Raw genomic sequence first — 111,094 nt, 5'->3', positions numbered from 1 at the left:
TAGTCCTGGGGGTAGACGAACTCCACCTCGAACTCCCCGGCGGCGTTCAAGTGCCCGCGGACCGGGTCACCGGTGTTGCCCGGCCCCTGACGCAGCATCTCCCACTGACCGTTGCGCTTCTTGTAGCGCATCTCGTAGTTCGCCCAGCTCAGCGGACGCTGCTCCTCCACCGCTCGCCCTCGCGGCTCAGCTGAATTCACCGGTGCGGTGACGGTGCCGGTGACGTTGACGACGGGCGGGGTGGGGTCCTGGCCGCACCAGGGGGCGGTGGGCTCGTCCGGCGGGCACGTGGGCGGGGGCGGCGGCGGGACGGGGCCGGTCGGCGGCGGAAGCGGCGGTGTCGGCACCCCCATCTCCGGCGGGTCCTGGTCGCAGCCGACGCCGTAGGTGTAGTCCCACGGCTCCCACGGCTGGTTGGGGCGGCCGACCTGAACACCGTGGAAGACCGACTGCATCGGGCCGACGCAGACGATCCGGTCGGGGTAGGAGGGATAGCCCAGGTGCCGGATCCTGGCGTTGACGGAGTCGGTCTCGCTGCAGTTGCGGCCCAGGAAGTAGATGCGCAGCGGATCGAACAGGGTCTGGTAACGCACCCGGTGGTATCCGCCGGTCTCGGTGTTACACGGAAAGGGCCTCTCCGTCTCGGCCGAGGATGAGCCGGGCGCCGGGCCCGCCACCGCGAAGACCCGGGGGGCCGTCTCCGCGCTGACGGGCGCGGGCGCGGCCACGGCCGGGGCCGGGGCGTTTGTCGCGCCGGTCTCCGCCGCCGCGGGGGAGGCGGGCAGTGTCAGGGCCGCCAGGATGGCGGCCGCCAGTAACGGCCGCGTCGGCCGCACCAGGTGTCGTAGTCGTCTGGTCATGGTCTTCCCCGAACGGTAGGCGCGTCGACACCGAGGGGCGGGCACCGCCACGGCCCCCGGCAAATCGCACTGATCTCCCACCTGTACGCAGCCCCTCGACCCCGAGATCCCGAAGTCGCCGACCGAACGGTGACCGGAGCGACGCATGAGGGCTACTGCCCGAATGACGGCCCGAAGGTAGAGGGCAGGGCCGCCGGCGGCCTGTGGGACCTCTACTGGGCGAAGCCGTTCCCCAGACCGGTCTCTACGACGTCTGGGTGCGCCTGCCGCGAGGCACCGTCCACAACGACTCCCGGGCCACCTACGAGATCACCACCAGCTTCGGTGTGGAGACCGTCACCTTGGACCACACCGCCGCCAACGACACCTGGATCAACCTCGGCAAGTACGGCTTCGAACTGCTCCACGACACCGACGTCCAGCTGCGCCTGCTCAACGGACCCGCCGCCCCCGGTGACGCCGTGGCGGAAAGCCTGCTGGCCGACGCGGTCATCGTCGCCCCCCATCAAGACTGACCCGCTCCCACGAGGCCTTCCCGGACACGCCTCACTCCGGGAAGGCCTCGGCCACCGAAGCCCCACTCGACAAGAGCCGCGCCACGTGATGGGCAGGGCCCTGAGACCAGCCGGCTGAAGGCGAGCGCTACCTTCGCGGGTATTTGATCTTGAGGCTGCCCATGCCGACCTTGCCGGTGACACGCAGCACCGGCGCGTCCGGACGGCCCGGGTCGGTGGCCTTGTTGCTGATCGTGCCCATGTTCGTCGTCACCGATTCGATCCACACGGTCCACCCGCGCGGCACGATCACCAGGATGCCGCCCATCCCGCAGGTCGCCTCCAGCAGCACCTCGCGATGCGAGCACACCGCCTCGGTGAAGTCGATCTTCACGTTGCCCGAGGTGCAACTCGCCACGATGCGCCCGGGCACCACCCAGTAGTCCTTCTGGTGGACCTGCCCGCTCTTCGTCCGCAACTCCAGGACCCTGCCGACATCGCCCGGCACGGCGAGTGTCCCGTCGGTCCGCGGCAGGTCGGCGGTGAGGGCCCTCAGGTCGTCGTACGTCCTGGCGGCCTGAGTCCGCTCGATCCGCTCCTCCAGCTCCTCCAGGGTGAGCCGCCCGTCTCCGGCGGCCACGCGCAACTGCTCGATAACCACGTCCCGGTCGGCGTGCGACGCGCGAAGCCGGCCGTCAGGATGCGTCATAAGATCATGCTAGTCGGCCGAATGCGGGGTTACGATCCCTGATTCATAGGCGTACACGACGACCTGCGCCCGATCTCTCAGGCTCAGCTTGGCCAGTATCCGGCCCAGGTGCGTCTTGACCGTCGCCTCCGCCAGCTCCAGCCGACCGGCGATCTCCATGTTCGACAACCCCCTGGCCACCAGCACCAGCACCTCCCGCTCCCGCGCGGTCAACCCGGACAGCACCGCGGGCTCGGCCGCCCCCGCCGAGGGAAGATGCACCGCGAAACGCTCCAGCAAACGCCGCGTCGTGCTCGGAGCCACCACCGCGTCCCCGCTGTGCACCGACTGGATCGCGCTCACCAGATCGGCGGGCGGCACGTCCTTCAGCAGGAACCCCGACGCACCCGCCTTCAACGCCGCGAACGCGTACTCGTCCAGATCGAACGTGGTCAGGATCAGCACCCGAGGCCCGCCGGCCGCCGAACGGATCAGCCGCGTCGCCTCCACCCCGTCCATGACCGGCATCCGCACGTCCATCAGCACCACGTCGACGGCGACCGTCCGCACCGTCTCCACCGCGACCGCCCCGTTACCCGCCTCCGCGACGACCTCGATCCCGGGATGGGCACTGAGAACCATCCGGAAACCGGTGCGCAACAACTCCTGATCGTCGACCAGCATCACCCGGATCACCCGGTCACCCACCACGCGCTCCGTCAAGCCGCCCGACCCGCCCCGGTGTCGCCGATCGGCAACCGCGCCACCACCTGGAACCCGCCACCCGTTACGGGCCGTGCCTCCACGCTCCCGCCGAACAGCGCGACCCGCTCCCGCATGCCGACCAGACCGTGCCCGCCCTCACGCTCCGGCGTCGCGGCCCCGCGACCGTCGTCGGTCACCCGCAAGAGCAGCTCCCGCACGCCGTACTCCATCTCGACCGTGGCCCTGCTGTCCGGACCGCCATGCTTGAGGGTATTGGTGAGGGCCTCCTGCACGATCCGGTAAACCGTCAGCTGCTCCCCCTCGGGAAGCTCCCGGGGAACGCCGGACACCCGCAACTCCACCGGCAACCCCGACTCCCGCACCTGCGCTACCAGACCGTCCAGCTGCGACAGGCTCGGCTGCGGAGCGTACTCCTCCTGGACACCGTCGGCTCGCAACACGCCCACCATCCGCCGCATCTCCGCCAGCGCCCTGCGCCCCGTGGCCGAGACCGCCTGCATCGCCCTGCGCGCCTGCTCGGGATCGCTGTCGATCGCGTACCCCGCCCCGTCGGCCTGAACGATGATCACACTCACGTTGTGGGCGACCACGTCGTGCAGCTCACGGGCGATCCGGGCCCGCTCCGCCGCCGCCGCCAGCCTGGCCTGCTGATCGCGCTCCCGCTCGGCCCGCTCGGCCCGCTCCTCCAGACCCTCCAGGTAACGGCGGCGGGTGTTCGCGTAGATCCCCGCCATCCAGATCGCGACCGCGAACGCCGAGGCCGTGGCGAACGCACTCAGGTCAAACCCCTGAGGCACCCGCCCGAACACCAGGAACAACCCCAGCTCCACCACCAGACCCGCCCCCACCGCCCAGCGCAACGGGCGCCGCGACGCCACCTCGTACATGGCGACGAGCACGGAGAGGTTGAAGACCAGGGGTTGCACCCCGAGAAGCCACTGGAGGAAGGAAGCCAGCGAGATGATCGCGAAGACCGCGACGGGACGCTCGCGCAGCCAGAACAGCGGCACGAACAACAGCAGCGTCAACCCCGCGAACCCCCACGGCCCAAGCCTCTGCGCCCCCCAGGCCGCCAGATCGATCCCGACGGTCCAGACGTTGAGCAGCGAGACCAGCAGGAACGGAGCCAGCCACAGGGCATCCGTGATCCTGGGATGGCGCCCGCTCCAGGCGCGTAGTCTGCCGAACACATCACCACGATACGTATGCGCAGATCAGCGCCCTTCCCCCTCAAGGGGGAGCCCGGTGTACGACTCAGGTCGCACATCGAGCCGCACAGGTGGCACGGCTTACGCGGCCTTTACGGTCTCTGGGGCACCATGGTTTCCGGGAGCGCCCTCTGGGGTGAGTAAAGGGAGATAGTTTGTGGTGATCAATCACAACGACGCCGGGTCGCGCGGCCCCGAAGACGGGCCGCGCGACCTGACGTTTTCCTCCCGCCGCGCCGGATAGCCGCAATACCGGACGGCCGCTGCCCCGCCCGCTCGGATGTTCCGGTGACCCCACCCGCTCACCCGCGCGGATTCCCGGAGGCACCCGCGCGGATTCCCGGAGGTTTTCCCGTCCAGGGGTGGACATCGCGCGGTCCCGGACGAGACCGGACCCTACGCGGGCGACCGGCCGGAGCCACCCCGCACGGCGCGGCCAGGCGAACCCGTGTCACCACTCTCGCCCATCTCGACGGACGCGGCGGCGCGCTCCTCTTCGAGAACGGACTCGCGCAGCAACTGAATGGCCTTGCGTATGACCGCGGACCTCGACGCGAAGCGTTTTTCACTTCGACGGTATTCTGTGAAGAATGAATCCTGGGCCGATATTGTTACGCTGGTGTCTGTCGACTTTATGTCGGCCGGGCGATTTTGAATTGTTTTGTAGGGCCGCCGGGATTCGAACCCGGACTGTCACGGACCTAAACCGTGCGTCTCTGCCTTTGGACTACGGCCCCTTGATTTTCCTGCGAAATTCTCTGTCTGTGAATGGCGGTTCGGGCAGAGAAAGCGCAGATTTTCTTTTCGATTATCCAGCCAGTTGCCATTGATGTGGTCAACGTGAAGTATCAATGTCCGGCCTTGCCAGACGTCCCCGATCCTACATCCCGCGCAGTGGTACGGCACCCCGATTGCGATCATGCTGCGCCTGAGCTGCCTTGGATGTGGGCGAGAGCTGCCCTCTGGTCGTACGGTCAGGACCTGTTCCGGGCCGCGTCGCCTCGGTGGGGACTGTCCTCGCTGATGTGCCTGACCGAGGAAGTGGGACGTGTCGATTCCGAAGCGCTTCAGTTGGCGGCTGATGTGGGTGTAATTTCCGCCCGCGATGGTGATGCCGAGGCGGCGGAGGACGTCGGCGATGCTGAGGGAGTCGGCTGCGGCCTCCGCCGGCATTTCGGGGGTGTATTTGTATTTGATGGGCACGCCCCAAGCCCAGGCAATGGGACTGACAATTCTTGGGGCATGCTCACGTCGTATTAAATGGTGAGAAACGGGTTTTAGTCGATGTCGAGTTCGCGGCGGAGGCGGGCCACGTGGCCGGTCGCCTTCACGTTGTAGAGAGCCTTCTCGATCTTTCCGTCGGCGTCGATGACGAAGGTGGAGCGGATGACCCCGACGGTCGTCTTGCCGTACATCATCTTCTCCCCGTACACGTCGTAGGCCTTGTGGACATCGAGGGAGGGGTCGGACAGGAGGGGAAAGGTCAGGGCGTCGTGCTCGGCGAACTTGGCGAGCTTGGCCGGGCTGTCCTTCGAGACGCCGAGCACGGCGAATCCGGCCGCGGTCAGCGAGGCGAGGCTGTCGCGGAAGTCGCAGGCCTGCTTGGTGCAGCCCGGGGTCATCGCGGCCGGGTAGAAGTAGAGGATGACGCGCCGACCGCGGTGTGTCTCCAGCGACACGGTGGTGCCGTCGGCGGCGGGAAGCGTGAAGTCCGGGGCGGCGTCGCCCGGCTCGAGTTTCATGGTGGTCCTCCGAGGAATGGTTCCCCGATCAACTTACCGGCCTGTCCGAAGTGCCGTGGGCGGGCAGGACCTGACAGACTGATCAATGTCAAGGAGTAGGGGAGGAGCGCCATGGCGGACACCGATCCCGCGGAGCTGGAGCGGCAGATCGAGCGCACGCGCGCGGAGTTGGCTCAGACGGTGGACGCCATCGCGGACCGGGTGAGCCCCAAGCGGGTCGCGGCGCGCGGTGTGGCCAAGGTCAGGGCGAACGCGGAGCATCTCGTCGCCCAGGTCGGTGACATGGTGGGCGTGGCGGGACCGAAGCCGGTCAAGCTCGCCGGCGAGCCCGAGGATCTGTGGGCGGACGACCGGCCGGACCTGGCGCCGATCCTGATCGGGGTGGGGGCGGTGCTGGCACTCGGCGCGGTGGTCGTGTTGTGGCGGCGCCGGCGTCGCTGACCGGGGGTTCCGGTGTCGCCGACGACCGGTCGGCGGCCCCGAATTGAGTAGGGGTTTACTCATGTGACCTTTTTCCCGCTCGCGGAACATCGCGGGTAGGTGAAAGGGAGGGGTAAATCCATGAAAAACATCATTCGCGCCGCGATCGCGGTGGTGGCGACCACGGGCCTCGTGCTGACGGTGGCTCCGGCCGCCTTCGCCGCGACACCGGCGTCCGCCTCGTCCGCGTCGGCTGTGTCCTCGGTGTCCTCGGTGTCCTCGGCGCGCGACTTCGACGACAGCTTCGAGCAGGAGTCCAGGAACGGCCTGGCCACGCTGGAGGCCGAGTACTCGGTCAGGGGCGACGAGGAGGACGACAACACGTTCAGGCTGCGGGGCGAGCTGTACGACGGTGACAGGCGCACCTTCCGCCAGGGCGGTCGCTGCGCCTACGTCGAGGTCCAGGTCGTCCCGTCCGACGACGAGGACTGGGACGTCGCCAAGCGCGACAGGCTGTGCAGCTACGACGACACCAAGCGCTTCCGCGTCACGGCGCACGACGTCAGCGAGGTGCGGGTCAAGACCTGCCAGGTCAAGTTCCGGAGCTGGTCGACCCACAGGTGCAGCAGGTGGGAAGAGCTCGACCTGGGCTTCTGAGATCCCCCTGAGATTCCTCGGGAGCGCGGTCTCTCCGGGCGCGGAGCACCGGGGGCCGTAGCGCCCGGGGGTATGGCAGGAAAGGGCACCCGCCGCTGGAGCGGCGGGTGCCCTTTCCTCGTGCCGGGGTCCGCTCCCGTGTTCCGGACGGTGCCGGGTTCGGAAGGGACGCCGCTCTGCCGGAGTTCCAGCCGATCCCGGCCGTGGATCTGGGGGAGACAGAGGCAGCGGGTCAGAGGAAGGTGCGGCCCTCGCCCCGGTAGGTGGGGACCTCGTCCACGACCTCGTCCCCGTCGATCAGGTGCAGGCTCGCGAAGCGCTCGCAGAGCTCGCCCGCCTTGGCGTGCCGGAACCAGACCCGGTCGCCGGCGCGCAGGTCCTCGGCGGCCTGCCCGATGAGGGGGGTCTGCACCTCCCCGGCTCCCTCGTCGGGGTCGTAGCGCAGCCCGCACGGCAGGTAGGGCTGGGGCAGGCGGCTGTCGCCGGGGGCGCCGGAGGCGGGGTAGCCGCCGCCGAGGACGGTGACGACGCCGGGGGCGGGGCGGCGTACGACGGGCAGGGCGAACAGGGCGGCGGGCCGGCCGGTGAATCCCCGGTAGAAGTCGAACAGGCGGGGGTGGAAGAAGCCGGATCCGGCGGCGATCTCGGTGACGGCCCTCTCCTTGGCGGTCTTCTCGATGCTGCCGGTGCCGCCGCCGTTGACGAACTCCAGGTCGGTGATCTGGCGGACGGCCTGGACGATGCGGCCTCTGCGCGTGATCAGCTCGCGCCGGGACCGGGCCTGCATCAGGCGGACGGCCCGGGTCAGGACGGGGTGGCCCGGAGGGTCGTCGCCGACTCCGGCGATCTGCGCCTCGTACGCCATCAGGCCCGCGAGCCGGAATCCGGGCCGTTTCGCGATCTCGGTGGCCAGGTCGGCGGCCTGGCCGATCTCGCGGACGGGGGAGCGGCGGACCCCCGCCCTGAACCGGCCGCCGAAGGCGAGGTAGCCCGCGTCGACGTCCAGGCAGAGCCGGATCTCGTGGCGGTCGTGGACTCCGGAGACGGCGGACTCGATGAGGTCCAGGTGCTCGGCGTGGTCCACCATGATCGTGATCTCCCGCGCCGCGACCGGGCCGGCGGCCAGCTCGGCGAGCGCGGCGCGGTCGACGGTGGGGTACGCCACGAGCACGTCCCGCATCCCGGTGGAGACGAGCCAGAGGGCCTCGGGGAGGGTGAAGGCCATGATCCCGGTGAAGCCGTCCATGGCGAGGACGCGTTCGAGCACGGCCCGGGACCTGATGGACTTGCTGGCGACCCTGATCGGCTTGCCCCCGGCCCGGCGGACCATTCCCTCGGCGTTGGCGTGCAGGGCGGGCAGGTCGAGGACGGCGAAGGGGGGATCCAGGTGCGCTGTGGCCCGGTCGTAGCGCTGGCGGTCGTCCATGTTCGCAGGATAACCCGGCCCCCACGAATATGAGCAATATTCATGTTGCCGGACGGGTGGTCAATGCTCCCGCCAGGAGGACCTCAAGATCGCGTAAGTGGGTGGTTGATCCCCGGCCCGCTCCTGCCCGGACGCGTACACATGACCGAATGACGACTACTCTCCAGGACATCCTGGCGGGCTCGGGAGGCACCGGCGGCGCGGGGACCACCACCGGAGGCTCGGGAGGCAAGGCGGCGGCCGAGCAGTTCCAGGACGTCCGGCGCAGGTCGGTGCGGTTGCTGCGGCCGGGAAGGACCCCCGCCGGTGTCCCCGCGGCCCTGATGGTCTCCGCCGTGCTGGTGGTCTCGGCCTCGGTGACGGTGGGCCTGCTCATGGAGTCGCCGGTCGCGCGGGTTCCCTACCGGCGGCTCGTCAACGGGGCCGGCGCGTGGAACTGGTCGGATCCCGCCACGTTCGCCGCGTCGACGCTCGCCATGGCGGCGGGCCTGGTGATGCTCGCGCTCGCCGCGCTGCCGGGCCGGACCCGGCTGGTGCCGCTGGAGTCGGGGGACCCGCACATGGTGATCGGCATCACCAGGTCCGGGCTTCGCCGCACGCTGCGGGAGGCCGCCGAGGCGGTGGAGGAGGTGAACGGGGCCCGGGTCCGGCTCACGTCGCGGATCGTCGAGGTCACCGTGTTCACCGACGCCGAGCGGACCGGGCCCGTGCTGCGCCGGGTGGGCGCGGCGGTGGGTGACCGGCTGTCCGGGCTGGGCGCGATGTGCGCGGGTGACGTCGTCGTACGGCTGCGCAGGAAGAAGGCGCGATGAGGCCCTATCTGGGCAACCGGATCGGTCTGGCCGTCACCGGGGCGGTGCTGGTGTGCGCGGGACTCTACGCCTTCCTGCGAGGACGCGGTGACATTCCCGGCCAGTCGCCCGGGGCCAGGCTCGTGCGCAAGGGGTTCCCCGGCTGGCTGGCCGCGCATCCGTGGCTGGGCTGGCTGGTGGCGCTGCTGCTGGTGGCGCTGGCACTCCTGGCGGTGCGGTGGCTGCTACACGCCCTGGGATGGGGGCGGTGGGGCAGGCGGTCCGGGACGGGGACCGCCATGCTCGGGGTTGCTCTTAAAGAAGTCGAAGGGCTCACCCGTGTCCGCGTCAGGTACATACGGCACGAGCGGCTGCGCATCGGGGTGGGCTGCGCGCCCGCGACCGATGTCGGCAAACTCGTGGCCCGGCTGAACAGGGACGCGGTGGGGAAGGTCCGACGGGCGCTCGGGGAGGTAGAACTCGGCGTGGTGGTTCGCCTGCACGTCCGCCGCCGCTGACCCTCCGGACGACGGCCGCTCGCCCGTCGCGCCGGACACCGGCCGCTCGCCCGTCCCTCCCAGCACCGGCCATTCGCCCGTCATGCCGTACGCCGGCCGTTCGCCGGTGACGCCGTACGCGGGTCGCTCGCCCGTCGCGCCGTACACCGGCGGCTCCGTCGTGCCCCCGTACGCGGTGCCTCCGTACGCGCCACCCCGGTGCGCCTGCTCGTCGTACGATCCCGGCCCGTACCCCGATTCCCCGACGGGGCTCGCGTACACCGGCCGTTCGGCCGTCGTGCGGTACGACGGGTCCTCGTCGCCGGGGCCCTCGTACGGCGGGTCCTCGTCCGGTTCCCCGGCCGTCGCCTCGGGCGCGTTCTCCTCGCGCCTGGCCCCGAAGGCCAGTCCGGCGGCGAGGCAGGCCAGCGGGAGGGCGGGGATGACGTAGCGGTGGTCGAAGGCCGCGATGAAGGGCGGCAGGACCAGCAGCATGGTCCCCGCCGCCCAGGGCAGCAGCACCGCGCCGCCGAGCCGCCGCAGCCGCATCAGCACCCCGACCAGGCCGACCAGCAGGATCACCGCGAGGTACGGGCCCCGCACGAAGGCGTACTCCTGGTAGCCGCGCAGCCAGCCCGCGTACGGCTCGACCATCACCGGCGCCCCCGACGAGCCCTGGTAGGCCACGGTCAGCTGCTCGGCGGTCTTTCCCTGCGAGGCGGCCCCCGAGGAGAAGGGCCGTACGGTGTCGGGGAAGACATAGGCGCTCTGCGGCCCGGGAGCCGGGTAGACGCGCCGGTTCCAGTCGAAGATGTGGGCCGCGTCCGCCAGGCCCGCCCGCAGGAAGTCGAACGGCTGGGCCATGATCGCCTGGGTGGCGAAGGCGCCCGCGAGCGCGTCGCGCTCCGCCCAGCTGCCCTTGACCTTGTTCAGCGGCGACTCGCCGTCCCAGATGTAGACCGGTGGCGCCGGGCGCTGTCCGAGCGGCTCGACGGGGCACAGGGCCGCCTCGGGACCGGCCGGGTGGATCCTGGAGCAGTCGGCGAAGGTCATCGTCCGCGCCCAGAGGAAGGCGTTCCCCCTGGTCAGCCCGAAGCTGCCGTGCTCGGCCCGGAACCAGGCCGCGTACGAGCCCAGGCCGATCGCGGCGGCCAGCGTCGCGGCGACGATCGCCCGCCATCCGGCCCGGCGGATCAGCATGCAGACCAGCGCCACGGCGATCAGCGGCAGCCCGATCGTGCGGGTGACGGTCGCCGCGGCCAGCAGCGCTCCGGCCAGTGCCGCGACCCACACCGCGGGGCGCCGCCGCCACAGCAGCAGCGTGACCGCCAGCACCGCCAGGAACTGGAAGAGCAGGTCCGCCATGACGAGGTGTTCGAGCTGGAGCTGGTAGGCGTCCAGCAGCACCGGCAGCGCGGCGAGCGTCGCGCCCCACCCCGGCAACCCGCCCAGCCTGCGCAGCAGCAGGTAGACGCAGACGGCCACGGCCAGTCCGAGCAGGTGCTGCACCGCGATCACCGCGGGAACGCTGGACAGCGGCTTGAGGATCCACAGGAACAGCGCGTAGCCCGCCGGGCGGGACTCCAGGGGGCGGGGGTCGAGCCCCGCGTTCAGGTAGACGAAGGAGTCGGCCCAGAACCACAGGGCGGGCCGGTAGCCGAGCATGGCGAGCAGTCGCAGTCCGCCGCCCGCCAGCAGGGCGGTGATGAAGAGCCAGTGCGACCCGAGGAAGCGGAGCACCCGCAGGGGGCGGGAGGGGTTCGCGGGGCGCTGGGAGCGACGGGAACGGCTTGCCGGGTGCGTTCCCGTTACCACCGCGACCTCCCGAGTCCCGCGCACATGGCCACCCAGCATAGGCGTGGGATCGGGGGGTCTTGCACGTGATGCGAAATTTGATAGGGATTGAGGTCAGCACTCGATGACGTTGACCGCGAGCCCTCCCCGGCTGGTCTCCTTGTACTTGTCGAGCATGTCGCGGCCGGTGTCGCGCATCGTCTTGATGGCCTTGTCCAGCGAGACGAAGTGGCGGCCGTCGCCGCGCATCGCGATCCTGGCGGCGGCGATGGCCTTGATCGAGGCGACCGCGTTGCGCTCGATGCACGGGATCTGCACCAGGCCGCCGATCGGGTCGCAGGTCAGCCCCAGGTTGTGCTCGATGCCGATCTCGGCGGCGTTCTCGACCTGCTCCGGGGTGCCGCCCATCACCTCGGTGAGCCCGGCGGCGGCCATCGAGCAGGCCGAGCCGACCTCGCCCTGGCAGCCGACCTCGGCGCCGGAGATGGAGGCGTTCTCCTTGAACAGCACGCCGATCGCCCCCGCGGTCAGCAGGAAGCGGATCACGCCCTCGTCGTCGGAGTCCTTCGTGAAGCGGTCGTAGTAGGTGAGCACGGCCGGGATGATGCCCGCGGCGCCGTTGGTGGGCGCGGTGACGATGCGGCCTCCGGCGGCGTTCTCCTCGTTGACCGCGAGGGCGAACAGCGAGACCCAGTCCATCGTCTGCAGCGAGTCCTTCTCCGGCGACTCGCTGCGCAGCTGCCGGTGGAGCTGGTGGGCGCGGCGGCGGACCTTCAGGCCGCCGGGCAGCACGCCCTCCTTGCCGATGCCGCGCCGCACGCACTCGCTCATGACCTGCCACAGCACGAGCAGCTGGGCGCGGATCTCGGCCTCGGTGCGGCCGAACGCCCGCTCGTTCTCCAGCATCAGCCCGGAGATCGACAGCCCGGTCTCCTCGCACTGGGCGAGCAGCTCCGCGGCCGTGGTGAAGGGGTACGGCAGGACGGTGTCGTCGGCTTTGATCCGGTCGGCGCCGGTGGCGTTCTCGTCGACGACGAAGCCGCCGCCCACCGAGTAGTAGACCTTCTCGCGGATCGTCTCGCCGGACTCGGACAGCGCGGTGAAGCGCATGCCGTTGGGGTGGCCGGGGAGCGAGATCTTGCGTTCGAAGACGAGGTCCTCGCCGATGACGAAGGGGATCTCGCGGGAGCCGTACAGGGGGAGGGTGCCGGACTCGCGCATGGCGGCGAGCCGCTCGTCGACCGTGTCGACGTCGACCAGCTCGGGCTTCTCGCCGGACAGGCCGAGCAGCACGGCCTTGTCGCTGCCGTGGCCCTTGCCGGTCAGGCCCAGCGAGCCGTACAGGACGGCTCTCACCCGGGCGGTCTTCTCCAGGAGCCCGTCCTGGTGGAGGCCGCGGGCGAACTTGTGGGCGGCGGCCATCGGGCCGCCGGTGTGCGAGCTGGACGGGCCGATTCCGATCTTGAAGAGATCGAAGACGCTGATCGTCATCTGAATCCTTCCAGCGTGGACGGCCACGCGCGCCCGGAGACGCGCGTGGCCGTGACGCGAGGGGGGAGAGGCTTAGGACTCACCCGAGGTGAGCGCGGCGTACTCCTCCGGCGACAGCAGGTCGTCGGCGGAGCCCTCGAGGCGTACGCGGAACAGCCAGCCGTCGCCGTAGGGGTCGCTGTTGACCAGCGAGGGGTCGTCCACGACGGTCTGGTTGACCTCGACGACCTCGCCGGAGACCGGTGCGAAGATGTCGCTCACCGACTTGGTCGACTCGACCTCGCCGACCGCGTCGCCGGCGGTGATCGTCGAACCGACCTCGGGGAGGATCTGCACGAAGACCACGTCGCCCAGCGCCTGGGCGGCGTAGGCGGTGATGCCGACGGTGAGGGTCAGGCCGTCATCGATGCCGGAGATCCACTCGTGTTCCTTGGTGTAGTGCAGTTCCTCGGGAATGCTGCTCATTTTTTCCTCCTGTAGAAAGGCAGTGCGACGACCTCGACCGGCTCGTGGCTGCCCCTGATGTCCACGGCCAGTCCTGACGACAGGCCGTTGTCCACGTAGGCCATGGCGATGGGCCTGCCCAGTGACTGGGAGGGCGCCCCGCTGGTGACCTCGCCGACGACCGTGCCGTCGCCGGCGACCACCACCGGGTACCCGTGCCGGGGCACCCTGCGGCCGGTCGCGATCAGACCGACCAGGCGGCGGGACGGCGGGACGTCCTTGCGTGATTCGAGGGCGGCCCGGCCGACGAAGTCGCCCGGCTTGTCAAACCTCACCACACGGCCCAGCCCGGCGTCGAACGGGGTGAGCCCGGCCGACAGCTCGTTGCCGTAGAGCGGCATCCCTGCCTCCAGACGGAGGGTGTCGCGGGCGGACAGGCCCGCGGGGATCAGGCCGTGCGGCGCGCCCGCCTCGGTGAGGGCGGCCCAGACCGGTTCCGCGTCCTCGGCCGCGACGAACAGCTCGAAGCCGTCCTCGCCGGTGTAGCCCGTACGGGCGACGAGGGCCTCGCGGCCCGCGACGACGGCGGGCAGGCCGGCGTAGTACTTGAGCCCGTCGAGGTCGGCGTCGGTGAGCGCGCCCAGGATCTCCGCGGAGCGCGGGCCCTGGACCGCGACCAGCGCGTACCGCTCCGAGCGGTCGTCCACCGCGGCGTCGAAGCCCTTGGCGCGGCCGGTCAGCTCGGCGGCCACCCGCGGGTAGTTGGAGGCGTTGGCGACGACCATGAACTCGGCGGGGGCGAGCCGATAGACGATCAGGTCGTCCAGCACGCCGCCCTCGGCGTCGACGATCATCGTGTAGCGGGCGCGGCCGGGCTCCAGCGCGGACAGGTGGCCGACCAGCGCGTAGTCGAGGGCCTCGGCGGCCTGCGGCCCGGTCACGAAGATCTCGCCCATGTGGGAGAGGTCGAACAGGCCGGCCGCCTGGCGGACCGCGTTGTGCTCGGCCGACTCGCTGCCGTAGCGGAGCGGCATCAGCCAGCCCGCGAAGTCGGTCAGCGTCGCGCCGAGGGACTCGTGCACGCCGCGCAGCGGCGTAGGTCGGGACATGTGCGCACCTCAGACAAGGGACAGATGAGAGCATCCTCCCCCTCTGTCGTCGGTGCCTGAGAGTTTCATCCGGGTTTTACCGGACTTTCACCTTCGGCGAGGCCGTGGGACCTGCTTTCCAGAGGGCACCTACCCGCACGGTCCTTTGCCTTGAGAGGTTCGCGGGGAGGGCTTGCTCCTTCAGGGGTCCTGGCCTGGGTGTCAGGACGCTCTCCCGCACGGGATTCATCGGTGTCAGCGGCCAGCCTAACCGCCCGGACCGGCCGAGCGAAATCCCCTCGCCGCCCCGAACCGGCCGGGCGAAATCCCCTCGCCGCCCCGATCCGCGCCGGTCAGGGGGTGGCGTGGCGTACCAGCGCCTCGAACAGGGCCGACTCGTCGTCGGTCTCGGGGTGCCACTGGACGGCGACGGCGAAGGGGTGGTCGTCCACTTCCACGGCCTCGATCGTGCCGTCCTCGGCGTGGGCGGTCACGCTCAGGCCCGCGGCGAGCCGGTCGAGGGCCTGGTGGTGGTAGTGGGCCACGTCCACGGTCTCGGCCCCGAAGATCTTCGAGGTCCGGCTGCCGGGGGCGAGCCACACCGGCATCCTGCCGTAGCGGCCGGGAGCCGGGGCGTGCCCCGGGTGGCCGACCACGTCGGGCAGGTGCTGGTGCAGGGTGCCGCCCAGCGAGACGTTCAGGACCTGCATGCCCCGGCAGACGCCCAGGAAGGGCAGGCCCCGCTCCAGGGCCGCCCGGACCAGCCCCAGCTCCGCGTCGTCGCGGAACGGCCGGACGTATCCGGTCCGCTCGTGCGGCTCCTGCCCGTACCGCTCCGGGCCGACGTCCCCGCCGCCGGCCAGGATCAGCCCGTCCAGGCGTCCCGCCAGCGTCGCGGGGTCGCCCGCCGGGGGCAGGATCACCGGCTGCCCGCCCGCGCGGGCCACGTGGTCGACGTAGTCGTACGGCAGGAGCGCGGTGGTCGTCTCCCAGACGGTGAACCGCGCGGGTTCGACGTAGCAGGTGATGCCGATGACGGGACGGGACATGATCTCCTGTTTCGCCGCGCTTGCACCGAGGTCCCGGCACCGTGTGCCCATCCCGGCGCCCTCCCGCACGTTACCGGCCCCGGCGGGCCCCGGTACCGGCGGGGTGCGGGAGGGGCGCCGCCGGGGTGCGGGCGGCGCCGTGGCGGGTGGCGGGAATTAAGTGGTTAAGCGAATCCGCCGCCGGGGAGGCGGCGAGGAGGCGGCGAAGTCACCGCCGCCGGTGTCGCCGCGGGCGCGGGCGTTCCGCCGTGCCCCGGCGATCACGGCGGGTCACCGGCCGCCATGGAGGACGTGGGAGATCGAGAGGAGCGTAGTAGGGTGCGCAGCGGAAACGCGTCGAATAACCGGTTCAGGTGGGGGTCTCGTGAAGCGACCGACGATCGCCGACATCGCTCGTCGCGCGGGGGTGTCCAAGGTCGCGGTCTCCTACGCGCTGAACGACCGGCCGGGCGTGTCGGAGGCGAGAAGGAACACCATCAAGGCCATCGCCAGGGAGATCGGCTGGCAGCCCAACAGCGCGGCGCGCGCGCTCAACGGGGCACGGGCCCGCGCCGTCGGCCTGACCCTGTGCCGCCCGGCGCGGGTCCTGGGGATGGAACCGTTCTTCATGGAGCTGATCAGCGGCATCGAGAGCGAGCTGTCGGCCCGCTCCTACGCCCTGCTCCTGCAGGTGGTGACCGGCCACGCGCAGGAGGCGGAGGTTTACCGCAGGTGGTGGGGAGAGGGCCGCGTCGACGGCATCATCCTGGTCGACCTGCACTTCGCCGACCCGCGCATCCCCGAGATCGAGGAGCTGGACCTGCCGGCCGTGGTGATCGGCCATCCGTCGGAGACGGGCTCGCTCGCCGCCGTCTGGTCCGACGACGGTGCGGCCATGCGGGAGACGGTGGAGTATCTCGCCGCACTCGGCCACCGCCGGATCGCCAGGGTCGCCGGGCTGCCCGCGCTGGTGCACACCGCCCTGCGCGATCAGGCCTTCACCGCCGCGTGCGACGAGCTCGGCCTGGCCGGTCACTCCATCGTGCACACGGACTACACCGGCGAGGAGGGCGCGCGGGCCACGCGGCGGCTGGTCAGCGGCGCGAACCGGCCGACGGCGATCGTCTACGACAACGACATCATGGCCGTCGCCGGGCTTTCCGTCGCGCAGGAGATGCGGCTGGAGGTGCCCGCGGACCTGTCCCTCGTGGCCTGGGACGACTCGCCCCTCTCCCAGGTGGTACGACCGGCCCTGACCGCTCTCGGCCGGGACATCCCCCACTCCGGGGCGCAGGCCGCGCGGAGCCTGCTGGCGCTGATCGCCGGTGAGCACGTCACCGGCGTCCGGACCGAGACGGCCCGGCTCACGCCGCGGGGCAGCACGGGCGTGCCGGGACGCCGGTGACCGACGCCGCCACCCCGTGACGGCACGGGCGTGCCGGGACGCCGGTGACGGGCGTCGCAACGGGGTGGCGGACGGCGTGGGCGTGCCGGGGATGCCGGTGACGGGCGTCAGAACGGGGTGACGTACGCGCCGGAGATGCCGCCGTCCACCAGGAACTCCGAGCCGGTGATGAAACTGGCGTCGTCCGAGGCGAGGAACGCCACCGCGGCGGCGATCTCGGACGCCTCGGCGAACCGGCCCACCGGGATGTGCACCAGGCGGCGCTGCGCCCGCTCGGGGTCCTTGGCGAACAGCTCCCGCAGCAGCGGAGTGTTCACCGGCCCCGGGCACAGGGCGTTCACCCGGATGCCCTCGCGGGCGAACTGCACGCCCAGCTCGCGCGACATGGCCAGCACCCCGCCCTTGGACGCGGTGTAGGAGATCTGGCTGGTCGCCGACCCCATCACGGCCACGAACGACGCCGTGTTGATGATCGATCCCTTGCCCTGCCGCCGCATGTACGGGATGGCGTGCTTGCAGCACAGGTAGACCGAGGTGAGGTTGACCTCCTGGACCCGGCGCCAGGCGTCGATGCCGGTCTCCAGGATCGAGTCGTCGTCCGGCGGCGAGATGCCCGCGTTGTTGAACGCGATGTCCACGCTGCCGTAGGTGTCGAACGCGGCCTGGAACGCGCGGGCGACGTCGTCCTCGCTGGTCACGTCGGCCCGCACGAACAGCCCGCCGACCTCGCCGGCGGCCGCCGCACCGGTCTTCTCGTCCAGGTCCACGCACACGACGCGGGCGCCCTCCTCGGCGAACCGGCGCGCGGTGGCCAGGCCGATCCCGCTTCCGGCGCCGGTGATGACGGCGACCCGGTCCTGCAAACGCAGCATCGCTACTACTCCTCGGAAATGAAGACGTTCTTGATCTCGGTGAACGCTGACAGGGCGTCGGGGCCCAGCTCGCGGCCGAGGCCCGACTGCTTGAAACCGCCGAACGGGGTCCAGTAGCGGACGCTCGAATGGGAGTTGACGCTGAGGTTGCCCGCCTCGACCGCTCTGGCCACCCGCAGCGCCCGGCCGACGTCGCGGGTCCAGATGGACCCGCTCAGGCCGTACGGGGTGTCGTTGGCGATCCGCACGGCGTCCGCCTCGTCGTCGAACGGCACCACCGACACCACCGGTCCGAAGATCTCCTCGGTGAACGCCCGGTCGTCCGCCGACCGGGGCGTCAGGACCGTCGCGGGGAACCAGAACCCCGGCCCCGGCGGGCACGCGCCCTGAAGGTGGGGCGGTTCGGTGACGAAGGAGGCCACCCGGTCCCGGTGCTCGGCGCTGATCAGCGGGCCCATCTCGGTGGCCTCGTCACGGGGGTCGCCGACCCTGACACCCAGCACCGCCTCCCCGAACCGGGCCAGGAACTCGTCGTGGACCGAGCGCTCGACCAGGATCCGGGAGCGCGCGCAGCAGTCCTGGCCCGCGTTGTCGAAGACCGCGTACGGCGCGGTCGCCGCCGCCCTCTCCAGGTCGGCGTCGGCGAAGACCACGTTGGCGCTCTTGCCGCCCAGCTCCAGGGTGAGGCGCTTGACCTGCCCGGCGCAGGTGGCGGCGATCTCCTTGCCGACCTCGGTCGAACCGGTGAACACGATCTTCGCCACGCCGGGGTGCTCGACCAGCCGGGCGCCCGCCACCTCCCCGGCCCCGGGCAGCACCTGGAACACCCCCTCGGGCAGACCGGCGGCCAGGGCCAGCTCGGCCACCCGCAGCGCGGTCAGCGGCGTCCACTCGGCGGGCTTGACGATCACGGTGTTGCCCGCGGCCAGCGCCGGGGCCGCCCCCCAGGTCATGATGACCATCGGGAAGTTCCACGGCACGATCACGCCGACGACGCCCAGCGGCTCCTTGAAGGTGACGTCCAGCCCGCCGGGCACCGGGATCTGCAGGCCGTGGTCGCGCTCGGGCGCCCCCGCGTAGAAGTCGAGCACGTCGGCGACGTTGCCCGCCTCCCAGCGGGCGTTGCCGATCGTGTGCCCGGAGTTGGCGACCTCCAGCAGGGCCAGTTCCTCCGCGTGCTCGCGCACCAGCGAGGCGAAACGGCGCAGCAGCCGGGCCCGGTCTCCCGGGCCGACGTTCCGCCAGGTCGCGAAGGCCCGCCTGGCACGCTCCACGGCCCGGTCGGTCTCGGCGGCGTCCGCCATCTCGACCTCGGCGACGACCTCTTCCGTCGCCGGGTTGATGATCTTCATGTTCACATCCGTTCGAATCCCCGGAAAAGCTCCCAGTCGGTCACCGCCGCGTCGAAGGCGGCCAGCTCGACCCGGGCGTTGTTCGCGTAGTGCGCCACGACGTCCTCGCCGAAGGCGGCCGTCGCGAACTCGGAGTCCTCCCAGAGCTCCAGCGCGTCCCGCAGCGTACTCGGCACGGTCTCCGCGCCGGACGAGTAGGCGTTCCCCGTGAACGCGTCCTCGAGCGGCAGCTCGTTCTCGATGCCGTGCAGCCCGGCCGCGACGAGCGCCGAGACCGCGAGGTAGGGGTTGACGTCGCCGCCGGGCACCCGGTTCTCGATCCGCAGCGAGGGGCCGTGGCCGACCAGGCGCAGCGCGCACGTCCTGTTGTCCACGCCCCACTTGACCGCGGTGGGGGCGAAGCTGCCCGGCACGTACCGCTTGTAGGAGTTGATGTTGGGCGCGTACAGCAGGGTCAGCTCGCGCATCAGCGCGATCTGCCCGGCGATGAAGTGCCGTCCCACGGCCGACAGGCCGTGGGCCCCGGGACCGGCCATGACCGGCTCCCCGGCCGCGTCCCGCAGCGAGATGTGGATGTGACAGGAGTTGCCCTCGCGCTGGTTCGGCTTGGCCATGAAGGTGATCGCCATGCCCTCCTGGGAGGCGATCTCCTTGGCGCCGTTCTTGTAGATCGAGTGGTTGTCGCAGCTGGACAGGGCCTCGCCGAAACGGAAGGCGATCTCGTGCTGGCCGAGGTTGCACTCGCCCTTGGCCGACTCGACGTACATGCCCGCGCCCTCCATGCCGAGCCTGATCCTGCGCAGCAGCGGCTCGACCCGGGCGGTGCCGAGGAGCGAGTAGTCGACGTTGTAGAGGTTGGCGGGCGTCAGGTCGCGGTAGCCACGGCGCCAGGCGTCCTCGTAGGTGTCGCCGAAGACGACGAACTCCAGCTCGGTCCCGACGAAGGCGCCCCAGCCCCGCTCGTCCAGCCGGGCGAGCTGCCGGCGCAGAATCTGGCGCGGCGAGGCGGTCACGTCGGAGCCGTCCTCCCAGACCAGGTCGGCCATCACCAGGGCCGTCCCCTCCTGCCACGGCACGCGGCGCAGAGTGGACATGTCGGGTTTCATAACGAAATCGCCGTATCCGTGCTCCCACGACGACATGGCGTACCCGTCGACCGTGTTCATGTCGACGTCCACCGCGAGCAGGTAGTTGCAGCCCTCGGAGGCGTGCCGCAGCACCTCCTCCAGGAAGTAGCGCCCCGACAGGCGTTTCCCCTGGAGGCGCCCCTGCATGTCGACGACCGCCAGCAGCACGGTGTCGATCCGCCCTGCCCGCACCTCGTCGTGGAGCTCGGTGACGTCCACATGCCCTCCTCGTCGGGGTCCTATTGGGCTAGTGTCAGACCATTGACGTGTAGCGGGGGGAGCCTTGTCAAGGGCCGGAGGGGATAATTGGACGAGGTGTCGCGATTGACCGCCGTGCTGCGGCCGGTGCGCGCGGGCAACGCGTTCGAGGAGACCGTGGAGCGCCTGCTCCAGGTCATCAAACTGGGGCTGGTGGCCGAGAAACTGCCGCCCGAGCGGGAGCTCGCCGCCCAGCTCGGCATCAGCAGGGTCACCCTGCGCGAGGCCATCCGCGAGCTGCAGGACGCGGGCTACCTGGAGGTGCGCCGCGGCCGGTACGGCGGCGCCTTCCTCACCTACGACCCGCCCCGCCCGCACCGGGACGACCTGCGCAGGGCCGTGGCCGACATGGGCACCGACGACCTGTCCGACGCGCTCACCTTCAGGATGGCGGTCGAGTGCGGCGCGGCCCAGGTGCTCGCCACCGCCCCGCTGACCGGGGAGCGGCGCGAGGCCCTGCGGGAGAGGCTGCGCGAGGTCAACTCGGCCGGGCCCGACGACTACCGCCGCCTGGACACGGCCTTCCACCTCGCCATCGCCGAACTGACCGGCTCCGCCCTGCTCGCCGGGGCCTGCGCCGACGCCAGGCTCCGGGTCGCCGACCTGCTCAACGCCATCCCGGTGCTCCAGCGCAACATCGAGCACGCCGCGGTCCAGCACCAGGCGATCGTGACGGCCGTCCTGGCCGGGGACCCGGAGGGCGCGCGCCGCGCCGTGGCCGAGCACCTCGAGGGGACCGCGGCGCTGCTGCGCGGGTTCCTCACCTGACGCGCGGCGTGCCTCGCGCGGGTGCCTGTGCCTCGCGCGGACGCCCAGGCCTCGCGACGGGCGCCCGTGCCTCCTCGTACGAACTCGTACGAACTCGTGCGAAGGCCCGTGCCTCGCGCGGCCGCCCGGGAAACCGCCGTGCCGTCGTGGCTCCCGTGCCTGCCGGGAGGCCTCTCTCGCATAGCCTGGGGGGACGGTGGGGGATTTGTTCCGAGAGCGAATCATGGAGACAGGACGGCTGCCGCTGTTCTGTTTCTTCGTCGCGCTGATCGTCGTCTTCCTGCTCACCAGGATCAACGTCCGGCTCATCCGGGCCAAGATCGGCTGGTTCGGCAACGTCAACGTCGGTGAGATGCACATCCACCACGTGGTCTTCGGGGTGGTGCTGACCCTGCTCGGCGGGGTGTCCGGTCTCGTCGTCTCGGGCGTCTCCGAGGGCTGGTACGCGGTGACGGCCGCCGTCTTCGGCGCCGGAGCCGCCCTGATCCTGGACGAGTTCGCGCTGATCCTGCACCTGCACGACGTCTACTGGGAGGAGGAGGGGCGCGCGTCGGTCGACGCCGTGTTCATCGCCGTCGCGATCACCGCCCTGCTCCTGCTCGGCCTGCGCCCCCTCGGCTGGGAGGACTACGACAGCGAACCCCGCGGCACGTTGCTGACGATCGGTTTCATCGTGACCAACCTCGCGCTCGCCGTGATCACGCTGCTCAAGGGCAAGATCTGGACGGGTCTCGCCGGACTGTTCGTCCCGATCCTCCTGGTGCCCGGCGCGGTGCGGCTGGCCCGCCCGGGATCGCCCTGGGCACACTGGTTCTTCGCGCCGGACTCCCGGCGCCCGCAGCCCCGCAAGATGGCCAGGGCCGAGGGCCGCGAGGAGCGCTGGCGCCGCCCGGTGATCCGCGGCAAGATCGCCTTCCAGGAGTTCCTCTCCGGCCGCCACGACCTTCCCTCCACCCGCCGCCGTTCCCGCCTCTGAGCCCGCGCGCCCCGTGGACCTCGGGCGAACGGCGGGCATACTGGGGGACGTGAGTACGCTTCCGTCCCGATGGGACGGCGTGGAGCAGCGCGTCCCCGAATCGCTGGCCGACCTGCGCGGCCCGGCGACGGGGACGGTCGCCCTGCCCGTGCACCTCGGCTGGTCCGGGCTCACCGAGTTCGACCTGGTGAACCCGCTGCTGCGGATGAGCCTCTACCGCACGGTCATCACCGGCGGCGGCCGGTCCGACGCCGAGTCGTATCTGAACGCCGAGCTCCTCGTGGCCGACTGGCCGACCCTGCGCCGGGGCATCGGGCCGAGTTACCGGAGGGCCTGGGAAACCAAGATCGCCGCCCTGGGGTGGCGGCCCGACGCCGACGCCGGCGCGGGCCGTGACGCCGGGACGGGGACCGGGGGCGGGCGTGACGCCGTACGGGAAACCGCGGCGGGCCGTGACACCGGGGCGGGCGCCGTGACGCCGGGGTGGGAACGATGATCCTGCCTCCCTTCCAGCAGCGGATGCTGGAGGCCGCGCTGCCCGCCTGCACCCGGTTCGGGCTGGTCCTGGCGGGCGGTTACGCGATGAACGCGCACGGCCTCACCGAACGCCCGAGCAACGACCTCGACTTCGCCACCGCCGCGGAGACGCCGCTGCCCGAGGTCGCCGAGGGAATGGCCGAGGCGTTCAGGGAGGCCGGGCTGGAGGTCACCCTGACGGAGGTGACGCCCCGGATGGGCCGTCTCGTGGTCAGCGACCCGGTGACCGAGCAGAGCTGCGAGTTCGACCTGCTCAGGGAGGCGTTCCAGCGGCAGCCCGTGATCGTCGGCGACGTCTCCGTCGTCTCCCTGGACGACGCGGTCGGCCTGAAGATGCGGGCCCTGCACGAGCGCAGCCTCGCCCGCGACGTCATCGACATCGCCTCGGTCTCCCACCTGTACGGCTTCCGCGAGCTCGAACACCTCGCCCGCCTGCACAACGAGGAGTTCTCGCTCGCCGAGCTGGTGATGCGGCTGGAGTTCGTCGACCTGATCGCCGACGAGGACTTCGAGGCCTACGGCGTGGACGGCGAGCAGATCATGGAGATCCGCCGGTTCGCCTGCGCCTGGGTGGAGGACATCGGCCTGCGCCGCGCCGAGGAGGGCGACGTCGAATACGACGACGTCCCCGACCCCGACTGAGGAAGCCGGAAGCGGGCCGGTGGTGAGGCCGGGGGCCCGAGAGGGACGGGAAGACTCCTGTGACGCATACTCGGACGCCCGCCGGGCAGTTGACGGTCCTCTCTGCTGAAGGGTGCTGATCATGGGTCTCATGGAGAAGCTCAACCTGCGCGAAATGAAGGCCAGGGCCAAGCTGAAGCTCGCCGGCCGGACGGGCGACCGCCGGAAGATGGCCGAGGCCAGGACCGAGGAGGCCGAGGCGAAGCTTCTGAAGACCCAGGACGAGATCCTGGACACCGTCGCGGAGATGCGCAAGGAGTACGGCGCCCGCCGCCGCTGACCCCCGCACGGCCACACCGGCCACCGGTGTCCCGCCGATGGGCTCCTCGGAGCCGGCTCCGCATCGGCGGGACACCGGCATGTGACCGGACCGCCCCGAGGCGCCCCTCGACCCTCCCGCGACCGCGCGGGCTCCCCGTCGCCTGCATTTCGTGCACCCCTTGAGGTCAACCTGGATTGACAACGCCGATGCCGTCAACTTATGTTGACGGCATCGGTTTTTTGCCGACGAAACAGGGCGAGACGCTCGAGATGGGCTCATGCGCGGTAGACAGGAAAAGCGGCCGGAGGCCGTCCACGTCGCTTCGGAGAGGATGACATTGCCGGGGGTCGCATTGCCGGACGAAACAGTGCCGGGGGACACGGGGCCGGGGGACACCGGGTCGGGGGACAGGGACGACACGGGGCAGGGGGAGGCGCGGCCCGAGACCGCGTCCTGGCGGTTGCTGGTCGCGTACATCAGGCCCCACCGCAGAGCGCTGCTGCTGGGCGGGGTGCTCAGCCTCGTCGGCTCGCTGGCCGGGCTGGCGATGCCGCTCCTGGCCAAGGCGGTCATCGACGCCTTCGGCGAGCAGCGCTCCCTGCTCGGCCCGGTGCTCGGCCTGACCGCCGCCGTGCTCCTGGGCGCGGCCATCGGCGCGCTGGGCGGTTACGTGCTGGAACGGATGGGCGAGGGCATCGTCTTCTCCGCCCGCCGTACCCTGGTCGACCGGATGCTGCGGCTGCGGGTGTCCGAGGTCGACCGGCTCAAGCCGGGTGACCTGATGTCCCGGGTGACCTCCGACACCACGCTGCTGCGGGCGGTGTTCACCAGCGGCGTGGTCGAGACGGTCAGCTCGCTGTTCATGCTCGTGGGCGCCGTGGTGATGATGGCGGTCATCGACGGGGTGCTGCTGCTCATCACGCTGGGAGTGCTGGTCGTGGTCGGCGGGTTCGTCAGCCTGATCATGCCCCGCATCCAGCGCGCCTCGATGCAGGCGCAGGTCGCGGTCGGTGAGATGGGCGCGGTCCTCGACCGGGTGCTCCAGGCGTTCCGCACGGTCAAGGCCAGCGGCGCCGAGGAGCGGGAGATCGCCGCGGTGGGCGAGGCGGCCCGCGAGGCGCGCGACCGCGGGATCGCCGTCGCGTGGCTGACCTCGATCGCCGGTGTCTCGGCGTGGGTGTCCGCGCAGCTGGCCTTCGTGGCCGTGCTCGGGGTGGGAGGTGCGCGGGTCTCCTCGGGCTCGCTGGAGGTCTCCTCGCTGATCGCCTTCCTGCTGTACCTGTTCTACCTGGTCGCCCCCATCGGCCAGCTGGTCAACGGGTTCACCCAGGTGCAGAACGGCCTGGCCGCGGTGAAGCGGATCCGCGAGATCGAGGAGCTGCCCGCCGAGGCGGCGGACAGTGCGGTGTACGAGGTCGGCAGGGCCCCGGCCGGGGTCGTCTTCGAGGGCGTCGCCTTCCGCTACGGCGACGACAGGCCGGTCGTCCACGACGGCGTCTCCTTCGAGGTGCTCGCGGGCGGGCTGACCGCCCTGGTGGGGCCCTCGGGGGCGGGCAAGTCCACGGTCTTCGCCCTGCTGGAGCGGTTCTACGAGCAGCAGGCGGGGACGATCACGATCGACGGCCGCGACATCGCGGACTGGCCGCTCGCCGAGCTGCGCGCCTGCCTCGGCTACGTCGAGCAGGACGCGCCGGTGCTGGACGGGACGCTCAGGGAGAACCTCGTCTTCGCCGCGCCGGGCGTGGACGAGGCCGACATCTGGCGGGTCCTCGCCCGCACCCGGCTGGAGGACCTGGTCTCCCGGCTTCCCGAGGGGCTGGAGACCCGGGTCGGCCATCGGGGGATCATGCTCTCCGGCGGTGAGCGCCAGCGGGTCGCCATCGCCCGCGCCCTGCTGCGCAGCCCCCGGCTCCTGCTGCTCGACGAGGCCACCTCCCAGCTCGACGCGGTCAACGAGCTGCGGCTCCGCGAGGTGATCGCGGAGGTGGCGGCGGAGACGACCGTGCTGGTGATCGCCCATCGCCTCTCCACCGTGGCGGGGGCCGACCGGATCGTGGTGATGGAGGCGGGCCGGGTGCGGGCCGTGGGCACCCACGACGAGCTGCTCGCCGACGACGCCCTCTACCGCGAGCTGGCCACCACCCAGTTCCTGCTGCCCACCTAGGGTCGCACCCCGGTTCCGGCCTCCGCCGGAGCCACCGGCCGCGGTCCCCGTTGCCCACCTGCTCCTGCGCTCACTGGCTCGGTTGCGTAAATTCATATCGCTCATAAAGGAATAATTCGGACAGTGGGCCGGGGGGCTGATTCGCTGTCCGGTGAATCGGGAATCCCCGCCTGTGCGAAGCCTCTCCTTCGCATCGGAGCGCCCATCGGGCGCTCGCCGCATTTCGATCACCCGATCCCGTCCGTGCGGGACGAGGACCGGGGCGTGACGATCGTTACGGCCACCACCGGGGTGTCGCGGGCGTGCTGCCCGCGGCACCCCCTTTTCCGGGTTGACCTGTAGCCTCCGGGTGACCAAATATGAATACGTTCATTCATTCCTGAGGGGGAGGTCGGGCATGTCCGGCAGCCGGATCGTGCGCGCGCCGCGCGGTACCACGCTCACCGCCAAGGGGTGGCCGCAGGAGGCGGCGCTCCGCATGATCCAGAACAATCTCGATCCCGAGGTCGCCGAGCATCCGGAACAGCTCGTCGTCTACGGCGGCTCGGGCAAGGCCGCCCGCGACTGGCGCTCCTTCGACGCGATCACCCGTACCCTGACCACCCTGGAGGGCGACGAGACGCTGCTGGTGCAGTCGGGCCGCCCCGTCGGGGTGTTCCGCACCCACGAGTGGGCCCCCCGGGTGCTCATCGCCAACTCCAACCTGGTGCCCGACTGGGCCAACTGGGAGGAGTTCCGGCGCCTGGAGGCCGCCGGGCTGACCATGTACGGGCAGATGACGGCCGGCTCCTGGATCTACATCGGCACCCAGGGCATCCTGCAGGGCACCTACGAGACCTTCGGGGCCGTGGCCGCCAAGCGGTTCGGCGGGAGCCTCGCCGGGACGATCACGCTGACCGCCGGGCTCGGCGGCATGGGCGGCGCCCAGCCGCTGGCCGTGACCATGAACGGCGGCGTGGCGATCTGCGTCGACTGCGACCCCAGGTCGATCGACCGGCGGATCGAGCACCGCTATCTGGACGTCCGCGCCGCCGACCTCGGCGAGGCGCTGCGCCTGGCGTACGAGGCCCGCGACCAGCGCAGGCCGCTGAGCATCGGCGTCGAGGGCAACGCGGCCGAGGTCGTGCCCGAGCTGCTGCGCAGGGGCGCCGAGATCGACGTCGTCACCGACCAGACGTCCGCCCACGACCCGCTGATGTACCTGCCGGTCGGCGTGGCCTTCGAGGACATGGCCGACGAGCGGGAGAAGGACCCGGCGGGCTTCACCCGCAGGGCCCGCGAGGCCATGGCCGCCCACGTGGAGGCCATGGTCGGTTTCCAGGACGCCGGAGCCGAGGTCTTCGACTACGGCAACTCGATCCGGGGTGAGGCCCAGCTCGCGGGCTACACCCGCGCGTTCGACTTCCCCGGTTTCGTGCCCGCCTACATCCGGCCGTTGTTCTCCGAGGGCAAGGGCCCGTTCCGCTGGGCCGCGCTGTCCGGCGCCGCCTCCGACATCGCCAAGACCGACCGCGCGATCCTGGAGCTGTTCCCCGACAACGAGCCGCTCGCCAGGTGGATCCGGCTGGCCGGGGAGAAGGTCCACTTCCAGGGACTGCCCGCCCGCATCTGCTGGCTCGGGTACGGCGAGCGTCACCTGGCCGGGGAGCGGTTCAACGACATGGTGGCCTCGGGGGAGATCGAGGCCCCTCTGGTGATCGGCCGCGACCACCTCGACTGCGGCAGTGTCGCGAGCCCGTACCGGGAGACCGAGGGCATGGCCGACGGCTCCGACGCGATCGCCGACTGGCCGCTGCTGAACGCCATGCTCAACGTCGCCTCCGGCGCCGCGTGGGTCTCCATCCACCACGGCGGCGGCGTCGGCATCGGCCGTTCCATCCACGCCGGGCAGGTCACCGTGGCCGACGGCACCAGGCTCGGTGCCGAGAAGCTCAACCGGGTCCTCACCAACGACCCGGGCACGGGGGTCATCCGGCACGTCGACGCCGGGTACGACCAGGCCGTCACCGTGGCCGAGGAGCGAGGCGTGCGCATCCCGATGCGCGAGTCGTGAACGGGCGCGGGTCCTGACCGGGCTCAGGGCCTGACCGGGGGCACGCGGGTCGTGACCGGGCTGTACGTGCGTCGATCCGCGTCCCGGTCCCCGTGCGGGTCCGCGCCCTGGCCCGTACGGTCCGCGTCCCGATCCGCGTCCCGATCCGCGTCTTGGTCCCGTGCCGATCGGCGTCCTGGCCCCCGTCCCGGCTCCCGTGCGCCGCGCCGTCTCCCGATTCCGGGGCGTGATTCCTCCGGGCGCGCTCGCTTCCTCCCGCACGGGTGTATGAACGACATCGGGGCGGGACGGGGGAGGGAATCGCGTGGGCCTTCGAGCGGTTGGAGGGGGCGTGGGTGACGGACTCGATCGGCTTCTGGAGGGGCGGCGGCTGTCGCCCGTCCAGCGGCGGATCGCGCGCTACCTGGGCGACCACCTGTCCGAGGCCGTCTTCCTGTCCAGCGTGGAGCTGGCCGACCGGGCCGGGGTGAGCCAGCCGTCGGTGACGAGGTTCGCGGTGGTCCTCGGTTTCGCGGGATACCCCGAGCTCAGGCAGGCGCTGCGGCCCCTCGTGGTGGGCGGCAGGAAACCGTCGAGGGCCAACGACCTGCAGACCGCGATCGACGTGGAGATCGACAACCTGCGGAGCGTGCGCGACACGCTGAGCGACCCCTCCGACCTCGCGGAGCTGGGTGCCAACCTGGCCGGCTGCGAGCCCCTGCCGGTGCTGGGCCTGCGGGTGTCGAGCGGGCTGGCGACCACGTTCGCCTACTTCGCGCGCCGGATCCACCCCGACGTCCGCCTGCTGACCCACGGCGGCTCGGAGCTGGCCGACGGGTTGCACGCCGCGCGCCGGGCGGGGGCCGGCTGGCTGGTCGCGGTGGTCCTGCCCCGTTACCCGGCCGAGGCGGTGCAGGCCCTGCGGGGCGCCCGCGACCTCGGCCTGCGTACGGCGGTGATCACCGACCGGCGGGACGTGCCCTTCGAGGCCGACGTGGTGCTGGCCGCCCCCGTAGGCGAGCGGCTGGTCTTCGACTCGCACGCGGCGCCGCTGGCCCTGGCCATGGTGCTGGTGGAGGCCATGGCCGACGCGGCACCGCTGCGCACGCAGGCCCGGCTGGAGGAGTACGAGCGGATGACCGACCAGGCCGGGGTCTTCACCGAGCAGCTCGACTGAAGGCGCGAGGGCATCCGCGCGAGAACGTTCTGGCGGTGACGCCGGAGCGCCCCGGGCCGGAGACGTTTCGTCCCGGGTGAGGTGGTTGCGGGGTGAGTGGGGAATCAGTGCCCGAGTAGGGTGATTGTCATGTCCGCACGCCCTACCGCGCTGGTCACCGGCGCCTCCAGAGGGGTCGGCGCCGCGATCGCCCGCGCCCTGGCTCCCACGCACGACCTGCTGCTCGGTGGCCGCGACACCGAGGCGCTGGCCGGGATGATCCCCGAACTGCCCGGCGCGCGGCCCTGGCCGGTGGAGCTCACCACCGTCACGGAGGCCGACGTCGCCGGCATCGACCGGCTCGACGTGCTGGTGCACAGCGCGGGCGTGGTGACCCTGGGACGTGTCGAGGAGACCCCGGCCGAGGTGTGGCGGCGCACGATGGAGATCAACGTAATCGCGGTGGCCGAGCTGACCCGGCTGCTGCTGCCCGCGCTCCGCGCGGCGCGCGGCCACGTGGTGCTGATCAACTCCGGGGCGGGGCAGCGGGCCAACCCGAACTGGATCTCCTACTCGGCCAGCAAGCACGCGCTGCGCGCCTTCGCCGACGGGCTCCGCCTGGAGGAGCCCGAGCTCCAGGTCACCACGATCTACCCGGGGCGGGTCGCCACCGACATGCAGCGCGAGGTGCGGGCCAGCGAGGGCGGCCCCTACCAGCCGGAGAACTACCTCGACCCGGACTCGGTGGCCCGGGTGGCGCTGACGGCCCTGACCGCGTCCCCCGACGCCCACATCACCGAGATCACCGTCCGTCCCGCCGCCGGGCCCCCGAACTGAGAGCGGCGCGACCGGGCCGAGGGCGCGACCGGGCCGAGGATGCGACCAGGCAGAGGGTGTGACCGGGCCGAGGATGCGACCGGGCCGAAGGTGCGGCGGGCTCGCCAATGAATGAACCCATTCACATAATGGGAGGGTGTTCGACGAGATGTGGGGTGCCATAGAGCACCTCGGACGTGACGGCCGGACCCGCGGCTACCTGCGAGACGCGTGGTCGCCCGCGGATCTGGAACTTCGGCGATGGTTCGGGCAGGAGGCCGCCAGGCGCGGCCTCGACCTGAGAGAGGACCGCAACGGCAACCTGTGGGCCTGGTGGGGCGACCCGTCGGCCCGGCCCGGCGTGGTCACCGGCAGCCACCTCGACTCGGTGCGGCAGGGCGGCGCCTTCGACGGCCCGCTCGGCGTCGTGTCGGCCTTCGCCGCTCTCGACCTGCTGCGGGCCAGGGGCTTCCGGCCCGCACGCCCGCTGGGAATCGCCTGCTTCACCGACGAGGAGGGCGCCCGGTTCGGCGTCCCCTGCGTCGGATCGCGCCTGCTGACCGGGATCCTCGACCCGGACAGGGCGCGCGCCCTGAAGGACGACGAGGGCGACTCGCTGGCCGAGGTGCTGCGCGGGGCCGGGCGCGACCCCGGCGGGCTGGGCCGGGACGAGGAGACCCTGCGGCACATCGGCGTCTTCGTCGAACTCCACGTCGAGCAGGGACAGGACCTGGTCCACCGGGACGCCCAGGTCGGCGTCGCCTCGGCCATCTGGCCGCACGGCCGCTGGCGGTTCGACTTCCACGGCCAGGCCAACCACGCGGGCACCACCCGCCTGGCCGACCGCGACGACCCGATGCTGCCCTTCGCCCGTACCGTCCTGCACGCCCGCCAGGCCGCCGAGCGCAACGGCGTGCTCGCCACCTTCGGCAAGACGCGCGTGTCGCCCAACAACGCCAACGCCGTGCCCGGCCTGGTCAGTGCCTGGCTGGACGCCAGGGGCGGCGACGAGAACGCGGTCAGGGCGCTGGTCGACGAGCTGATCGACTTCTCCGGCGCCGAGGTGACCGTCGAGTCGTGGACCCCGGTCGTCGACTTCGACGCGGTCCTGCGGGAGCGGGTCGCGGCCGCGGCCGGGGGCGCGCCCGTCCTGCCGACCGGCGCCGGACACGACGCGGGCATCCTGGCGTCCGCGGGTGTGCCCAGTGCGATGGTGTTCGTCCGTAATCCAACGGGCATCTCTCATTCTCCGGAGGAACACGCGGACAGGGCCGACTGCCATGCCGGGGTCACCGCCCTCGCCGCCGTTGTGGAGGACCTGTGCGCGAGTTGAGCTACTGGTGCGAGCTGGCCTGGCTGCCGCCGGGCGAGGTCGTCGCGGGGGTGCTCGTCAGGGTCAGGGACACCCTGATCGCCGAGATCGTCACCGGCGTGGCGGCCCCGCCAGGCGGAGCCGTCCGGCTGGCCGGGCTCACCGTCCCCGGGCTGGCCAACGCGCACTCCCACGCCTTCCACCGCGCCCTGCGCGGGGTGACGCAGCGGGAGAAGGGCAGCTTCTGGACCTGGCGTGAGCAGATGTACGGCCTGGCGGGCAGGCTCGGCCCCGACTCCTACCTCAGGCTCGCCAGGGCCACGTTCGCCGAGATGGCGCTGGCCGGGATCACCTGCGTGGGAGAGTTCCACTACCTGCACCACGGGCCGGACGGCAGGCCGTACGACGACCCGAACGCCATGGGACACGCGCTCGTCCAGGCCGCGCGGGAGGCGGGGCTGCGCATCGCGCTGCTGGACGCCTGCTACCTGACCGGCGGCGTCGGCACCCCGCTGAGCGGTGTGCAGCGGCGGTTCGGCGACAGGGACATCGACGGGTGGGCCGCGCGGGCGGAGGCGCTCGCGGCCGGCTACCGGGGCGAGCGGGACGTGGAGATCGGCGTGGCCGTGCACTCGGTCCGCGCGGTCAGGGCCGAGCAGATCCCCGTGGTCGCCGAGTTCTCCCGGCACCACGGAGTCCCGCTGCACGCCCACGTCTCCGAGCAGCGCGCGGAGAACGCCGCCTGCGTGGAGGCCTACGCCGCGACCCCGGTCCAGCTGCTGGAGGCGCACGGCGCGCTCGGCCCCCGCTCGACCGCCGTGCACGCCACGCACCTGTCGGACGTGGACGTCGCGCTGCTCGGCGCCTCCGGCACGCGCGTGTGCATGTGCCCGACGACCGAACGCGACCTCGCCGACGGCATCGGACCGGCCAGGAGGCTGTTCGAGGCGGGCGCGCCCATCACGCTCGGCTCGGACAGCCACGCGGTCGTCGACCTGTTCGAGGAGGCCCGCGCGGTCGAACTGGACGAGCGGCTGGCCACCGAGCAGCGCGGCCACTGGTCGGCCGCCGAGCTCCTGAACGCCGCCACGGCCGCGGGGCACGACTCGCTCGGCTTCGCCTGCGCGGGCATGCTCGTCCCCGGCGCGTGGGCGGACCTGGTGTCGGTGCGCCTCGACTCGGTCCGCACGGCCGGAGCCGCCCCGGCGCACCTGGCCGAGACCGTGATCTTCGCCGCCACGGCCGCCGACGTGCACTCCGTGGTGTCCGGCGGGCGCCACGTGGTCGTCGACGGCAGGCACGCCCTCGGCGACGTGGGCACCATGCTCGCCGAGGCGATCGCCGAGGCGCGAGAGGAGAAGTCGGTATGACGAGCGAGGACCGGCCGGTGACGAGCACCCTTTTCGACCGCATCGGCCTGCTCTACACGGGCGACCCGGCGCGGGAGGAGATCGAGAACGCGGCGCTCGTCGTCGAGGGCGGCGAGGTGGTGTGGGTGGGACCCGCCGGTGCGGCTCCGTGCGCCGACGAGCGGGTGGACGTGGACGGGCGCTGCGTGATCCCGGGCTTCGTCGACAGCCACGCCCACCTCGTCTTCGCGGGTGACCGCACGGCCGAGTTCGCCGCCCGCATGGCGGGCCGCCCGTACACGGCGGGAGGCATCCGTACGACGGTGTCGGCCACCCGCGCCGCCTCCGACGCCGAGCTCGTGACGCGCACCGCCACCCTGGTCGCCGAGATGCTCGCCCAGGGGACGACCACGGTCGAGATCAAGAGCGGCTACGGCCTCACGGTCGACGACGAGCGCCGGTCACTGGAGATCGCGCGGGGGTTCACCGAGGAGACCACCTACCTGGGCGCGCACGTCGTCCCCCCCGACGCATCCTCGGCCGACGAGTACGTCCGCACCGTCACCGGGGAGATGCTGGAGGCCTGCGCGCCGCACGCCCGGTGGGTCGACGTGTTCTGCGAGCGCGGGGCCTTCGATGCCGACCAGAGCAGGGAGATCCTCCTCGCCGGGGTGAAGGCGGGGCTGCTGCCGCGGATCCACGCCAACCAGCTGGGCGAGGGGCCGGGGGTGCGGATCGCCGCCGAGGTGGGCGCGGCCTCCGCCGACCACTGCACCCACCTGAGCGACGACGACGTCTCGGCGCTGTCGTCGTCGGGGGTGGTGGCCACCCTGCTGCCCGGCGCGGAGTTCTCCACCCGCTCGCCCTACCCGGACGCCCGCCGCCTGCTGGACGCCGGGGTGACGGTCGCGCTGGCCACCGACTGCAACCCGGGCTCCTCCTTCACCTCCTCCATGCCGTTCTGCGTGGCGCTGGCGGTCCGCGAGATGCGGATGACGCCGCTGGAGGCGATCAGGGCCGCCACGCACGGCGGGGCCAGGGCGCTGCGCCGCGGGGACGTCGGCACGCTGCGGGTGGGAAGCAGCGGGGATCTGGTGATTCTCGACACACCCACGTACGTCCATCTCGCCTACCGGCCGGGAGTGCCGCTGGTGACGCAGGTGTGGAAGCGGGGCCGCCGCCTGGTTTGAGCCTCTTTGCGGGGGTTAGTTGCGGGCCTTGGCGGCACGTCAGGAAACCTCCTCCTTGAGGAGGAAATCCAAACCATTCTCCAGGCGTACTTTTTGAGGGAATCTTTGCCCTGGCACGTCCGTTGAAAAGACAAGCGATGTGGCTGCGCGCACGGGGCGTCAAGCGAGCGAGTGGACACGTCATAAGCAGGCGGAGCGAGGTGCCATCGGATGGCAAGGCCGACGGGGAATCGGACGCAGGATCAGCATGTCTCTGATCGAGACCTGCTCGGGACCTACCTGGCAGAAATCGGACGGGTGCCCCTGCTCACCGCGGAGGAAGAGGTCGAACTCGCCAAGCGGATCGAGGCGGGTCTCTTCGCCGAGCAGTTGCTGGACGGTGGGTTGGGTGGATTGACGGAGCCGCGGATCGGGGACGCGGCCGATGAGGAGCTCGAACGACTGGCCGTTTCCGGGCGGAGGGCCAAGGATGAATTCATCCAGGCCAATCTACGTCTTGTGGTGGCCGTCGCGCGCAAATATTCGGGGCGGGGAATGCCGCTGATCGATCTGGTCCAGGAGGGAAACCTGGGGTTGGTCCGCGCGGTTGAGAAGTTCGACTATCGGCGCGGTTACAAGTTCTCGACATATGCCACGTGGTGGATCAGGCAGTCGGTGGGGCGCGCCATCCACGAGCAGGCCCGGCCGGTGCGCCTGCCCACCCACGCGGGCGAGCAGATGACCAGGCTGATGCGGGTACGCCGCGACATGCTGGCCGAGTTCGACCAGGAGCCGACCGACGCCGACCTGGCGACGGTGCTCGAACTTCCCATCGAGCGGGTCCGTGAGCTCCGCCGCTGGGCCTCCGACCCCGTCTCCCTGCAACTGGGAGTGGGCGACGAGGACGAGACCGAGCTCGGCGACATGATCGCCGACGACACGTGGGCCGATCCCGAGCAGCAGGCGATGGACATCCTGGAGCGCGAGCGCCTGGAGGTGTGGCTGACCGGGCTGGAGGGGCAGACCCGCGAGATGCTCCGCTGGCGCTACGGCCTGATGGACGGCCGCGAGCACACGCTGACCGAGGTCGGCGAGCGCTACGGCATCGGCCGCGACCGCGCCCGCCGGATCGAGCGTGACGCCCTGGCCCGGCTGCGGAAGATGGCCACGGCCGCCTGATTCCCACGATCCGGCACGGTCCGTTTGGACCGTGCCGGATCGGTTTTCTGACGCGTTTCGCGGTGGGTTCTGTCGCTGTGGCGGTTCCGTGGCTGTTCGGGCTGTGGACGGTTCACTGTGATGGGTTTCGTTGGCGTTCATGCTGTGGTTGGTTTCATCGGGTTGGTTTCATCGGGTTGGTTTCATTGCTGTTCGGGCTCGTCGCCGTTTGTGCTGCGGTGGGTTTCAGCGTTGTGACGGGTCCCGTCGCCGTTCACGCTGCGGTGGGCGGGTGCTCCGGACGGCCGTCTCAGTCGCGCTCCGGTGATCCAGGCCTCCGGCCTGCGCGGGTGTGATGGTTGCGGGCTCTTTTCAAGCCGTCCGGAACACCCGCCCACCTCCGCTGCACGAGTTCTCGCCGTACGGCGTGCGGACCGTAGTGGCGTTCTCTCCGGCCGCCCAGGTCCTCCGCGCGGCTGAAGCGATCCGTACGGGAGCGCTCGGTGTGGGGCGCCGTAGCTGAAGCTCCACCTCGGAAAGGAGCGCAGGGCGGGGTGCCGTACCGCGTCACGGTGACGTGAGGTCGAACTGCGCCCACACCACGTGGCCCACGGCCTGGGTGCCTCGGTACCCGACTTCGGAGGCCAGGGCCGCCACCGTCATGAGACCTCGGCCGTTCTCCTCGTCTGTTGGAGACGCGAAGGCATGACATGTCGCAGCCTCAGATGCGCGACGCGGTCGCCGCACACGACTACGGGAAAGTGGTACGGCTCGCCCGGCGTGCCCGGGGTCTGACGCAACAGGAACCCGGTGGCCGGGCAGGTTGCTCGGCCGCGACGATTTCGCGGATGGAGACCGGGCATCAGGCGCTGGACGACATGACCACGCTTCGCATCCTTGCCCGCGTACTCGACATCCCGCCGTCGTGGCTGGGGCTGTCATCCCCGCCCGTCCTGGTTGAACCTCACCTGGCAGGGGAGGATGACGCCGTGAAGCGACGCCGGTTTCTCGCCGGGCTGACCGGGGCGGCCCTCCTCGCGGGACCTCAGGAGGCGGCCGACGCCGCGACGATGGCTCAGCGTCTCGAACGGTTCCTCACCACGGACGCCGCCGGAACTCCGGCCACCATGACCGAGTTGCGCGCGGTTCTGGACGTGGCGCGTACGACATTCGACGCCTGCCGGTACGACGATCTGTCGATCATGCTTCCCAGGGTCGCGGCCACGGCTCAGGCCACCCTCGCCCAGGTCGAAGGGCGGGAGCGCGACCAGGTGAACGCCTGTCTCGCGGATGCCTACGTGCTGACCAGCGAACTCGCGGTCAAGTTCAATCAGGACGGCATGGCCTGGGTGGCCGCCGACAGGGCCCTCGCCACGGCCACCGTCTCGGGGGAGCCGTTCGCGGTCGCCGGGGCGTCCCGGGCCGTGGCGATCGCCATGCGGCGCCAGGGGCGTCTGAGGGAGCGGTCGGCATGCTCACGCGTACCGCGCTCGATCTGGGGGCGGACGGCGCTGCTCCCGAGCCGCAGATGCTTCGGGTCTATGCCGCTCTGCTGTGCACCGCCGCCTACTCGTGTGCCCAGAACGGTCTGAGGGCGCAGTCACTTGATCTGATCGGGGAAGCGGAGCAGGCGGCGGGCCGTCTTCCTGAGGCCACGTCGCGAGGGAGGCTCCCGACGCCCGCGAACGTCGCGGTGTACCGGGTCGGCATCCATACCGCCCTCGGTGAGCCGGGGATCGCTCTCGATCACGCCCGTGGGGTGAACCACCGCCTGCTTCCCACCCCCGAACGTCATGCTCGCTGGTGTGTCGACACGGCTCGCGCCTGGGAGCAGTTCGGCCGCAGGGATCGGGCGGTGACCGCGTTGCTCGCGGCGGAACGGGCCGCCCCCCAGGAGATCTGTCGCCCGGCGGTGGCCACGTTGATCTCGGGGACGCGGTACGGCGCGGGGCCGGTCCCGTCGGAGCTTCACGCGCTGGCCATCCGTAATGGTGTGAACTGATCCGGCTGGCTTTTTTCACTATTTTGTGTTGCGTTTCATGGCCACGTCGAGGTTGCCCTGGTGAACCCTGGGATAATTGGGCTAAATCGGATGTTAGTGGTATATGGATTGGCCGGGTATCGCCGCCGGCCGGGTCGCCACGCGGGAGACTTTGGCGATCATCGTCATCATGGGCGAGGTGCTTTTGTTCTGGCATATTAGGTCAAATGGGTACTTAATTTGCGTATTGTAACGCGAGCTTTTGCCATTTATCGTGTTTCATATGTCAGACATCTCTCGACGTAGCGCAATTGCCGCATTGGCTCCCGCTGTCGGGGCCGCCGTCGCCGAGCGTCTGACCGGGAGGCCGACGATCTCGGCACCCGGTCCGGGCGACCACCAGCATGTTCCGGCACACACCGCAGGGTCCGCGCACGCCGGCTTCAGGGCGGGCACTCAGGTGGACAACGGGAAGAACGGGTTTCATCCAACGGCGCTCCTCCGGGATTTCGACAGGGGAAAGGAGTCTGTGCTGCCCGGTGGAAGGACGCTTCGAGAATGGACGCTGGTGGCTCGCGAGAAGCCGATAGAGGTGGCTCCCGGAGTCATATTCACTGCCTGGACCTATAACGACAGAATTCCCGGCCCCACGCTTCGCGCGAACGAGGGCGACCGCCTGCGGATCACCCTTGTCAACGAATCGGCGCACGCGCACACGATTCACTTTCACGGCCTGCACGCGGCGGAGGTCGACGGGGTCTCGGGAATAGGTCTCGGCCTGATCCAGCCGGGCGGGCGGACGGTTTACGAGTTCGACGCGGAGCCGTTCGGCGTGCATCTGTACCACTGCCACGTGACACCGCTCGCCGCCCACATCGCCAAGGGCCTGTACGGCGCCTTCGTCATCGATCCGGAGGGCTCGCGCGCCGAGGCCGACGAACTGGTGATGGTCATGAACGGGTTCGACACCGATTTCGATCGCTCGAACGAGCTGTACGCGGTCAACACCATCCCCTTCGCGTACATGGGGGAGCCGGTGAAGGTGACCGTCGGCGAGCTGGTGAGGATCTATCTCGTCAACATTCTCGAATACGACCTCGTCAACTCCTTCCATGTCCACGGAAACTTCTTCGACTGGTACCCGACCGGCACGTCATCGCGCCCGGTGGAGCACACCGACACCGTGATGCTGTGCCAGGGACAGCGGGGAATTCTCGAGATGACGTTTTCCCGCCAGGGGCGCTTCATGTTCCACGCGCACCAGTCGGAGTTCGCCGAGCTCGGCTGGATGGGCCTCTTCGAGGCCGGTTGCGGTGGCCCCGCCTCCACCGGCTGCGAGAGGAACCGATGACGTGGAGGACCGCCGAGCACGTCATCCGGGTGGGAGCCGCGCCGGCACATGGCTGCTCGGTCTCCTGCCGTTGTGCGTCATCGCGCTGGCCGTCGCGGGTCTCGCCGTCCTGGACGGCCCCGGCCTGGCCGCGCGCAACGGCCCTTTGGCCGAGGAGCTCACGGTGGAGCGGACGATCCTCGGCGCGGGCTCCATCGAGTTGATCGTGCGCAACCAGGGCGCCGATCCTGTCTCCGTCGTCCAGGTCGCGGTCAACGACGCCTTCACCGACTTCCGGATGAGCGAACCGGAGATCGGCCGCCTCGGCTCCGCCAACGTCCGGATCACCTACCCGTGGGTCGACGCGGAGGCCTACGAGGTGACGCTCCTCACCTCCACCGGAGGCGTCGCCACCCACGGCATCCCCGTCGCCGTCAGAACCCCCGACCCGTCCGGATTCCTCGGCCTGATGACGATCCTGGGGACGTACGTCGGGGTGATCCCCGTCGCCATCGGGATGCTCTGGCTGCCGTGGCTACGGCGAGTGCCTCCCTCCTGGATCCGCGCCCTGATGGCACTGACCATCGGCCTGCTCGCCTGGCTGGCGATCGACGCGGCGCTCGAAGGCATGGAGGTCGCCGACGCCGGTGCGAGCGGGCTCGGCGGCGCCGGGCTCGTGGCGATGGGCGCCGTCGCCGCGTACCTGCTGCTGTCCGGCGTGCACGCCTGGATGGCCGCACGACCGGGACAGGCGGGCGGCCGTCGCCTGGCGCTGCTCGTGTCCGTCGGCATCGGCCTGCACAACCTCGGTGAAGGACTCGCGATCGGCTCGGCCTACGCCGTCGGCGCGCTCGCCCTCGGCGCGACGCTCGTCGTCGGCTTCACGATCCACAACACCACCGAGGGCCTCGCCATCGTCGCCCCGGTCAGCGAGGAACGCGTCTCACCGCCGCGACTGGCGCTGCTGGGCCTCATCGCGGGCGGCCCGGCGATCCTCGGCGCCTGGCTCGGCGCCGCCACGGTGCGACCCGCGATCGCCGCGCTGCTGCTGGGTCTGGGGGTCGGCGCGATCGTGCAGGTGATCCTCCAGATCGCGCCATCGGTACGTGACGAGACCGGACGGCTGCTGCACCCTCTCGGCATCGCCGGCATCCTGGCCGGAATGGCCCTCATGTACGCCACGGGGCTCCTGACCTGACCACGCGAGACAGCGTGGGGACCTGCCCGGCGATCATTGAAGCGGTGCGTCATCACCGGCTTCGGCGAAGCCGGTGACATCGTCCGTGCCGTACTCGTCCTCCCACTCCGTACTTAACAGAATCATCGAAAATCGCGGAGATCACCCTGTTGTGCGGTGAGAAGGACGGCACGGTTTTTACGGTGCTCGCCGTGCGCTCCTTTCGAAAGTGACGCTTCAGTTACGGCGGCTCGCCCTGAACGGTCTCGTACGGATTGCTTCAGCCGCACACCGTTCACCGGGCGGCCGGAGAGTGAGCCACTACGGTCGCACGCCGTACGGCGGGAGCGTGCGCAGCGGAGGTGGGCGGGTGTTCCGGACGGCTTAAAAAGAGCCCGTAACCGTCGCGCCCGAGCAGGCCGGAGGCCTGGATCACCGGAGCGCAACCGAGACGGCCGTCCGGAGCACCCGCCCACCGCAGCGTGAACGGCGCCGGAGCCGATCAAGATCACACGGGGTCCTGGCCAGGGGTTACGGCCCTACCTATATGTCCGGCTCAAGGGGACACGGCGGGCGTGGCGACGGCCAGGAGCAAGGGCTTCCAAGCTCCCGGGAACCGTCAAGCGCGGTCCACCTGGGCGCTTTTACGGTCAACTACAAGTCATGGCACGCCTCGTCCGAAACACGTCTGAAACACCAGGCGGCCGAGATTCACAGATGTGAAACACACAAGGTCGCACCTTGAAACGGTGGAAGAACACGCTGTGGCGCAACGTCAGTGCGCGGCCGGTCGATGGAGCCCAGGAAGCGATCACTGCGACTGTGAAACCGGCCACACGCCATTTGTAAGGGAGGGTCGCGTCGAATGAAGATCGATAGCGGCACCACTGCCTGGATGCTCACAGCCACCGCGTTGGTGCTGTTGATGACTCCCGGCCTTGCGTTCTTCTACGGAGGAATGACCAGGGCCAAGAGTGTCCTGAACATGATGATGATGTCGTTCGTCAGCATCATCACCGTCACCATCGCATGGGTGCTTTACGGGCACTCGCTGACCTTCACCGACAACGGCAGCGAGCTCGTCAACAAGTTCATCGGCGGCTTCGACGCCCTTGGGCTGCAGAGCCTGGTCGACACCGCCACCAAGGACGATGGCACGGGTATGCCGAGCCTGGTCTTCTCGGCCTTCCAGCTCACTTTCGCGATCATCACCGTCGCGCTGATCAGTGGTGCCATCGCCGACCGCGCGAAGTTCGGCGCCTGGGTGCTGTTCACCATCGTCTGGGCGACCATCGTCTACTTCCCCGTGGCCCACTGGGTCTGGGGCAACGGCTGGCTGTTCAACCTCGGCATCGAGGACTTCGCCGGTGGCACCGTGGTCCACATCAACGCGGGAGCCGCGGCGCTGGCGCTGGCGCTCGTGCTCGGCAAGCGCGCCGGCTGGCGCAAGGAGCCGATGCGGCCGCACAACCTGACCCTGGTCCTGCTCGGCGCCGGTCTCCTGTGGTTCGGCTGGTTCGGCTTCAACGCGGGTTCCGAGCTCGCGGTGGACGGCACCGCCGGCCTGGCGTTCATGAACACCCAGATCGCCACCGCCGCCGCGGCGGGCGCCTGGCTCGTGGTCGAGAAGATGCGCGACGGCCACGCCACCAGCCTCGGTGTCGCCTCCGGCGCCGTCGCCGGTCTGGTCGCCATCACCCCCGCCTGTGGTTTCGTGGACCCCTGGGCGGCCCTCGTCCTCGGTCTCGTCGCCGGCGCGGCCTGTGCCTACGCGGTGGGCCTGAAGTACAAGTTCGGCTACGACGACTCCCTCGACGTGGTCGGCGTGCACCTGGTCGGCGGTGTGATCGGCGCGGTCTCCCTGGGTTTCATCGCCGCCTACCCGTTCCTGGAGCAGCAGAGCACCGGCCTCTTCTACGGTGGCGGTGTCAAGCAGCTGGGCCTGCAGGTTCTCGGCCCGGTCGCGGTCGGCGCCTACTCCTTCATCATCACCTGGATCATCGCTAAGATCATCGACAAGACGGTCGGCTTCCGCATCGGCGCCGAGGAAGAGATCACCGGCGTCGACATCACCTCCCACGCCGAGACCGGTTACGACCTCGGCACCATCCACTCCTCGGGTGTGGCCGCCGTCAACGGCCCGGCCCCCACCCCGGCGTCTAAGAAGGTGGACGCATGAGACTCATCACAGCGATCATCAAGCCGTTCAAGCTCGACGACGTGAAAGCGGCCCTGGAGCAGTTCGGGGTCAAGGGCATGACGGTCAGCGAGGCCAGCGGCTACGGCCGCCAGCGCGGTCACACCGAGGTCTACCGCGGCGCCGAGTACCAGGTCGACCTGGTGCCCAAGGTCCGCCTCGAAGTGCTCGCCGAGGAGGAGGACGCCGAGGACGTCATCGACGTCATCGTCAAGGCCTCGCAGACCGGCAAGATCGGTGACGGCAAGGTCTGGTCCGTTCCGGTGGACACGGTCGTTCGCGTCCGCACCGGGGAACGCGGACCCGAGGCGCTCTAACCGGTGAGAGGCGACACGCGCTCGTACGCCGCGGCCCGTAAGGAACGGGCCGCGGACATCGACCGCTGGCTGACGGACCTGGTCCGCACCGCGGTCGGCACGCCGTACGGGCCCAACGGGGGAACGACGAGAAACGACGAGCGCGGCGCCCTCACCGGAGTCGCGCTCGTCGCGGTCGGGAGTCTTGGACGCTCCGAGCTCGCGCCGGGCAGCGACCTCGACCTGGTCCTGCTCCACGACGGCCGGGAGGACGTGGCGCGCGTCGCCGACCGCATCTGGTACCCGATCTGGGACTCCGGGGTGGGGCTCGACCACTCGGTGCGGACGGTGGACGAGGCGGCCAAGGTCGCCAGGGAGGACCTCAAGGCGGTCCTCGGCCTGATCCAGGCACGGCACGTGGCGGGAGACCCGGAGCTGACCCGCTCGGCGCGCGAGATCGTGCTCGCCGAGTGGCGTGCCGACTCCCGGCGCCGCCTGGGCGAGTTGCGCGACGCCGCCGACAAGCGGGCGGAGGCCAGCGGTGAGCTGGCGTTCCTGCTCGAACCCGACCTCAAGGACTCCCGCGGCGGCATCCGCGACGTGCAGGCGATGCAGGCCGTGGCGGCGGCCTGGGTCGCCTCGGCGCCCGGCCCCCGGGTGCGCGAGGCCTACGAGCTCCTGCTCGACATCCGGCACGGCCTGCACCTGGTGACCGCCCGCGGCGCCGACAGGCTGGTGCTCCAGGAACAGGACGCCGTCGCCGGGATGCTCGGCCTGCTCGACGCCGAGGCGCTGATGCGCAGGCTCGCCGAGGCCGCCAGGACGATCGGGCACGCCTTCGACGCCACCTGGCGCACCGTCGACCGGTTGCTGACCGGCCCCACCCCGCGCGGCCGCCGCCCGCTCGCCGACGGCGTCGTCGAGCACGGCGGAGAGGTCGTGCTCGCCCGGGGGGTCAACCCGCGCAAGGACCCGGTCCTGGTGCTGCGCGCCGCCGCCGCGGCGGCCGAGGCGGGGCTGCCGCTGGCACCCGCCACGGTCACCACGCTGGCCTCCCAGTCGCCGCCGCTGCCCGTGCCCTGGCCGGACGAGGCGCGTGACGCGCTGGTGGCACTGCTGGGCGCCGGTCGCGCGGCCGTGCCGGTCTGGGAGGAGCTGGACCAGGCGGGGGTGCTGGTCCGCCTGCTGCCCGACTGGGAGCGGGTGCGGCACCGCCCGCAGCGCAACCCGGTGCACCGCTACACCGTCGACCGGCACCTGATCGAGACCGCCGCCGGAGCCGCCTCGTTCACCCGCGAGGTCTCCCGGCCCGACCTGCTGCTCATCTCGGCGCTCCTGCACGACATCGGCAAGGGATATCCCGGCGACCACTCCACCACCGGCGCCGTCGTCGCCCGCGACATCGGGGCCCGGATGGGCCTGCCCCCGGCCGACGTCGACATCCTGGAGACCGTGGTCCGCCACCACCTGCTGCTGCCCGAGACGGCCACCCGCCGCGACCTGGACGACCCGGTGACGATCTCCCGGGTGGCCGAGGCCGTCGGTTCGCGCGAGGTCCTCGAGCTGCTGGCGGCCCTCGCCGTGGCCGACGGCCACGCCACCGGGCCCGCCGCCTGGAACTCGTGGAAGGCCTCGCTCGTCGCCGACCTGGTACGCCGGGTCCGCTCGGCGCTCTCGGGAACCCCGCTGCGCCCCGCGCCGTCCCTCTCGGTGGAACAGGCGTCCCTGGCCCGCCACGGCGGCGGCGCCGTACGCGTCAACGGGGGAGCGGTCACCGTGGTCGCGCCCGACCGCGCCGGGCTGCTCTGGCGCGCGGCCGGGGTGCTGGCCGCGCACCGGATGGTGGTCCGCGCCGCGTCGGCCGCCTCGGCGGGGGCGACCGCCGTGATCGAGTTCTCGGTCGTGCCCGAGTACGGCTCGCCGCCCGACCCCGCGACGCTGGAGGCCGACCTGCGCCTGGTGCTGGCCGGCCGCCTCGACATCGAGCAACGCCTGGCCAGGAGGACGAGGTCGATGCGCCCGGCCCGGGTGCCGGTGGCGCCGCCGAGGGTGAACCTGGTGGACGACGCGTCCAACACCGCGACCGTCATCGAGGTGCGGGCCCATGACCGTCCGGGACTTTTGTGGCGGATTGGTAGAGCATTCGGTGAATGTGGCCTTGACGTACGGGCTGCCCGTGTGGAGACTCTCGGCGCAGAGGCGGTGGACGTCTTCTACGTGGTCGACAGAGCCGGCCGCCCGCTGACCGACGAGGTACAGCGGGCGCAGGTGCGCGATCAGGTGCTGGCTGCCCTGCGGTAACCGTAAAAAATCGGTCCCTCGTCGCCTTCGTAACGATTAAAGTCGCTATGTCGGTTTTGCCGATTCTTTCCCATGACCTTGTGGTCTGATGTTGTCCACTTGTGTCGTGATTGAGGGGTAGCGAGAGCGGTGACTACGGCGACATCCGAAAGCGGAGGTGCTTCGGCACCCGACCGTGGCAAGCGGCCTGCCGCCCGGTTCGGCTTGAAAAACTGGCGTGTCCGTTCGCGTCTGACGGCCCTGATCCTGGTGCCGACGGCGGTGGGCGTCGTGCTCGCCGGCACGCGCGTGGTGGCCTCCGTGGACAGCGTGGCCGGATACCAGCGGACCGCCACCGCCGCGGAGTACTCGGGCGGTCTCCGTGACCTGGCCCAGGCGCTCGGGTTGGAACGTGACCGAGGCGCGTGGTCGTCGTTCCAGCCTTCGAACAAGGGCTTGAAAGAGAGTTCCGACGCGCAGCGCAGGACCGTGGACGCGCTGGCCAGGAAGGTGCGGCTGGAAGTCCAGGCGATCGACGACTCCTACGGCGCCCGGGTCGTCGAGGCGGCCAGGAACGTGGCCTACCAGCTGGAGGGCCTTCCGGAGCTGCGCCGCCTGCCGGGCATCAATCGTGTGGAACGGTACAGTTCCATGATCGCCCCACTGCTGACGCTCCACGAGGAGCTCACGCTGGTCAGTGACGACCCGGAGATCATCGGCAACACCCGCGCGCTCAGCGCCCTGGCGTACGCCAAGGAGGAGGTCTCCAAGCAGCGCGCCCGGCTGCTGGCCGGCTACTACGCGCCCTCGCTGATCAACCCGCAGGAGGTCGAGAAGTTCATCGCCTCCCGCTCCCGGATGGACGAGTACGAGGCGGACTTCGGCGTCGAGGCGAGCCCGGACAACGCCCAGCTCCTCGTCACCGCCCTGATCGACGAGCGGGTCCACCGGGCCGAGCTGATCAAGGCCAGGGTGATCGTGCTCGCCAGCAATCCCGCGCGCACCGGGCGGCTGCTGTCCGACTTCAACGAGGTCAAGCAGTGGTTCTCGGACAACAGCGTGGTCCTCGACCGGATGCGGAAGGTCGAGACCCAGGTCGCCGGTGACGTGGTCACCCGGGCCAGGGACCTGGAGGACGCCGAGCAGCGCAACGCGATCATCACCGCCGGGCTCATCCTGCTCCTGCTCCTGCTGGTGCTCGGCCTCACGGTCGTCATCGCCCGCTCGATGGTGACGCCGCTGCGCCGCCTGCGCGCCGAGGCGCTGGAGGTGGCGAGCTTCCGGCTTCCCGAGGTCGTGCGGCGCCTGCGGGTCTCCGGCGACACCCGGACACCCGACGTCGACCCCATCTCGGTCGACACCAGCGACGAGATCGGGGAGGTCGCCAAGGCCTTCGACGAGGTCCACCGGCAGGCCGTGCGCCTGGCCTCCGAGGAGTCCGAGCTCCGCTCCAACATCAGCGCGATGTTCGTCAACCTGTCGAGGCGCACGCAGACCCTGGTCGAGCGGCAGATCTCGCTGATCGACGGCCTGGAGAAGGGCGAGGAGGACGGCGGCCGGCTGGCCGACCTGTTCAGGCTCGACCACCTGGCCACCCGCATGCGCCGCAACTCCGAGAACCTCCTGGTCCTCGCCGGCCACGAGCCGACCCGCAGGCGGAGCCAGCCGGCCAAGCTCGTCGACGTCGTCCGCGCCTCCCTGTCGGAGGTCGAGGACTACGAGCGGGTCCAGGTCAAGGTGCACCGCACCATCTCGGTCGCGGGCAGCGCCGCCAACGACATCGTGCACCTGGTCGCCGAGCTGGTGGAGAACGCCCTGCAGTTCTCCCCCCGGGCCAGCCAGGTCGTGGTCTCCAGCAGCGTGATCGAGGGCGGCGGCGCGCTGCTCGCGGTGAGCGACCCGGGCATCGGCATGACCCACGAGGAACTCGTCGAGACGAACCGCCGGCTGGCGGACCCGCCCGTCGTCGACGTCTCGGTGTCACGGCGCATGGGCCTGTTCGTGGTCGGTCGCCTGGCGTTGCGCCACGGCATCCGGGTCCAGCTGCGCCCGCAGGAGGGCGGCGGTCTCGTCGCCATGGTCCTGTTCCCGCCGGAGCTCGTCGTCCAGGCGGTCCAGCCGGTCCAGACGCCCTCCTGGGGGGCCGAGCAGGCTCCCTCGCAGGACCTCTTCGCCCAGGCGCCCGCGGGTCGCCCGGCCGGCCGGCAGCCCTCGTACGGGCAGTCCCGGCCAGGGTTCGGACACACTCACCCCTCGTTCGAGCAGGGACAGTCCCCGTTCGGGTCGAACCCCTTCGGGCAGGCGTCGTACGGGCAGGCCTCGTTCGGTCAGGAGGCGTTCGGTCAGGAGGCGTTCGGTCAGGAGGCGTTCGGTCAGGAGGCGTTCGGTCAGACGTCCGTGGACGCGCCCCCGTTCGGTTCCGCTCCGCCGTTCGGTGCCCCCCCGGCCCCGGGGATCGCCTCCGGCCCGCCCGGTGGCCCGCCCGGTGGCCCGGCCAGGAGCGGCCCGCCGCTGCCCAAGCGACAGGTCAACGGCAACGGCAACGGCGCTCCCGTCTCCGACTTCTCCGCCTGGAGCCAGTCCTCGTACGAGGACACGGCGGTGGGCGCGATGCCCGCGGTGGGCGTCTCCCCGCTCGAGGCCGAGCAGGAGGAGTACCTGCCCATCTTCGCCTCGATCGAGTCGGCCTGGTTCCGCCGGGCGGAGGGGCCGGGCGAGCAGCCGGTCACGGGCGGATCCCCGGGACAGGTGTCATCTTCCGGACCGGAGAGCGAGCTCTACGATCCGGAGGCGGCGTGGGGGGAGGAGCCGACGCCCCCGACCGGCATGCCGGTCCGCGAGACGGCTCGCGACACACCGCCGGCGAGAGAGCAGGTGAGGGCGGTGGCGGCCGAGCCGGACAGCTGGAACACCCCCGCCGACGCCGGGTGGCGGGCCGCCCAGGCGGCGAGTGAGCCCGCGCTCGGCGGGGTGACCGCCGCGGGCCTGCCCAAGCGCACTCCCAAGGCGAATCTCGTACCCGGTACGGCCGCCGCCGTGCCGTCCAGCCCCGTGCCGCCCATGTCACCGGACAGGGTGCGCAGCCGTCTGTCCAGCTTCCAGCAGGGTGTACGGCGGGGCCGTGCCGAAGTAGTCGATACCACCACCAGGAGCCTGGTGGACAAGGAGGAGGGCTCGTGACGATCCTGAGTCATGAGGCACGCAGGTTCGACTGGCTGATCACCGAGTTCGTCCGCGGCACGCCAGGTGTCGCGCACGCGGTGTGCGTCTCCGCCGACGGGCTGAGGATCGCCAGTTCCGAGGGGTTTCCTCCCGACAGGGCCGACCAGCTCGCCGCCGTCGCGGCGGGCCTGCTCAGCCTGACGGTGGGCGCCTCCCGCGTGTTCGAGGGAGGCGCCGTCACCCAGACGGTGGTCGAGATGGAGCGTGGCCTGCTGCTGGTCATGGCGATCAGCGACGGCTCCGTGCTCGCCGTGCTGGCCTCTCCCGACTGTGACATGGGTCTGGTGGCGTACCAGATGACCCTGCTCGTCGACAGGGCCGGACAGGTGCTCACCCCGGCGCTCCGCGCCGAGCTGCAGTCCTCCCGGGGCCGGTGATGACCGCGCTCACCCCCGGTCTCCTCACGGGAGAGGCTCGTGCTCGGGATTGACGGAACCGGGGACGACGAGCCCCTGTTCCGTCCGTACGCCGTCACCGGCGGCAGGTCGGAGCCGCGCTTCCACATGGCGATGGAGGCGCTGGTCTCCTCCTCCTTCATCCTGGAGGAGGACCTGGCTCTGCTCACCCCCGAGCAGGATGCGATCATCAGGCTCTGCCGTTCGTACCGGTCGGTCGCCGAGATCTCGGCTCTGCTGAAGGTGCCGCTCGGCGTGGCCCGCGTGCTGGTGGCGGATATGGTCGACGAGGGCTTCGTCCGCATCCACCAGCCGCATCTCAACGAGGGACAACCGGACCTCAACATGCTCGAAAGGGTTCTCAGTGGACTTCGCAGGCTCTAGCCAGGGTGGCCTGACGTCAACGAAGATCGTTGTCGCGGGTGGGTTCGGCGTCGGCAAGACCACGTTCGTGGGGGCGGTGTCGGAGATCGTGCCGCTGACCACGGAGGCGGTGATGACCGACGCCAGCGCCGGGATCGACGACCTGGGGCTGACTCCCCACAAGACCACCACCACGGTCGCGATGGACTTCGGCCGTCTCTCGCTGGACCGGGACCTGATCCTGTACCTGTTCGGTACGCCGGGTCAGCACCGGTTCTGGTTCATGTGGGACGACCTGGTCCGCGGCGCGATCGGCGCGGTGGTCCTGATCGACACCCGGCGGCTGGCCGACGGCTTCCCGGCGATCGACTACTTCGAGGAGGCCAAGCTCCCCTTCGTGGTCGGTGTCAACGGCTGGAACGGCGAGTTCCCGCACCACGAGGAGGAGGTGCGGGAGGCGCTGACGCTGGCCCCGCACATTCCCGTGGTGCGGACCGACGCCCGCTCCCGCGACTCGGTGAAGAGCACGCTGATCACCCTGGTCGAGCACGTGCTGCGGGTCCGCACGGCCTACGGCACGTCGGTGTAGCCACGCGTTCCCTCCGGGACGGGCCCGCGCTCCGCGGACCCGTCCCGGACGGGGTTTCGGCCGTCTCCGGAGCGGGACGCGGTCCGGCGTCCGGCTCGCGCCGTGCCGGCCGGCGGAACGCGACCCGGGGGACCCGTCAGCCCGGGATCCACTCCTTCCAGGTGACCCTGTTCGCGTTGATCCACTTCTGGGCCGCCTCGGCGGGGTCGAGGCCGTTGTTGACCATGTCGTTCGCCACCGCGTTCTGCTGCTCGTTCGTCCAGGAGAAGTTCCGCACCAGCTCGTAGGCCCTGCCCCCGGTGTCGGCGAACCGCCTGCTCACGATCTTGTCGAGCAGGTAGGGCGGGTAGTCGCACCGCACCTTGGCGGGGTCGGCGTCGCAGCCGATCGCGTACGGCGGAAGGTTGACCTTCACCAGCTTGATCTGGGTGAAGAGCCACTGCGGCTCGTAGAAGTACATCAGCAGCGGGGTCCGGTCGCGGGTCGCCCGTTTCGCGGCGTCGATCAGCGCTTTCTCGCTGCCCGCGTGGACGACCCGGTAGTCGAGGCCGAGATTGCGGACCAGGGCCTCGTCGTGGGTGACGTACGAGGGGTCCCCATCGAGAAGCTGGCCTAAATTGCCGGATTTATCCGTTTTGAAGAGGTGGGCGTACCTGTTGAGCTGCCGCCAGTCTGTGATCCCGGGATACTCGTCCACCATCCACTGGGGGACGTACCAGCCGATGACCCCCCTGGTGCCGCTCCTGCCCGCGGAGACCGCGACCTTCTTCTCCTCGATGTAGGTCCGCTTCAGCGCCTCCCGCCCCCAGTTCTCCACGATCACGTCCACCGTGCCCTTCTCAAGGCCCTCCCAGGACTCGGACGGGGTGAGTCTCACCGTCCGCACCTGGTAGCCGAGCTCCTGGGTGAGCAGGCGGCCGATGACGGCGGCGCCGGCCTCGTAGCCCGCCCCCTCGTTGAGGGCGATCCTCACGGTCCCGCCGGAGGCCGGGGGAGCCGGCGCGGCCGTCTCCGGCGCGTCCTGGCCGGTGCACGCGGCGAGGGAGACTAGTAACGCGGTGGCCGCGCCGAGCGCCAGGAGGCGGCGGGGGAGGGGCAGCGGGAGGGGCGGCGGGAGGGGCAGGGCGCGGGCGGTCGGGCGGGAGCCGCGAACCTGGCTCGCGACGTCGCCGGGTGTGGCCACGGTCTCCTCCAGGGCTCGCCGCCCGGATTCGGCGGGCCGGGGGCGCGGTGCGGGCTACGGATGTAGGCAGTCAAGATATGGCGTAAATATGGCGAATCACAATTTGTGATCCCCCGGGTGGCCGGCGCGCCCCCCGTGGCGGGCTCTCTCGGTCGCAGAATGGAACGGTGCAAACGGTCATATAGGTCGGGAAATACCTAATAAGGGTATTCGGAGGGCCGGAAACGGGGTTCCAGCCATAGCTGGAGTCCCGGGTCCCGTCCCTGTCTCGCCGGAAATACCGCATTTACCGAGCTGCGTTCGCTTGGCCCCACGGGTTGATATGTGCTCGAATTGCCGGGGACCATGGGAAATTCGGCCAGAGGTTCATCCACCGAGAGGGCAGCGTTCGGTGAGTCCACACGAGATCCACGACGCGGGCAGTCGCCTGCGCCCGCGGAACTGGCGGGTACGCCGGCGCCTTGTCGCGCTCGTTCTGGTGCCCACGATCGCCGCGGTGCTGCTCGGCGGTGTCCAGGTGTTCGCCTCGATGCGCGCCGCGGGAGATTACCAGCGGGTCAACGACCTCGCCCGGCTCTCCGCCCACATCGGCACGCTGACCCACGAACTGGCCGAGGAACGCGACCACACCGCCTGGTTCATCGCCCTCGGCCGCCCGGAGAGCGGCGTGAAGAACGTGCGGGCCCAGATGGACCTGGTCGACGGCTCCGCGGCGCGCGTCCGCGAGAGCGGCTCCCTGCTCGGTGAGGAGGTGAGCGGCCGTACCAGGGACGAGGTCGAGAGCGCGATCACCCGGCTGGACGACCTCTTCCCGCTGCGCGAGCAGGCGCTGAGGTCGACGCTGCTGCCCGACGCGGCCATCGCCGCCTACTCCCTGCTCATCGCCGACCTGCTCTCCCTGTACGACGAGCTCGGCAAGGGCAGCGCCGACGACGTCCTGTTCGGCCAGGCGATCACCCTGGACGCGCTCGCCCGCGCAAAGGAGGCCATCTCCTTCCAGCGGGCGCTGCTGACGGTGGTGCTCGTGGCGGGCCGGTTCGAGCAGGGGCAGATGGAGCAGTTCCTCGGCGCGCTCTCCACCGAGCGCAACGAGCGCAGGACCTTCGCCGCCGAGGCCGGAAGCCGGGACCGCCGCCTCTTCGACGAGACCGTCAACGGCCGCACCGCCGAACGCGCCGAACTCCTGCGCGAGCTGGTCCTGCTCCGCGCGGCCTCCGGCGTCCCGCTGAGGGGCCTGACCCTGGAGCGGAAGGACGACGCCAAGGAGTGGTACGACGCGGTCACCGTCACCATCGGCCACATGCGCGAGGTCGAGGAGCGGCACGCCCGGGACATCGTCGCGCGCAGCCAGCGGCTCGGCGACGCCGAGCAGAGCCGCGCCCTGATGGTCGCCGCGGCCGTCGCCGCCCTGCTCGCGCTCGTGCTGGCGATCACCGTCGGGGTGGCGCGCTCGCTGGTGGTGCCGCTGAGACGGCTGCGCAGGGAGGCGCTGGAAGTCGCGGGGGAGCGGCTGCCCGCGTACGTCCAGCGGGTCCGCGAGTCGCGCGAAGGGGAGATCGCCGCCGACGTGCCACCGATCGGGGTGCTGTCGCGCGACGAGATCGGCGAGGTCGCCAGGGCGTTCGACGAGGTTCACCGGGAGGCCGTGCGGCTGGCGGGCGAGGAGGCCAGGCTGCGCGCCACCGTGAACGCGATGTTCGTCAACCTCTCGCGGCGGAGCCAGAGCCTGGTGGAACGCCAGCTCACCCTGGTCGAGCGGCTGGAGCGCGGCGAGCGCGACGACCAGCGGCTGGCGGACCTGTTCAAGCTCGACCACCTCGCCACCCGCATGCGCCGCAACAGCGAGAACCTGCTCGTCCTCGCCGGGCAGGAGGTGGCGCGGCGCTGGAGGCAGCCGGTCGAGCTGATGGACGTGGTCAGGGCCGCGCTGTCGGAGGTGGAGAACTACGAGCGGGTGACGAACCGGGTCCAGTCGGAGGTCGCCGTCGCGGGCCCCGCGGTGAGCGACGTGGTCCACCTGCTGGCCGAACTGGTCGAGAACGCGGTCTCGTTCTCCCAGCCGGACACCAGGGTCACGGTGTCCAGCAGCCGGGTCGACGACGGCGGCGTGATGGTCTCGGTGACCGACAAGGGCATCGGCATGACGCTCGACGAGCTCTCCCAGGTCAACTGGCGGCTGGCCAACCCGAAGGCCGCGGACGCCTCGATCGCCCGCCACATGGGCCTGTTCGTCGTCAGCCGCCTCGCGCTCAAGCACGGCATCCGTGTCCGGCTCCGCCCCCAGGACGCCGGCCTGACCGCGATGATCATGATTCCCGAGTCGCTCCTCGTCCTGCCGCCCCTCGTGGGCCGGCCGGCCGGCTACCCGCAGCTCGCGACGGCCTTCCCGGGGACGCCGGCCGGTGCGGCCGGCCTTCCCGCAGGGGTGGTCGGTTTCTCCGCGGGGGCGGACGGCTCCCCGTTCGCCGGTGACGCGGGCGGTTCGCCCGTCCCACCGTTCCCGCACACCCCGGACGAGGACGATCCGGCCGCTCCGGTCCCGGGGGTTCCCGGTGTCGCGGGCTCGCCGTCGCGGGTTCCGCCGCTCGCGGCGCCCACGGCCGCACAGGCGCCTCCCGCGGTGAGGCCGGCGCTTTCGGCGCTGCCCTCGCGGGCCAGGCAGGAGGCGGCCGAGCGGAGCGTGTGGAGCCCGCCCGCGGAGCGGATCCGCCCGCCGGGGGAGCGGGGGGAGTTCCCGCAGCCGCCCCGCGGCCCGTTCGGCCGCCTTCCCGGTCCGCTCGACGGCTCGCCCGGTTTCCTCGACGGCCTTCCCGCGGTGGGCGAGACCGGGTCGCCGTCCGGTGCGGGGACCTCGGCGGAGCAGGAGGACGACTTCCTGCCGATCTTCGCCGCGGTCGAGTCCGGCTGGTTCCGGACCGCCGCCTCCCCCCGCGATCCCGGGGCGCGGACGGCCGGCCCCGAGGCGGGTGCCGCTTCCGGTGACTCCTCCGGTCCCGCTTCCGAGGACTCCGCCTCCGGTGACTCCGTTTCCGAGGGCTTCGGTGACCGCGCCTCCGAGGAAACCCGGGCGGAGCCCGAACCGTGGACCTCGCCCGGTGACCTCGGCTGGCAGGCCGCGCAGGTGGCGAGCGCTCCCGTGCTCGGCGGTACGACCGAGGCCGGCCTGCCCAGACGCACTCCCCGGGCCAACCTGGTCCCCGGCTCGGTCACGCCGCCCGTGCGGTCCGAGCAGTCCCCGGAGCCGGCGCCGGCCAGGCCCGCCCTCTCGCCCGAGCGGGTGCGCAGCCGCATGGCGAGCTTCCAGGAGGGCGTGCGCAAGGCCCGCAACGAGCTCCCGAACCGGGAGCAGTAGCGTGCGGGCCGGCAACCGGGACCACGGGCGCGAGCTTCGCGACGGTCACGCCTCCCCCTGGCAGGAGCGGGGGGACGACACGCCCCGGTACGGCCTCCCGGCCAGGCCGCCGGCACACGGATGGCCCGCGGCGCCGCCCCCGTCCGCCCCGTTCGCGCCGCCCGCGCACGGCGCCGGGACCGAGCCGCCGGGATACGGCTCCCCGGAGGAGCCGCCCGGGTTCGGAACCCGGCGGGACGGGCGCCTCGGGTACGAGCCGGAGCACGACGGGCCGGCCGAGGAGGAGAGCGCGCTGGTCCGGATGTACGCCGTGACCGGGGGACGGGTCGTGCCGAGTTCGAAGCTCGCCATGGAGGCGCTGGTCACGACCACGACCACGACCCCGCTCGGCCTGTCCTACATCCGGGAATACCGCTTCATCAGCGATCTGTGCCGCAGCATCCGCTCGATCGCGGAGATATCCGCTCTCCTGGGTGTCCCCCTCGGCGTCACCCGCGTCCTGGTCTCCGACATGGAGTCCGAGGGCCTGGTGCGGATCCACCATCCCCGGGTCACCGCGGCGGGCCCCGGTCCCGACCTGCTCGAACGCGTCCTCAACCACCTCAGGGGCTAGGCTCGGCCAACCCGGTGGGGGATTGGTGGCGCGCTCGTTGACGGCACCTTTGGCCGGCCGGGGAACAGGCCGGGGCCGGTCTCCCGGCAGGCGGCGCGGCTCCCCGAGCCCGGAGGTGAGGTCAACGGGCCGCCGGAGCCGGAAAGGCCGCCTCCCTCGGTGGCAAGGCCGGTGTCTAGAGGCGCACGTGTTCCGTCGATCCGATGGGCAGCCAGTGGAACCGGCTGCCGACCTGCCCCGGTGCCCGCAGCAGATCCTGCTCGATGCCGTCGCGGCCCTGCCGGAAGTGCTGCCAGCCCTCGTAGTGGACCGGCAGGATCGTGTGCGGAGTGACGGCCCCGCACAGCCGTACGGCCTGGCGTGCGGTCATGGTGTAGCGCAGCGGCCCGGTGAGGGGGAAGCCGACGCCGCCCAGGTGGAGCAGGACCGTACCCGGCCGTATCCGGGCGGCGGCCTGGCGAAGCGCGCGATGGTAGACCGTGTCGCCGGTGATCCAGAGCGGGCCGTGGGTCTGGCCGGGCCAGGTCAGGGCGAAGCCGATGACGTCGCCGACGATGGGACGGCTGAGCGGCGGCCCGTGCCGGCAGGGAGTGGCGGTGATCTCGATCGGCGGCCGGCCGGGTGCCTCCAGCCGGGTGCTCTGCCCGGGCTTGAGCCCGCGGGCGGTCCCGCCCAGGCGGCGGGCGCCCGAGGAGGTGGTGATCGTGGTTCTGGTGGTGGCCAGCAGAACGCGTCCGGCGTTGTCGAGGTTGTCGCCGTGGTGGTCGTGGGTGAGCAGGACGGCGTCCGGCGGCGGCAGCGCGTCCGGTGGGAGGGCGGGACCGGTGAGCTTGCGGGAGGAGGTCCCCCAGCCGAACGCGTAGGTCCGGCCGGGGGTGTCGAAGGTCGGGTCCGTCAGCAGTCGCCAGCCTTCGAACTCGATGAGGACGGTGGGGCCGCCGATGTGGGTGAACCTGACTTCCGTCATGCGCTGATCCTTCGGAGTGCCCGGGGGGACGGCAGGGTGGCGGTCCCCCCGGGGGGTCGACGTCAGGAGTGGTCGAGGGCCCAGGTGAGGGCGTGGTCGGCGATCTCCTCCCAGCCCTGCTCGGCGGGCATCAGGTGGGAGCGGCCGGGATACTCGACCACCTCGGTGACGGTGGCGGACTTGTAGTGCCTGGCGTTGGAGCGCTGGATCTTGGGCGGCATCAGGTGGTCGTTCTCGCCCGCGATGAACAGCAGCGGCCTGCGGTCGTCGTTGTGGTAGTCGACGTAGTTGTCGTCCTTGCCGGGGTGGATGTTGGCCAGCGCGCTGCCCCAGAAGATGTTGCCGGAGGCGGGGATGTGGTAGCGCTCGTAGGTCGCCCGCGCCTGGTCCTCGGGGAAGGTGTTGGTGAACGCGTACTTCCACTGCTCGTAGGTGAACCCGACCGCCTTGTGCCGGTTGGCGGGGTTCTTCAACACCGGGAAGGTGGCGCGGATCTGCGACAGCGGGATCACCTGCACCCCCTCGGTGGGCGCGGAGTTGATCGCCACCCCGGCGGCGCCGTAGCCGTGGTCGAGCAGGATCTGGGTGAACACGCCGCCCGCGGAGTGGCCCATCAGGATGGGCGGCGTCTCCAGGCCTCCGATCAGGGTTTCCAGGCTCTCGATGATCTGCGGGACGGTCACCTTCTCGATCGGGGTGGGGTCGGCGTTGAGCGCCTCCACCTCCACCTCGAAACCCGGATAGGCCGGGGCCAGCACTCGAAATCCCTGAGCCTCGTAACGGGCGACCCAGTGCTCCCAGCTACGCGGGGTGACCCAGAAGCCATGGATCAAGACGATCGTGTCGGGTTTCATGTCGGTTCCCCCTGCTATCGGGTGGCGGCGTAGGCGGACAGGACCACCGCGGTGGCGGCGGCGGGGTGGGACGTCATCACGACGTGCGAGGAGTCGATCTCGCGGACCTTGCTGCCGGCGCGTCCGGCCATGAAGCGCTGGGCGGCGGGCGGGATGACGTTGTCCCGGGTGGGGATCAGATACCAGGACGGGATGGTCTTCCAGGCCGGCGCGCCGCTGCCGTCGGACAGGCCGGTGACGCTGCCGGGCCGCTGGGTGGCCGCCATCTGCCGGGTCTTGGCGGCGGGCAGGTCGGCGGCGAAGACCTCGCGGAACTTGTCGGCGGTGATGTAGCCGTCGACGCCGTCCATGGTGCCGTCGGGCAGCGGGTAGTGCCGGGGCAGCAGCGCCTCGCCCAGCTTGCTGCCGGGGAACCGGCCGGCGAGCTGCAGGGCGCTCTCTCCCTGGTCGGGCGCGAACGCGCCGAGGTAGACCAGGGCCTTGACGTTGTCGTGGCCGCGGGCGGCGTTGGTGATGACGATGCCGCCGTAGGAGTGGCCGGCGAGGATGATCGGGCCGGGGATGGTGTCCAGGACGCTGGAGATGTAGGCGGCGTCACCGGCGACGTCGCGCAGCGGGTTGGCCGGTGCGATCACCGGGAATCCGGCCCGCTGCAGCAGGGTGATCATGTCGTTGAAGCCGGAGGCGTCGGCGAACGCGCCGTGAACGAGTACCACGGTCGGCTTCGCGGTCGCGGTGCCGGTCGCGGTGCCGGTCGCGGTGCCGGTCGCGGTGGCGGGTGCGGTGGGCAGGCCGAGGGCCAGGAGACAACCGGCGACGAGGATGCCCAGCAGGCGGCGCGGAGAAGTCATGGGGGTGCTCCTTCAGGCGTTCAGAAAGGCGAGCAGGTCGGCGTTGAATTCGCGCTCGAAGGCACCGGCCAGGCCGTGCGGGGCGCCCTCGTAGATCTTGAGTGTGGAGCCCTTGACCAGCCTGGAGCTCTCCAGCGCCGAGGCGACGACGGGCACGATCTGGTCGTCGTCGCCGTGCGCGATCAGGGTGGGGACGTCGAAGCGCTTGAGGTCCTCGGTGAAGTCGGTCTCGGAGAAGGCCCTGATGCAGTCGAGCGCGCCCTTGAGGCCGACCTGCATGCTCCACAGCCAGAACGCGTCGATGACGCCCTGCGACACCTGGGCGCCGGGCCGGTTGTAGCCGTAGAAGGGCACGGCCAGTTCCTTGTAGAACTGCGAGCGGTCGGCCTCGACGCCACCCCGGATGGTGTCGAACACCTCGATCGGCAACCCGGCGGGGTTGGCCTCGGTCTTGAGCATCAGCGGCGGCACCGCGCCCACCAACACGGCCTTGCTCACCCGGGAGGTGCCGTGGCGGCCGATGTAGCGGGTCACCTCGCCGCCCCCGGTGGAGTGCCCGACCAGGATCGCGTCGCGCAGGTCGAGCGTGTCCAGGAGGGCGGACAGGTCGTCGGCGTAGGTGTCCATGTCGTTGCCGTTCCAGGGCTGGCCGGAGCGGCCGTGGCCGCGGCGGTCGTGCGCCACGGCGCGGAAGCCGTGGGAGGCGGCCAGGTGGAGCTGGTCGTCCCAGGCGTCGGCGTTCAGCGGCCAGCCGTGGCTGAAGACGACGGGCTGACCGCTGCCCCAGTCCTTGTAGAAGATCTGCGTACCGTCGGCGGTGCTCACGTAGGGCATCTCGCGGCCTTTCTGATCGGTGTCGGTGGGCTCGACGCTAGATCCGCGGCCCTCGGCGGCAATCCGTCAGATGACTGCACCTGTACGGATCGCCGGTTCGCTCACGGCTTCGGTCAGGCTCCGGTGGCGGGTTTCCGGGGCGAACAGGACCGCGGTGAAGGCGAGCACCGAGCAGGCCACCACCAGCAGGGCGATGGGCCAGGACACGCCACCTGCGCCCGCGACCAGGCCTGCCGCCACGAGCGGGGCGGGGCCGCTGGTGAGCGCGGCCGTCCACTCGCGGGCGATCGTGACGCCGCTGTAGCGATGGCGGGTGTCGAACAGCTCGGTCAGCAGCGAGGCCAGCACGGCGAACATCCCGGCGACGCAGACGCCGTACCCCAGCATGACCGCGAGGATCACCAGCTCGGGGCGGCCGGTGTCGATCAACCAGAACATCGGGAAGGCGAACACGGCGAGCAGAAGCGCCGTACCGAGGAAGACGGGACGGCGGCCGACGCGGTCGGCCAGCAGCCCGAACAGCGGCGTGACCGCGATCGCCACCGCGGCGGAGAGCAGTTTGGCGACCAGGCCCACCGTGGCCGGCAGACCGAGCGTCCTGGTCACGTACGACAACACGAAAACACTGAAGATGTAGGCGATCGCACCGAAGGGGGCGTTGGCCGCGAAGGCGATCAGCAGGATCCGCGGCTGCCTTCTGACGACCTCCAGCGCCGGGAAACGGCTCAGGCCCCGCGCCCGCTCGCGCTCGAAGAGCTCCGACTCCGGCACCCGGAACCTGAGGGACAGCCCCACGCCCACGCCCACGAGGCTGAGCAGGAACGGTAACCGCCACCCCCAGGTCTCGAACGACGGCAGCGCCGTGACCGCGGTGAAGACCAGCGTGGCGGTCAGGATTCCGATCTGGACGCCCGCCCCGGGGAGCGAGGCCCACAGACCCCGCCGGCGGGGGGCACTGGTCTCGGCCACCAGGACCAGGGCGCCCGCGTACTCGGCTCCCGCACCGAAACCCTGCGCCAGCCGGAGCAGCACGAGCAGGACGGGCGCCGCCAGGCCCACCTGCTCGTAGGTGGGCAGCAGTCCGATGCCGACCGTGGACAGTCCCATGAGCAGCAGCGTCACGACCAGCATGGGCTTACGCCCGACGCGGTCGCCGAAGTGGGCGAACACGACACCGCCGATCGGGCGGGCCAGGAATCCGACCGCGAACGCGGCGAAGGAGCCGAGGGTGCCCGCGAGGGGCATGTCGGCCGGGAAGAACTGTTCGTCGAAGACGATCGCCGCTCCGAGGCCGAAGAGGGCGTGGTCGTAGAATTCGAGCGCGGTGCCGACGACAGCGGCTTTGGTCACCGGTCTACCTGTCATGTCTGCCTCCTTTTGTCAGGGCCGAGCACCCGCGCCGGAAAGCGTCGGGCCCGATCGATCGCCGCCTGGGCGGCATGAATGCCGCGCGGGGCGTTGAGCGTGAGAGATCCGCGGATGACGTCCCGGTGGCGCACCCCGGTCACGGGCACGCCCGCCGTGGGTTCTGCGTGGGTTCTGGCGGCGCGGGCCTCGCCCTCGTCCCGCGGCGCATCGGCCTCGACGGTGATGACCAGGCCCGGCGAAAGACCGGCCGGTTCCCCCGTCGAGGCGAGGGAGGGTTTCTTGTTTCCTGTTCGAACGCCCTGTGAGCAGCGCCTTACCGCTTCATGGAACTGTCCGGCCGGATCTGACCGGTGTCCGGCCCCGCGAGGGCGTGCGTCGTCAGGCGGCGGCCTCGCGGATGAGGTCGGCGACCGCGGCGGGCTGGGATATGTGGACGGCGTGGCTGCCGACGACCTCGACGACCTTCGCTCCGGCGCGCTCGGCCATCATGCGCTGGGCCGGCGGCGGGATCATCCGGTCCTCGATCGCGACGAGGTACCAGCTGGGCTTGTGCCGCCAGGCCGGCTCGGTGACCGTCCCGCCGAAGGCGTCCACGCCCCACGGGACCTGGGAGTCCGCCATGAACGCGGCCACCTGGTCGGGCAGGTCGGCGGCGAACGAGGCGGCGAACCTGTCGCGGTCGAGAAAGAGGAAGCCCTCCACGGGAGGGAGGACGGGCGGCACCGGCGCGCCGGACGGCGGGGCGGCGATGAGGGTGTCGACCGATTCGCCGGTGTCGGGGGCGAACGCGGCGATGAGGGTGTCGACCGATTCGCCGGTGTCAGGAGCGAACGCGGCGATGTACGCCAGTGACGCGACATTGGGGTGGGTACCGGCCTCGCTGATGACGACCCCGCCGTAGGAGTGGCCGACCAGGACGGCCGGGCCGTCGAGACCGTCCAGGATCCGGCGGACCATCGCGGCGTCGCCCTCCAGCGACAGCGTCGGGTTCTGCGCGACGCGGACGCGGAGCCCGTCCCCGGTCAGCTCGTCGTAGACGCCCTGCCAGCCGGATCCGTCCACGAAGCCACCGTGCACGAGCACGATGTTCCCGATGGTGGTCATGGTCGCTCCTGAGCTGGATTGACAGGCCCGGTGTCTGTCCCGGTGCACTCCATCCAAGTCGTGCGTACGTGGCCCGGCCACGCAGAACAGGACGCAGAAGTAGGGCGGAAACCGTCAGGGCGCGGCGTCCGCCAGGCCGCGGCAGCGGCTGCTCGCCTCGGCGTCGCCGACGGCCTCGTACACCTCTGCCGCCCGCGCATAGGCATGGCGGCTCTCGCCGGTGCGTTCCTCGTCGGCCAGCAAGGCCGCCAGCGTCTCCAGGGAGCGGGCCTGCGGGACGGGCAACCGAGCCTGCTCCATGAGGCTGATCGCCTCGGTGAGCTTGGTGATCGCTTCGGCCCGTTGACCGAGCAGCCCCAGGCATTCGCCGATGCGGGCGAGCGCGATCGGCCGGGTGAACGCCGCGACGCCCGGCGTCATCCCCGACCGGTCGTCGTTCAGCAGGGCCCACAGGTCGAGGTACTGCTCCAGTGCCTCGGTGTGGTGTCCGGCATCGCGAAGACAGGTGCCGAGGGCGCCGAGACAGTGGCAGTACCGATCGATGTCGCCGTTGGCCTTGAAGATCTTCGCCGCCTGGGTTTCCGACACGATGGCCTCATCGAGCCGCCCGAGCCGTCGAAGCGCGCCCCCCGCCTGGTGGTGGGCCAAGGCGATCTGCGTGGTGGCACCACTGCGCGTGGCCAGGTCCATCGCCTGGGCGGTGTAACGCAGTGTGGTCTCCAGGTCCTCTCGTGGCACCAGATGGACCCAGGCCAGCAGGTTCAGCTGCGCGGCCTGCCGGGCCGGATCGCCCAGGGAAGCGGCTGCCTCGGCACCGAGGGTGAAGACCTCGTACCAGTGCGGCGCGTGCATCCACCGGTCGGAGAACCAGTGCATCGACTCGGCGCAGTCGAGGACGGCGGCGAACCGGCCGGTGCTCGCCATGTGGCGTAACGCGCCCAGCCAGTTGTCCACGTTCACGCGCAGCCAGTGGTCGGCCTCCTCCGGGGAGGACAGGTCGGCGAGGCCGGGGGCGAACCGGCCGGGAGGGCCGTACCCGGGCTCGAACCACCGCCCGGCGGCGGTGGCCGTCCGCACCAGCCACGACGTCATCGTCACGGTGAGCGTGTCGCGCTCGTCGGCGGGTTCCTCCTCCCGAAGCCGGTCGCGGGCGAACAGCCGGACCAGGTCGTGGAAGCGATAGCGTCCCGACGTGCTGTCCTGCAGCAGGCCGAGGTCCACGAGTTCGTCGAGGGCGTCCCACGCCCCCTCGATCGACGTGCCGCCCACCACGGCGGCGAGAGCGGCGTCGAAGCTGCGACCCGGCACCAGGGCGAGCCGGCGGAAGAGCCGTCGCGTCGCGTGGGCCAGCTGCTCGTAGGACAACCCGAACGCGGTGGCGATCTTGAGATCGCCGGCGCTGAGCTGGTCCAGGCGGCGCTCCTCGTTCGTCAGCCGGGCGGCGAGGTCGGTGGCGTTCCAGCCGGGCCGGCTGACCAGCCGATTTCCGGCGATCCGGAGCGCGAGGGGCAAACCGCCGCACAGGCGCGCGAGCCGCCAGACGGCTGGTCCATCGTCCGAGGCGCCGCGGTCTTTCAGGATTCCGTTCAGCAGCTCGGTGGCCTCCGGCAGGGGCAAGGGCCCGAGGCCGAGTCTGCGCACTCCTTCCAGACCGGCCAGCAGGCGGCGACTGGTCACCAGGGCCTTGCCCGCGCCCCCGCCGGGCAGCAGCGGCCGGACCTGCTCCTCGGAGGCGGCGTTGTCGAGCACGATCAGCGCGCGCCGCTCACGCAGCAGGGACCGGTACAAGGACGCACGCCCGGCGACGTCGCCCGGCATCCGCTGATCCGCGATGCCGAGTGCGCGAAGCAGCGTGCCCAGGGCCTCGTCGACGGGCAGCGGCTGCGGAGACATACCGAACAGGTCGAGGAAGAACACCCCGCCGGGGAAGTCCGGCCGCAGGGCATGGGCGGCGCGGACGGTCAACGTGGTCTTGCCCAGCCCGGCGGAGCCGGTGACGAGCCGCACGCCCGCGGCGCCCGGCGCGTCCCCGGCGTGCGTCAGCTCGCCGGTCCAGGCCAGCTCCGCGGCTCGGCCGGTGAAGTCGTCGACGGAGCGCGGCAGCTCGCACAGCCCGGTCGGGCGGGCCCAGCGGTCGCGCAGGCGGCCCTCGCGCGCCAGCTCGACGAGTTGTTCGCGGTCGGCGTCGGCCAGACGGAGAGCGTCGGCCAGCGCGGTGACGGTCCGGTGCTGGGGGCCCTTGCTGCGTCCGCGTTCCATGTCCGACAGCGTCCGGTCACTCACCCCCGACGCCTCGGCGAGCTGCTCCAGCGTCAGGCGGGCCGCGTGCCGATGGCGACGCAGCACCTCCGCGAAGCTGGCCGGGGTGGTGATCGAGTGCTCCTTCTCCGCGCTCTGGTGGAGATCACATAAAGCTTACGTGGAAAACCGGCGCTCCCAAGATCCACGAGGTTACGGAAACCGGCGTTCGTGACGGACGGCGCTGGGACGGCACGAGCCGGCGGGGAGGCCCTCCGCACCCGCCGCGGCGCCCCCAAGTCCCCTCCGCACCCCCGCGGCGCCCCCAAGTCAAGGCAGCAGTCATTCGTCACGTGACGTACTTGTGCGACAATTTGATCATCGGGTTCCGGGGAAGGTATCGCGTGATCATGCTCTTCGGGCGCGACCGCGAGATGGCCCAGATCGAGGGCCTCGTAGATCTCGTTCACGAGGGCGGTGGCGCCCTGGTCATATCCGGCGTGCCGGGTATCGGCAAGTCCGCCTTGCTGGCGGTCGCCATCGCACGTGCCGAGGCACGCGATGTGATGGTGTCCGGCGTCTCCGGGGTGCAGAGCGAGACGCACCTGCCGTTCGCCGGGCTCCACCAGTTGCTGCGGCCGATGCTCGGCACCGCCGATCGGCTGTCCGCCCGCCAGCGGGAGGCCCTGCTCGGTGCCTTCGGGATGGCCGAGGTCAGTGACCCCGAGCCTTTCATGGTGGCGCTGGCCGTACTCAACCTGCTGGGGGAGGTGGCGGCCGCCCGGCCGCTGCTGATCGTGGTGGACGACCTTCAGTGGCTGGACCGGCCCACCATCGAGGTGTTGGGGTTCGTGGCCAGGCGCGTGCGCTCGGATCCGATCGTGCTGCTGATGGCCCTTCGCGACGGCTACCCGACCAGCCTGGACGACAGCGACGTGCCCGAGCTGAGGCTGGCCGGCCTGGATCCGGCCGCGGCGGAGGCACTCCTGAACGCCCAGGCCGCCGATCTCAGCGTCGGCATGCGCCGGCGCGTGCTGAGCGAGGCGGACGGCAACCCGCTCGCCCTGGTCGAGCTGCCACTCGCGCTGGACACCGGGACGGCCACGGCCGAGGCGGGGTTGCTGCCGCTCACGGCGCGCCTGGAGCGGGCCTTCGCCGTGCGGCTGGCCGAACTCCCGCCCCACACCAGAGGGCTGCTGCTCGTGGCCGCCGCCAACGACGGCCACGATCTGGCCGACGTCCTCGCGGGTGGCGGAATGATGACGGGCACCGAGATGACCGCCGAGGCGCTTGCCCCGGCCATGGACGCGGGGCTGGTGGAGCTCCACGGGCAGGCCCTGCGCTTCCGGCACCCCCTGGTGCGCTCGACCATCTACCAGAAGGCCGGCCGCGTCGATCGCCTGGCCGCCCATGCCGCGCTGGCCAGGGTGCACGGCCGCGACCCGGACCGCAGGACCTGGCACCGCGCCGCGGCGATCGCCCATCGGGACGAGTCCGTCGCCGCCGAGCTGGCGGAGGTGGCCGCGCGGGCCCGGCAGCGCGGCGCGATCCCGGTGGCGGTGACCGCCCTGCGCCGTGCGGCGGAGGTCAGCGAGGAGCCCACGGCCGGTGCCCGTCGCCTGCTGGCCGCGGCCGAGCTGGCCTTCGAACTCGGCCGCGGCGACCAGGTCGCCGAACTGCTCGCGCTGGCCGAGCCGTCGGTCCTGGGCGAGCTGCCGCGCGCCAGGGTCGTCTGGCTGACCGAGATGCTGGGAGAAGGACGCGACGAGGGCCCGGCGCGGATCCGGCGGCTTGTCACGACCGCCGAAGAGGTGGAGGCGGCGGGTGACCGCGAGCTCGCACTCGGCTTCGTCCGGGCGGCGGCCATCCGCTGCTGGTGGAGCGACCCCGGCTGGGAGCAGCGCCGGCGCGTCATCGCCCTGGCCGAGCGGCTGGCGGCCGGCGACGAGGATCCGGAACTGCTGGTGACCCTGGCCACGGCGGGGGCGGTGGAACGCGGGGCGGACGTCATCGAGCGCCTGGCCAAGATGCGCGACACCCGGCTGGACGGGGCCGCGACCCGGCTCCTGGGCATCGCGGCGAGCACGGTCGGCGCCTTCGACCTGGTCGGCGACTTCATGGACGCCTCGATCGCCGATCTGCGGGCCCAGGGCAGGCTGGGCCTGCTCACGCGGGCGCTCAGCACGCAGGTGTGGCGCCACGTCTTCTGCGGCGACTGGGCCGGGGCGCTTCTGGTCGCGGAAGAGGCCCACCGGCTGGCCCGCGAGACCGCGCAGGTGCGACGGCAGGCCTCGTCCCTGGGGATGCTGGGGCTGCTGGCCGGGCTCCGCGGTGAGGAGGAACGTGGCCTGGCGCTGGTCGCCGAGGGCGAGCGTGTGCTCGGCACCGTCGCGATCAGCTCGGCCGTGGCGGTGCTCCAGCACGCCAGGGGCATGATCGCGTTGTGCGCCGGGCGGTACGACGACGCGTTCGGACACCTGTGGCGGCTGTTCGAGCCGGGCGACGCCGCCCATCACCAGATCTGGCGGCAGTGGGTGATCAGCGAGCTGGCCGAGGCCGCGGTGGCGACCGGCCGGCGGGAGACGGCCAGAGGGGCGGTGGCGGAGCTGGAGCAGGTGGCCGCCCGGACCCCGTCTCCGCTCCTGCACCTGGGGCTCCGGCACGCGCGTGCGTTGCTGGCCGACGACGCCGACGCCGAGGCGCTCTATCTTGACGCGCTGAGCGCCGATCTGTCGCGCTGGCCCACCGCGCGGGCGCGCCTGCTGCTCGCCCACGGCATGTGGCTGCGCCGCCGGCGGCGGATCCAGGAAGCGCGTGCGCCGCTGCGGGCCGCCCGCGACGCCTTCGACGTGCTCGGGTTGCTCGCCTGGGGGGAGAGGGCCCGCCAGGAGCTGCGGGCCGCGGGAGAGGCCAGTGACCTGCGCGTCCCGCCGACCGCCGAGTTCCTCACCTCGCAGGAGTTGCACATCGCCCGGCTGGCCGCCGACGGCCTGTCCAACCGGGAGATCGCCCAGCAGCTCTATCTGTCGCACCGCACCGTCAGCACCCACCTGTACCGAGCCTTCCCCAAGCTCGGCATCACCTCACGCGCGCAACTGCGCGACGCCCTGGTGAATACGTCACGCGACTGATGACCAGGGTCCGTCACGCGGAACGTACCGTCGCCACGTGCCGTCATCTCGCCGGAAACTCCGGCATGGGCTCCGTTCCGCTGCTCGAAGTGGGCGAGCGGAGCACCGTGCGGCGCGCCGGGAATCGTCGGAACGTCCGAAGCGGGGGGCGATGCGGTCAACTGACCGCTTCGTGGCGGCACCCGCGCGCCGGTTCCGCGCGAGGGGGGAGCCCGCGTCAGTTCCCCGCGAGCCACCAGCGGGCGGCGATGAGCTCGGCCACCAGGGTCTCGGTCAGCAGCGCCACGTCGGGGTCGTCGTCGTGGCGGTAGCGGACGGAGGCCTTGGCGCCGGGAAGCTCGCCGCCGACGGCCAGGACGGTGGAGCCGCGCTGCCCGATCCAGTCCATGGCCTGCTCGTCGTAGCGGGAGCCGGGGAAGAGGACGGCGCGGTAGTCGAGGGTCTTGGTGAGGTAGACGTCCACGTGGGCCCAGTCGCCGGTCTCGCACGCGTCGGCCGCCCTGCGGGGGCCCTCCCTGAACATCAGCGCCGACTGCTCGGCCGAGGACAGGTGCTCGGCGGGAGCGATCGTGTAGACGCCGTGCGGGCCGTCGAGCAGCGCCGCCGCCTCCTCCAGCCACTCGTCGCGGCGGTCGAGCAGGTCGGCGGTGGCCTCGGCCGTGCGGCGGAGCAGCTCGGGCACGTCCCGGCCGAAACCGCCGGGTTCGTCCCCGGCCGGGACACGCCCGCCCCAGGCGGGGACGGTCAGATGGCCGCCGAGTGCCAGGAGCAGGGCGAGGGTGTGCTGAAAGGTCCGGCAGGAGACGCCGCCGCGCTCCTCGCCCGCCACCATCGGGACCACCAGGTCGGCGCCCTCGGTGACGGCCGAGTCCGGGTCGTTGGTCAGCGCGAGCACGAAGGACCGGCCCCGGTGGCGGGCCACCGCGTCCAGGGTCTCCCGGCTGCCGCCGGTGGCGGAGATGGCGACCACCAGGGTGTCCGGGGCCGGCGGGTAGGACAGGGCCGCGGAGGCGTACTCGGCCACCGCGTCCACCCCCGCGGCCCGCAGGCGCAGCGCGGCCACCCGGGCGGCGTAGCGGGAGCTGCCCATGCCGAGGAGGAGCACCCGCCGGATCCCCGAGGGGATACCCGTGAAGGGGTCGCCCGCCTCCAGGGCGTCGGCCAGGGCGGCCAGCGCGGCGGGCTTGGCCTCCAGATCGGCGAGGTACAGCTCGGGGTTCACGGTCTCTCCTCCATCGAGGTCGTCGGGTTCTTCGGGTTCTTCGGGTTCATCGGTATCGGGACCGCAGCACGCCCATCGGGGCGTAGCGCCAGCGGGGCAGGTGCCTGGCCGCGTAGACGAGCTCGCGGCACTCCTGCTCGATCTCGAACGGGCGCAGCAGGGAACGGTCCAGGAGCGCGGTGTGACCCCGTTCGGCCAGCCGCCCGAGGTAGGCCGACTCCAGGGTGGCGCGGGCCGTGGCGGACCAGCCGGCGATCACCTCGGGGTCGGCGTCGCGGCGCCTGATCGCGACCTGGCCGACGTGTTCGAGGCTCGTGGTGAGCTGGGCGAGGTCGCGGGCCGCGGGCTGGAAGGGGTCGGCGTCCGCGACGGTCGGGTTGCCGTCGAAGTCGATCACCGCGTAGCCGTCCCGCCAGCGGAGGATCTGGCCGACGTGCAGGTCCCCGTGGATGCGGATCAGCGGGGTGGCCCCCGCGGAGGCGAGGGGCGCTAGCTCGGCGCGGAGCGCGCCGGCGCGCTCCGCGAGCCAGTCGCCGTCCTCGCCGCCGGTCAGCGCCAGCGCCTCCTCCAGCGCCTCGCCCGCCCGGAGCGACCACGGGCTCTCTCCCGCCCGTACGGCGTCCGCGTGTCCCACGGGGTCGGGGAAGGTCGCGGACGGGGTCGCCATCGCCGCGTGCAGGTCGGCGGCGAGGACGCCCAGGTCGGCGGCGAAGGAGGTGCCGCCGGAGACGGCCTCGTCCACGCACCACTCCCAGCCGTCCGCGGCGCCGGGCAGGTACGCGGTGACGAGGGCGAGCAGCAGCTCGGAGCCGTCGTCGGCGCGCCGGGAGACGGACGCGTACGGCGTGGCGGTCGCGGTGAAGCCGACCGACGTCAGGTGCGCGAACACGTCGGGCGCGGGCGCGGGGAGCGGCGCGGGGGGAGTGAGCCATTTCACGACGACCCGCTCGCCGACGACCACCGAATGGTTGGTCTGGTCGGCCTCGACCGCTCGCTCGGCGCCTCGGACGCCCTCGTCACTCGATGACAATTGAGTGTCGATTGAGAAAAGAGTGGTGATCGGTACGGGAAGCGGATGGAATCGACGCACGGCGAATGGGGCCGGTACATCGCAGGTCAGAGCCGCGAGGAGCTCACTGGTCCGCCCGTCGCCGGCCTGGGGAACCGTGTCGAGCCGGTCCCAGATTGAAGCAGGATTTAACAAACGGACCAAACTTTCCAGGGGTGATGTCGGGGGAAGTCTTGCTCAAGTTAATGTTGACTGCAACACTCCTGCTTTGGTCTGCCGTGTCCCCAACGGCCGGTCTACCCCAATTACACTGAATTCTGAAGGAGTAGCGGCCGTGTCCCGCACCCGGTACACCCGTCGTCTTCCGGTCGCCGCCCTGGTCACCGGTCTTGCGCTCGCAGTCTCGGCCTGCGGAGGTGAGGCCGCGGAGACCGCCGCCGCGCCCGCCGCCAGCGCCTCGTCGGCGCAGCTCAACCCCAACGCCGACCTTTCCAAGCAGAGCGTCACGATCTCCGTCTGGGCCGGTTACACACCCGAGGACCTGCCCCAGCGGATCAAGGACAACCTCAAGACCACCCTCAAGGTGACGGAGCACGCCACCAACGAGGACATCATGGCGAAGCTCACCGCCGGCACCGACACCGGTCTCGACGTGGCCTTCGTCTCCGGCCAGTACGCCCAGGCCCTCAACGAGGCCGGGCTGCTGGAGCCGATCCACCCCGAGCTGATCCCCAACCTCGCGAACCTCTACCCCGAGGCCAAGGAGCTGTCCTACGACAAGGGCAACGTCTTCTCGGTCCCCTACACCTGGGGCACCACGGGCATCTGCTACCGGACCGACCTGGTGAAGACCGCGCCGACGAGTTGGAACGATATTCTCGACCCGCCGGCCGAGGCGCTCAAGAAGGTCACCATGATGACCACCGAGCGCTGGCTGGCCCTTCCCGCCATCAAGGCCCTCGGCTACTCGGTCAACACCAAGAGCGACGAGGAGATCGCCAAGGTCAAGGAGAAGCTTCTCGAGGCCAAGCCGAAGCTGCTCGGCTACGACGACACCACCTTCGGCGAGAAGCTGAAGACCGGCGAGGCCGTGATGGTCGAGGCGTGGGACGGCTGGTGCCCGACCACCGAGAAGAACATCAAGTTCGTGATCCCGAAGGAGGGCAGCGACCTGTGGGTGGACACCATGGTCGTGCTGAAGTCCTCCAAGAACAAGGAGGCGGGCCACGCCTTCATCAACTACATCCTGGACCCGAAGGTCCACGGCTGGGCCGCGGAGAACATCCTCTACAAGGTCCCGAACAAGGCCGCGATGGACGCGATGGACGCCAAGCTCAAGGCCGACAACGCCCCGCTGCAGATGACGCCGTCCGACCTGCTCAAGGGTGAGTCGATCATCGACCTGGGCGAGGACTCCGTCAAGTTCACCCAGCTCGCGACCGAGGTCTCGGCGAAGCAGTGACACGTTCCACCACCGTTTCCGGCGCGTCCGCGAGATCGCGGGCGCGCCGGTCGCGTGCCCTGGGAAGACTCGTCTTCCTGGGGCCCGGTCTGACCTACCTGCTCGTCCTCCTGCTGGTACCGCTCGCCCTGCTCCTCAGCTTCACGATCTTCCGCAGGGGCCGGTTCGGCGGGGTGGTCTACGAGGTCACGGGAAAGAACTTCGCCCGGTTGCTCGACCCGCTCTACCTGGACGTCGTGCTCGGCTCGCTGAAGCTGGCCACGATCGCCACGCTGATCGCCCTGCTCGTCGGCTATCCGACGGCCTACCTGATCGCCCAGCTCCCGCGGAAGTGGAAGACGATCGCCCTGGTGGCGATCGTGCTGCCGTTCTGGACCAACTTCCTGGTCCGCATCTACGCCTGGATCATCCTGCTGAGCGGTCCCGGCCTGGTCAACAGCACCCTGCTGGACCTCGGGCTGATCGACAAGCCGCTCGAGCTGCTCTACAACCAGGGCACCATCGTCACCGGCCTGGTCTACTCCTACCTGCCGCTGATGGTCCTGCCGCTGTACGCGGCGATCGAGAAGCTCGACCCGCAGCTGCGCGAGGCCTCGGCCAACCTCGGCGCCTCGCCGGTCCGCACGTTCGCGTCGGTGACGCTGCCGCTCACCCTGCCGGGCGTGCTCACCGGCTGCCTGTTCGTCTTCGTGCCGAGCTTCGGCAACTTCATCATCCCCGAACTGCTCGGCGGCGGCCGTTCCATCATGGTCGGCAACCTGATCAGGGACCAGTTCCTCAAGGCGCGCGACTGGCCGTTCGGATCCACCCTCGCGCTGGCGCTGATCGCCGTGCTGATCGTCCTGCTGCTCCTGCAGGCCTGGAGTGCCCGACGTGCGTAGATCACGCCTGCTGTACGTCCCCTTCTGGGTGACCTACGTCTTCCTCTACACGCCGATCGCCGTGCTCGTCGTGATGTCGTTCAACGCCGGCGAGTCCCCCTACGTCTACGAGGGCTTCAGCCTGGACTGGTACGGCGTCCTCGCCCAGAACGCCAAGATCCGCGAGGGGCTGGTCAACACCCTCGTCGTGGCCGCGGGCTCCACCGTGCTGGCCACGGTGCTCGGCACCCTGCTGGCGGTGGGCCTGGCCCGGCACACCAGGTCGCGGACGCTGGACGCGCTGGGCGTGCTGCCCGCGGTCCTGCCCGACCTGGTGCTGGCCATCGGGCTGCTGGTGTTCTACGCCACGATCAGGTCGACCCTCGGGCTGCACTCGGTGCTGCTGGCCCACACGGTGTTCGGCATGGCGTTCGTGACCGCGGTGGTGCGCACCCGGCTCGCGGGAGCCGACACCTCCCTGGAGGAGGCGTCCAGGGACCTGGGGGCGACGCCGTTCACCACGTTCCTGCGGATCACGCTGCCGCAGCTGGCGCCGGGCATCACGGCGGGCGCGCTGCTGGCGTTCACCCTCTCGATCGACGAGTTCGTCATCGCGTACTTCACGGCCGCGCCCACCACGCCGACCCTGCCCATCGTCATCTACTCAATGGTCCGCTTCGGGGTCACCCCCGAGATCAACGCGCTGGCCACGTTGCTGCTGCTGGTGAGCTTCACCGCGGTGATCGTGACCCAGCGGATGACCCGACTGACGGAGTCGCTGTCCTAATGCTGAAGATCACAGGTGTCAGCCGCCGGTTCGGCGACGTCACGGCGCTGTCGGACGTCTCCCTGGAGATCCGGCAGGGCGAGTTCTTCGCGCTGCTCGGCCCCAGCGGCTGCGGCAAGACGACGCTCCTGCGGATCCTGGCGGGCTTCGAGTCACCCGACGAGGGCTCCGTCACGCTCGACGGCGACGACCTGCTCGGCCGGGCGGCCCACCGCCGCCCGGTCAACCTGATGTTCCAGTCGTACGCCCTGTTCCCGCACATGACCGTGGCGAAGAACGTCGCGTACGGCCTGGAGCGGGAGAGGCTGGGCCGGGCGGAGGTCCGCCGCCGGGTCGGCGAGGTGCTGGAGAAGGTCGGGCTGGACGCCATGGCCGGGCGCAGGCCGCAGCAGCTGTCCGGCGGCCAGCGGCAGCGGGTCGCGCTGGCCCGCGCGATCGTGAAGCGGCCGCGCCTGCTGCTGCTCGACGAGCCGCTGTCCGCGCTGGACAAGAAGGTGCGCGCGGAGATGCAGCTGGAGCTCAAGCGGCTGCAGAACGAGGTGGGCATCACCTTCGTCGTGGTCACCCACGACCAGGAGGAGGCCATGTCGCTCGCCGACAGGATCGCGGTCTTCAACGCGGGCTCGGTCGAGCAGGTCGACGCCCCGGTGGAGCTGTACGAGCGCCCGCGCACCCCGTTCGTCGCCGGCTTCGTGGGGGCCAACAACATCTTCCCCGGCAGGGCCTGCTCGGTCGGCCTGGCCGGCGACGGGCTCGGCGTGCTTCCCGGCGTCTCGAACCTGCCCGACGGCACGCCCGCGCTGCTCGCGGTGCGGCCGGAGCGGCTCAGGATCGGGACCGAGGGGGTGCTGCGCGGCGAGGTCGTCGACGTGAGCTTCTTCGGCGGCGTCTCGCACGTGTCGGTCCAGGTGAGCGGGCGCCCCACGCCCGTCCTGGTGGCCACCCCCGGGGCCACGCAGGTGCGTGCCGGTTCCCTCGTCGCGCTCGGCTGGGCGGACGGGGACGGAGTGCTGATTCCTCAATGACCTCAATGAGAAGACTTGAGCGGGTTGTTCGTCGCGGTCCTGGCGTAGTCGAGGATGAGCTCCGCCGCCTCCTGCGTGCCGATCACCGGGTGACGGGCCGTGATGCGGTAGCCGTACGCGTCCTCGAGCGCGACGAGGTTGCGGGCGATGGGCAGCGAGTCGCCGGACAGCCTGAAGGTCTCCAGGGCGGCCCCGGTGTCGAGGATGCTCTGGTAGAGCGAGACCTGGCGGTCGTAGAGCGTGGTCAGCAGGAGCGCGTACATCCTGTTGCGGGCCGCGGCGCCGCCGAGCTCGTTGAGCAGCCGGACGTCCGGGTCGTCCGGGCCGTGCGGCAGCCCCGAGCGGATGGTCACGACGAGCTTCTCCGCGGGGTCGCGCATGCCGCTGATCCGCTTGAGCCTCTGCTCGTAGAAGCGCTCCATCCCGGCGTGGTGGGCGTCGACCAGCAACTCGCTGAGGCGCGGGTAGTGGTAGAGGACCGCTCCGGAGGTCAGACCGGCCTCCTCGGCGACGTGGTTGAGGTGCACCCCCTCGGTGCCGTGCCGGACGATCGCCCGGTGTGCGGCCGCGATGAGATCCAGGCGCCGGTCCGCCCGTCCCTTGCGCGTCATATTCCCCCGCTCGTTGAAAACCACGCTCTGTGCCGGGGTCCATAGTGGCCCTTTCCCAGCGTTTTTACCAGCCAAGAATTGAACCATTCTTCAAAAGCCGCAACCCCTAGACGCAAGGAGGCGTGATGTCTCTCACGATCCTGTTCATGCCGGAGAGTGCCTACGGGCCGACGAACAACTGCATCGGCATCGGTGACATTCTTCGTAAGCGCGGACATCGAGTCGTTTTCGCAGCTGAGGCCTCCTGGAAGGGGAAATTGGCGGCTCTCGGATTCGAGGAGGACCTGGTCGATCTCGCGCCGCCGTCCGAGGAGGAGCAGGACGCCGGGCAGTTCTGGAAGGACTTCATCAGGGACACCGCGCCCGAATACCGGAAGTCGACCCTGGAGCAGCTGGAGACGGTCACCAAGCCGATCTGGGACGCGCTTATCGACGGTGCCAAGTACTGCGAGCCTCAGCTGAAGGCGATTATCGAGCGCGTCCAGCCGGACGTCATCGTCGAGGACAACGTCATCACCTTCCCGGCGCTGCTGACGGCGGGCAAGCCGTTCGTGCGGATCGTGTCCTGCAACCCGCTGGAGGTGCGCGGCGAGGGCGTCGCGCCGGTCTTCTCCGGGCTGCCCGCCGACGACCGCTCCGAGTGGGACGCCTTCAACGCCGAGTACGACCGCACCCACCGCGAGATCTGGACCGCCTTCAACGAGTGGGTCGTCGAGCAGGGCGCCCGCCCGCTGCCGGACCTGGACTTCATCCACGAGGGCGACCTCAACCTGTACGTCTTCCCGGAGATCGCCGACTACACCGACGCCCGGCCGCTGGGCGACTCCTGGCACCGCCTGGACTCCTCGGTGCGCGAGACGGAGGGCGGCTTCGAGCTCCCCGCGTCGCTGGCCGGGCAGGAGGGGCCGCTGGTCTACTTCTCGCTGGGCTCGCTCGGCTCGGCGGACGTCGCCCTCATGCAGCGGGTCATCGACGTGCTGGCCACGACCCCGTACCGCTTCATCGTCTCCATGGGGCCGCTGCACGAGGAGATCAAGCTGGCCGACAACATGTGGGGCGCCGAGTTCGTGCCGCAGACCAAGATCATTCCGTTGGTCGACCTGGTCATCACGCACGGCGGCAACAACACCACCACCGAGGCGCTGCACTTCGGCAAGCCGATGATCCTGCTGCCCCTGTTCTGGGACCAGTACGACAACGCGCAGCGCGTGCACGAGCTCGGCTACGGCGTGCGCCTGGCCACCTACACCTTCTCCGACGAGGAGCTGACCGGCGCGCTGGAGCGGCTCCTGGGCGACACCGCGCTCCGCGAGCGCCTGGCCGCCGCGGGCGAGGAGATCCGCGGCAGGGACGGCCTGCGCAGGGCGGCCGACCTGATCGAGCGGGCCGGCGCCTGACGGCTCCCCGCATCACCACGACGAGGGAAGTTCCATGGGCAAGTTGATCAATCCGGCGACCGGCGACCTGCTGCGGGAGGTGGCCGACACCCCGATCGAGGAGGTGGCCGCCGCCGTGCGGCGGGCCCGCGCGGCGTTCGAGGAGTGGAGCACGGCGACCCCGGCCGAACGGTCCAGGGTGCTGCTGCGCTTCGCCGACCTCGTCGAGGGCGACGCCGAGGAGCTCACCCGGCTGGAGGTCATCGAGACCGGCAAGCCCGCCGCGGTCTTCCGCGACGGCGAGCTGCCGTTCGCGGCCGACAACCTCCGCTTCTTCGCCGGTGCGGCCCGCTCGCTGGACGGCACCGGCGCGGGAGTGCTCAGCTCCGGCTACACCTCGGTGCTGGTACGCCGCCCGGTCGGGGTCGTGGGATCGATCGCCCCCTGGAACTTCCCCCTGGTCATGGCGGTGTGGAAGATCGGCCCCGCGCTGGCGGCCGGGAACGCGGTGGTCATCAAGCCCGCCCCGCAGACGCCGGGCACCACGCTCAGGATGGCGGAGCTGTTCGCCCGCGCCGGCGCGCCCGACGGCCTGCTCCAGGTCGTCCTGGGCGACGCCGAGGTGGGGGAGGCCCTCGTCGCCGACCCGGGCGTCGACATGGTGAGCGTCACGGGTTCCACCGCGACCGGCCGCGCCGTCATGCGCGGTGCCACCGGCTCGCTGAAGCGGGTCCACCTGGAGCTCGGCGGCAAGGCCCCGGCGCTGGTCTTCGGCGACGCGGACCTGTCGGAGATGGCGAGGGGCGTCGCGATGGGCGCCACCTACAACACCGGTCAGGACTGCACGGCCGCGACCCGCGTCTACATCTCCCGCGACGTGTACGACGAGGCCGTCGAGGCGCTCCACGCGACGCTGGCCCAGATCACGGTGGGCGACCCCTGGGACCCGGCCACCGACATCGGCCCGCTGATCTCCGCCGGACACCGCGACCGCGTGCACGGCTTCGTCGAGCGCGCCGTCGCCGCGGGCGCCTCCGTGCTGCACGGCGGCGTCCCGCTCGAGGGGCCCGGGTTCCACTATCCGCCCACCCTGGTTTCCGGCGCCGCGCAGAACAGTGAGATCGTTCAGGGTGAGCTTTTCGGTCCGGTCCTCGTGGCGCTGCCCTTCGACGGTGAGGACGAGGCGGTACGGCTGGCCAACGACACCCCCTACGGGCTGGCCTCCTCGGTCTGGTCCAGGGACGTGGCGAGGGCACTGCGCGTCTCGCACCGGCTCGACGTGGGCGTGACCTGGGTGAACGACCATCTGCCCATCGCGTCCGAGGCACCGCACGGCGGGGTCAAGGGAAGTGGCTTCGGCAAGGACATGAGTCAGGAGGCGGTTCAGGAATACTCTGTGACCCGCCACCTGATGATCAAGCACCAGGCTCCGGAGGTGAGGGATTCCTTCCGGCCCGCCTGAAAACTTTGATGCCGTATGTCCCTTTTAAGGGGATATGTCGGCACTTACTCCATTCGAAGTGACATAAAGGATGTGCTCAAATTGCTTCCGCCGCTTCCAAATCCGGCGAGGGGTTACGTAGGCCAGTGATGACACAAGACCGCCGGAGCCACCGCGCGTCAGGGGTGGGCAGTCGACTCCTGCCGGCGAACTGGCGCGTGCGTCCCCGTCTGGTCGCGCTGATCCTGCTCCCGACCGCCGCGGCCGTGCTCCTCACCGGCCTCCAGCTCACCACGGCCCTGTCCACGGCCGGCGAGTACCGCCGGATGAGCGAGGTCGCCGCGCTGGTCGATTCGCTCGGCACCCTCTCCCACGAGATGGCCGAGGAGCGCGACCTCACCGCCTGGTCCATCGCCGCCAAGACCCGCACCAACCTGGGCAGGGTCAAGGAACAGCGCGCGGTGGTCGACCGGAGCAGGGACCAGGCGCTGGCCGCCATGGACGCCCTCGACGCGTCGCAGGCCGCCCGCGTCCGTACCGAGGTCGCCCAGATCCGCCGCTGGCTCAACGGGCTCCCCGGCCTGCGCAGGCTGATGACCGAGGGAAGCGTGCTCCCCCGGGCGGCCCTCGGCATGTACACGCGGATGATCACCGACTTCATCACCCTCCACGACGACCTGGGCCGCAGCGGCGGCGACGAGCGCCTCATCGGAGACGCGCTCGCGCTGGGCGCGCTGACCCGGGCCAAGGAGCAGGTCGCCAGGCAGCGCGGCACCCTCCTGGTCAGCTTCCTGGACCGCAAGTTCGACTTCGACGACCCCGCCGACCTCCTCGGCGCGTACCGGAGCCAGCAGAGCGAGGAGAACGCCTTCCGGGCCACCGCCTCCGCCTCCGACACCAAGGGTTTCCGTGACGCGGTCACCGGCCCCAAGGTCGACCAGGCCGACTCCGTGCGCGCCCTCGTCATGTCCCTCATGCGCGAGAACAAGCCGCTGGAGAGGATGGCCGGCCGCACCTGGCCCGCGAGCGCCAACACCTGGTACGGCGCCTCCACCTCGATCGTGGAGGGCATGCGGACCCTCGAGCGCCGCCTGGCGTCCGCGGTCGTCGCCCGCAGCCAGGAGATGGAGAGCGCCGAGCAGCGCAGCGCCGTGATCTCCGGCGCCTCGATCCTGGTCCTGCTGGTACTGATCCTGCTCATCACCGCCTGGGTGGCCGGCACGCTCGTCCGGCCGCTGCGCAGGCTGCGCAGCGAGGCGCTCGAGGTGGCCGACACCCGGCTGCCCGAGACCGTCCGGGTGCTGCGGGAGTCCGGCGACCACGCCCCGAACGTCGAGGTGCCCTCCATCGGAGTGGCCTCCCGCGACGAGATCGGGGAAGTGGCCCGGGCCTTCGACGAGGTCCACCGCGAGGCCATCCGGCTCGCCGGTGACGAGGCCCGCCTGCGCAGCAACATCAACGCGATGTTCGTCAACCTCTCCCGCCGCACCCAGTCGCTGGTGGAACGGCAGATCGACCTCATCGACGACCTGGAGCAGGGTGAGCAGGACGAGGGCCGGCTGGGCAGCCTCTTCAAGCTGGACCACCTGGCCACCCGCATGCGCCGCAACTCCGAGAACCTCCTGGTCCTCGCCGGCCAGGAGCAGAGCCGCCGGTGGAGCGAGCCGGTCCCGCTCAGCGACGTCGTCCGCGCCTCGCTGTCGGAGGTCGAGAACTACGAGCGGGTCAACCTCCGGGTCGAGTCGGGTATCTCGATCATCGGCCAGGCGGTCAACGACATCGTCCACCTGGTCGCGGAGCTCGTCGAGAACGCGATCTTCTTCTCGCCGCAGGACACCAAGATCACGGTGACCAGCAACGGCAACGAGATGGGCGCCGTCATCCTGGCGGTCACCGACTCCGGCATCGGGATGAGCGACGAGGAACTGGCCGAGGCCAACCGACGCCTGGCCGAGCCCCCCGCGGTGGACCTGTCGGTCTCCCGCCGGATGGGCCTGTTCGTGGTCGGCCGCCTGGCCATGCGCCACGGCATCAGGGTCCAGCTCAGGCGCCCGGACGCCGGCGGCCTCAGCGCCGTCGTGCTCCTGCCGGTGCAGGTGGTGGCCCAGTCCACGATGATGCCCGAGATGGCGATGTCGGCACAGGGCATGCCGTCCGGCTCCTTCGGGAGCCCGGCGAACTCGTTCGGCTCCATGTCCAGCATGTCCAGCATGTCCAACCAGGACTCGTTCGGCGCGGTGAACCCCGACCCGTTCGGCTCCGTCCCGAACCCGGACCCGTTCGGGACCGGGGCCGGGCGCGGCACCCGTCCGCAGGCCGGTCCCGGGGCGCCGCCCGCCCAGGCGCCTCCCCAGGTGCCGGCGCCGACGTCCGCGGACCTGTGGTCCGGGCCGGTGGTGCCCGCCTCCGCGGTGGAGGACCTGTGGTCGTCCCCCATGGCGTCGACCGCGCCGCCGTCGCTCCCCTCGGCCTGGCCCGACCCGCCCGCGATCGACCCCTGGACGCCGCAGCGGCTGGAACCGATGGAGAACACCCAGGCCCTTCCCGTGGTCGAGGTGCCGCCGACGGAACCGGAGCCCGAGGAGTTCCTGCCGATCTTCGCGGCGGTGGGCTCCGACTGGTTCCGCAGCAGCGCGTCCGTCGCCCCCGAGCCGGAGCCGGAGGCCGCTCCCGAGCCCGTGGCCGAGGTCAGGCCACGGCCGCTGGAGCAGCGGGTCAGGCGGGGTCCGCAGGGACTGGAGACCCAGAACATCCCGCAGATCACGCATTCCTCGCCACCGCCGCAGCAGCAGTCCCAGCCGCTGCCGCAGCGGACGCCGCAGCAGCAGTCCCAGCCGTTGCCGCAGCGGACACCCCAGCCGGCGCAGCAGCCCAGGCCGGCCGAGCCGGCGGCCGAGAGGCAGCCGTGGAGCACTCCCTCCGACCAGGGCTGGGCGGCCGCCGAGGTCGCCAAGAAGCCCGTGGAGGGCGGCGTGACCGGAGCGGGCCTGCCCAAGCGGGTGCCCAAGGCGAACCTCGTTCCCGGGGCCGCCTCCGCGGCTCCGGCGGCTCCGGCCCCCCCGATGCCGCCGATATCGGCGGAACGGGTGCGCAGCCGTCTATCCAGTTTCCAGCAAGGCGTACGGCAGGGACGTGCTGAGATGAGCGAGCGCGCCAACGCCGTCGAGGGAGAGAACCAGCAGTGAACAACCAACTCAGCCAGGCCGCTCGCGGCTTCAACTGGCTGATCACCGAGTTCGTCAAGGAGATGCCCGGAGTGGCGCACGCGGTGATCGTCTCCGCGGACGGGCTCCCGCTGGCCTACTCCCAGGGTTTCCCCAAGGACAGGGCGGACCAGCTCGCCGCGATCACGGCCGGTCTGATCAGTCTCACCCAGGGGGCCTCGCGGGTCTTCGAGGGCGGTCCCGTGGCACAGACGGTGATCGAGATGCAGCGGGGTCTCCTGCTGACCATGTCGATCAGCGACGGCTCCGCGCTGGCCGTGCTGGCCTCGCCGGACTGCGACATGGGCCTCGTGGCCTACCAGATGACACTGCTCGCAGAGCGTGCCGGCCAGGCGCTTACGCCTGCGCTCCGGGCCGAGCTGCAGTCGGTTCAGCGATAGGGGGGTGATATGGACGCACCAGGTTGGCGTGGCCCGGAGGAATCTCTGGGCACGTCCCAGGCCAAGAGCGGGCGAGATCGTTTGATCCGTCCGTATGCTGTGACCGGGGGCAGGACCGCTCCTCGGATGCAGCTCGCTCTCGAGGCGCTGGTCTCCTCGGCGACGTTCGCGGGCGTGGATCCCACCACGCTCTCCACGGAATATCAGGCGATCATCTCGCTGTCCCGGCAGGTGCGCTCGGTTGCCGAGCTTTCCGCCCTGTTGCGCATGCCTCTCGGCGTGACCCGGGTGCTGATCGCGGACATGGCGGCCGAGGGCTTGGTGCAGATCCACCAGCCGTCGCTGGATGCGGGTAAGCCGGATCTCAATTTGCTTGAAAGGGTGCTCAGTGGGCTTCGCAGGCTCTGACGCCGGAATGACGTCGACGAAGATCGTCGTTGCCGGCGGGTTCGGTGTCGGCAAGACGACCTTCGTCGGTGCGGTCTCCGAGATCATGCCGCTGACCACGGAAGCGGTGATGACGGAGGCGAGTGCGGACGTCGACGACCTCTCGCACATTCCGACAAAGCGGACCACCACGGTCGCCATGGACTTCGGCCGGGTCTCGCTGGACCGTGATCTGATCCTGTACCTGTTCGGTACGCCGGGTCAGCACCGGTTCTGGTTCATGTGGGACGACCTCGTGAAGGGCGCGATCGGCGCGATCGTGCTCGTCGACACCCGGCGGCTGGCCGACAGCTTCCCGGCGATCGACTACTTCGAAGAGGCCGGCCTGCCGTTCGTCGTGGCCCTCAACGGGTTCGGCGGATCGCACGTCCACGGTGAGGAGGAGGTGCGGGAGGCTCTGACGATCGCCCCGCACATCCCCATCGTCCGGACCGACGCCCGGTCCCGCGACGCCGTGAAGTCGACCTTGATCACCTTGGTCGAGCACGTTCTCACCCTCCGGGTCTGACGTCCCGGCGCGGGCCTCGTCCTCATCGGGACGGGGCCCGCGCCTTCGGGGAGACCCGCTTTCGCGAAGACCCTCGCTCTCGCGGAAGGCGGAGGCCGTCCGGTCCGGCCGGCCCGCGGTGGGCACCGCGAAGAAAACCGGCGCCGGCCGGCGCCGGGCCGTGGGCCTTCGGCCACGCGCCGACGGCGACCTCGCCGAGGGCCCCGAGCGCGTTCACCGCGATCTTCCCGCCCCCGAGGTCCCCGGGTTCCCCGGTGGGCGAGTCCGTGACGACCTCGACGCCGGTGGCGAGCTCGGCCTTCTCCGGGCCCGCGCTGTTGGCCGGCCTTCCCATGCCGGTGCCGGAATCGCCGCACGAGGCGGGCGCCGGAGCGGCGACAAGGCCGATCAGGGAATTACGGATAGAAAATCCGATCCTTATAGGGCTTCCTTAGTTAGGATCCTCTCCTGCCCGCCGGTAGGACCTCAAACGTGAGGATGGCGCGGTATGGCGGCGCGTCGGCCTGGCGGGCGGATGACCGCGAACATTTACACGTCACTTATATCGAAATATAGGGCGTGAATATATTATTTGTGACCGCATCTGGTTCGTGGCTGGTGGTCGGAAAGACCACCGTCAGGTTGCCGGGCGTCTGCCGGACCGGGACTCCGCACACTTCGACGGTTCCGCCGGTCGGCCTGACGAGGCCGGTGGCGAGACCGGTGGCGAGGTCGGTGAAGGGGCCGGTGGAGAGGGCGGTAACGGGGCCGGTGACGGGGCGCGGCGGGGTGGGCTTCACGCGGTCCGAAGGGCCGGCGGCGCGGAGGCTCCGACGCTCGGTCCGGATCCGTCGACGGCACGGTGTGCTTTCCCACCGCCGCCGTGGGCGTGGGTGAGGCCGACGATTTCGAGCAAGGTGATTCCCGGGGCGCGATTCGCCGGAACGGGTGCGGGGACTCCGGCGGAGCTCATGGCGCCCGGTGGTGTTATGTCTGATTCATGCCACCCTGCTGTTTATTGTGAAATATGTTCTAAATCGACAATTTGATGAGAGAATAGCGGAATTCGTATTGTAGATATGTGTAGACGCTAGAATCCTGCCGTTCTTCGTCCGGAAGATCGTTTCTTCATGTCGCGCGGCCTTGGGGGATCCATGAGATTACGCTCGTCCGTTGTCGGAATCCTGACGCTGGCACTTGTCGCGGTCACCGGATGCGGCGGCGCCGAGGAGTCCACCGGGGACGCCGGCGGCTCCGGCCCGGAGAAGGTCAGGATCAACGTCGGCACGATCCCGGTCCTCGACACGGCCCCGCTGCAGATCGCGCTGGAGAAGGGGCTGTTCGGGAAGCAGGGTCTCGAGGTCAAGCTGAGCATGCTCGCGGGTGGCGCGGAGGCCGTTCCCAAGCTCAAGGGCGGCAGCCTGGACGTCAGCTTCGGCAACTACGTCTCCTTCTTCAGTGCCCACGCCAAGGGTGTCATCGACCTCAAGATCGTTTCCGACGGCTTCCAGAGCGCTCCCGGGACGCATACGATCATGGTCGCCAAGGACAGCCCGATCCAGACCGTGGCCGACCTCAAGGGCAGGACCATCGCGGTCAACACCAAGCGCAACATCGCGACGATGCTGACCCGGGTGGCCGCCAAGGCGCACAACATCGAGCTCGACGAGGACAAGAGCTTCGTGGAGTTCCCCTTCCCGGAGATGGAGAGCGTGCTGAAGGCGGGCACGGCCGACGCCGTCGTGGTCGTGGAGCCGTTCGGCACCTTGATCGGCCGGTCCATCGGCGCCCGGGTCCTCTGGGACCTCTCCCAGGGCCCGACCGCGGACTTCCCGATCGCCGGCTACGCGGTGACCTCGGAGTTCGCCTTGGCGAACCCCAACACCGTGGCGGCGTTCCAGCGGGCGATGTCGGAGGCCAAGGCGCTCGCGGCCGACCGGGCGAACGTGATCGCGGCCATCCCGAAATACACCAAGATCACCGAGGACACGGCGGCCGACCTCGCCTTCGGAAGCTTCCCCACCACGCTGAACGCCACGAGTCTCCAGCGGGTCACCGACACCATGCGCGAGTCCGGCCTCCTCGACGAGACGCTCAACGTGCAGGACCTCATCGTCGCCGGCACGTGAACAGAAACCGTGTCATCCGGGGGGCGATCGGGGCCTGCGCGGCGATGGTCCTCGCCGAGACGGTCGTCCGGCTGGGGATCGCCGGCTCGGAGGTCGTCCCACCGGTCTCGGTCGTGCTGCTCCGGTCCGTCACGCTGGCGGGAGACCCCCTCTTCCTCGCCGGTGTGGCGGACACGGTCCTGGCCTGGCTGGTCGGCCTGGCCCTGGCCGTCGTCGTGGCGGTCACCGCCGGCGTGGTGCTCGGATCGGTTCCGTGGCTCAGCACGCCGAGCCGGGTCGTGGTGGAGTTTCTCCGCCCGATCCCCTCGGTGGCGTTGATCCCGCTGGCGATTCTGCTGTTCGGGGCGGAGACCGAGATGAAGGTGTCCCTGATCCTCTACGCGGCCTCCTGGCCCATCCTGCTCAACACGCTCTACGCGCTTCGGGACGTGGATCCCGTGGCGAAGGACGCGCTGCGTAGTTTCGGCTTCGGTCCCCTGGCCGTGCTCTGGCGGGTCTCGCTCCCCAGCGCGGCGCCGTTCGTGGCGACCGGGGTGCGTGTCTCCGCGGGCATCGCGCTGGTCGTGGTCGTGAGCGCCGAACTGCTGAGCGGCGGCACGCGCGGCCTCGGCGTCTTCCTCATCACCGCGGGCAGCTCCGGAGGCAACACCGACGTGATACTGGCCGGTGCGGTCTGGGCGGGAGCGCTCGGCCTCGTCGTCAACGCGCTGCTCCTCCGGGCGGAGCGCGCCCTCTTCGGCTGGCACTTCGCGCGCGCCGAGGAGACGACACGATGAGCCGGGCCGGTACGGCGGCGCGCGGTGTCATCACCGGGGCGGTGTCCCGGTTCTGGCTCGCGGCCGCGTTGGTCGCGGTCTGGGAGGTGGCCACCCGGATCATCCAGGAGAGCTACTTCCCGCCGCCGTCGCAGATCGTCGCGACGATGTACGAGCTGTGGTTCTCCGGTCCGGCGAGCCGGCTGTTCCTCACCCAGGACGCGCTGGACGACTTCGGGCACAGCCTGTACAACCTCTTCGGAGGGTGGGCGCTCGCCTGTCTCGCGGGGGTCGCCGTCGGCATCGCGCTGGGCCTGTCCCGCACGCTGGCCGACTACGTGGAGCCCATGGTCCACTTCGGACGGGCGGTTCCGCCGCCCACCCTGATCTCCTTTTACATCGTGGCGTTCCAGCTCGGGACGCCCATGCAGGTGGCGACCATCGTCTCCGGAGTCATCTGGCCGGTGTTGCTCAACACCACCGACGGCGTCCGTACGGTGGAGCAGCTCCATCTGGACAGTGCCGAGGTCTTCGGGGTGCGGGGGATCCGGAGGCTGCTGTGGATCATCATCCCCGGCGCGGCTCCCAAGATCGTGGCCGGGCTCCGGATCAGCCTGGGCCTCGCCCTGATCCTGATGGTCCTGTCCGAGCTCATCGGGAGCACCGTGGGCATCGGCTCGCTTCTCATAGGCGCACAGCGCAGCTTCGAACTGCCCCAGATGTGGGCGGGAATCGTGATCCTGGGCGTACTGGGATACCTGCTCAACGCCGTCTTCGTGGCGGTGGAGAAGCGGGCGCTCAGGTGGCATCTGAACGAGCGGAGTGCGACATGAACCCCGGACGGACATCGAGGACGCCATGCGAGTACTGATCATCGGAGGTGGCATCGGAGGGCTCACCACCGCGCTGAGCCTTCACGCCGCGGGTATCGACTGCGTGATCGCCGAGTCGGCCGTGGAGTTGCGCCCGCTGGGGGTGGGCATCAACCTGCAACCCCACGCCGTCCGGGAGCTGACCGAGCTCGGCGTGGGGGACGAGCTCGCGGAGATCGGCGTCCCGACGGGTTCCATGAACTTCACGGACAGGTTCGGCGGAACGATCCTGTCGCTGCCGCGCGGAAGGTTCGCGGGATACAACTGGCCCCAGTACTCCGTTCACCGCGGTGAGCTGCAGATGCTGCTTCTGTCCGCGGTGCGTGAACGGCTCGGCGCCGGTGCCGTCAGGACCGGGCTGCGACTGGAGGACTTCGAGCAGTACGAGACCGGGTCCGCCGGACCCGCCGGCGTCACCGGCGTCACGGTGTCGCTGCGCGACGTGCGGACCGGTGAGCACCTGAAGGAGACGGCCGACGTCCTCGTGGGCGCGGACGGTATCCACTCGGCCGTGCGTGCCCGGCTGCATCCCGGCGACGGGCCGCTGATGTGGAACGGGATCCGGATGTGGCGGGGAACGGCCGAGGGAGACCCTTTTCTCGACGGCACCACGATGATCGTCGCGGGTTCCAACCTGTCGGCGAAGTTCGTGGTCTACCCCATCTCGCGGGCTCGGGCCCGGGGACGAGTGCTGATCAACTGGGTGGCCGAGGTGATGACCGCCGAACCCGGCACCGTCCCGGCCGCCGACTGGTCCAGACCCGGCCGTCTGGAGGACGTGCTCCCGCATTTCGACGGCTGGAGACTGCCCTACCTGGACGTGCCCGCGCTCATCTCCGGTTCGGAACGGATCCTGGAGTACCCCATGGTGGACAAGGATCCGCTCCCCTGGTGGGGAGCGGGCCGGGTCACCCTGCTGGGAGACGCCGCGCATCCGATGTACCCGGTGGGCGCCAACGGCGGCTCGCAGGCCGTGCTGGACGCCCGGGTCCTGGCCAGGGAGCTGGCCGGCGCGACCGATCCGGCCGCGGGACTGGCCGCGTACGAGAAGGAGCGCAGGACCGCCACCACGGGGCTCGTGCTCGCCCATCGTGAGCTGCCCATGGAGAAGACCATCGCCCTGGTCACCGAGCGGGCGCCCGGCGGGTTCGACGACATCGCGGACGTGCTCACGCCGAAGGAACTGGCGGAGATGGCCGCCGCCCAGCAGAGGATCACCGACGTGGACGTGAGCGCCCTCAACGCCCGTTCCTCATGGAATGTTCGTCTGACGGGTGGCCCGGGCCGGTGACCGCCGAACCGGCCGGGAGCGAGACCGTTCCCGGAGGACGGGTCGCGCTCCCGGCCCGGAAGCGCGGGCGGTTCGCGAGGCGGGCGAAACGGCGACGGCCGGTGACGCGAGGTTCACGTCACCGGCCGTCGGCCGTCACTCCACAGCCCCGTCACCACGCAGGCCCGTCACGCAGGTCCGTCACCACACAGCCCCGTCACGCAGGTCCGTCACCACGCAGGACCGTCACACAGGCAGGGCCTCCACGATGGAGGCTCCCTGGGGCAGCTCCACCTGCCGGCTGAGCCGGAAGTCGGAGGCCTCCAGCAGTGCGGCGTACTCGGAGGTGCTGCGCTCCATGCCGTCCCCGAACAGGGCGAGCATGCGCATGTCGATGTCCTTGCTGATGTGCGGCCGGTCGTCGTCGGGCACCACGGCCTCCACCAGCAGCACCCGGCCGTCGTCGGAAATGGCCTTACGGACATTGCGCAGAATCTGCACCGAGTCCTCGTCGGACCAGTTGTGGATGACGCTGCTCAACAGATAGGTGTCGCCGCCCTCGGGTACCGAGGCGAAGAAATCGCCGGAGACGAATTTGCACCGGTCTTCAAGAGCGGCCTCGGTGAAGAATCGCTTGGCGTCTTCGACCACCTGTTCCTGGTCGAAAAGAATGCCCGCGACATTTGAATACCTGTTCAAAACGGAGGTCAGGATGTGGCCCTTGCCGCCGGCCACGTCCACCAGCGTGCGCACGCCGGAGAAGTCGTAGCGCTCGGCCACCGCGTCCGCGAAGGGCTTGGCCCGGACCACCATGTAGTCGTTGAACAGGGCCCCGGCCCGGGGGTTGGCCTTGAGGTAGCCGTACAGCGGGCCGTGCCGCTCGGCGAACCCCGACCTGCCGGTGCGGGCGGTCTGCGGGACCTTGCCCATGCCGTACCAGAAGCCCTCCTCGGCGATCATCCGTACCGCCGGGCGCAGCGAGCCCGGCACGTCGTCGCGGAGGGTGGCTCCGGCCTCGGTCAGCTCGTACACGCCGGGCCGTACCGTCGCGACGATGCCCATGGAGGCGAGTTCGCGAAGCACCCTGCCGAGCGCGGGCGCGTCGGCGCCGCAGCGCCGCGCGAGCTCGTCGACGTCCAGGGGCCCGTCGCGCAGGTGGTCGGCGCAGCCGAGCTCGGCCATCGTCGCGAGGGCGGCGAAGCGGGAGACGCCGCCGATCGCGTCCCAGACCGGTGCCTGTGGGTTGCTCATGGAGATCCTCTCTGTGCGGCGTGCGGATCCGTGAGGGGACCGGCACGCCCGGGTCGGGCGTCCACGCCGGAGTGCCGGCGCGCCCGGGCGGGGGGCGCGCCGGCTCCGGCGGGTGTTCTTCACGGCACCGGGAGCCGGGCCCGCCGAGGGTCCGCCGGCGTTCCCTTCGCGGTCCGGGACCGCGAGCCGGGGCCGTGAGCCCGGGGCGGGGGCCGGCGGCGGGGGGGGGCGGGGAGGGCCGGGCTCAGTGAGCCGGGGTGGACGGGCTGGGGATGCCGCGCACCAGGCGGCCGACCTCGGCGCGCAGGTGCACGAAGTCGGGGTGCTCGCGGGTGGTGATCTGGTCGCGCGGCCCCGGCAGGTCCACGCGCAGGTCGCCCACGATCCCGGCGGGGGCCTTGGACAGGACCACGACACGGTCACCGACGTAGACGCTCTCGTCGATGTCGTGGGTGATCAGCACGATGGTCATGTTGTGCAGGCCGCGGACCCGCAGGGTCAGGTCCTCCAGGTCCTCGCGGGTCTGGGCGTCGACGGAGCCGAACGGCTCGTCCATCAGCAACAGCGCCGGACGGTAGGCCAGCGCGCGGGCGATGGACACCCGCTGCTGCATGCCGCCGGACAGCTGCCACGGGTATTTGGACTCGGCGCCCCGCAGCCCGACCTCCTCCAGCGCCTCCAGCGCCGACTCCCTGCGCCGCTGCTTGTCCAGACCCCTGCGGCGCAGCGGGAGCGAGACGTTGTCGGCCACCGACATCCAGGGGAACAGGGAGCGGCTGTAGTCCTGGAACACCACGGCCAGGTTGTCGGGTGTCTGCTCGACGCGGGTGCCGTTGAGCGTGACCTGGCCGCCGCTGGGCCGGATCAGCCCCGCGATGGAGCGCAGCAGGGTGGACTTGCCGCACCCGGAGGGGCCGACGACGCACACCAGCTCGCCCTGGGCGACCTTCAGGTCGATGCCGCCCAGCGCGTTGTGCGCGGTCGGCCCGCTGCCGTAGGTATGGGACAGGTTCGTGATTTCGAGCACAGCAGGTCCTCAGGTCGTCTGCTTGGCGGATCGGTGCCAGGACAGGACACGTCGCTCGGCCGCCAGGAACGCCGAGTTGAGCGCGTATCCCAGGACGCCGAGCACCACGATGGTCGCCCACACGCCGGGGAAGTCGTAGGACCTCTGGGCGTCCAGGAGCTGGAAGCCGATCCCGTCGGTGCTGCCGATCAGCTCGGAGAGCACCATGAGGATCAGGGCCAGAGACAGGCTGACCCGGAGCCCGGCGAAGATCTTCGGCATGGCCGAGGGCAGGATGATCCGGAACAGTCGCTCGCGGCCCGTCAGCCCGAAGACGCTCGCGGTGTCCAGGTGCTGGCGGTCGACGTGCCTGGCCCCCTCGCAGGCGTTGATCAGGACCGGCCAGACGATGCCGAACGCGATGAAGTTGATCTGCATCCGGGGACCGATGGCGAACAGCGCCAGGAACAACGCCAGCAGCATGGGCGGGGGAATGGCGCGAGCGAACTGCACCAGCGGGTCGACGAGGCGGAAGAGCAGAGGGGAGCGGCCCAGGGCGACCCCGAGGGCGATCCCGACGATCCCGGCCAGTACCCACCCGGTCAGCAGCCGGCCGACGCTCGCGGGAATGTTCTCCAGCGCCGCGTCGGTGAGCCAGAGCCGCTCCGCGGGGCCGGTCAGCCACAACGTGTGCGCGCTGGCCGCGATCTGCGACGGCGGCGGGAAGCTCAGCATCTCCAGGTAGCGGGTGAGCAGCTCCCACAGCGCCACGACGACCACGACCGGCCACAGCCGGCCGATGACACGCGTCAGGCCGCTCATCACACCACCTCCGTACGGGCGGTGTGCCAGCGGAAGAGCCGCCGCTCCGCGAGCACGAACAGGCCGTTGGTGACCACGCCGATGACGCCGGCCCAGATGGCGGCGGCGATGACGTACTCCGTCGCGTCCACGCCGCCCGCGCTCTCCAGGACATAGCTGCCGATGCCGTCGGCGCCGCCGCCGATCAGCTCCGTGCTGATCGCCACGATGAGCGCGATCGCCGACGCCAGCCGGACGCCGGTGGCGATGAAGGGCGCGGTGCTCGGCAGGGAGACCCGCCACAGCACGGCCGGTTTCCCGAACCCGAAGCTGCGGAGCGTCTCCTTGGCGAGCGGGTCGACGTCCTTGAGGCCGTACATCGTGTTGATCAGGACAGGCCAGGTCGCCGCGTAGACGACCAGGGTGACCTTCATGTCGAACCTGTCGGAGAACACGGCGAGGGCCAGCGGGATCAGCGCGATCGACGGGATCGGGCGCAGGAACTCCACGATCGGCCGCAGCGCGCTCTCCACGCGGGGCAGGGTGCCGAGCAGGAAGCCGGCGGGCACCGCGATCGCGACCGTGAACAGCAGCCCGGTCGCCCACGCGCCGAGGGTCGAGGCGACATCGGAGAGGAACTCCCCGTCCGTCAAGAGAACGGCCGCCCGGCCGAGCACCGTGGAGGCCAGCGGGAACGCGATCGGGTCGATCAGCCCGGTCCGGCCCGCGACCTCCATGACGCAGAACAGCCCCGCGACGCCGAGGGCGCCGCAGAGCAGTCTGCTGTCGAGCGGGTTGCGCCTTGTCACCCGAGGTTTCCGGGGAGGATGGTCTTGGCCTGGATGGGGCTCGTGAGGTAACCCTGCTCGAGCATGAGGTCGGCGACCCGCTGCAGGCGGGTCTCGTCGAGGCTGGTGGGGAAGGACCCGAGCGTGATGACGGCCGCGGTCGCCGCGTCGATCTTGGTGTAGGTCGGCAGGATCTCCTCGACGGCCTTGCGGTCGGTGGCGGCGATCTGCTGGGCCCTGGCGACCGCGCGCTGGAAGGCGGCGACCGTCTTGGGGTTCTCGTTGGCGAACTTCTCGGTGACGACGACTCCCGCGATGGGGAAGTCGGCGGTGGAGTCGACCATCGTGTCGGCGAGCTTCTGGGCGCCGAGGAGCTTCTGCGCCGCGGTCAGGGCCGGCTCGGTCATCCAGGCGGCGTCGACGACCTTGTTCTTCAGCTGGGCCCCCATGTCGGGGAAGCCGAACTCCACGAACTCCACGTCCTTCTCGGTGAGGCCGTGCGTCTTGAGCACCGTGGTCACCGCCAGGGTGCCGATGTTCCCCAAGCTGTTGACCGCGATCTTCTTGCCCTTGAGGTCCGCGGGCGTCTTGATCCCGGAGTCCTTCGGCACCATGAGGTTGAACGAGTTCGGGGCCGCCTGGTAGAGGTCGGAGATGATCTTCATCTTGTTGCCCTTGGAGACCGCGAGGAAGGTCGAGACGTAGTTCGTCTGCGTGGCGTCCAGGGTGCCGCCGAGGAGACCCTGCTGGGCCTGGGCGCCTCCGGGCACCGGCTCGATCGTGACGGTGAGCCCTTCCTCCTTGAAGAAGCCCCTCTTGTCGGCGATGTAGAGCGCGGCCGAGTCGGGGATCGGCAGTGCCCCCATCTTGATGCTGTTCTTCTCCAGGCCTCCCGCGTTCGCGGCGGTGGTGTCAGTGGGGGTGTCAGAGCTTCCGCAGGCGCTCAGCGCGAGGGCGGCGGCCACTCCTGCGATGACGGCCCGGCTCGCAAGTTTGAACCTCATGGGTCTCCTTAGCTGCGTTTGACCGCCCCTGCCGGAACTCGCGTAACTCATCGGGCGACATGGAGGGGGTCCCGGGAGGCATGTTGGTCAAGGGGGGTATGCCGACCGCCGATCAGAGTAGCGGAGTAGATCAGTCAAATTACAAATATTGCCCCTTTCGTCCCTAAGCCACAAAACGGTCACAGGACTCCCGGCTGCCACACGCGTATCAATCGCCGACGGGTGGAGCTAGCGGGCGCCGTGAAAGAAGTCAATAAATCTGTTTCGCAACTTTGTGGAAGTTTGCGGTTACAGGACGGAGAGTCATCGCCCGGTTGCGGATGCTGTGTGCCTGTTAAGTGAAGAATGCGAGTTATGTGCTGTTGGCCGAACTCATCCGGCTGTGCTCCAATAACCCCTACCCCATGGATGCGTCGGCGTCACTCGCACATCATTGCGTGACGCGATCCCCTCCAAGCAGACGATCCGAGGAGAGGCAGCGGAGGCCAGTGAGGACAGCGTCAATCCCCAGCGAACGCGAATCCGGGCTGGCACCTGCCCTGGGATTCGACAACCAGGGGGGGCAGCCGCGGAGCGGCCCGGGTCAGGACCTCGACGGTCGCGACTCCGAGAAGGCCGAGAGGAACGGCAGCAGGCTCGCGCTCAAGAACTGGCGAGTGAGATCGCGGCTGATCGCGCTCATCGTCATTCCCACCGCCGCCGCGATCGTGCTGGGCGGCCTGAGGGTCACCACCTCCATCAGCAGCGCCGCCCAGTACGAACGCGTGCGCGCCACCGCGGAACTCACCGCCGGCCTCAGCGACCTGGTCGACGAGCTGCAGCTCGAGCGGGACCTGTCGGCCCGGCACGTGGCGGGAGGCCGGCAGGCCAGCAGCAGGGCGAGCCTGCGCAAGCAGTACGAGTCCGTCGACCAGGTCGTCGGGCAGGTGAGCCCCACCGTCAACAGGGCCATGGACGACAGCGGTCTCCTGGAGGCCCTCGGCGCCCGGGGCGAGACCGAGCTCACCCAGATCCGCCGCCGCATCGACGAGCTCAAGAGCGTGCGCGAACTGGCCGCGGGCGCGGCCACCCAGGTGCCGGCCCAGCCCACGATCGCCATGTACTCCCGTACCATCGCGGACCTGCTGGCCCTGCACGACGAGATCATCCAGGGCGTCTCCGACCAGGACCTCACCAGCGGCGCGGCCGCGTTCGCCGCGCTGGCCAGGGCCAAGGAGCAGGCGTCCAGGGAACGGGCGAACCTCGCCGCCGCCCTCGTCGTCAGGGAATTCAGCGCCGAGGGCCTCGACGCCATGCTGGCCGCCCGGGCGCAGTTCGACAGCGAGCTCGCGACCTTCCGCTCCGAGGCGTCGATCCAGCAGCGCCAGCTCTACGACGACACGGTCAGCAGCCAGAAGAAGGACCGCGCGGCGGCGACGCGCGCCCGCGCCATCTTCCTGGCCCTCAACGGCCAGTTGCTGGTGAACGTCGACGTCTCCAAGAGCGAGCTCAACGACCTGCCCTCCTGGTTCGACTCCTCCACCGACGTCATCGAGCGCATGCGCGCGGTGGAGGAACAGGTCGCCAAGACCCTCATCATGCAGAGCGCGGACCTGCAGGCGTCCGAGCAGCGCGGCGCGCTGATCGCCGCCGGGCTGAGCGGACTGCTGCTGCTCCTCGTCCTGATCGTCACCGCCGTCATGGCCAGGTCGCTGGTCAGGCCGCTGCGCAGGCTCCGTACCGAGGCGCTGTCCATCGCCGGCCAGCGCCTCCCCGAGACCGTCCAGACGATGCGCGAGAGCGGGGAGGTCTCGGCCGCCGACATCGCCCCGATCGGTGTCGCCTCCGACGACGAGATCGGTGAGGTGGCCCGGGCCTTCGACGAGGTCCACCGCGAGGCCGTGCGGCTGGCGGGCCAGGAGGCCACGCTGCGGAGCAACGTCAACTCGATGTTCGTCAACCTCTCCCGGCGCAGCCAGACCCTGGTCGAACGCCAGCTCTCCCTCATCGAGAGCCTGGAGCAGGGCGAGCAGGACGAGGGCAGGCTGGGCAGCCTCTTCCGGCTCGACCACCTCGCCACCCGCATGCGCCGCAACTCCGAGAACCTCCTGGTCCTCGCGGGCCAGGAGCCCGCCCGCCGGTGGAGCCAGCCGGTCCCGCTCATCGACGTGGTCCGCGCCTCGCTGTCGGAGGTCGAGAACTACGAGCGGGTCGACCTGCAGCTGTCCGCCGGCGTGTCCGTGGTGGGAACCTCCGTCAACGACGTCGTCCACCTGGTCGCGGAGCTCGTGGAGAACGCGATCTCCTTCTCCCCCCGCGAGACCAAGGTCATCGTCTCCAGCAACCGCATCGACGGCGGCGGGGTGATGGTCTCGGTGACCGACATCGGCATCGGCATGACCGCCGAGGAGCTCTCCCAGGCCAACTGGCGGCTGGCCAACCCGCCGGTGGTGGACGTCTCCGTCTCCCGCCGGATGGGCCTGTTCGTGGTCGGCCGCCTCGCCCTGCGGCACGGCATCCGCGTCCAGCTCAGGCAGCAGGACAACGGCGGCCTGACCGCGATGGTCCTGCTCCCGGAGAACCTGCTCGCCGTCACCAACCGCCCGGGCGGGACCTCCCCCAGCATGCAGAGCGGCGACTGGGCCGGGTCCATGGCCTCCATGGACCGCCCGCCCGTGCTGGCCAGCCCCACCGCCCCCCCGATGCCGTCCTTCGCCTCGTTCGAGGCCGCCCACCAGAACTCGTTCGCCTCCTTCGACATGGGGCAGCAGTTCAACTCCTTCGAGGCCTCGCAGCCTCCCTTTGGAGGCGGCCAGTTCGGGCAGGCACCCGTCGACACCCCCTGGCCGGGACAGACGCCGGCGCCCGGCACCGACCCCGGCCACGGCTGGCCGAACGCCTCCCAGCCCGACCCCTCGGGGTGGCGGCAGGGACAGGGCGGGCCCCGCGGTGACGCGGGGCCGTGGTCCACGGGCCCGAACACGGGCCCGCGCGGCGACGCCCCCGTCTGGCCCGGCGGTCAGCAGAGCAGGGACACCGGCTCCGACGTCTGGTCCACCTCCTCGCGCGGCGACTCCGGAGGCTGGCCGTCCACCGGCAACTCCGGGCCGTTCGGGCGGCGCGTCTTCGACCCGGCGGACAACACCGGCCCGCTGCCGGTGATCCCCGACGCCTCGCCCATGGAAGAGGCGAAGGAGGAGTTCCTGCCGATCTTCGCGGCCGTCGAGTCCGACTGGTTCAAGAAGGTCGAGCCGGCCCCGGCCGTCCAGGAGCGGGCCGAAGAGGCCCCCCAGGTTCAGGCCCAGGCCGTTCAGGAGACCGTCCAGCTCTCGCAACCGGCCACCCCCGCACCGGGGGGCGGCTGGTCGTCGCCCGCCGACGCGGGCTGGCAGGCCGCCAAGGCCGCCAGCGAGCCCTCGCTCGGCGGGGTCACCGGTTCGGGGCTGCCCAAGCGGGTGCCCAAGGCGAACCTGGTACCCGGTACGGCCGCGCCCGACCTGAGCGCGGCCCCCCAAACTCCCGTGCACCGGCCGACGGTCTCCCCCGAGGCGGTGCGCAGCAGGCTGGCGAGCTTCCAGCAGGGAGTACGGCAGGGGCGCGCGGCCGCCAGGGGCGGCGCCGGAGACGGGCGGCCGTATCCCGACTTCGGCCGGGATGTTGAAGGAAACAAGGAGGACCGGTGAGCGAGCTCATCATGGTCGCCAAGGAGGATGACACGTGCGCGAAATGAGCCAGGCCGCCCGGGGGGTCAATTGGCTGATCACCGACTTTGTGAACAACGTCCCAGGTGTGGCGCACACGGTCGTCGTGTCAGCCGACGGTCTGCCGTTGGCGTACTCGGACGGATTTCCCAGGGACAGGGCGGACCAGCTGGCCGCGGTCGCGGCCGGCCTGATCAGCCTGACCCAGGGTGCCTCGCGGGTTTTCGAGGGCGGTGCGGTCACCCAGACCGTGGTGGAGATGCAGCGAGGGCTGCTCCTCATCATGTCCATCAGTGACGGTTCCTGTCTGGCGGTGCTGGCCGCCGCCGACTGTGACATGGGACTGGTGGCCTACCAGATGACGATGCTCGTCGAGCGGGCAGGTCAGGTGCTGACCCCGGCAGTCCGCGCCGAACTGCAGTCTTCCCATTCACGGTGACGGCGATGACGCTAGGAGGCTGTCGTGGCAGGCCGCGGCTGGACCGGTGAGGGCGACCCGCACGGCGGGTATCCCTATCAATCAATGGACGACCCGCACCGGCATCAGGGCGGTCCTTCCCATCTCATGCACCCGGCGCCGTCGGAGCAGAGCTCCCTCGTCCGTCCGTATGCCGTGACCGGGGGGCGCACCGCCCCCCGGACCCAACTAGCCCTGGAGGCCCTGGTCTCCTCGGCGACCTCCATACATCATGATTTATCCACCCGCACCCCGGAGTATCAGGCGATCAGCGCCCTGTGCCGGCAAGTGCGTTCGGTCGCTGAGATCTCCGCGATGCTCCGCATCCCGCTCGGCGTGACCAGGATCCTGGTGGCCGACATGGCCGCCGAGGCCCTGGTGCAGATCCACCAGCCGCAGCTGGACGCGGGCAAGCCGGATCTCAACCTGCTGGAAAGGGTGCTCAGTGGACTTCGCAGGCTCTAGCCGCGGCGGCGGCCTGACATCGACGAAAATCGTCGTCGCCGGGGGATTCGGTGTTGGCAAGACCACCTTCGTGGGGGCGGTGTCGGAGATTCTGCCGCTGACCACGGAGGCGGTGATGACCGACGCCAGCGCCGGGATCGACGATCTCGGCCTCACACCGAACAAGACCACCACCACGGTCGCGATGGACTTCGGCCGCGTCTCGCTGGACCGGGACCTGATCCTGTACCTGTTCGGTACGCCGGGTCAGCACCGGTTCTGGTTCATGTGGGACGACCTGGTCCGCGGCGCGATCGGCGCGATCGTGCTCGTCGACACCCGGCGGCTGGCCGACAGCTTCCCCGCGATCGACTACTTCGAGGAGGCCAAGCTCCCCTTCGTCGTCGCGGTCAACGGCTGGGACGGCACCTACCTCCACGGTGAGGAGGAGGTGCGCGAGGCGCTGACACTGGCCCCGCACATCCCCATCTCCCGGACCGACGCCCGCTCGCGCGACGCGGTGAAGGCCACGCTCATCACGCTCGTGGAGCACGCGCTCACCATGCGGATGGCCGTCCCCGGCTGGGGTCGCTGACCGCTGGAGGGCGTCAGTCGCACCTCCCAGCGGATAGGCTGGGAGGTCGAGTCGCAGACCTGTAGCGCAGAGGCTGGCCAATCACGTGTTCGAGACGCTTTCCGACCGGCTGACATCGGTCTTCTCCTCCCTTCGATCCAAGGGTCGGCTGTCCGAAGCCGACATCGACGCGACCTGCCGCGAGATCCGCATCGCGCTGCTCGAGGCCGACGTCGCGCTGCCCGTGGTCAAGGCGTTCGTCGCCCAGGTCAAGGAGCGCGCCCGCGGCGTCGAGGTCTCCCAGGCGCTGAACCCGGCGCAGCAGGTCGTGAAGATCGTCAACGACGAGCTCATCGAGATCCTCGGTGGTGAGACCAGGCGGCTCCGCTACGCGAAGAACCCGCCGACCGTCATCATGCTCGCGGGTCTGCAGGGCGCGGGCAAGACGACCCTGGCCGGCAAGCTGGCCCGCTGGCTGCGCGAGCAGAGCCACACGCCGCTACTGGTCGCCGCCGACCTCCAGCGGCCCAATGCCGTCCAGCAGCTCTCGGTCGTGGCCGAGCGCGCGGGCGTCGCGGTCTACGCGCCCGAGCCGGGCAACGGCGTCGGCGACCCGGTCGCCGTGGCCCGCCAGTCGATCGACCACGCCAAGCGGCAGCAGCACGACATCGTCATCATCGACACCGCGGGCCGCCTGGGCATCGACCAGGAGCTGATGAGGCAGGCGGCCGACATCCGCGACGCGGTCTCGCCCGACGAGGTCCTGTTCGTCGTGGACGCCATGATCGGCCAGGACGCCGTCTCCACGGCCCAGGCCTTCATGGAGGGCGTGGGTTTCGACGGCGTCGTGCTGACCAAGCTCGACGGCGACGCCCGCGGTGGCGCCGCCCTGTCGGTCCGCCACATCACCGGCAGGCCGATCATGTTCGCGTCGACCGGTGAGAAGCTCGAGGACTTCGACGCCTTCCACCCCGACCGGATGGCGTCCCGCATCCTCGACATGGGTGACATCCTCACCCTGATCGAGCAGGCCCAGAAGACCTTCGACGAGGCCGAGGCCGCCAAGATGGCGAGCAAGCTCACCTCGGGCGAGGGCTTCACCCTGGAGGACTTCCTCGAGCAGATGATGATGGTCCAGAAGATGGGCCCCATCAAGAACCTGCTCGGGATGATGCCCGGCATGGGGCAGATGCGCGAGCAGCTCAACCAGGTCGACGACCGCGATCTCGACCGCATCGCCGCCATCATCCGCTCGATGACCCCCGCCGAGCGCCACAACCCGAAGATGATCGACGGCTCCCGCCGGGCCCGTATCGCCAGGGGTTCCGGCGTGACGGTGACCGAGGTGAGCGGACTGGTCACCCGTTTCTTCGACGCCCAGAAGATGATGAAGCGGATGGCCGGCGGCATGGGCATCCCCGGCATGCCGGGCGGTCGCAAGGGCGGCAAGGCCGCGCAGAAGAAGGCGGCCAAGGGGCGCAGGGTCAGCGGTGACCCGCGCAAGGCGGCGCTCGGCAAGGCCGTCCCCGACAAGACCGAAGAGCCCGCGACCCCCGCGGGGAGCGGCCTCCTCGGCAAGCTGGGCTCCCGGCAGCAGCTGCCGCCGGGCCTGGAGCTGCCGCCGGGCTTCGACCCCTCGAAGTTCAAGCTCCCGGGACAGAAATGAGCGATGACGGCTTCCACTCGCGCGCCAGGTGGATCTGGGTGATCATCGTCGGGGGTTTCATCCTCGTCGCAGTGCTCGAGCTCCTCGGGGTACGCCCCAAGTAGTGCCCCGCGCCGCTCCTCGATCCGATCGACGCGGCGTCCGGCCGTGTACCGCCGCCCGCGTGGATCCGGATCGTGGTTGACCGGGCGGCCGCCACGAAAGCCGCGGTCCTCGCGGCCGGCCGCCCGGCCTGTCCTAGTACGGCGGCAGCGGCGGCGACTGCGGGGAGGCAGGGGACCCCGGGAACCCCGGGAACACGGATCGCGCGGACGCTCCCGGGGGGATCGGGATCCCCGGCGGGACGGCCGGTCCCGGCGCGGCCGGGGCCCCCAGCGGGATCGGGACCACCGGTGAGACGGGTGTTCCCGGCAGGACCACGGTTCCCCGCGGAAGCGGTGCCTCGGGCTCGGCCTCCGGCACGGCGGGATCTCCCAACCGTGCGGGCGCCCCGGGTGGTTCGGGTGCTCCGAGTCGTCCTGGCGCTCCCCACGGTGCCTGGGAGTGCACGGGGGCACGGTCCCCGCCGGTCGTGAGGTCGGTCACGAGACCGGTTCCGAGGACGCCGAGGATTCCCGAGGCCCCGGTGGCCCCGGTGGCCCCGGTGGTTCCTCCGGGGCGCCCGAGGGTTCCGTCGAGGGTTCCGGCGGGGGACGAGACGGGCGCCGGGGACACGTCGGCCTGGCCCTCCGGGGTCGTCGCCCTGATGGCCAGGACAGCGCCCAGCACGGTGACGGATCCGGTCGCGGTCAGCAGCAGAGATCTGAGGGTGGTTGCCACGGCGGCCATTTAGCGCACCAGGCCGGCCCGCCACGGGGTCCGGACACACGGGGATTACCGAGATTTGCCTTCCGGCCGCCGTACCGGATGGCCGCGGGTTGGCCGGGCACCCCCGCACGTCTGGCACAATGACATGTTGGAACATCGTGACACGTGGTTGCCCTCTCACTCCCGCGTGCCATGCCTGTCCCTCGAACGGTCCTCTCCTCGTGCCCCACTCGATGAGACGCCGCTCACCCACGCTCTAATGCAGGAGAGACCACACCAGTGGCAGTCAAGATCAAGCTCAAGCGGCTCGGTATGATCCGCAACCCGCAGTACCGCATCGTCATCGCCGACAGCCGCACCAAGCGTGACGGCCGGGCGATCGAGGAGATCGGCCTGTACCACCCGAAGGAGAACCCCTCGCGCATCGAGGTCGACTCCGACAGGGCGGCCTACTGGCTGGGTGTCGGCGCGCAGCCGACCGAGCCCGTGCTCAAGCTCCTCAAGCTCACCGGCGACTGGCAGAAGTTCAAGGGCGAGCCGGCTCCGGCTCCGCTCCTGGTCGCCGAGCCCAAGACCGACCGCCACGCCGTCTACGAGGCCGCGGCCAAGGAGGCGCTCTCCCTGGAGGCCGCCACCACGCCGAAGAAGTCGACCCGCAAGGCGGCTCCCAAGGCTGAAGAGGCCAAGGCCGAAGAGGCCCCCAAGGCCGAAGAGGCCGCCGCCGAGACCCCGGCTGAGCCCACCGCGGCCGCCGAGGAGAAGCCGGAAGGCGAGGCCTGAGGTGCTCGAGGAGGCCCTCGAGCACCTGGTGAAGGGCATCGTCGAGCATCCTGACGACGTCCAGGTTCACGCCCGCCGCATCCGCAGCGGGCGTGTGCTTGAGGTCCGGGTCCACCCCGAGGACCTCGGTAAGGTCATCGGCCGCGGCGGCCGTACGGCCAAGGCGCTTCGCACGGTCGTGAACGCCCTCGGCGACGGCAAGTACATCCGGGTCGATCTTCTCGACCTGAACGAGGCCCGCTAGCCGGCGAGACGCGTCCATCGAGCGAACGGGCCACCCGCCCAGTGCGGGTGGCCCGTCTGCTTTCCCTAGACACCACTACGTGAGGAGGCGGGCGTGCAGCTCGTCGTAGGCCGGATCGGCCGCCCGCACGGGCTCCGCGGGGACGTGTCCGTGGAGGTGCGTACCGACGAGCCGGACCGGCGCTTCGCCCCGGGCACGGCCCTGGCCACCGACCCCGCGTCGGCCGGCCCGCTGGTCGTCGAGTCCCGCCGCTGGCACTCCGGGATCCTGCTGGTCAGGTTCGAGGGCGTGACCGACCGTGACCAGGCCGAGGATCTCCGCGGCACCATGCTCGTCATCGACTCGGACGACATCCCGCCCTCCGACGATCCCGACGAGTTCTACGACCACCAGCTCATCGGCCTCACCGTGGTCAAACCCGACGGAGAGCCGGTGGGAGAGGTGTCCGACGTGCTCCACCACGGCCAGGACCTGCTCGTCGTACGGCGCGGCAAGGCCGGGGCCTCCGGGGGCGGCGAGGTCTACGTGCCGTTCGTCAAGGCGCTGGTCCCCGAGGTCGATCTCATCAAGGGCATCCTCGTCGTGGACGGCCCCGCCGGGCTGCTCGACCCGGACGAGATCGTCTGACATGCGCGTCGACGTCATCTCCATCTTCCCCGAGTACTTCGCCCCCCTCGACGTCTCCCTCATCGGCAAGGCCCGCGAGCGCGGCATCCTCGACGTCCACCTCCACCAGCTCCGCGACCACGCCCACGACGTGCACCGCACCGTGGACGACACCCCCTACGGGGGCGGTCCCGGCATGGTCATGAAGGCGGGCCCCTGGGGGGAGGCCATCGACGCGGTCCTCGCCTCCGGCCCGGCCGGACCGCCGAGGATGATCGTGCCGACTCCCAGCGGCGTGCCCTTCACCCAGAGGCTGGCGATGGAGTACGCCGCCGAGCCGTGGCTGCTGTTCACCCCGGCCCGCTACGAGGGCATCGACTCCCGGGTGATGGCCGAGTACGGCGCCCGCATGCGCGTGGACGAGGTCAGCGTCGGCGACTACGTGCTCGCCGGGGGCGAGGTGGCGGTGCTGGTGATGATCGAGGCCGTCGGGCGGCTGCTGCCGGGCGTGCTCGGCAACGTCAACTCGGCCGTGGACGACTCCTTCGCGCCGGGCGCGATGGAGAACCTCCTCGAGGGCCCCGTCTACACCAAGCCGCCCGAGTGGCGGGGGCACGAGGTGCCGGAGATCCTGCTCTCCGGGCACCACGGGAAGGTCGCCCGGTGGCGGCGGGACCAGGCGCTGCGCCGTACCGCGAGGAACCGGCCCGAGCTGCTGGCCGCGCTCGACCCGGAGAGCCTGGACAAGCACGACAGGCGAACCCTGGCAGAGTTGGATCTTCCCCAGGCGAGGCCGGCGGATCCCGAGGGCCCGGCCGTCCTGACCGGTTGATTTCCGGTCGGTCGGGAAAATATGGCAGACTGAAGCGTTGCCGCCGACTGCCCATCCGGTCCCCAGACCGGCCTCATTGCGGTCGGCCGGCCAGCTAGCTCCGAGACATAGTCCACTCCAGCACGCGTGTCCATCGCGACGCCGCCCCGTCGCGGCCGGATGGACCTCCGTGTGCGCTCGTTAATGAGGTACCACTGCCATGCACACGCTGATCAGCGAGCTCGAGAAGTCCGCGCTCCGCACCGACGTCCCGGACTTCCGGCCCGGTGACACGCTTGAGGTCCACGTCAGGGTCATCGAGGGCAGCCGGTCCCGTGTCCAGGTCTTCAAGGGTTTCGTCCTGCGTCGCCAGGGCGGCGGCTCCCGTGAGACCTTCACCGTCCGCAAGGTCAGCTACAGCGTCGGCGTCGAGCGGACCTTCCCGGTGCACAGCCCGGTCATCGAGAAGATCACTCTCGTGACCCGTGGCGACGTGCGCCGCGCCAAGCTCTACTACATGCGTGACCTGCGCGGCAAGGCCGCTCGCATCCGCGAGAAGCGCGAAGCCCGCTAGGCGCGTAAGCGTCCGCCGGCCTGGCCCGTGCCCCCGCCACCGGGGAGCGGGCCAGTCGCATGTAAGGAGGTTTGACCTCCTATGGCAATACGCATGGCTATGCGGTACCCCGTCACTCGAGCACTTGGTACCGCCCATCATCTAGGCTCGTCAGCGATGACTAGCGAAGACCGGGAGTACGGCGCAGTCTCGCGTCGACCTGTCGAGGACGAGGTGGACGTGGTCGCCGAAGACACTCAGAAGAGCGCCGGGGACGGCAAGGACAAGAAGAAGGGCTCCTTCTGGAAGGAGCTGCCTGTTCTGGTCGTCGTGGCGTTGGTGCTCGCCCTCATAATCAAGACCTTCGTGATCCAGGCCTTCTACATCCCGTCGGAGTCGATGGAGAACACCCTCCTCACGAACGACCGGGTCCTGGTCAACAAGCTCGTCTACCGCGTCCGCGACATCGAGCGCGGCGACGTGGTGGTCTTCTCCGGGGTCGACTCCTGGGACCCCGAGATCGACCTTGAGGAGCCGCCCAACCCGGTCGCGGGATTCTTCCGCTGGGTCGGCACCGCCTTCGGCGTGGTCCCCGGCGAGAAGGACTACATCAAGCGGGTCATCGGCGTCGCCGGCGACACCGTGAAGTGCTGTGACGCCAAGGGCCGGGTGACGGTCAACGGGGTCCCCCTCGACGAGGAGTATCTCTACCCCGGCGACGTGCCGTCCCAGAGCTTCTTCGAGGCCAAGGTCGGTGAGGGTCGCCTGTGGGTGATGGGCGACCACCGGCTGGTCTCCCTCGACTCCCGCTCCCACCTGGGTGATCCAGGCGGCGGGACGATCCCGGTGGACAAGGTGATCGGCCGGGCCTTCGTGATCGTGTGGCCGTTCTCCAGGGCCACGACCCTTCCCATTCCCGACACCTTCGGCCAGCCGGCCCTCAAGGCCGCCGCGGCCCTGGGAGGGGCCACTCCGCTCCTCGCGGGCTTCGCGGGCGCCGTGCCGCTGGTGCTGTGGCGTCGTCGCTGGCTCTCAAGGCGGTAGCCCCATCTCATGACCGTTGAACCCGAGGCTGAGAAGAAGAAAGAGAAGAGCGGCAAGGGCGGTGGCCTGCGCGAGTCGCTGTTCCTGCTGGTGTGCGGGGTGGTGGCGGCGCTGCTGTTGCAGGCGTTCGTCTTCCAGTCGTTCTGGATCCCGTCGGAGTCGATGCAGAACACCCTTCTGGTGGGTGACCGGGTGGTCGTCAACAAGCTGCACGGCGACTCCGAGCGCGGCGACATCGTGGTTTTCAGAGGCTGGAACAACGAGGACACCATCAAGCGGGTGATCGCGGTCGGCGGCGACACCGTGAAGTGCTGTGACGCGAAGAAGCGGATCACGGTCAACGGGGTGCCGCTCGAGGAGAGCTCCTATCTCTTCTCCGGCGACTTCCCCTCGGGGGAGCCGTTCGAGAAGGTCGTTCCCAAGGGGCGGCTGTGGGTCATGGGCGATCACCGCACGGCCTCCGCCGACTCGCGCGCCCACGAGGAGAGGCTGGGAGAGGGGTCGATTCCGGAGAGCGACGTGATCGGCCGTGCCGTCGCGATCTACTGGCCGTTCTCCAGGGCCGCGATGCTTTCGAGGCCGGAGAGCTTCCTCAAGGTGAGATAGCGGTACCGAATGCCCCGGAGGGGGCGTACTCTCTGGTCATGGTCGCTCTGTCACCCGTGGTGCCATGACGGTTGCGTTTCGCCCCAGACCCAGCGTGGTCCGGCGGGATTCGGGACTGTACGGCTACGAGCGGGCTCTCAGCCGGCGCGGGCTCGGTCCCGTGGCGGGAGTCGACGAGGCGGGCCGGGGCGCCTGCGCCGGGCCGCTGGTGATCGCCGCCGTGGTGCTGGGCGGCCCGATCGACGGCCTGGACGACTCCAAGCTGCTGACGGCCTCCCGGCGCGAGTCGCTGTTCGAGCGGATCACGGTGACCGCGCGGGCGGTGAGCGTGGTGGTGATCCCGCCGGGTGAGATCGACGCCCGGGGCCTGCACAGATCCAACATCGGAGGAATGCGCAGGGCCGTGGCGCGGTTACCCTGTCACCCCGGCTACGTTCTGACCGACGGGTTCCCCGTTCCCGGCCTGCCCGCGCCGTCGCTGGGCGTGTGGAAGGGAGATCAGGTCGCGGCCTGCATCGCCGCGGCCTCGATCGTGGCCAAGGTGACGCGGGACGAGATGATGGTGGCGCTGCACGAACGCCATCCCCGGTACGGATTCGCCGTGCACAAGGGGTATGGCACCGCCGACCATCGCAGGGCTCTCAGAACCTACGGTCCGTGTCCGGATCACCGCTTCTCGTTCTCGACGGTGGCGCGGTCAGGAGCGGGCGAGGTGATGGGTGAGAATGAAGTGGGGGCCGGTGCCGTCTGATCGGGCGGGCCGGGGTGGGCGTTTAACAGGAGGACCGGTATGAGCGCAGAGGATCTCGAAAAGTACGAAACCGAGATGGAGCTGCAGCTTTACCGTGAGTACCGCGACGTTGTCGGCCTTTTCACCTATGTTGTGGAGACCGAGCGGCGCTTCTATCTCACCAACTCCGTCGACCTCGACGTGCGCACCGCCGAGAACGGTGACGTGTTCTTCGACGTGAAGATGCAGGACGCCTGGGTCTGGGACATGTACCGCCCGGCGAGGTTCGTCAAGAACGTCCGCGTGGTGACCTTCAAGGATGTGAACGTCGAGGAGCTCGCCAAGCCCGATCTGGAGATGCCCAAGGAGGGCTTCTCCTCCTGAGCGGCTTTCCCGGGCTCTTTCCCCGGTGGCTTTGCCGGCGGCTTCGAAGGCGTCCTCGAGAGGCCGGAGGGTCGGGGGGCGAAGTGGGATGGGGCTGAGCGCTTCGAGGCCTCGTGATGCGGCTGAGCGGCCGCGAGAGGTTGTCCACAGCCACGCTCCGCGCCCGGCCGGATTTCCACAGAATCGCGCTCGGCTTCTTGGCGGTGCGGTGAGCTGAGCGAAGGTCTGGAACCGGAGGTGGTTCCATGGCCGCGAAAGATGAGCTCGGCAAGCACGGTGAGCAGATCGCCGTCGATTATCTGCTGGCACACGACCTGCAGATCCTGGATCGCAACTGGCGGTGCCCGGACGGGGAGATCGACATCGTCGCCCGGGAGAGGCGCACGCTCGTCGCGGTGGAGGTGAAAACCCGTTCGGGGCGCAGTCACGGCACCGCCTTCGAAGCGGTCACCGACGCGAAGATCGCTCGTCTGCGCAGGCTCGCGGCCAGCTGGCTCGCCGAGCGTCAGGACCGGTTCGACGCGATCCGCGTCGACGTCGTCGCCCTGGAGCGGTTCGCCGGGGATTTCGCCATCCGCCACGAGCGGGGGGTGTGCTGATGTCTCCCGGCGTGTTGATGTTCCCCGGCGCATCGATGTTCCCCGGCGTGTCGGCGTCTCCCGTGCCGCCGACGGCTCCCGGCCTGTCGTGGATCGTTCGCTCTCCGCGGGGGGTGGGGTGAGTGGCCGTCGCACGCACGCGCTGCGTCGCCCTGGTCGGGGTGACCGGCCGTCTCGTCGAGGTCGAGGCCGATGTCGGCAGTGGCGTGGCGGGTCTCCACCTCATCGGCATGCTCGACACCGCGCTGAGCGAGGCCCGAGACCGGGTCCGTTCCGCCCTGGTCAACAGCCGCTACGCCTGGCCCGACGCCCGGATCACGGTCAGCCTGTTTCCGGCCAGCCTGCCCAAGCGTGGAAGCCTGTTCGACGTCGCGATCGCCATGGCCCTGCTCGCGGCGGCCGGGTTCGTGCCCGCCGCCAGGGTCGCCGAGCCGATCTTCCTGGGCGAGCTGGGCCTGGACGGCTCGGTCAGGCCGGTGCGGGGTGTGCTCCCCGCCGTGCTGGCGGCCGTCGCCGCCGGTGCCCACACCGTCGTCGTTCCCGCCCGTAACGCCGCCGAGGCCGGTCTCGTGCCGGGGGTGAGCGTGGTTCCCGCGACCACGCTGGGCGCCCTGGTGCGCTGGTTGCGGAGCGACGAGCCGGCGGGAGGTCTTCCGCCGGGTTACGGAGGGGCCGGTTCCGGAGGGTGCGGGGGAGCCGGGGCGGGAGAGCTTGGTGCCGATACCGGTGATCGCGGACCGGGGGTCGCGTTCCCGTTCCCGCCGGGATCTCCCGGCGAGGCCGGCCCCGGAGACGCTCACGAGGCCGGGGAGGGCCCGGACGACGCTCCCGACCTGGGAGACGTCGCGGGGCAGCCGCTCGCCCGTCGCGCGCTGGAGATCTGCGCCGCCGGAGGCCACAACCTCTGGATGCTCGGTCCCCCCGGCACCGGCAAGACCATGCTCGCCGAGCGGCTGCCGACCCTGCTTCCCGCTCTGGAGCGGGACCAGGCCCTGGAGGTGACCGCCATCCACTCGGTCGCCGGTGTGCTGCCCAGGGACCGCCCCCTGCTGGTCCGCCCGCCGTTCGTGGCGCCCCACCACACCGCGACCGTCGCGTCCGTCATCGGCGGGGGCAGCGGGATGATCCGTCCGGGGGCGGTCTCACTGGCCCACCGGGGAGTGCTCTTCCTGGACGAGGCGCCCGAGTTCTCGACGACCGTTCTCGACGCGCTCAGGCAGCCGCTCGAGTCGGGGCGGGTGACGGTCTCCAGGGCGTTGGCGTCGGTGACCTTTCCCGCCAGGTTCATGCTGGTGCTGGCGGCCAACAGATGCCCGTGCGCGCGGCCCTCCACCCCGGAGGATCCGTGCGCGTGCGCTCCCGCGGCCCGCCGCCGCTATCTCGCGAGGCTCTCCGGCCCGCTGCTCGACCGGGTGGACGTCAAGGTCGGCCTGTTCCGTTCGACCAGGCGCGAGCTCCTCGCCGACCGCCGGTTCATCGAGTCGAGCGGGGTGGTGGCCGAGCGGGTGCGGCTCGCGCGTGAGCGGGCCACCAGAAGGTTCGCGAACACGCCGTGGCGGTGCAACGCGGAGGTGCCCGCCCGAGCCCTCCACACCGAATACCGGCCGCCGCCCACGGCGATGTCGCCGCTGCTCGGGCATCTCGACAGCGGCCGGTTGAGCGCCCGGGGCCTCGACCGGATCATCAAGCTGGCCTGGACTCTGGCCGACCTCGCGGGCAAGGAGCGGCCGGAGCTCCACGAGACCAACTCCGCGCTGGGGCTCTGGCTGGGGGAGGAACGATGAGCGACAGGCTCGCACGGCTCACCCTGATGCGCCTGGCCGAGCCGGGCGACACCGTGATGGGCGCTCTCGTCGCCCTGCGCGGCCCCGAGGCAGCCGTCGCCCTGGTCCGGAGGGGTTCCGCGGACGCGGATCTCACCCGATGGTTCGCCGAAACGCACGGCCGCCCGGCCGGAAATCCCGGCCGATCGGTGGGCGGCCCCGGCCCGTCGGCCGGAGGATCCGGCCCGCACGAGGCGGGCTCGGGCCCGCACGACGGAGGTCCCGGTCCAGCCGGCGAAGATCCCGGTCGGTGTGGCGGGAGTCAGGAGCCGCCGGGCGGGAGGCCTGGCTCAGCCGGTGAACTGTTTCCTCCGCGTGGCGGGGGCGAGGGCCCCCATGACGGGAGCCCGGAGCCGGGAGACGGAACATCCGGTCCATCCGGGGAACGCACCCTCCGGCACGACGCCTCGGGGGCGGTGCGGCGCGGGAGACCGAGCGTGCCCGGCGGCCCTTCCGGCGGCGGCCGGTCCGGGGCGGACAACGGCTCGGAGGCCGCGCGGGATGGGCGGCTCGCGGCCAGGCTGGACCGGATGGTCGCCTCCTGGGCGGCCCGGTTGAAGACGGCCGACCCCGCGCGTGACCTGGCCGAAGGCGAGCGGATAGGGGCGAGGCTGGTGGTTCCCGGCGATCCGGAATGGCCGACCCAGCTGGACGACCTGGGAGACTCCAGGCCCCATGCTCTCTGGCTCCACGGCGACGCCGACCTGCGGTTCTCCTGTCTCAGATCCGTGGCGGTCGTCGGTTCCCGAGCCGCCACGCCCTACGGCACCCACGTGGCGGCGGAGCTCGGGGCGGGGCTGAGCGAGAGGGGGTGGGGTGTCGTCTCCGGTGGCGCCTACGGCATTGACGGGGCCGCCCACCGGGGCGCCCTCGCCTGCGAGGGACCGACCGTCGCCGTGCTGGCCTGTGGCGCCGATGTCGCCTATCCCAGCGCGCACCAGCAGTTGTTCGCCGCCATCCGGGAGCGGGGGGTGCTGGTCAGCGAGTGCCCCATGGGCGCGCACCCGACCAGGCCGAGGTTCCTCATCAGAAACCGCGTCATCGCGGCCCTGTCCAGGGGCACCGTGGTCGTCGAGGCGGCCGTGCGGAGCGGAGCGCTCAACACCGCCGGGCACGCGATCGCGCTCAACCGCCACCTGGCCGCGATGCCGGGCCCGGTGACCTCGGAGTTCTCGGCGGGATGCCATCGGCTGATCCGCCAGGGCAGGGCCATCTGCGTCACCGGTCCCGAGGAGGTGATCGAGCTCGCCGGGACGATGGGCACCGACCTGGCCCCCGAGCCGCGCGGTCCGGTGCTTCCTCGTGACCGGCTCGACCCGGAGACCCGGAAGGTCGTCGAGGCCATGCCCACCCGGATCGGCGTGGGCCCCGCGACGATAGCCGTCGCCGCGGGGGTCGACCTGGAGACCGTGCTCGCCTGCCTCGGCGGCCTGGCGGCCGCGGGCTACGTCGAACGCGTCTCCCGGGGCTGGCGCCTCCGTCCCGACCGCCCTCCCGGCGGGTAGCCCGTTCCCAGTCCGTTCCCAGGCCGCGAGGGGCGGTCGTCGGTCGAGCCCAAGGATCGGTCGAGCCCAAGGAGCCGAGGCGGCCCAAGGCAAGGAGCCGAAGCAGCCCAAGACAAGGAGCCGAGACAGCGCAGGGCGAGGAGTCGAGGCGGCTCAAGCCGAGAATTCGTGACGGGGCTTCGGAGCAGCCTACGAAGGGGGCCGCGAGGCCGGAGCGGGCCACAGGGGAAGGAGGCGGACCTGGCCATGACCGAGGAGGAGCAGAGGGTCGAGGTAGGCACGGTCGCGGAGCAGGCCCCAGTGCAGGCAGGCGGCGGGACAGTGCCCAGGAACGTCCTGAAGGGTGCCGATCACCTCGCCGGTGGCCACCGCCTGCCCGCGCCGCACCGAGGGCTGGACGGGAAGGTAGGTCGTCCGCAGGCCACCGGGGTGGAGCACGGTCACCACGCCCCGGTCCGCGAGCGGCCCGGCATAGCCGACCGTTCCCGCTCCCGCGGCCCGCACCTCGGCTCCGGGAGACGCGGAGAGGTCGGTGCCCCGGTGACCGGCCAGCCACGGCTGTGCCGGTGGTGCGAAGCCCCTGAGCACCCGCGGCCGTCCGGCGAGCGGCCATTCCCAGCGCGGCTGTTCTCCGTGGGGCCGTTCCCCGTGGGGCCGTTCCCCGTGAAAGGAGGGGGCGGGTGCCCCGGCCGGACGCGCCGTTCTCGCCGGGCCGCGCGCACCCGGGCGGGCGGACGCGAGGGTGGTCGTGAGAGTCGTCACGCCGTACGCGCGGCCGGTCATGCCGGTGGGGTGGGCGAGGGCGGTCGCGTGACGGGTGCCCGCTGCCGCCGGTGTGGCCAGGATCAGTGAGCACAGCAGGGCTCGCAGCCCCACGGTGTGGACGGACTTCATGCCCGTGAGCATGAAGTCCCGTGATGGACCGGGTGCGGGCCGAATGGGATTCTGTGGACAGGCGGTCGAGGATGTGGCTGAGCATGGGGACGAAGAGGATCGCAGGACATCATGTGAGCGATGAGAGTCCTGGCGTGTCGCGCGAGATGAGATGGTCCAGAAGTATCGGCTGAGCGGGGAGAGCCGGGGAACGTCGGGTGAGTGGCGAGAACCCGGAACGTCGTATGAGCGGGGAGAGCCGGGGAACGTCGGGTGAGTGGCGAGAACCCGGAACGTCGTATGAGCGGGGAGAGCCGGGGAACGTCGGGTGAGTGGCGAGAACCCGGAACGTCGTATGAGCGGGGAGAGCCGGGGAACGTCGGGTGAGTGGCGAGAACCCGGAACGTCGTATGAGCGGGGAGAGCCGGGGAACGCCGGGTGAGTGGCGAGAGCCCGGAACGTCGTATGAGCGGGGAGAGCCCGGAACGTCGTGTACGAGTGAGGATCGCGTGGTCGAAGAGCGTATCCGCGAGCTGGTCGCCGAGGTGGGCGTCGAGCTGCCGCCGGTCAGGGTGAGCGGGGACGATCCGGTGCTGCCCTCCGTCTTCCGGGTGGGTACCGCGGCCGCCGTCGCCGTCGGGGCCGCCACCGCGGCGGCCGCGGCGCTCAAAGGAGGCGGGAGCCAGGCCGCGGTGGACGTGCGGGAGGCGGCGATCGCCTTCCTGGACGAGCGTCACTTCAGGATCGACGGAGTCGCCGTGGATCTGTGGGCTCCCCTCTCCGGCGACTACCGCACCGCCGACGGCTGGGTCCGGCTGCACTGCAATTTCGACCACCACCGTGACGCGGTCCTCAGGGCGCTGGGACTGCCCGCCGATACGGGCAGGGACGCCGTCGAACGCGCCTGCGCGGGGCGTACCGCCGTCGAGGTCGAGGAGGCGGTGACGGCCGCGGGAGGATGCGCGGCGGCCATGCGCGACCGCGCAGGATGGCGTGAGCACCCGCAGTCGCGGGCGGTCGCCGCGTCGCCGCTCGTTCACCTGACCCGGATCGGCGATTCCGGTGGTCCGAGGCCCGGTGCCCCGAGAGGCGGGGGAGGGCGGGCACTCGACGGGGTGCGTGTGCTCGATCTGACGAGGGTGATCGCCGGGCCGGTGGCGACCCGCACGCTGGCCGCCCACGGGGCCCAGGTGCTCAGGGTGGGTGCCCGGCACCTTCCCGAGGTTCCGGGGCCGGTGATCGGCACCGCGTTCGGCAAGCGGTCCTGCCATCTCGATCTGAGGACTCCGGCCGGGAGCGCCGCGCTGCGCGACCTGGTGGCGGAGGCCGATGTGCTCGTGCAGTCCTACCGGCCGGGAGCCCTCGAAGCGCTGGGGTTCGGTCCCCGGAGGCTGGCCGGGATCAGGCCGGGAATCGTGTGCGTCGATGTCTCGGCGTACGGCGGGCGGGGGCCGTGGGCGGGCAGGCGCGGGTTCGACAGCCTGGTGCAGATGGTGTCCGGTATCGCCCACGAGGGCGGCGACGGATCGCGGCCGCACCCGCTGCCCGCCCAGGTTCTCGACCACGCCACCGGCCACCTGGCCGCCTTCGGCGCGATGGCCGCCCTGCTCCGCCGATCCACCGAGGGGGGATCCTGGAGAGTGGAGCTCTCCCTGGCCGGGACCGCGCGGTGGCTGGACCGTCTCGGCCGGGTCGGCGGAGCGGCCACGCCGGAGCCCGACGTCACCGGCATGATCGAGGAGATGGACAGCGCCTTCGGCCGCCTGACCTACCTCAGGCCGCCCGGCACCGTCGACGGCGAGTCACCGTACTGGTCGAGCCCGCCCCCGCAGAGGGGCGAGCACCCGCCCGCCTGGTGGTGAGACCTTTCCACGACCGCTCCCGAAGGGCCTCTCCCGAATTCTGAACGCCCTCTCCCGACGCCCTTTCCCGACGGTCTCTCGCGAACGCCATCTCCCGAACGTCCTCTTGCGAAGGACCGCTCCCGAACGCCATCTCGCGAGAGGCCACCGCGGACAGCCTCGCCACGGACGTACCCGCGGCGCGGGCCCACCCGGGACCGGCGTGTCCGTGCGGGCAGGAGCGGCTCGCCGCGGGGTCATCGGGTTCGGGCTGGATCGTCGGGGGCGGGGGAGTGACGCAGGGGGGAGAGCCAGATCCACGCGATCGTGGTGAGGACTCCGGCCGCGGAGATCCAGAACACCGGGCGCAACCCGAGCAGCTCGCCGGCCAGGCCGCCCGCAAGGCCGCCGAGGGTGAGGACACCCTGGATCATGAACGACTGCGTGGCGTTGACCCGGCCGCGCAGCTCGGCGGGGGTCTCGCGCAGGGTGATGGCGCCCATGCAGACGGAGAAGGCCACGACGGCCGTGCCGGAGGTCACCGCGCTGGCGGACAGGAACAGGAAGCTGCGCCACACCGGTCCCGAGGCGAGCGCGGCGACCACGAAGTCGACGGGGAAGAGCAGCACGGAGCAGGCCAGTATCCGGTTCTCGCCGAACCGCCGGGTAAGGCGCGGGACGAGGGCCGCACCGAGCAGGCCGCCGACGCCGAAGAAGGCGGTGATCGCGCCGACCAGCCCCGCGGGCAGGCCGACCACGGTGAGCGCATAGATCACGTACAGCGCCATGTACACGCTGCCGAAGAAATTGATCGTGACCCCGGCGGCGCAGAGCGCGCGGAGCACCGGGTGCCGGGCCACCGTGCCCAGACCTTCGCGGATCTCGGTCCACATGCCGCGCGGAGGAGCGGGCGTGTGGTTCTCCGGCGCCTTGATCGATCTGATCAGGAACGCCGAGGCCAGGAACGACACCGCGTCGACCAGGATCGCGAACGGTGCCGTGAACAGGTGGACGAGCAGCCCGGCCAGGCCCGGTCCCGCGACGGTCGCCACGGCGAAGGCCGACTGGAAGCCCGCGAGCGCCTCGGTCCGCCGGCTCTCGTGGATCACCGTGACCAGGTGCGGGAAGTTGACCGCCCGGAAGATCACCGAGCAGGTGCCGACGACGAACGCCACCGCGATCAGCCACGGCACGCTGAGCAGCCCGGTGATCCAGGCCGCCGGGATCGTGGCCATGGCGACGGCCGAGACCGTGTCGCAGGCGACCATGACCGGCCGGTGCCGCCTCAGCCGGTCGGCGAGGGCACCCGCCTGGAGCCCGATCAGCAGGTAGGGCAGCGAGGTCGCGGCGGTGAGCACGCCCATCTGGGCCGGGGAGGCGCCGAGCAGGACGGCGGCGGTCAGCGGCACCGCCAGCCGGGAGACCTCGGTGCCGGTCTCGGTGACGGCGCGGGCGGAGAGCAGGAACCGGTAGTCGCGCTGCTTCCTGAGGGGCACCGGCCTGGTCGCGGAGGGCTCGGGAGCCGCGGGAGGTACGGAGGTCGCGGATGTCATGGGCGTCCGTCTCCTTCCGGCTTCCGGAAATTCTGAAGGGAATGCTTCATAACTGTGAAGATAACCCTTCATAGTTATGAAGGCAATGCTTCACATGTGGAGTGGGTACGGTCTGCACATGACCGAGGCACCGAGGCGGAAGTCCCTCACCGATCCCACGGCGATGCGCGCGCTGGCGCACCCCGCGCGGCTCGCGATCCTGAACCGGCTCCAGGCCGAGGGGCCCTGCACCGC

At 70.8% G+C, this 111,094-nt stretch carries 98 protein-coding genes, 1 tRNA gene and 2 riboswitches (1 of these 101 running past the window's edge); of the genes, 65 read left to right on the top strand and 34 right to left on the bottom strand.

What is annotated here, in order from left to right:
• On the bottom strand, nt 1–860 hold an 860-nt coding region (locus tag ACTOQ1_RS29730; RefSeq protein ID WP_440071267.1), incomplete at its 3' end, for a hypothetical protein.
• 203 nt (nt 861–1,063) lie between these two features.
• Here ACTOQ1_RS29730 and ACTOQ1_RS29725 point away from each other — a divergent pair.
• Nucleotides 1,064–1,375 (top strand): golvesin C-terminal-like domain-containing protein, encoded by a 312-nt coding sequence (locus ACTOQ1_RS29725; RefSeq protein WP_440071266.1) that lies wholly within the window; start codon nt 1,064–1,066, stop codon nt 1,373–1,375.
• A 127-nt stretch (nt 1,376–1,502) separates the two neighbouring features.
• Here the strand turns inward: ACTOQ1_RS29725 and ACTOQ1_RS29720 are convergent, their stop codons facing one another.
• From ACTOQ1_RS29720 to bcp, 5 genes are all read right to left on the bottom strand, one after another.
• Nucleotides 1,503–2,063, bottom strand: a complete 561-nt coding sequence (locus ACTOQ1_RS29720; RefSeq protein ID WP_440071265.1) for a DUF1707 SHOCT-like domain-containing protein — start codon at nt 2,061–2,063, stop codon at nt 1,503–1,505.
• A gap of 9 nt (nt 2,064–2,072) precedes the next feature.
• Nucleotides 2,073–2,738, bottom strand: a complete 666-nt coding sequence (locus ACTOQ1_RS29715) for a response regulator (protein ID WP_440071272.1) — start codon at nt 2,736–2,738, stop codon at nt 2,073–2,075.
• A 23-nt stretch (nt 2,739–2,761) separates the two neighbouring features.
• Nucleotides 2,762–3,958, bottom strand: a complete 1,197-nt coding sequence (locus ACTOQ1_RS29710; RefSeq protein WP_440071264.1) for a sensor histidine kinase — start codon at nt 3,956–3,958, stop codon at nt 2,762–2,764.
• A 682-nt stretch (nt 3,959–4,640) separates the two neighbouring features.
• Nucleotides 4,641–4,713 (bottom strand) — tRNA-Leu (locus ACTOQ1_RS29705).
• A gap of 540 nt (nt 4,714–5,253) precedes the next feature.
• The gene (gene bcp, locus ACTOQ1_RS29700) at nt 5,254–5,718 is read right to left on the bottom strand and encodes a thioredoxin-dependent thiol peroxidase (RefSeq protein WP_440071263.1); all 465 of its coding nucleotides are present in this window, start codon (nt 5,716–5,718) and stop codon (nt 5,254–5,256) included.
• A 111-nt stretch (nt 5,719–5,829) separates the two neighbouring features.
• Between bcp and ACTOQ1_RS29695 the strand changes: the two genes are divergently transcribed.
• Both ACTOQ1_RS29695 and ACTOQ1_RS29690 read left to right on the top strand, forming a co-directional pair.
• Nucleotides 5,830–6,159 (top strand): DUF3618 domain-containing protein, encoded by a 330-nt coding sequence (locus ACTOQ1_RS29695; protein ID WP_362680133.1) that lies wholly within the window; start codon nt 5,830–5,832, stop codon nt 6,157–6,159.
• Nucleotides 6,160–6,279: 120 nt separating this feature from the next.
• A complete protein-coding gene (locus ACTOQ1_RS29690) occupies nt 6,280–6,795 on the top strand; it encodes a hypothetical protein (protein WP_440071262.1) in 516 nt (171 codons plus the stop codon).
• A 232-nt stretch (nt 6,796–7,027) separates the two neighbouring features.
• Here ACTOQ1_RS29690 and ACTOQ1_RS29685 read toward each other — a convergent pair whose 3' ends face one another.
• Nucleotides 7,028–8,221, bottom strand: coding sequence for an amino acid deaminase/aldolase (locus ACTOQ1_RS29685; protein WP_440071261.1), 1,194 nt, complete (start codon nt 8,219–8,221; stop codon nt 7,028–7,030).
• 149 nt (nt 8,222–8,370) lie between these two features.
• Here ACTOQ1_RS29685 and ACTOQ1_RS29680 point away from each other — a divergent pair, with 149 nt between their 5' ends.
• Nucleotides 8,371–9,033 (top strand): DUF6286 domain-containing protein, encoded by a 663-nt coding sequence (locus ACTOQ1_RS29680; protein WP_440071260.1) that lies wholly within the window; start codon nt 8,371–8,373, stop codon nt 9,031–9,033.
• Between the two features lie 224 nt (nt 9,034–9,257).
• Here ACTOQ1_RS29680 and ACTOQ1_RS29675 read toward each other — a convergent pair whose 3' ends face one another.
• The 5 genes from ACTOQ1_RS29675 to ACTOQ1_RS29655 form a co-directional block, all read right to left on the bottom strand.
• Nucleotides 9,258–11,324 carry a hypothetical protein gene (locus ACTOQ1_RS29675; RefSeq protein WP_440071259.1) on the bottom strand — a complete coding sequence of 689 codons (2,067 nt, stop codon included), beginning with the start codon at nt 11,322–11,324 and terminating at the stop codon, nt 9,258–9,260.
• Between the two features lie 93 nt (nt 11,325–11,417).
• Nucleotides 11,418–12,794, bottom strand: a complete 1,377-nt coding sequence (locus ACTOQ1_RS29670) for an L-serine ammonia-lyase (RefSeq protein ID WP_440071258.1) — start codon at nt 12,792–12,794, stop codon at nt 11,418–11,420.
• 72 nt (nt 12,795–12,866) lie between these two features.
• Nucleotides 12,867–13,259 (bottom strand): glycine cleavage system protein GcvH, encoded by a 393-nt coding sequence (gene gcvH / locus ACTOQ1_RS29665; RefSeq protein ID WP_440071257.1) that lies wholly within the window; start codon nt 13,257–13,259, stop codon nt 12,867–12,869.
• Nucleotides 13,256–14,347 carry a glycine cleavage system aminomethyltransferase GcvT gene (gene gcvT, locus ACTOQ1_RS29660; protein ID WP_440071256.1) on the bottom strand — a complete coding sequence of 364 codons (1,092 nt, stop codon included), beginning with the start codon at nt 14,345–14,347 and terminating at the stop codon, nt 13,256–13,258. Before gcvT ends, gcvH begins: the two co-directional genes overlap by 4 nt.
• A gap of 33 nt (nt 14,348–14,380) precedes the next feature.
• Nucleotides 14,381–14,475: riboswitch (glycine riboswitch) on the bottom strand.
• Nucleotides 14,476–14,574: riboswitch (glycine riboswitch) on the bottom strand.
• Nucleotides 14,575–14,679: 105 nt separating this feature from the next.
• A complete protein-coding gene (locus tag ACTOQ1_RS29655) occupies nt 14,680–15,375 on the bottom strand; it encodes a gamma-glutamyl-gamma-aminobutyrate hydrolase family protein (protein ID WP_440071255.1) in 696 nt (231 codons plus the stop codon).
• 364 nt (nt 15,376–15,739) lie between these two features.
• On the opposite strand from ACTOQ1_RS29655, the gene ACTOQ1_RS29650 reads away from it, so the two are divergent.
• Nucleotides 15,740–16,759, top strand: a complete 1,020-nt coding sequence (locus tag ACTOQ1_RS29650; RefSeq protein ID WP_440071254.1) for a LacI family DNA-binding transcriptional regulator — start codon at nt 15,740–15,742, stop codon at nt 16,757–16,759.
• 107 nt (nt 16,760–16,866) lie between these two features.
• On the opposite strand, the gene ACTOQ1_RS29645 is transcribed toward ACTOQ1_RS29650, so the two are convergent.
• From ACTOQ1_RS29645 to ACTOQ1_RS29635, 3 genes are read right to left on the bottom strand one after another with little or no spacing between them, the layout of a single operon-like run.
• The gene (locus ACTOQ1_RS29645; protein WP_440071253.1) at nt 16,867–17,631 is read right to left on the bottom strand and encodes a 3-oxoacyl-ACP reductase; all 765 of its coding nucleotides are present in this window, start codon (nt 17,629–17,631) and stop codon (nt 16,867–16,869) included.
• Nucleotides 17,632–17,636: 5 nt separating this feature from the next.
• Nucleotides 17,637–18,983: an aldehyde dehydrogenase family protein gene (locus tag ACTOQ1_RS29640; RefSeq protein ID WP_440071252.1), complete on the bottom strand. Its 1,347-nt coding sequence runs from the start codon at nt 18,981–18,983 to the stop codon at nt 17,637–17,639.
• 2 nt (nt 18,984–18,985) lie between these two features.
• A complete protein-coding gene (locus tag ACTOQ1_RS29635) occupies nt 18,986–20,329 on the bottom strand; it encodes a glutamine synthetase family protein (protein ID WP_440071251.1) in 1,344 nt (447 codons plus the stop codon).
• 87 nt (nt 20,330–20,416) lie between these two features.
• On the opposite strand from ACTOQ1_RS29635, the gene ACTOQ1_RS29630 reads away from it, so the two are divergent.
• The 24 genes from ACTOQ1_RS29630 to ACTOQ1_RS29515 all read left to right on the top strand — a co-directional run bounded on the left by ACTOQ1_RS29630 (nt 20,417) and on the right by ACTOQ1_RS29515 (nt 48,578).
• Complete coding sequence (locus ACTOQ1_RS29630; RefSeq protein WP_440071250.1) at nt 20,417–21,136, top strand: FadR/GntR family transcriptional regulator; 720 nt, start codon at nt 20,417–20,419, stop codon at nt 21,134–21,136.
• A gap of 223 nt (nt 21,137–21,359) precedes the next feature.
• A complete protein-coding gene (locus tag ACTOQ1_RS29625; RefSeq protein ID WP_440071249.1) occupies nt 21,360–22,112 on the top strand; it encodes a hypothetical protein in 753 nt (250 codons plus the stop codon).
• Nucleotides 22,113–22,161: 49 nt separating this feature from the next.
• Nucleotides 22,162–22,608, top strand: coding sequence for a hypothetical protein (locus tag ACTOQ1_RS29620; protein ID WP_440071248.1), 447 nt, complete (start codon nt 22,162–22,164; stop codon nt 22,606–22,608).
• On the top strand, nt 22,605–23,291 hold the full coding sequence (locus ACTOQ1_RS29615; RefSeq protein ID WP_362840868.1) for a nucleotidyl transferase AbiEii/AbiGii toxin family protein: 687 nt from the start codon (nt 22,605–22,607) through the stop codon (nt 23,289–23,291). Before ACTOQ1_RS29620 ends, ACTOQ1_RS29615 begins: the two co-directional genes overlap by 4 nt.
• Nucleotides 23,292–23,421: 130 nt before the next feature.
• On the top strand, nt 23,422–23,610 hold the full coding sequence (locus ACTOQ1_RS29610; RefSeq protein WP_440071247.1) for a hypothetical protein: 189 nt from the start codon (nt 23,422–23,424) through the stop codon (nt 23,608–23,610).
• Between the two features lie 334 nt (nt 23,611–23,944).
• Nucleotides 23,945–25,756: an ABC transporter ATP-binding protein gene (locus ACTOQ1_RS29605; protein WP_440071246.1), complete on the top strand. Its 1,812-nt coding sequence runs from the start codon at nt 23,945–23,947 to the stop codon at nt 25,754–25,756.
• Between the two features lie 397 nt (nt 25,757–26,153).
• Entirely contained in the window at nt 26,154–27,809 is a 1,656-nt protein-coding gene (gene hutU / locus ACTOQ1_RS29600; RefSeq protein WP_440071245.1) for a urocanate hydratase, read from the top strand.
• 331 nt (nt 27,810–28,140) lie between these two features.
• Complete coding sequence (locus ACTOQ1_RS29595; RefSeq protein WP_440071244.1) at nt 28,141–28,965, top strand: MurR/RpiR family transcriptional regulator; 825 nt, start codon at nt 28,141–28,143, stop codon at nt 28,963–28,965.
• A 129-nt stretch (nt 28,966–29,094) separates the two neighbouring features.
• A complete protein-coding gene (locus ACTOQ1_RS29590; protein WP_440071243.1) occupies nt 29,095–29,781 on the top strand; it encodes an SDR family oxidoreductase in 687 nt (228 codons plus the stop codon).
• Nucleotides 29,782–29,929: 148 nt separating this feature from the next.
• Complete coding sequence (locus tag ACTOQ1_RS29585) at nt 29,930–31,093, top strand: allantoate amidohydrolase (protein ID WP_440071271.1); 1,164 nt, start codon at nt 29,930–29,932, stop codon at nt 31,091–31,093.
• Nucleotides 31,081–32,442: a formimidoylglutamate deiminase gene (locus tag ACTOQ1_RS29580; RefSeq protein ID WP_440071242.1), complete on the top strand. Its 1,362-nt coding sequence runs from the start codon at nt 31,081–31,083 to the stop codon at nt 32,440–32,442. The genes ACTOQ1_RS29585 and ACTOQ1_RS29580 overlap by 13 nt, the downstream gene beginning before the upstream one ends.
• Nucleotides 32,439–33,611, top strand: a complete 1,173-nt coding sequence (hutI, locus tag ACTOQ1_RS29575; RefSeq protein ID WP_440071241.1) for an imidazolonepropionase — start codon at nt 32,439–32,441, stop codon at nt 33,609–33,611. The genes ACTOQ1_RS29580 and hutI overlap by 4 nt, the downstream gene beginning before the upstream one ends.
• A gap of 210 nt (nt 33,612–33,821) precedes the next feature.
• Complete coding sequence (locus ACTOQ1_RS29570; protein WP_362680216.1) at nt 33,822–34,769, top strand: sigma-70 family RNA polymerase sigma factor; 948 nt, start codon at nt 33,822–33,824, stop codon at nt 34,767–34,769.
• A gap of 689 nt (nt 34,770–35,458) precedes the next feature.
• A complete protein-coding gene (locus tag ACTOQ1_RS29565) occupies nt 35,459–36,340 on the top strand; it encodes a helix-turn-helix domain-containing protein (RefSeq protein ID WP_440071240.1) in 882 nt (293 codons plus the stop codon).
• Nucleotides 36,341–36,507: 167 nt separating this feature from the next.
• A complete protein-coding gene (locus ACTOQ1_RS29560; RefSeq protein ID WP_440071239.1) occupies nt 36,508–36,750 on the top strand; it encodes a hypothetical protein in 243 nt (80 codons plus the stop codon).
• A 262-nt stretch (nt 36,751–37,012) separates the two neighbouring features.
• The gene (locus ACTOQ1_RS29555) at nt 37,013–38,080 is read left to right on the top strand and encodes a multicopper oxidase domain-containing protein (protein WP_440071238.1); all 1,068 of its coding nucleotides are present in this window, start codon (nt 37,013–37,015) and stop codon (nt 38,078–38,080) included.
• A gap of 1 nt (nt 38,081) precedes the next feature.
• Nucleotides 38,082–39,257, top strand: a complete 1,176-nt coding sequence (locus ACTOQ1_RS29550; RefSeq protein ID WP_440071237.1) for a ZIP family metal transporter — start codon at nt 38,082–38,084, stop codon at nt 39,255–39,257.
• Between the two features lie 844 nt (nt 39,258–40,101).
• Complete coding sequence (locus ACTOQ1_RS29545) at nt 40,102–41,415, top strand: ammonium transporter (protein ID WP_440071236.1); 1,314 nt, start codon at nt 40,102–40,104, stop codon at nt 41,413–41,415.
• Nucleotides 41,412–41,750: a P-II family nitrogen regulator gene (locus ACTOQ1_RS29540; RefSeq protein WP_329091194.1), complete on the top strand. Its 339-nt coding sequence runs from the start codon at nt 41,412–41,414 to the stop codon at nt 41,748–41,750. The genes ACTOQ1_RS29545 and ACTOQ1_RS29540 overlap by 4 nt, the downstream gene beginning before the upstream one ends.
• A gap of 3 nt (nt 41,751–41,753) precedes the next feature.
• The gene (locus ACTOQ1_RS29535) at nt 41,754–44,030 is read left to right on the top strand and encodes a [protein-PII] uridylyltransferase (RefSeq protein ID WP_440071235.1); all 2,277 of its coding nucleotides are present in this window, start codon (nt 41,754–41,756) and stop codon (nt 44,028–44,030) included.
• Between the two features lie 204 nt (nt 44,031–44,234).
• The gene (locus tag ACTOQ1_RS29530) at nt 44,235–47,189 is read left to right on the top strand and encodes a sensor histidine kinase (protein WP_440071234.1); all 2,955 of its coding nucleotides are present in this window, start codon (nt 44,235–44,237) and stop codon (nt 47,187–47,189) included.
• Complete coding sequence (locus ACTOQ1_RS29525) at nt 47,186–47,608, top strand: roadblock/LC7 domain-containing protein (RefSeq protein WP_425583385.1); 423 nt, start codon at nt 47,186–47,188, stop codon at nt 47,606–47,608. The genes ACTOQ1_RS29530 and ACTOQ1_RS29525 overlap by 4 nt, the downstream gene beginning before the upstream one ends.
• Nucleotides 47,609–47,647: 39 nt before the next feature.
• A complete protein-coding gene (locus tag ACTOQ1_RS29520) occupies nt 47,648–48,010 on the top strand; it encodes a DUF742 domain-containing protein (protein ID WP_440071233.1) in 363 nt (120 codons plus the stop codon).
• Entirely contained in the window at nt 47,991–48,578 is a 588-nt protein-coding gene (locus ACTOQ1_RS29515) for a GTP-binding protein (protein WP_329091201.1), read from the top strand. Before ACTOQ1_RS29520 ends, ACTOQ1_RS29515 begins: the two co-directional genes overlap by 20 nt.
• Before the next feature lie 136 nt (nt 48,579–48,714).
• Here the strand turns inward: ACTOQ1_RS29515 and ACTOQ1_RS29510 are convergent, their stop codons facing one another.
• Nucleotides 48,715–49,761 (bottom strand): ABC transporter substrate-binding protein, encoded by a 1,047-nt coding sequence (locus tag ACTOQ1_RS29510; RefSeq protein ID WP_440071232.1) that lies wholly within the window; start codon nt 49,759–49,761, stop codon nt 48,715–48,717.
• 391 nt (nt 49,762–50,152) lie between these two features.
• Here ACTOQ1_RS29510 and ACTOQ1_RS29505 point away from each other — a divergent pair, with 391 nt between their 5' ends.
• Entirely contained in the window at nt 50,153–53,113 is a 2,961-nt protein-coding gene (locus ACTOQ1_RS29505) for a nitrate- and nitrite sensing domain-containing protein (RefSeq protein ID WP_440071231.1), read from the top strand.
• A gap of 1 nt (nt 53,114) precedes the next feature.
• Nucleotides 53,115–53,726 (top strand): DUF742 domain-containing protein, encoded by a 612-nt coding sequence (locus tag ACTOQ1_RS29500; RefSeq protein WP_440071230.1) that lies wholly within the window; start codon nt 53,115–53,117, stop codon nt 53,724–53,726.
• A gap of 175 nt (nt 53,727–53,901) precedes the next feature.
• On the opposite strand, the gene ACTOQ1_RS29495 is transcribed toward ACTOQ1_RS29500, so the two are convergent.
• The 7 genes from ACTOQ1_RS29495 to ACTOQ1_RS29465 all read right to left on the bottom strand — a co-directional run bounded on the left by ACTOQ1_RS29495 (nt 53,902) and on the right by ACTOQ1_RS29465 (nt 62,050).
• Nucleotides 53,902–54,693 (bottom strand): MBL fold metallo-hydrolase, encoded by a 792-nt coding sequence (locus ACTOQ1_RS29495; protein WP_440071229.1) that lies wholly within the window; start codon nt 54,691–54,693, stop codon nt 53,902–53,904.
• Nucleotides 54,694–54,755: 62 nt separating this feature from the next.
• Nucleotides 54,756–55,547, bottom strand: a complete 792-nt coding sequence (locus ACTOQ1_RS29490; protein WP_440071228.1) for an alpha/beta hydrolase — start codon at nt 55,545–55,547, stop codon at nt 54,756–54,758.
• Between the two features lie 14 nt (nt 55,548–55,561).
• On the bottom strand, nt 55,562–56,398 hold the full coding sequence (locus tag ACTOQ1_RS29485; RefSeq protein ID WP_440071227.1) for an alpha/beta fold hydrolase: 837 nt from the start codon (nt 56,396–56,398) through the stop codon (nt 55,562–55,564).
• A gap of 12 nt (nt 56,399–56,410) precedes the next feature.
• A complete protein-coding gene (locus ACTOQ1_RS29480; protein WP_440071226.1) occupies nt 56,411–57,232 on the bottom strand; it encodes an alpha/beta fold hydrolase in 822 nt (273 codons plus the stop codon).
• Nucleotides 57,233–57,298: 66 nt separating this feature from the next.
• Nucleotides 57,299–58,597, bottom strand: coding sequence for an MFS transporter (locus tag ACTOQ1_RS29475; RefSeq protein ID WP_440071225.1), 1,299 nt, complete (start codon nt 58,595–58,597; stop codon nt 57,299–57,301).
• Nucleotides 58,598–58,978: 381 nt separating this feature from the next.
• Complete coding sequence (locus tag ACTOQ1_RS29470; protein ID WP_440071224.1) at nt 58,979–59,704, bottom strand: alpha/beta fold hydrolase; 726 nt, start codon at nt 59,702–59,704, stop codon at nt 58,979–58,981.
• Between the two features lie 114 nt (nt 59,705–59,818).
• Nucleotides 59,819–62,050 (bottom strand): ATP-binding protein, encoded by a 2,232-nt coding sequence (locus tag ACTOQ1_RS29465; RefSeq protein ID WP_440071223.1) that lies wholly within the window; start codon nt 62,048–62,050, stop codon nt 59,819–59,821.
• Between the two features lie 302 nt (nt 62,051–62,352).
• On the opposite strand from ACTOQ1_RS29465, the gene ACTOQ1_RS29460 reads away from it, so the two are divergent.
• Complete coding sequence (locus ACTOQ1_RS29460) at nt 62,353–65,073, top strand: ATP-binding protein (RefSeq protein ID WP_440071270.1); 2,721 nt, start codon at nt 62,353–62,355, stop codon at nt 65,071–65,073.
• A 217-nt stretch (nt 65,074–65,290) separates the two neighbouring features.
• Here ACTOQ1_RS29460 and ACTOQ1_RS29455 read toward each other — a convergent pair whose 3' ends face one another.
• Together ACTOQ1_RS29455 and ACTOQ1_RS29450 are read right to left on the bottom strand one after the other, a co-directional pair.
• Nucleotides 65,291–66,295, bottom strand: coding sequence for an SIS domain-containing protein (locus ACTOQ1_RS29455; RefSeq protein ID WP_440071222.1), 1,005 nt, complete (start codon nt 66,293–66,295; stop codon nt 65,291–65,293).
• Nucleotides 66,296–66,341: 46 nt separating this feature from the next.
• Nucleotides 66,342–67,325, bottom strand: a complete 984-nt coding sequence (locus ACTOQ1_RS29450; protein WP_440071221.1) for a hypothetical protein — start codon at nt 67,323–67,325, stop codon at nt 66,342–66,344.
• Between the two features lie 313 nt (nt 67,326–67,638).
• Here ACTOQ1_RS29450 and ACTOQ1_RS29445 point away from each other — a divergent pair, with 313 nt between their 5' ends.
• From ACTOQ1_RS29445 to ACTOQ1_RS29430, 4 genes are read left to right on the top strand one after another with little or no spacing between them, the layout of a single operon-like run.
• Complete coding sequence (locus ACTOQ1_RS29445; RefSeq protein WP_440071220.1) at nt 67,639–68,766, top strand: polyamine ABC transporter substrate-binding protein; 1,128 nt, start codon at nt 67,639–67,641, stop codon at nt 68,764–68,766.
• Complete coding sequence (locus ACTOQ1_RS29440) at nt 68,763–69,647, top strand: ABC transporter permease (RefSeq protein WP_440071219.1); 885 nt, start codon at nt 68,763–68,765, stop codon at nt 69,645–69,647. Before ACTOQ1_RS29445 ends, ACTOQ1_RS29440 begins: the two co-directional genes overlap by 4 nt.
• Nucleotides 69,640–70,413: an ABC transporter permease gene (locus tag ACTOQ1_RS29435; RefSeq protein ID WP_440071218.1), complete on the top strand. Its 774-nt coding sequence runs from the start codon at nt 69,640–69,642 to the stop codon at nt 70,411–70,413. Before ACTOQ1_RS29440 ends, ACTOQ1_RS29435 begins: the two co-directional genes overlap by 8 nt.
• A complete protein-coding gene (locus tag ACTOQ1_RS29430; RefSeq protein WP_440071217.1) occupies nt 70,413–71,438 on the top strand; it encodes an ABC transporter ATP-binding protein in 1,026 nt (341 codons plus the stop codon). The genes ACTOQ1_RS29435 and ACTOQ1_RS29430 overlap by 1 nt, the downstream gene beginning before the upstream one ends.
• 2 nt (nt 71,439–71,440) lie before the next feature.
• Here the strand turns inward: ACTOQ1_RS29430 and ACTOQ1_RS29425 are convergent, their stop codons facing one another.
• Nucleotides 71,441–72,049 (bottom strand): TetR/AcrR family transcriptional regulator, encoded by a 609-nt coding sequence (locus tag ACTOQ1_RS29425; RefSeq protein ID WP_440071216.1) that lies wholly within the window; start codon nt 72,047–72,049, stop codon nt 71,441–71,443.
• A gap of 125 nt (nt 72,050–72,174) precedes the next feature.
• On the opposite strand from ACTOQ1_RS29425, the gene ACTOQ1_RS29420 reads away from it, so the two are divergent.
• The 10 genes from ACTOQ1_RS29420 (at nt 72,175) to ACTOQ1_RS29375 (ending at nt 84,451) form a co-directional block, all read left to right on the top strand.
• Entirely contained in the window at nt 72,175–73,446 is a 1,272-nt protein-coding gene (locus ACTOQ1_RS29420; protein WP_440071215.1) for a glycosyltransferase, read from the top strand.
• A 34-nt stretch (nt 73,447–73,480) separates the two neighbouring features.
• The gene (locus tag ACTOQ1_RS29415) at nt 73,481–74,887 is read left to right on the top strand and encodes an aminobutyraldehyde dehydrogenase (protein WP_440071214.1); all 1,407 of its coding nucleotides are present in this window, start codon (nt 73,481–73,483) and stop codon (nt 74,885–74,887) included.
• 197 nt (nt 74,888–75,084) lie between these two features.
• Nucleotides 75,085–78,051, top strand: coding sequence for a sensor histidine kinase (locus ACTOQ1_RS29410; protein ID WP_440071213.1), 2,967 nt, complete (start codon nt 75,085–75,087; stop codon nt 78,049–78,051).
• The gene (locus ACTOQ1_RS29405) at nt 78,048–78,470 is read left to right on the top strand and encodes a roadblock/LC7 domain-containing protein (protein ID WP_030906232.1); all 423 of its coding nucleotides are present in this window, start codon (nt 78,048–78,050) and stop codon (nt 78,468–78,470) included. The genes ACTOQ1_RS29410 and ACTOQ1_RS29405 overlap by 4 nt, the downstream gene beginning before the upstream one ends.
• Nucleotides 78,471–78,479: 9 nt before the next feature.
• Nucleotides 78,480–78,878 (top strand): DUF742 domain-containing protein, encoded by a 399-nt coding sequence (locus ACTOQ1_RS29400; RefSeq protein ID WP_362680287.1) that lies wholly within the window; start codon nt 78,480–78,482, stop codon nt 78,876–78,878.
• A gap of 7 nt (nt 78,879–78,885) precedes the next feature.
• On the top strand, nt 78,886–79,425 hold the full coding sequence (locus ACTOQ1_RS29395) for a GTP-binding protein (RefSeq protein ID WP_362840741.1): 540 nt from the start codon (nt 78,886–78,888) through the stop codon (nt 79,423–79,425).
• 1,133 nt (nt 79,426–80,558) lie between these two features.
• On the top strand, nt 80,559–81,533 hold the full coding sequence (locus ACTOQ1_RS29390; RefSeq protein ID WP_440071212.1) for an ABC transporter substrate-binding protein: 975 nt from the start codon (nt 80,559–80,561) through the stop codon (nt 81,531–81,533).
• Complete coding sequence (locus ACTOQ1_RS29385) at nt 81,530–82,309, top strand: ABC transporter permease (RefSeq protein WP_440071211.1); 780 nt, start codon at nt 81,530–81,532, stop codon at nt 82,307–82,309. The genes ACTOQ1_RS29390 and ACTOQ1_RS29385 overlap by 4 nt, the downstream gene beginning before the upstream one ends.
• Nucleotides 82,306–83,121 (top strand): ABC transporter permease, encoded by an 816-nt coding sequence (locus ACTOQ1_RS29380; RefSeq protein ID WP_440071210.1) that lies wholly within the window; start codon nt 82,306–82,308, stop codon nt 83,119–83,121. Before ACTOQ1_RS29385 ends, ACTOQ1_RS29380 begins: the two co-directional genes overlap by 4 nt.
• 25 nt (nt 83,122–83,146) lie before the next feature.
• The gene (locus tag ACTOQ1_RS29375) at nt 83,147–84,451 is read left to right on the top strand and encodes a flavin-dependent oxidoreductase (RefSeq protein ID WP_440071209.1); all 1,305 of its coding nucleotides are present in this window, start codon (nt 83,147–83,149) and stop codon (nt 84,449–84,451) included.
• Between the two features lie 225 nt (nt 84,452–84,676).
• Here ACTOQ1_RS29375 and ACTOQ1_RS29370 read toward each other — a convergent pair whose 3' ends face one another.
• The 5 genes from ACTOQ1_RS29370 to ACTOQ1_RS29350 all read right to left on the bottom strand — a co-directional run bounded on the left by ACTOQ1_RS29370 (nt 84,677) and on the right by ACTOQ1_RS29350 (nt 89,280).
• Nucleotides 84,677–85,681, bottom strand: coding sequence for a methyltransferase (locus tag ACTOQ1_RS29370; RefSeq protein ID WP_440071208.1), 1,005 nt, complete (start codon nt 85,679–85,681; stop codon nt 84,677–84,679).
• A gap of 244 nt (nt 85,682–85,925) precedes the next feature.
• The gene (locus tag ACTOQ1_RS29365; RefSeq protein ID WP_440071207.1) at nt 85,926–86,708 is read right to left on the bottom strand and encodes an ABC transporter ATP-binding protein; all 783 of its coding nucleotides are present in this window, start codon (nt 86,706–86,708) and stop codon (nt 85,926–85,928) included.
• Nucleotides 86,709–86,717: 9 nt separating this feature from the next.
• A complete protein-coding gene (locus tag ACTOQ1_RS29360) occupies nt 86,718–87,509 on the bottom strand; it encodes an ABC transporter permease (protein ID WP_440071206.1) in 792 nt (263 codons plus the stop codon).
• A complete protein-coding gene (locus ACTOQ1_RS29355; RefSeq protein ID WP_440071205.1) occupies nt 87,509–88,297 on the bottom strand; it encodes an ABC transporter permease in 789 nt (262 codons plus the stop codon). The genes ACTOQ1_RS29360 and ACTOQ1_RS29355 overlap by 1 nt, the downstream gene beginning before the upstream one ends.
• Nucleotides 88,294–89,280 (bottom strand): ABC transporter substrate-binding protein, encoded by a 987-nt coding sequence (locus ACTOQ1_RS29350; protein WP_440071204.1) that lies wholly within the window; start codon nt 89,278–89,280, stop codon nt 88,294–88,296. The genes ACTOQ1_RS29355 and ACTOQ1_RS29350 overlap by 4 nt, the downstream gene beginning before the upstream one ends.
• Nucleotides 89,281–89,768: 488 nt before the next feature.
• On the opposite strand from ACTOQ1_RS29350, the gene ACTOQ1_RS29345 reads away from it, so the two are divergent.
• The 5 genes from ACTOQ1_RS29345 to ffh all read left to right on the top strand — a co-directional run bounded on the left by ACTOQ1_RS29345 (nt 89,769) and on the right by ffh (nt 96,101).
• Nucleotides 89,769–92,942: a nitrate- and nitrite sensing domain-containing protein gene (locus ACTOQ1_RS29345; protein WP_440071203.1), complete on the top strand. Its 3,174-nt coding sequence runs from the start codon at nt 89,769–89,771 to the stop codon at nt 92,940–92,942.
• A gap of 43 nt (nt 92,943–92,985) precedes the next feature.
• On the top strand, nt 92,986–93,399 hold the full coding sequence (locus ACTOQ1_RS29340; RefSeq protein WP_326646986.1) for a roadblock/LC7 domain-containing protein: 414 nt from the start codon (nt 92,986–92,988) through the stop codon (nt 93,397–93,399).
• Nucleotides 93,400–93,483: 84 nt separating this feature from the next.
• The gene (locus ACTOQ1_RS29335) at nt 93,484–93,882 is read left to right on the top strand and encodes a DUF742 domain-containing protein (RefSeq protein ID WP_362680633.1); all 399 of its coding nucleotides are present in this window, start codon (nt 93,484–93,486) and stop codon (nt 93,880–93,882) included.
• A gap of 13 nt (nt 93,883–93,895) precedes the next feature.
• Nucleotides 93,896–94,456 (top strand): GTP-binding protein, encoded by a 561-nt coding sequence (locus ACTOQ1_RS29330; protein WP_031158879.1) that lies wholly within the window; start codon nt 93,896–93,898, stop codon nt 94,454–94,456.
• An 85-nt stretch (nt 94,457–94,541) separates the two neighbouring features.
• On the top strand, nt 94,542–96,101 hold the full coding sequence (gene ffh / locus ACTOQ1_RS29325) for a signal recognition particle protein (protein WP_440071202.1): 1,560 nt from the start codon (nt 94,542–94,544) through the stop codon (nt 96,099–96,101).
• Nucleotides 96,102–96,338: 237 nt separating this feature from the next.
• Here the strand turns inward: ffh and ACTOQ1_RS29320 are convergent, their stop codons facing one another.
• Nucleotides 96,339–96,929, bottom strand: a complete 591-nt coding sequence (locus tag ACTOQ1_RS29320; protein WP_440071201.1) for a hypothetical protein — start codon at nt 96,927–96,929, stop codon at nt 96,339–96,341.
• Between the two features lie 258 nt (nt 96,930–97,187).
• Between ACTOQ1_RS29320 and rpsP the strand changes: the two genes are divergently transcribed.
• From rpsP to dprA, 12 genes are all read left to right on the top strand, one after another.
• Nucleotides 97,188–97,688 (top strand): 30S ribosomal protein S16, encoded by a 501-nt coding sequence (rpsP, locus tag ACTOQ1_RS29315; protein WP_440071200.1) that lies wholly within the window; start codon nt 97,188–97,190, stop codon nt 97,686–97,688.
• Between the two features lies 1 nt (nt 97,689).
• Nucleotides 97,690–97,932, top strand: coding sequence for an RNA-binding protein (locus tag ACTOQ1_RS29310; RefSeq protein ID WP_362680331.1), 243 nt, complete (start codon nt 97,690–97,692; stop codon nt 97,930–97,932).
• 93 nt (nt 97,933–98,025) lie between these two features.
• Nucleotides 98,026–98,559, top strand: coding sequence for a ribosome maturation factor RimM (gene rimM / locus ACTOQ1_RS29305; protein ID WP_440071199.1), 534 nt, complete (start codon nt 98,026–98,028; stop codon nt 98,557–98,559).
• Nucleotide 98,560: 1 nt separating this feature from the next.
• On the top strand, nt 98,561–99,370 hold the full coding sequence (gene trmD, locus ACTOQ1_RS29300; protein ID WP_440071198.1) for a tRNA (guanosine(37)-N1)-methyltransferase TrmD: 810 nt from the start codon (nt 98,561–98,563) through the stop codon (nt 99,368–99,370).
• Between the two features lie 199 nt (nt 99,371–99,569).
• Nucleotides 99,570–99,923 carry a 50S ribosomal protein L19 gene (gene rplS / locus ACTOQ1_RS29295; RefSeq protein WP_362680339.1) on the top strand — a complete coding sequence of 118 codons (354 nt, stop codon included), beginning with the start codon at nt 99,570–99,572 and terminating at the stop codon, nt 99,921–99,923.
• Between the two features lie 156 nt (nt 99,924–100,079).
• A complete protein-coding gene (gene lepB, locus ACTOQ1_RS29290; RefSeq protein WP_440071197.1) occupies nt 100,080–100,946 on the top strand; it encodes a signal peptidase I in 867 nt (288 codons plus the stop codon).
• 9 nt (nt 100,947–100,955) lie between these two features.
• Nucleotides 100,956–101,552, top strand: a complete 597-nt coding sequence (gene lepB / locus ACTOQ1_RS29285) for a signal peptidase I (RefSeq protein WP_440071196.1) — start codon at nt 100,956–100,958, stop codon at nt 101,550–101,552.
• 64 nt (nt 101,553–101,616) lie between these two features.
• Nucleotides 101,617–102,303, top strand: coding sequence for a ribonuclease HII (locus ACTOQ1_RS29280; protein WP_440071195.1), 687 nt, complete (start codon nt 101,617–101,619; stop codon nt 102,301–102,303).
• Nucleotides 102,304–102,342: 39 nt separating this feature from the next.
• The gene (locus ACTOQ1_RS29275; RefSeq protein ID WP_030511723.1) at nt 102,343–102,666 is read left to right on the top strand and encodes a DUF2469 domain-containing protein; all 324 of its coding nucleotides are present in this window, start codon (nt 102,343–102,345) and stop codon (nt 102,664–102,666) included.
• A gap of 245 nt (nt 102,667–102,911) precedes the next feature.
• Entirely contained in the window at nt 102,912–103,265 is a 354-nt protein-coding gene (locus ACTOQ1_RS29270; RefSeq protein ID WP_440071194.1) for a YraN family protein, read from the top strand.
• 122 nt (nt 103,266–103,387) lie between these two features.
• Nucleotides 103,388–105,049: a YifB family Mg chelatase-like AAA ATPase gene (locus tag ACTOQ1_RS29265; protein ID WP_440071193.1), complete on the top strand. Its 1,662-nt coding sequence runs from the start codon at nt 103,388–103,390 to the stop codon at nt 105,047–105,049.
• 476 nt (nt 105,050–105,525) lie between these two features.
• On the top strand, nt 105,526–106,593 hold the full coding sequence (dprA, locus tag ACTOQ1_RS29260; protein WP_440071192.1) for a DNA-processing protein DprA: 1,068 nt from the start codon (nt 105,526–105,528) through the stop codon (nt 106,591–106,593).
• Between the two features lie 189 nt (nt 106,594–106,782).
• Here the strand turns inward: dprA and ACTOQ1_RS29255 are convergent, their stop codons facing one another.
• On the bottom strand, nt 106,783–107,487 hold the full coding sequence (locus ACTOQ1_RS29255; RefSeq protein WP_440071191.1) for a murein hydrolase activator EnvC family protein: 705 nt from the start codon (nt 107,485–107,487) through the stop codon (nt 106,783–106,785).
• 488 nt (nt 107,488–107,975) lie between these two features.
• Between ACTOQ1_RS29255 and ACTOQ1_RS29250 the strand changes: the two genes are divergently transcribed.
• Nucleotides 107,976–109,328, top strand: a complete 1,353-nt coding sequence (locus ACTOQ1_RS29250) for a CoA transferase (protein WP_440071190.1) — start codon at nt 107,976–107,978, stop codon at nt 109,326–109,328.
• A 236-nt stretch (nt 109,329–109,564) separates the two neighbouring features.
• Here the strand turns inward: ACTOQ1_RS29250 and ACTOQ1_RS29245 are convergent, their stop codons facing one another.
• A complete protein-coding gene (locus ACTOQ1_RS29245; protein ID WP_440071189.1) occupies nt 109,565–110,860 on the bottom strand; it encodes an MFS transporter in 1,296 nt (431 codons plus the stop codon).
• 118 nt (nt 110,861–110,978) lie between these two features.
• Between ACTOQ1_RS29245 and ACTOQ1_RS29240 the strand changes: the two genes are divergently transcribed.
• Nucleotides 110,979–111,094, top strand: the 5' end (the start) of a protein-coding gene (locus ACTOQ1_RS29240) for an ArsR/SmtB family transcription factor (protein WP_440071188.1). 505 nt of this gene lie beyond the right edge of the window; only the first 116 of its 621 coding nucleotides appear in the window; its start codon is at nt 110,979–110,981; the stop codon falls past the right edge of the window.

Origin of the sequence: Streptosporangium sp. OZ121 (genome assembly GCF_051918885.1) — a bacterium.
Taxonomy (GTDB): Bacteria; Actinomycetota; Actinomycetes; order Streptosporangiales; family Streptosporangiaceae; genus Streptosporangium.
Note: the sequence above shows the minus strand (reverse complement) of the source record. Positions and strands in the feature narration are given on the sequence as shown.

Excerpts from the sequence above, each read along its gene's own strand:
- ACTOQ1_RS29720 (WP_440071265.1), bottom strand. The coding sequence starts at position 2,063 with ATGACGCATCCTGACGGCCGGCTTCGCGCGTCGCACGCCGACCGGGAC.
- bcp (WP_440071263.1), bottom strand. The coding sequence starts at position 5,718 with ATGAAACTCGAGCCGGGCGACGCCGCCCCGGACTTCACGCTTCCCGCC.
- ACTOQ1_RS29695 (WP_362680133.1), top strand. The coding sequence starts at position 5,830 with ATGGCGGACACCGATCCCGCGGAGCTGGAGCGGCAGATCGAGCGCACG.
- ACTOQ1_RS29690 (WP_440071262.1), top strand. The coding sequence starts at position 6,280 with ATGAAAAACATCATTCGCGCCGCGATCGCGGTGGTGGCGACCACGGGC.
- ACTOQ1_RS29685 (WP_440071261.1), bottom strand. The coding sequence starts at position 8,221 with ATGGACGACCGCCAGCGCTACGACCGGGCCACAGCGCACCTGGATCCC.
- ACTOQ1_RS29680 (WP_440071260.1), top strand. The coding sequence starts at position 8,371 with ATGACGACTACTCTCCAGGACATCCTGGCGGGCTCGGGAGGCACCGGC.
- ACTOQ1_RS29670 (WP_440071258.1), bottom strand. The coding sequence starts at position 12,794 with ATGACGATCAGCGTCTTCGATCTCTTCAAGATCGGAATCGGCCCGTCC.
- gcvH (WP_440071257.1), bottom strand. The coding sequence starts at position 13,259 with ATGAGCAGCATTCCCGAGGAACTGCACTACACCAAGGAACACGAGTGG.
- gcvT (WP_440071256.1), bottom strand. The coding sequence starts at position 14,347 with ATGTCCCGACCTACGCCGCTGCGCGGCGTGCACGAGTCCCTCGGCGCG.
- ACTOQ1_RS29655 (WP_440071255.1), bottom strand. The coding sequence starts at position 15,375 with ATGTCCCGTCCCGTCATCGGCATCACCTGCTACGTCGAACCCGCGCGG.
- ACTOQ1_RS29645 (WP_440071253.1), bottom strand. The coding sequence starts at position 17,631 with ATGCTGCGTTTGCAGGACCGGGTCGCCGTCATCACCGGCGCCGGAAGC.
- ACTOQ1_RS29640 (WP_440071252.1), bottom strand. The coding sequence starts at position 18,983 with ATGAAGATCATCAACCCGGCGACGGAAGAGGTCGTCGCCGAGGTCGAG.
- ACTOQ1_RS29625 (WP_440071249.1), top strand. The coding sequence starts at position 21,360 with ATGGAGACAGGACGGCTGCCGCTGTTCTGTTTCTTCGTCGCGCTGATC.
- ACTOQ1_RS29615 (WP_362840868.1), top strand. The coding sequence starts at position 22,605 with ATGATCCTGCCTCCCTTCCAGCAGCGGATGCTGGAGGCCGCGCTGCCC.
- ACTOQ1_RS29610 (WP_440071247.1), top strand. The coding sequence starts at position 23,422 with ATGGAGAAGCTCAACCTGCGCGAAATGAAGGCCAGGGCCAAGCTGAAG.
- hutU (WP_440071245.1), top strand. The coding sequence starts at position 26,154 with ATGTCCGGCAGCCGGATCGTGCGCGCGCCGCGCGGTACCACGCTCACC.
- ACTOQ1_RS29590 (WP_440071243.1), top strand. The coding sequence starts at position 29,095 with ATGTCCGCACGCCCTACCGCGCTGGTCACCGGCGCCTCCAGAGGGGTC.
- ACTOQ1_RS29585 (WP_440071271.1), top strand. The coding sequence starts at position 29,930 with ATGTGGGGTGCCATAGAGCACCTCGGACGTGACGGCCGGACCCGCGGC.
- hutI (WP_440071241.1), top strand. The coding sequence starts at position 32,439 with ATGACGAGCGAGGACCGGCCGGTGACGAGCACCCTTTTCGACCGCATC.
- ACTOQ1_RS29570 (WP_362680216.1), top strand. The coding sequence starts at position 33,822 with ATGGCAAGGCCGACGGGGAATCGGACGCAGGATCAGCATGTCTCTGAT.
- ACTOQ1_RS29565 (WP_440071240.1), top strand. The coding sequence starts at position 35,459 with ATGTCGCAGCCTCAGATGCGCGACGCGGTCGCCGCACACGACTACGGG.
- ACTOQ1_RS29555 (WP_440071238.1), top strand. The coding sequence starts at position 37,013 with ATGTCAGACATCTCTCGACGTAGCGCAATTGCCGCATTGGCTCCCGCT.
- ACTOQ1_RS29545 (WP_440071236.1), top strand. The coding sequence starts at position 40,102 with ATGAAGATCGATAGCGGCACCACTGCCTGGATGCTCACAGCCACCGCG.
- ACTOQ1_RS29540 (WP_329091194.1), top strand. The coding sequence starts at position 41,412 with ATGAGACTCATCACAGCGATCATCAAGCCGTTCAAGCTCGACGACGTG.
- ACTOQ1_RS29495 (WP_440071229.1), bottom strand. The coding sequence starts at position 54,693 with ATGACGGAAGTCAGGTTCACCCACATCGGCGGCCCCACCGTCCTCATC.
- ACTOQ1_RS29490 (WP_440071228.1), bottom strand. The coding sequence starts at position 55,547 with ATGAAACCCGACACGATCGTCTTGATCCATGGCTTCTGGGTCACCCCG.
- ACTOQ1_RS29485 (WP_440071227.1), bottom strand. The coding sequence starts at position 56,398 with ATGACTTCTCCGCGCCGCCTGCTGGGCATCCTCGTCGCCGGTTGTCTC.
- ACTOQ1_RS29480 (WP_440071226.1), bottom strand. The coding sequence starts at position 57,232 with ATGCCCTACGTGAGCACCGCCGACGGTACGCAGATCTTCTACAAGGAC.
- ACTOQ1_RS29475 (WP_440071225.1), bottom strand. The coding sequence starts at position 58,597 with ATGACAGGTAGACCGGTGACCAAAGCCGCTGTCGTCGGCACCGCGCTC.
- ACTOQ1_RS29470 (WP_440071224.1), bottom strand. The coding sequence starts at position 59,704 with ATGACCACCATCGGGAACATCGTGCTCGTGCACGGTGGCTTCGTGGAC.
- ACTOQ1_RS29460 (WP_440071270.1), top strand. The coding sequence starts at position 62,353 with ATGCTCTTCGGGCGCGACCGCGAGATGGCCCAGATCGAGGGCCTCGTA.
- ACTOQ1_RS29430 (WP_440071217.1), top strand. The coding sequence starts at position 70,413 with ATGCTGAAGATCACAGGTGTCAGCCGCCGGTTCGGCGACGTCACGGCG.
- ACTOQ1_RS29425 (WP_440071216.1), bottom strand. The coding sequence starts at position 72,049 with ATGACGCGCAAGGGACGGGCGGACCGGCGCCTGGATCTCATCGCGGCC.
- ACTOQ1_RS29420 (WP_440071215.1), top strand. The coding sequence starts at position 72,175 with ATGTCTCTCACGATCCTGTTCATGCCGGAGAGTGCCTACGGGCCGACG.
- ACTOQ1_RS29415 (WP_440071214.1), top strand. The coding sequence starts at position 73,481 with ATGGGCAAGTTGATCAATCCGGCGACCGGCGACCTGCTGCGGGAGGTG.
- ACTOQ1_RS29400 (WP_362680287.1), top strand. The coding sequence starts at position 78,480 with ATGGACGCACCAGGTTGGCGTGGCCCGGAGGAATCTCTGGGCACGTCC.
- ACTOQ1_RS29395 (WP_362840741.1), top strand. The coding sequence starts at position 78,886 with ATGACGTCGACGAAGATCGTCGTTGCCGGCGGGTTCGGTGTCGGCAAG.
- ACTOQ1_RS29390 (WP_440071212.1), top strand. The coding sequence starts at position 80,559 with ATGAGATTACGCTCGTCCGTTGTCGGAATCCTGACGCTGGCACTTGTC.
- ACTOQ1_RS29380 (WP_440071210.1), top strand. The coding sequence starts at position 82,306 with ATGAGCCGGGCCGGTACGGCGGCGCGCGGTGTCATCACCGGGGCGGTG.
- ACTOQ1_RS29375 (WP_440071209.1), top strand. The coding sequence starts at position 83,147 with ATGCGAGTACTGATCATCGGAGGTGGCATCGGAGGGCTCACCACCGCG.
- ACTOQ1_RS29370 (WP_440071208.1), bottom strand. The coding sequence starts at position 85,681 with ATGAGCAACCCACAGGCACCGGTCTGGGACGCGATCGGCGGCGTCTCC.
- ACTOQ1_RS29360 (WP_440071206.1), bottom strand. The coding sequence starts at position 87,509 with ATGAGCGGCCTGACGCGTGTCATCGGCCGGCTGTGGCCGGTCGTGGTC.
- ACTOQ1_RS29350 (WP_440071204.1), bottom strand. The coding sequence starts at position 89,280 with ATGAGGTTCAAACTTGCGAGCCGGGCCGTCATCGCAGGAGTGGCCGCC.
- ACTOQ1_RS29340 (WP_326646986.1), top strand. The coding sequence starts at position 92,986 with ATGAGCCAGGCCGCCCGGGGGGTCAATTGGCTGATCACCGACTTTGTG.
- ACTOQ1_RS29335 (WP_362680633.1), top strand. The coding sequence starts at position 93,484 with ATGGACGACCCGCACCGGCATCAGGGCGGTCCTTCCCATCTCATGCAC.
- ACTOQ1_RS29320 (WP_440071201.1), bottom strand. The coding sequence starts at position 96,929 with ATGGCCGCCGTGGCAACCACCCTCAGATCTCTGCTGCTGACCGCGACC.
- trmD (WP_440071198.1), top strand. The coding sequence starts at position 98,561 with ATGCGCGTCGACGTCATCTCCATCTTCCCCGAGTACTTCGCCCCCCTC.
- rplS (WP_362680339.1), top strand. The coding sequence starts at position 99,570 with ATGCACACGCTGATCAGCGAGCTCGAGAAGTCCGCGCTCCGCACCGAC.
- lepB (WP_440071197.1), top strand. The coding sequence starts at position 100,080 with ATGACTAGCGAAGACCGGGAGTACGGCGCAGTCTCGCGTCGACCTGTC.
- lepB (WP_440071196.1), top strand. The coding sequence starts at position 100,956 with ATGACCGTTGAACCCGAGGCTGAGAAGAAGAAAGAGAAGAGCGGCAAG.
- ACTOQ1_RS29280 (WP_440071195.1), top strand. The coding sequence starts at position 101,617 with ATGACGGTTGCGTTTCGCCCCAGACCCAGCGTGGTCCGGCGGGATTCG.
- ACTOQ1_RS29275 (WP_030511723.1), top strand. The coding sequence starts at position 102,343 with ATGAGCGCAGAGGATCTCGAAAAGTACGAAACCGAGATGGAGCTGCAG.
- ACTOQ1_RS29270 (WP_440071194.1), top strand. The coding sequence starts at position 102,912 with ATGGCCGCGAAAGATGAGCTCGGCAAGCACGGTGAGCAGATCGCCGTC.
- ACTOQ1_RS29255 (WP_440071191.1), bottom strand. The coding sequence starts at position 107,487 with ATGAAGTCCGTCCACACCGTGGGGCTGCGAGCCCTGCTGTGCTCACTG.
- ACTOQ1_RS29245 (WP_440071189.1), bottom strand. The coding sequence starts at position 110,860 with ATGACATCCGCGACCTCCGTACCTCCCGCGGCTCCCGAGCCCTCCGCG.